Below are 114,101 nucleotides of genomic sequence, written 5' to 3'. Positions count from 1 at the left end.
CGGCCCCAGGTCCTCGATGGTCGCTGCACCCACAAGCTGCATCGTCACCTCGATTTCTTTCGCCAGCAGTTCGATCACCCGGTCAACGCCTTCGCGCCCGCCGGCCATGAGCCCGTAAAGGTAGGCGCGCCCAATAAGGGTGAAGTCCGCTCCGGCGCACAGCGCCGCGACGATGTCCGCGCCGGACATGATGCCCGAGTCGAGGATGATCTCCACCCCGTCCCCGGCTTCGGCCCGCACCTCGGGCAGCGCGCGGAGCGAGACCGGTGCGCGGTCAAGCTGGCGCCCGCCGTGGTTCGAGACGATGAGGCCGTCTGCTCCGGCGTCGAGCGCGCGGCGCGTGTCCTCGGCCGTCAGCACACCCTTGACGAACAGCTTCCCGGCCCACACCGACCGGATCCATTCAAGGTCGGCCATCGAGAGCGACGGATCGAACATTGAGTTGATGAGCGTCGGAAGGTCTTGGCTGGTCCCGGACAGAGACGCGAACGTCAGCGGGTCGGTGGTGAGGAAGTTGAACCACCACTCGGGCCGGTAGGAGGCATCGAGCACGGTTTTAAGGGTCAGCCTGGGCGGAATCACCATGCCGTTGCGGGCATCCCGTAACCGCTGACCGGCGACCGGCGTGTCGACGGTGACCAGCAGCGTGTCGAAGCCTGAAGCCTCCGCGCGGCGCAGCAGCTCGAGCGACTTCTGCCGGTCCTTCCACAGATACAGCTGGAACCAGCGTCGGCTCTCGGGAGCGGCTGCGGCTACCTGCTCGATCGAGCGCGTGCCCATGGTGGACAGCGAGAACGGGATGCCCGCCGCGGCGGCAGCGGTCGCGCCGGCGTCCTCGCCTTCCGCATGCATGAACCGGGTGAACCCGGTCGGAGCTATGCCGAACGGCAGCGAGGAAGTGCCGCCAGCAATCGAGGTCGAGAGGTCCACCTTCTCGGTCCCGTGCAAAATGCGGGGGCGGAGCTCGACGGCGTCAAACGCCTCCCGTGTCCGTCTCGCCGTGAGCTCACGTTGGGCGGCGCCATCCACGTAGTCGAAAGCGGGCGTGGGCGTGCGGCGCTTCGCGGTCGTTCGAAGGTCCCACACATCTGCGGCGTGAGCCAGCCGTGCGGCCCTGCGGTCCAGACTCGGGAGTTCGAACTTCAGCAGCGGGCGAAGTTCGCTCACGCGGGGGAATCTGCGCTTCATGAGGGTACCTCCAAGGTGTGGAATCAGGCGGCGTTGGTGCCGCGGCCGCGGGCCAAGAGTACGGCGATGGCAGAAGACGCGCAGCATGCGGCAAGGAACAGCGCCGCCGACCACGTGCTGCCCTGTGCCGCCGCGATCAGCGCGCCGGCGATGAGCGGGCTCAGGCCTGCCACGATCGCACCGTTAAGCTCGCGTGCCAGCCCGACGCCGGAGAAGCGCCGTTCCGGCGGGAACAGATTGGTCAGGAAGGCGCCTTGAGCGCCGCTCGTCATCGCAATCACGACGCCGTAGCCCACGGCAATCGTGGCCGTTGCCAGCGCGACCGAGCCGCTGGTCAGGGCAGCGAACAGCGGGAACGCGAACAGCGCGCCGGCGGCAGAGCCGATTGCGAGGACGCGGCCGGCTCCCAAGCGATCGGCAAGCCAGCCTCCCGCCGGCGTTGCCACGACGCCCGCAAGGGAACCGACCGTGACGGCGAGCAGCGCGTCGGGACGGCTCATGCCCACGGCGGGGGAGGCCATCAAGCCGATGGCGAATACCGCCATGATGTAGTTCAGGGCATTGTGGCCGGTGATGGAGAAGAAGCCGATCAGGACGGCAACGGGGTCCTTGCGCAGGAGCTCCATCACTGGCAGCTTGCGCTTGCGCGCCTCGTCGGCGTGCTCACTCGCCTGGCGGTATTCCGGTGTCTCCTCGAGTTTGGCGCGGATGAACAGGGCCACGAAGAACAGGACGGCGGAGGCGAGGAACGGGATGCGCCAGGCCCAATCGAGCAGCGCGGCGTCGCCGGCCGAGGACGCCCAGAGGAAGGCTACGGTGGCGAGGGCGATGCCCGCGGGTGGCGTCGCCAGCACCACGGCGGTGAAGAAACCGCGCCGCTTGGCGGGGGCGAACTCCGCGACGAGTGTCATGGCTCCCGCGAGTTCGGCACCGGCGCCGAGTCCCTGAAGGAGGCGGAACAGGATCAGCAGGAGCGGGGCAGCAGCTCCGATGGCGGCCGCAGTGGGGAGGAGACCGATGCCCACCGTCGCCGCACCCATGAGCAGGATCGTCAGCAGCATCGCGGGCCGGCGGCCGTGCCGGTCACCCAAATGCCCAATCAGCACCCCGCCCAACGGCCGGGCCACGAAGCCCACGGCAAAGGTGGCGAACGCCGCCAGCGATGCCTCGGACCCGGTTCCGGCAAAGAAGAGGGGCCCGATGACGAGGCCGGCCGCCGCGCCGTACAACGCGTAGTCGTACCACTCGATGAGCGTTCCGAGGGTCGCGGCGAAGAGCGCGCGCCGAGCGCCCGGGGTGAGCCTTGTGGGACTGGTGGCAACGGCGGTGTTGGCCATGGTTCTCCTCGGGCGGACGCGGAAGCTGGGATGCCTGAAGTATATTTCTAGCACGCGGTGATATGCTGCACCGCAATATTTCGTGAGGAGGGCCGTGGCCGAGTCGATGACCGAAAGGGTCGCCAGCGCTTTGCGCCACCGGATCCTCTCAGGGGATCTGGCCCCGGGATCCCTCGTGGTGGAGCCACGGCTTGCCGAGGAGTTCGGCGTCTCCAAAACTCCGGTGCGGGAGGCGCTGCGCCTGCTCACCACCGAAGGTCTGCTGACCGTGCTCCCTAAGAAGGGTTACCTGGTCGTGACGGTGAGCTCGCACGACGTCGCCGAGGTGCTCGACCTCCGCATGCTCCTCGAGCCGCATGCGTGTGCGTCCGCCGCCGCCTACGCAGATCGCGACCTGCTGACAACGCTGCGGGAACTTCTGGACAAGCAGCGTGAGAAGGCCGTGGCCGAGCCGCTCGTGAGTATGGAATACGCCTACTCGTTCCATCGCGCCCTGGCCCGGGGTGCACGGAACCGCCGGCTCGACGAGTTCCTGGCTCGCTGCCTTGATGAGACCTCCCGCGCCTACCGCGTGCTGCCCGGCCTTCACGCCCACCTGGCGGCGGATCAGGAACTGATTGAACACGAGGCCATCTACACAGCCGTGGCCGCTGCCGATGGCGCTGGCGCGGCCGAGGCAATGCGCAGCCACCTGCGCAGTGTGCGGTCAGCCATGGCCCGACAGTTCGAGCGGCCGAGCGACCTCTGGGCTTGATGGCGGCGTGGTCCACCGCACGGAAGTTGTGATGAACCAGGTTGCGATGCTCGCGTAGGTGTGCTGCATCGTCCCTGACGAGAGAGGGAAAAAGCCGGAAGTGTTGCCCAGGGCGCATTCCGACCATAGCCTTTGCTCAACGACAGGAGACGGGTATGGAATTCGCCATCATCATTGCCACCCTTTTGGTGGCATGTATTGCCTGGGTGGTTTTAGGCGCCAGGGCTGACCGCCGATCCGTAAATGGTGCCCGGACTCCGATGCATGCGGAGACAGCCGGCACCGCAGCCTATGGGACCACTGCCTTCGGAGGAGATGCCGGCGGCAGTGGTGGCGACTGCGGCTGAGACCCTCTCCCGCCATGACTTGGACGCCTCGAGGGGGTGGGTGCCCTCGTTGACAGTAGTCGAGCATCTCTTTCTCGTTCCGTCGCGGAAGCAGCGTTCCCTGCGGATTATCGCTGCGCTCGGGCGTTGACGCCGGCGATGACGACTTCGATGCGTTCACGCAATTCATCGTCGCTGGGCATTCCGAGGTGGAACACGAGGCGATGGTAGAGGGTGCCGTGCAGGAGGTCGTTGAGAAGCCTCAGGTCGGTGCCCTCGGGGAGTTCTCCGCGGCTTTTCGCCAAGCGCATGCGGTCGTCGAAGAGGACGATGTTGGGAATGATCAGTTGTTCGCGCAGATCTGCGGCGAGATCGTCGTCGCGGAGTGATTCGGCGATGAGTCCGGTGGTGGCCGAGGTTTGGTGCGGTGTGAGCAGCGCGATGACTGCCTTGAGCTGAGTCAGCACGTCATCGACCAGATGCCCGGTGTCGGGGTGGTTCGCTGTGCTGGCCGCCCTCTCGATGACTGCCTCCAGGAGCACTGCACCCTTTGAGGGCCACCAGCGGTAGATCGTCTTCTTGCTCACCCCGGACCGCGACGCGATCCCTTCGATGGTGAGCCGCGGGTAACCGCTCTCCTCGCAGAGCGCTAGCGCGGCCTGGAGGACGGCTTGGCGTGCGCTCTCGCTGCGTCTAGTCGGATCGGGTGCCTTTGCCACAGGTTCAGGTTACACGACACGTTGCGTGTTGCCAGATGGAAGCTGCTGCGCTAAATTCATCCTGACTACACGACACGGAGCGTGTCGTGACCGCCTCAGGCCCATGAAGGAGCAAGCCATGTCGTTTCAGAGCTACCTCGACAACATCGAAGCCAAGACCGGCCTCACCCCTCGCCAGTTCATCGAGCTTGCGCACGAGCGCGGTTTTGACACGACCACCAAGGCCACCCCGATCCTCGACTGGCTGAAGCAGGACTACGACCTCGGACGCGGGCACGGCATGGCCCTCGTGCACGTGATCACCAAGGGACCGCGGATCAGCGACAAGCACGTGGGCGGTGCAGGCACCCATGCCGATGCAAGCGACATCCTCTGGCTCGACGGAAAAGACACCAACCCGGCACGGTAGGGCCTGGCCTCCTCAGAGCAAGCTAACCTCCAGGTTTCCTTCACCTAGCCGGCGCTCCCAGGTGTTCGCGCAGGGTGCGTCCCGAGTACGAGGTCCGAAACCGGCCCCGCGATTGCAGTTCCGGGACGACGCCGTTGACGAACTCTTCGAGCGAGGACGGGTAGAGCGCGGACATGATCACGAAACCGTCAGCCGCTTCCGAGTCGTAAAGCTCGCACAAGTAGTCGGCGATGTCCGCCGGGTCGCCCACGGGCTGCGGGTGCAGCTGGTTCATGGCCTGGGCGTTCGCCAGGTCGCGGACCGTCATGGATTGGCGGCGGGCTGTGGCCAACAGCATCTGTTCGAACCCTTCGCTGCCGGTTGCGCCGCGGTGCGCCAGCAGCAACTGCTCGGCGCTGCCGTCCGGCTCCAGCTCCTCCCGGCCGGCGTGCAGGAGACGGCCCAACTTTGTCAGGACGTCCTGCTCATCCAGCGCCGCTTCCAGACCCTGTACGGTGGCGAAGGCGGCGTCGCGGGTCGGGCCGGTGATCGGTTGAACCGCCGGTAGGACGGCCAGATGGTCTGGATTCCGTCCGGCTGCCGAAGCGCGGCTCCGAAGTTCGGTCCGCACGGCACGCATGGCGTCCGGAGTGTCGGCAACGATGAACACGACCTCGGCCCAGCGGGCGGCGAACTCCATCCCGCGCGGCGAGGATCCGGCTTGCATCAGCACCGGCTTCCCTTGCGGGCTGCGCGGTAAGGTGATCGGCCCGCGGCTTAGCGGCCGGCCTCCGGCAAGCAGGGGCCGTTCGGGTATCCGCTGCACCTGCTCAGGATCCGCGAACCGGCGCCGCGGACCGTCCAGGGTCAACGCCCCGGGCTGCCACGTATCCCACAGGTCCACCACCGTCTGCACCACGTCGTCGGCCCGGTCATAACGTTCGGACTTGGGCGGGATGGAGGACAGGCCGAAGTTGGCAGCCTCGGCATCGGTGGTGGAGGTGACAATATTCCAGGCGACCCGGCCGCCGGAGAGGTGATCCAGCGAGAGCAGCTTGCGGGCGATGGTGTAGGCGGGGGTGAAGGTCGTGGAGATGGTCGCGGCCAGCCCCAGGTGCCGCGTCGCGCCGGCTACCAGCGACAGCGTCACCATGGGGTCGAGATAGACGGCGCCCTTGCCGCCCGTGAGCAGCGTGGTGGCGAAGTCGCCCGTGTTGTCCTCGGGAACGGCCAGAGCGTCGGGCAGGAACAGCATGTCGAAGCAGCCACGTTCCAGCGTTCGGCCCAGGTCGAGATAAAACTCGGCGCTCAGCCAGTCGCGCCTGGAGAGCGGGTGCCGCCAATTGTCCGAATACTGGCTGGTGGGAGGGTTGACCATCGCCACCAGGTGCATGCCGTCAGCTGAAGAGCGCATCGTATCCCTCCAAGAAGCCCAGGACATGGCTGAGGGTCAGGATCCCGCCGAGCACGGCCAAGACCGCTGCCGCCATCAGCCAGTCGGTGCTGTTGAGCGGAATCCTCCGCCACGTGGTCCGGGGGCTGAGGCCGAGGCCGCGGGACTCCAGCGACTGGGCCATCCGCTCGCCCTTGCGGACGGAGACGACCAGCAGGGCAAACGCCGCGCGGCGATAGGCGGACAGGCCGCGCGGCAGGGTGCCGTCCGGACGGAGCCGCGCGCGGACGGCGTGCGCCTGCCGGATGGTTTGCCACTCCCGCGGCATCTCCTGCAGCATGCGGTAGCCGGCCAAGACAGCGTAGGTGACCCGGGAGCCGAGCCGGGCGTGTTGATGCAGGCTCCCCATCAGCGCAACGCCGTCGGTCGAAGCGACGAAGCCGATGGCGAGTATGCCGATTACCAGCGTCCGCAGGGCCAGGGAACCACCCACCGACAGTCCTTCGACGGTGACCCGGACGGGCCCGGACTCCCACAGGATCTGGCCCGGACGGCTGAGTGCGTTGACCAGGAAGATCCCCAGCCCGAAGGCAACGAAGGGAACGTGCCCTAGTGCCATGGCTCTGACCGGCAGGCGAGTGGACGCCTGGATCGTGGCCAGGGCGACGGCATAGAGAATCGCCGGCGTGACCGGATCAAAAACGAATACCATCGCCAGCGAGACGACGAATAACAGTGCGAGCTTGACCGTGGGATTGCGGCGGGCGAGGACGCTGCCGGAAGCAGTGAACGCCGAAGTGGTGGCCGCGCTCATGCCCGGCTCCCGGACAGCTGCGGTGCAGTGGCGACACCGGACACAGCCGCATCCAGCCCGTTGAGCACGCGGCGGATGTCAGGCGCGGAATCGAACTCGGCGAGCAGCCAGTCGAGCAGCGGCGGCAGCCTCAGGCCGGCCCGCATCAGCACGTCCGGGTCGCGCAGCACATCGAAGATGGCTCCATCGGCAATCACGGTATGCTCTGCGACGACGACGGCGCGGTCCGCCAGCGCGGCAACGGTGCGGAGGTCGTGGCTGGAGAAGAAAATGGCACGGCCGGCGGCCGCCGCCTGCCTGAACGCGGCGGCGGTGGCAATGGTGTCCCGCCGGTCCAGGCCAAAGGTCGGCTCGTCCGCCAATAACGACGGCCGGTCATGCGCCAGCATGGCGGCGACGCTGAGGCGGCGTTTTTCGCCGCCGGACAGGCGAAAGGGGCTTTGGTCGGCCAGATCGGTGAGCCGGTGCTGTTCCAAAACGGTCTTGACGAGGTGGTCTGGCGCGTCGGGCAGCCCGTGCCGGACTTCATCGGCGACGCTGTGGGCCACAAACTGGTGTTCGGGGTTTTGGAACACCATGCCGGGGCGGGCGCCTGCCACAGTTCCCTCGGCGGGCGGGAGGAGCCCCGCGAGGGTGAGCAGCAACGATGTCTTGCCCGTGCCGTTGGCGCCCAACAGGGCGGTGATCTCACCGCGCCTGAGCTCGAGGTTCACGTTGTTGAGGATGGCCGGCGCCGTTTCGGCCGTGCGCCGGGGCCGCCGGCGCTTTTTCCATTCGGCGCCGCGCGAGACGCAGACATTCCGGGCGGTGAGGACCGTGTCCCCGGCGCGGGGCGCCGGGGAAGCACCGTCGTCGTACGGTCCTGGTAAAGTGCGGGGCACCGGGGGAGCGCCGTCGTCGTACGTTGCAGGATCGGAGGGCGGCCGTGGAGCGCCGTCCTCGCGAGGCAAGGCCAGAGCGCGGAGAGCTGCGCGTACCTCAGCGGTGGCCAAACCGCCGGCCCGTCCGGTGACCGCCAACAGTTCCGCTTCCAGCGGCAGCCAGCAACCCCGGGCATTGAGCTCTCCGGCGCTGCCTGCCAGCACAGCGGCGGTGTTCCCGTCGGCCAGGACCTGGCCGTCATCGCCGAGCACCACCGCCCGTTCTGGCAGGCCGGCAATTCCTGCGCGGCCGGCGTAGTCGTCGAGCCGGTGCTCGACCAGCACGACTGACGGGCCGTAAGCGGCCGTGGCGGCGTCGATAGTCTGCCGCACCGCAGTGAGGCCGGCGGGGTCGAGCATGGACGTGGGCTCATCGAGCAGCAGCAGCGCAGGTTCGGCGATCAGGCTGGCGGCCAGTGCCACGCGCTGGCCCTCGCCGCCGGAGAGCCTGTCGGTCTGCCGCTGCCGCAGATCGGCCGCACCGACCGCCGCGAGTGCGTGGTCGATGCGGGCCGATATCTGTTCCGGCGGCACGGCGCGATTCTCCAGCGGGAGCGCCAGTTCCTGTTCCACGTCCGGCAGGCAGACACCGGAGGACGGGTCCTGAGCGAGGACCCCCACGTGGCGCGAGAGCTCGACGACGGACGCGGCGATGGTGGATGTTCCATTGACCGACACGTCGCCTGTGAGCGTGGACAGCACCGTGTGCGGAACCACGCCGGTGATTGCTTGTAGGAGCGTGGACTTGCCGGACCCCGAGGCGCCGAACACGATCAGGTGTTCGCCGGGTTTCAGCCGCAGCGTGATACCGCGCAGCACCGCCGAGTCCCGCCGGGGGAACTCCACGGACACATCGGTCAGCTGAAGGGCAGGTTCAGCGGGCATTGGCCTTGTCCAGGCGGGTGCGTCCGATTGCGAAGTTGTCCACGACGCCGGTCTTCGCCAGGTTGTCGACGATCACCTTGGCCAGCAGTCCGCCGAGCACCAGCCCGGAGATCAAGTGGATGGCCAGGCGGAGGAAAAACACGTCCTGCCCGTACCAGCCGGAGCGGAAGGCCGAGTAGAAGAAGACCAGCCCGGCACCGAGCAGGCCCGACAAAGCGTACGTGGCCCAGCCGTAGGAGCGGTAGCGGGTGGCTGCGAACGGGATCTCGCTGCCGATGCCTTGGATGGCCGCCGCGATGAACAGCATCGGGCCCACCGCCGAGCCCAGGAACACAACCTCGATGACGGAGGCCAGGACCTCGGCGATGACGCCGGCAAAGGGCCGCTGGACGATGGCAATCGCGATCGGTGCGACCAACAGCCAGCTGCCGGCGAGGAAATGCTGCGAGAGGTCTCCGGCTGGTCCCATCAGGATCGAGAGGGCGGTCCAGGCCTGGACGAAGACCCAGTAAAGGAAACCGAAGACAACACCGAGGACGACCAAAAGGACCAGATCTTTAAGGCTCCAGGAGGACCGTGTGCGGGCAGGGGAAGGTGAGGTAGACATGGGGAATCCTTTAAGTCCGGCGTCAGGACGCAGTGGGGCTGTTAATGGACAGGGTGGCGTGCGTGACCACGTGCTGAACGGACCGGCCGATCAGGATCCACCCCGCCGCGATGGTCTGCAGGACCTGGGCGACGTCGCCGTCCAGCCGGGTGACATAGTGGTGTTCGGTCACGGTCACCCCGGTGGACTTGGCGTAATCGATGGCGGCGTAGATGTCGCGCATGTGGTCCGCTGCGGCGCTGCCGGGTCCGCCGTCGGCGAGCGGGTAGATCGCCCAGTCGGCCGCCGCTTGGATCCCGGTCGGTTCCAGTTGCGGGATCTCCGAGTACAGCGCCGCGCCGCCCTCGGGTATCTCGCAGCTGACGCCGCCCGGGCAGCCCCGGGACAGGTGGACCGCGGCCGCTACGTGTGCCCCGCCGCGGCTCGCCCGGGCGATCACCTGGCTCAGATAACGCAGCACGTCCTGTTCGGCGCCGGAGACATAGGTGCTGACCTTCCCGGTCTGGACCTCGAGCCCGGTGGCGTCCGCGTGTTCCAGCGCTCCCAGGATGACGTCGATGTAGTCATCGGCCATCACCGCCAAGGTGAGCCTTGCCCCGACGCCGAATTCGCGCGGCGTCGCCGCGAAGGATGTCCCTTCGGGGGCGGGGGAGGAAAAGTTTGCTGCCGTCGCGGCAGCGTCAGGTGTTCGCATTTTCGCGCCCTTCTGTTGAGTGAACAGGGCACGGGTGTGAGGGTTGCTCCCTGCGCTGGCATGATCCAGATCAGGTTCAACGGTCGAAACTTGAGAAGTTTCCTCTCAGCCCGGCTCACCGGACTCCCGTGTACAAGCCAGCAGCCTACCGGCAGGCCCCCGGGGTGGCGAAAGGGCGCCGACCCGCATGCGTCATACTCCGGGGCGGACCGTTGGTCGCGACGGCGTGGGACCCGGTGGGCCGGTCGGGTTCGGTTATGGGGGCTGCCCCCAGGCCGGGGCAGCCTCCGGGACAGCTCAGGGCTTCCCCTCATAGAGCGTTGCGGTCCGCGGCCCGTAGCGTCATCCGTAAGGACGATCCAGCCGCTGGTCAAGATCATCCCTGCGTGCGGTGTGCCCGCGGGCGGCGATCCGTAACGTAGCTAGTGGCCCCGAGACGGGCGCCATCCCAATCCACGAAGGACGGTTCAGATGATCGAGGCACAGGGCCTGGTCAAGGTCTACGGAAACAAACCGGCAGTGCAGGGTGTCTCCTTCACTGTGCAGCCCGGCCGGGTCACCGGCTTCCTGGGTCCGAACGGCGCAGGCAAGTCCACCACTATGCGGATGATCATGGGGCTGGACCGTCCCACCTCCGGCGACGTGCTGGTCAACGGCAAGCACTATGCCAAGCACCGCGCACCGCTGCGCGAAGTCGGCGCCCTGCTGGACGCAAAGGCGGTTCATACCTCACGGACCGCGTACAACCACCTCCGTGCGATGGCCGCCACGCACAGCATCCCCACCAAGCGGGTGCACGATGTGATTGAGCTGACCGGCCTCGGCGCGGTGGCCAAGAAGCGCGTCGGCGGTTTCTCGCTGGGCATGGGGCAGCGGCTGGGCATCGCAGCCGCGCTGCTGGGCGACCCGCAGACCATCATCCTGGACGAGCCGGTGAACGGCCTGGACCCGGAAGGCGTGCTCTGGGTGCGCAACCTGGTCAAGGCGCTCGCCGCCGAGGGCCGCACGGTGTTCCTGTCCTCCCACCTGATGAGCGAAATGTCGCTGACGGCGGACCATCTGATTGTGATCGGCCGCGGCCGGATCATCGCCGATGCGCCGATCCAGGACATCCTGAACAACCGCGCCCAGCGGGTGCGGGTGCGCACCGACCGGCCGGACGTCCTCACCCGGGCGCTCGCCGGCGAAGGCGTCAGCGTCGAGGCCCGCGAACCGGAACTGCTGGAAGTCAGCGGCGTCCCGGCCCGCGCCATCGCGGAAACCGCCCTCGCCCAGCAGGTCCTCGTCTACGAGCTCACCCCGCTGCAGGCGTCCCTGGAAGAGGCCTACATGGACCTGACCAAGGACGAAGTCGAATACCATTCCGGCCCGGTGGCCGACGTACATGACCATGCCGGCACCGCAGAGTCCGGACGGCACGCTGCTTTCGCCGCCGGCGCCGGCCAGGAAGGAAACTGACCATGAGCGCTGCAACCCTGACTCCCCAAGCCGGGCGCGTCACCGGCCACGGCGTAAGCTTCCCCCGCACGCTGCGCAGCGAGTGGATCAAGTTCACCACGCTGCGCTCCACCTGGGTGCTGCTGGCCACCACCGTCCTGGTGATGGTGGGCATCGGCCTGCTCGGCGGCTGGGGCGTCGCCACCGGCCTGGACCAGATGGAATCCGCCGGCCAGGATCCGGCCGCGGCGGGCATGGACAGCTCCCTGCTGTACCTGATGACCAGCGGCGGCCTGGACTTCGGCCAGCTGATCATTGGTTCGCTGGGCGTGCTGCTGATCGCCTCCGAGTACTCCACCGGCATGATCCGCTCCACCATGACGGCGGTCCCGTCGCGGCTGTCGCCGCTGTTCGCCAAGGCCTTCGTCGTCGCGGTGGTGGCCGCCGTCGTCGGAATTGTTTCCAGCTTCATCACCTACTTCCTGCTGCAGCCGATCCTGGCCAATTACGGCAGGGAATTCGGGCTGGACGTGGAAAACCTGGTGCAGTCCATGCTGCTCTCCGGCGTGTATCTGGCCATCGTGGCGCTGATGGGCCTGGCGCTCGGGTCCCTGCTGCGCAACAGTGCCGGCGGGATCGTCACCCTGGTGGTGCTGCTGCTGGTGCTGCCGATCGTCGCCCAGATCATCCCCTTCGACTGGGTACAGGACGGCGTCATGCCCTACCTGCCCTCCAACGCCGGACGGCAAATGGTGATGCTGGAAACCGCCGACGGCGACCTGACCCAGTGGCAGGGCGGGCTGGTCATGGCGGCCTGGGCCGCGGTGCTGCTGGCCGGCGCCGCGGTGACCACCAAGACCCGGGACGTCTGAGCCGCGACTAGGCTCGATGCATGACTGACAAGGCTTCGGTGAGGGAGGCGGCGGAACGAACGGCCGCCGTCTCCTTCACCGAAATATCTTCCAAGCGCCGGGGCCCCATCCGGCGCTATTTCCATACCCACCCGGTGGCGATGGACTGGGTGCTGATCGGCATCCATCTGCTGTTCGGGCTGCCGAACGCCGTGATGACCGCGGCCAACGGCGAGTGGTCACCACTGCTGCTCCTGTTGGCCGGTGGAACGGCGCTGGTATGGCGCCGCCGGTACCCGCTGCTGGTGCTGGCGGCCATTGCCGTGGTGGACATGCTGATCGTGCTGGTGACCAGCACCGGCAGCGGCTCCTTCGCCATGTGGTTCGCCGTCTACACGGTGGCAACCACCCAGCCCGCGGTGCGCGCTATCACGGCGGCGGTGCTCGCCGTCGTGCCGATGATGGTGGTCATGGCGGTCCGAATGCCGCCGGAGATCGCCAAGCAAATTGCCAGCGGGGAGGTCCCGCCCTTTGTCGGCCTGATCACCGGGCTGGTGCTGGTCCTGGCCAACGTCATTGCGGCGGGGATTGGCGTCACCGTGCGCCGGGACCGGCTGCACGATGCCGAGCTGCAGCGCTGGGCGGCGGACAACACCAAGCTGGCGTCGGCGAACGAGCGCACCCGCATCGCGCGGGAGATGCATGATGTGGTGGCGCATTCGCTGTCGGTGATGATCGCGCTGTCGGATGGCGCCGCCGTCGTGGTCCGTAAGGATCCGGAACGCGCCGGGCAGGTGCTGGACCAGCTCTCCGCGACGGGCCGGACGGCGCTGGCGGACATGCGCCGGGTGCTGGGCGTGCTGCGCACCGAGAACGGTGTGGAAGCGGCCCCGTTGGCGCCGGCCCCGTCCGGCGACCAGCTGAGCGGGCTGCTGGACGGCTTCCGGGCGGCCGGGCTGCCGCTGCGCACCGTGATGGCCGGCCCGGCGCTGCCGGAGGACCAGAATTTCCGGCTCACCGTGTACCGGATCATGCAGGAATCACTCACCAACGTGCTGCGCTACGCCAAGGGAGTGTCCAGGGTGGACGTGGCGGTGATCCGCGACGGCGACGCCGTGCACATCACCGTGGCCGACGACGGACGGCAGGCCAGTGCCTCCGATTCGCTGGGCACGGGCCAGGGGATCGTCGGCATGCGCGAACGCGCCGCGATCTACGGCGGCCGCGTTGCCAGCGGCCCGCGATCCGGCGGTGGTTGGATGGTGGAGGCAACACTGTACTGGCCCGGAGAGGGAGACAAGAGTGTCTGAGAGCACCGAAAGCGGCCCGGCGGCGCCGGTGAAGGTCCTGCTGGTGGACGACCAGCCGCTGCTGCGGATGGGCTTCAAGCTGATCCTCGAGGGCGAGGACGACGTCGCCGTGGTGGGGGAGGCGTCCGACGGCGCCGAGGCGCTGGAGCTCACGCGGCAGCTGACGCCGGACGTGGTGCTGATGGACGTGCGGATGCCGGTGCTGGACGGGATCGAAGCCACCCGGCAGATCGTCACCGCCGGGCTGCCCGCCCGGGTGATCATCCTGACCACCTTCGATCTGGACGAGTATGCATTCGCCGGGCTGCAGGCCGGAGCCAGCGCCTTCCTGCTGAAAGACGTGGCGCCCGCGGAACTGGTCCAGGCCGTGCGGCTGGTGTCCTCCGGCGACGCCGTGGTGGCCCCGCGGGTGACGGCGCGGCTGCTGGAGACGTATGTGCGCGGCCTCGCCCCGGCCGGCAGCCCGGCGGCCCCGCCGCAGCGCGACCCGTTGCTGGACGACCTGACGCCGCGGGAACTGGAAGTGCTGGAAACCATTGCGGAAGGCCTGTCCAACGCGGAAATCGCGCACCGGTTCTTCCTCTCCGAGGCGACGGTGAAGACGCACGTGCGGCGCATCCTGGCCAAGCTGCACCTGCGCGACCGGGTGCAGGCCGTGGTCTACGCGTACGAGACCGGACTGGTGGTGCCCAGCCAAGGGCTGGATTACTGACGATCCGCTGGTGGTCCGCTCGACGCTGTTGCCCCGCGGGACGCGGTCAGCGGTCCCCGGCTGGGGGGTCCCCGGCCGGGACCCCCGGCTGCGCTCCTCGGCCCCGGGCGCCGGGCTGTGGAGGACGGGTCGTGCCCGCGGATTTACGCGCCCGGTCCGGCGTCCGGTAGCATTGATGAGTCTGTGCTGTCAGCACTAGCCGATATTCCTTGTGACAATAGCCAAAACACGTCGGGAGATCGCTGTGCGGTGGCAGGCAGGCAAACGCAACAGAACCTCCTGTTACGGAAAGACCGTGACCGCTTAGCCCGAAGGAGGTGGGTTCACAATGCGTGCTTATGAACTGATGGTAATCATCGACCCCGAGGTCGAAGAGCGTACCGTAGAGTCCTCGCTCGACAAGTTCCTCAACGTTGTCCGCAACGATGGTGGAACCATCGACAAGGTGGACATCTGGGGACGCCGCCGGCTCGCCTATGACATCAAGAAGAAGTCCGAAGGCATCTACGCGGTGGTCAACTTCACCGCCACTCCCGCCACCGCTGCTGAGCTTGACCGCCAGCTTGGTCTGAACGAGACCATCCTGCGCACCAAGATCATCCGCCCGGAGGAGCAGAAGATCTCCGCTGAGTAATCAGCTGTGATCGCCGCGTCCCTTTCGGGGACCGGCATTGAACGAAGACAATCCCGCGCACCAGCTTGGCACGCGGGACCAGGACATCAGGAGGCAACATGGCAGGCGAAACCGTTATCACGCTCGTCGGTAATCTCACCAACGATCCCGAGCTGCGGTTCACTCCGTCCGGGTCCGCGGTAGCGAACTTCACCGTTGCATCCACGCCGCGGACCTTCGACCGCCAGTCCAACGAGTGGAAGGACGGGGAAACCCTGTTCCTCCGCGCGTCGGTGTGGCGCGAAGCTGCCGAGAACGTCGCCGAAACCCTGACCAAGGGCATGCGCGTGATCGTTCAGGGCCGGCTGAAGTCCCGTTCGTACGAAACCAAAGAGGGCGAAAAGCGTACCGTCATGGAGCTTGAGGTCGACGAGATCGGCCCCTCGCTGCGCTACGCCTCTGCCAAGGTCACCCGTACCCAGCGCTCCGGCGGCGGGCAGGGCGGCTTCGGCGGCGGCCAAGGCGGCTTTGGCGGCGGCGGCTTCGGCGGAAACCAGAACCAGGGCGGCTGGGGCGGACAGCAGTCCGGCCAGCAGCCCGTACCCCAGGATGATCCGTGGGGTGCACCGGCCGGCGGCAACTCTGGTGGCTGGGGCAACGGTCCGGATTCCAACGAACCTCCCTTCTAACCACAAACCCCATCCCGTGGAAAAGATCCACGGGCTCCACAAGATAAAGGAGCTCCACGATGGCTAAGGCTGAAATTCGTAAGCCCAAACCAAAGTCCAACCCCTTGAAGGCCGCTGACGTCACCGTCATCGACTACAAGGACGTAGCTTTGCTGCGCAAGTTCATCTCTGACCGCGGAAAGATCCGCGCCCGCCGCGTGACTGGTGTCACCGTGCAGGAGCAGCGCAAGATCGCACTGGCTATCAAGAACGCCCGCGAAGTTGCTCTGCTGCCCTACTCCGGCGCTGGCCGCGGCTAAGCGAAGCGAAGAGGAGAGAGTACTGACATGGCAAAGCTCATTCTGACCCACGAAGTGACCGGTCTCGGCACTGCTGGCGACGTCGTCGAGGTAAAGAACGGTTACGCCCGTAACTACCTTCTGCCCCGCGGCTTCGCCCTGACCTGGACCAAGGGCGGCGAGAAGCAGGTGCAGTCCATCAAGGCTGCACGTGCCGCTCGCGAGATCGCATCCCTCGAAGATGCACAGCAGCTCGCGGCCAAGCTGTCCGGCAAGCCGGTCACGCTGACCGTCAAGGCCGGCGAGTCGGGCCGTCTGTTCGGCACCGTCAAGCAGGCCGACGTGGCTTCCGCCGTCGAGGCCGCCGGCCTCGGTTCCATCGACAAGCGCAAGGTCGAACTGACCGAGCACATCAAGTCGGTGGGCGACTACCAGGCCACCGTGCGTCTGCACGAAGAGGTCTCCGCCGTTATCGACCTGAAGGTCGTAGCTGGCTAACAGCCTCGCTGACAGCGCATGCCGGGTCCTTTGCGGGCCCGGCATGCTCTGTTTAACGCCCGGTACGCTGTAACCCATGAGCACACACCAGTTCAGCCAAGTGGACGTCTTCGCCACCGGACCCTGCACCGGCAACCCGCTGGCCGTGGTCTCGGGCGCGGACTCCCTTGACGACGGGCAGATGCAGCGCTTCGCCAACTGGACCAACCTGTCCGAGACCACCTTCCTCTTGAGGCCGGAGAGCCCGGAAGCCGACTACCGGGTCAGGATCTTCACGCCCAGCGGCGAGCTGCCCTTCGCCGGACACCCGACGCTGGGTACCGCGGCGGTCTGGCTCGCCGACGGCGGGCAGCCGCAGGCTGACGGCGTGGTCATCCAGGAATGCGCCGCAGGCCTGGTGAAGGTGAAGAACGACGGCGGACGGCTGGCTTTCGCAGCCCCTCCGCGGCGCCGCTCCGGGCCGTTGCCCGAAGAGAACGTCGCCAAGATCTGTGCGGCCTTGGGGCTGGCCCGCAATGACGTGCTGCGGCACCAGTGGGCGGACAACGGCCCGCAGTGGCAGGCCCTGCAGTTGCGGGACGCCCAGGCCGTGCTGGACGTGGTGCCGGACTATCCGGCGATGTCGCCGTTCGGCGTCGGACTGGTGGGCGCCCACCCGGGGGGTGCCGGGATCGACTTCGAGGTCCGCGGACTGATGGGCTTCGAGGAGCTGCCGGCCGAAGACCCGGCCACCGGCAGCCTGAACGCCGCACTGGCCCAGTGGCTGATCGGCGAGAACGAAGCGCCGGCAAGCTACACCGTCCGGCAGGGAACAGCCTTGGGGCGCGACGCCCGGCTGTATGTCGACGCCGACGGCGAGGACATCTGGATCGGCGGGGACGTGCAGACGCTGATCACCGGAACAGTGGAGCTCTGAGACCGGCTCGGGCGGCCAGTTGACCGGCCAGGACCGACGTCCGCCAGCCGCAAGCCCACGCGTGCTGACCGGCGACCGCCAGCAGCACGCTCATGCCAGGCTAGCTCTGGAAAGTTTCCGGATCCGCCGTGGTGATGGTGCGGTAGCCGAGTGCAATCAGTTCCTTGAGCACGGCAAGGTCAACGTCCGCCAGCTTGTTGACGTACAGGCAGGCGACGCTGGTCTTGTGCTTGCCCAGGCGTTCCAGCAGCGGCACTGCCTCCGGCGCGTAGGTCAGCCCGTACAGGGCCAGGTTGCCCTTCCGCGGCGAGAAGCCAACGGCGGCAGCGTCACCTTCGCGTCCGCTGGCGTACTTGTAGTGGTAGCTGCCGAATCCGATGATCGACGGCCCCCACATCACGGGTTCCTCCCCGGTGACGTCGCGCATCAGCTCCAGCACGGTCTCTGCGTCCTGCCGCCGGATGGGGTGTTCCACTGACGCGAGGAATACCTCGACGGGGACGTCCGTCGGCGCCGTCTTGTTCTCAGCCATGGGTTGAAGTGTCGCAGAAAGCCTGAGGGGTTGCCAGCACGGTCCGGACGCGTCGCCCGGCCGTACCGCTAGGACTCTTCTTCCGGCCCGATCAGGTCAACAAACTCGCGCGCGTCCGCCTCGGTCGCTTCCGAATGCTCCAGGAGCAGCCGGACTGCATCTTCCCGGTCGCCGCCGAGCGCCGCGCTGCGGATCCGGCCAAACACGTCGTCGTTCAGGCGAGTGCTGGCGATTTCCCTGACGGTGTCGCCTTTGGACACGATGGCCCGGTAGCGGTATCCCCTCGGCGCTGCTGGTGGTGCGGGAGCGGGCTCATGCAGCTGGGCATCGTCTGCCTGGGCAGCCGGTGAGGCAGGAGCGGGCTCTTGCAGCGGGGCATCGTCTGCCTGGGCCGGTCCGGGGGCCGCCTGCAGAGGCTCCGCCTTCTCCGAGGGCTGTTCCGGCGCTGCCTTCCGCGGCTCCTTATCCAAGGGCTCTTTGGGCGCTGCCGTTCCCGGCTCCTTGTCCTCCAGCCGGGGTGCAGGGGTTTCCTCCTGAGACGACTTGTAGGGCTGCGGGTGTGCCGACATTTGGGCGACGGCGCCGGCAGCCTTGCGGAGCCCGGTGCCGGTGGCGTTGCGGTATTCGCGGATCGCCGCGAGGGCCTGACCTTGGGCGATCAGCGCATAGATCGCGGTGTGTTGCTGCTGGGTCAGCCGGGCGCTGGCTTCGGCAGCAGCCTCCCTGGAGGTTGCCGAAGTGGCGTTGCCCATCGAGCCGCGCATACGGCCGGTGCGGCTGGTCTTGTTGCGCGTTGCGAGGGCGCACCATCAACAGCCCGACGGCGATGACCAGCACAACGATCAGCAGCGGCACCACAAATTCCATACTTGAATCCTACGTCCCGCCCGGTCCACCGCCTCCAGACTCCGCCGACGCACGGGTATCACACCGGTGTAATTCACACTGTGGATAACCAGTGGATAACTTTTGCCTACGCTGCAAATTCGGATCTGTCAACAGGTCAAAAGTGGACAAATTCCACCGCTAAATTCTTTTAATCCACAGTGCGTCGCCAATGTTTCCGCAGGTCAGAGGTATGTTACCGGCTGGTTAACTTTGCTATCCACAGCTGTGCACACAGCCTGTGCACAAGACACGCCTGTGTATCCACACTTTATCCACAGGGGTGGTGGATAAGTCGCTTGGCGGAACCAAGGAAGGGGGCTACCGTTGCGGAGTATCCCACTGAGAAGTCCGCGCACGGGCAGTAGTCCGGCGCGCCCTTCCGGCGGTTCGCATGAATGTCCGAACCGCCTGATAGTTCTGAACCAGAAGGGGATTCGGTACCCGTTCGAGGAGCAAAGAAAGCAGGCAGCGGTGTCGGTAGCGCACGCGGATTCGGCAACAGGTCGGGATTCCGAATTCGGACGCACGCCGCCGCAGGACCTCGTGGCCGAGCAGTCGGTGCTTGGCGGCATGATGCTGTCCAAGGATGCGATCGCGGACTGTGTAGAAGTGCTCCGCGGTGTGGACTTCTACCGGCCCTCCCACGAGAGCATCTACGAAGCCATCATCGACCTGTACGGCCGTGGCGAACCGGCGGACGCCGTCACCGTCTCCGACTTGCTCACCAAGCGGGGCGAGATTTCCCGCATCGGCGGACCCGCTTACCTGCACACGCTGATTCAGTCCGTTCCCACCGCTGCCAACGCGGGCTTCTATGCGGAGATCGTGCGTGAACGCGCAGTGCTCCGCCGCCTGGTCGACGCCGGCACCAAGATCGTCCAGCTGGGCTATTCCCACGACGGCGAAGTCGACGCGATCGTCAACGAGGCGCAGGCCGAGATCTATAAGGTTGCCGAGCGGCGCACCGCCGAGGACTATGTCCCGCTGAAGGACATCATTGAAGGCACCGTCGACGAGATCGAGTCCGCCGGCCACCGCGGCGAGGGCATGACCGGTGTTCCCACCGGCTTCTATGAACTCGACGAACTCACCCAAGGCCTGCATGGCGGCCAGATGATCGTCATCGCGGCGCGGCCTGCCGTCGGTAAATCCACTTTCGCGCTGGATTTCGCCCGATCGGCAGCGATTAAGAACAACATGACCACCGTCTTCTTCTCCCTGGAAATGGGCCGGAACGAGATCGCCATGCGCCTTCTCTCCGCGGAGGCCACTATAGGGCTGCAGGATCTCCGAAAGGGAACCATCAAGGACGAGCAGTGGGGCAAGATCGCCACCACCATGGGCCGCATGAATGATGCCCCGCTGTTCATCGACGACAGCCCGAACATGTCCCTGATGGAGATCCGGGCCAAATGCCGGCGGCTCAAGCAGCGCCACGACCTCAAGCTGGTGGTGCTGGACTACCTCCAGCTGATGTCCTCCGGCAAGCGCGTCGAATCCCGCCAGCAGGAGGTCTCGGAGTTCTCCCGTGCGCTCAAGCTGCTGGCCAAGGAGCTGGAAGTTCCGGTCATCGCCCTGTCACAGCTGAACCGTGGATCCGAGCAGCGCACGGACAAGAAGCCGATGGTTTCGGACCTGCGTGAATCCGGTTCGATCGAGCAGGACGCGGACATGGTCATCCTGCTCCACCGCGAGGACATCTACGACAAGGAATCCCCGCGCGCCGGCGAAGCCGACGTGATCGTGGCCAAGCACCGTAACGGCCCCACCAAAACCATCGTGGTGGGCTTCCAAGGCCACTACTCCCGCTTCGCCAACATGGCGGTCGAGCACGGCTAGTAGGTGTAGGCTCTCAATCCACTTGTCGTTTTCTCAAGCTAGTTGTCACCCAGTTGTCAGATTCTCACGGAAGTGTCATCTCTGCAGTCCACTGCAGCGGCACCATGATGCGGCTGTGAATCTCTGGGTCTGCGTGAGTCCTACCTCTCGCTGATCTGGACTTGAAGTCCGTGGAAATTTCGGTGAAGGAAGGTCGTCTGTCTCCGGGCCGGCTCCAGAAAACGGCGGAACAGATTCTCAAGGATGCGCGCCGCACCACCGCCAGAGCTTACTCTCGTGCGCAGGACGCGTTGAGGTTTAGCGAAGATCTAACCTTCGCAGAGCAGGAAATAGACCAGTGTGGCATCAACCAACAGATCCGGTAATTGGTTACTCTTGCAGCTTGCCTCAGCGGCGCCGCCCGCTGCCTCCGCGGTAGTGGCCGCTGAAGGTGAGCTCGAAGGAAACACCGGCAAATCCTCGACTTCCATGGCGAGAACTGCTGCTATATCCCGCAACCGTCATAAGCTGTGCTTTTATTGCCCCACTCCAGGCTGATGACCATGTTCCGACTCAGGCCTGCTTCGAGCGCCAGGGATTCTTTAGTGAGGCCACGCTCCAACCTCAGCTTGTGCACACCTCCTCTTTTTTGAAGTTCGTTCCTTTTTAGTCGGCAAATCTTGAGCGGTAGGTCGTCGGGCTGCAGCCGTGCTGGACGCTGAAGGCGCGGGTGAAACAGCCAGTTGGGCCTTTCGTCGAGTAGGGCGTGAAAGGCCAAGTGTGCCCAATCGTTTTCCAACTCGTCGTCGACGCGCTGAAACTCTTCCGCATCCGTCTTTAGAGTGTGGTCGATCTGAACGACGGCACTGAGGTTGGAGGAGGCAAGGAACTGGCGGAGCTCCAAGGCGCGAACTTCGACCTTCCAACTTTCATCTGTGACCTGGTAACGGATGAGGTCTTGGTTCCTACCGGCACGGTTGAGGTAGGACCAGCCGTCGGTGACGGGGAAAGCATCCCAGTACCAGAGGAAAGGGAGGTTAATTTCGATCACCGGCAGTATGGCTCCGCTTGGCCTGCGTGCGTGGACGAAGAACTCCGAGCCCAAGTTTTCATCGGCCGACGTGAGCCCGTTTACGAATGTGCCGTCGCTCCATACCCCGACGTTTCCCAGCGTCCTTCCGATCCAGCTGGTGTCCTGCAGAGCCGAAGCGTGATTTTCCGGGGAAATAAGGACGCAGCCCTTCCCGCCCTGTTCGTTCGGCGTGAAGTACTGTTCTTCGACTGTGAGCCACCCCATTGGATCGGGCGAGATGCTGTACAGGGCTTGTGCAGGCCAAAGCCGGGCAGGCAATTCAGCTGCTGGCTTGGGCCAGTCGTCGGCTAGCGTATTGGTGAACGTGTCGTGGATGTACCCCGGGATCATCGGCATGCTCATGCGACGAGAATACATTTGTCCTCTGACATGCCGGTTACTTTGGCCCGCACCGGCCCCGGACAAGGCCAAGCGATTTGCGAGGCGCGGTGAATGGCTGCCATATCGAGGACCTCCAACCCACGAGACGACAAAGGTCTTTCGAGTCGTAGCGAGGTGCAACGACTCACCGATGGGGGAGAAGGATTCACCGCAGCCCTGAACCTGACTGCCAAGTAATAGTGCGAAACCTGGGGAGGAAGTAACGCGATTCATCTGGATCGCACATGTGGTTGGGTGGCGGGCTGAGCCCCTTCGGCATGAAATGCGCCTTCGGCCGCGGCATGCCGGACCGCGAGCGTTCTGAGGAACTGGATGGATAGCCCCGGGCAGGGAACGTCTGGCAGCCGTCGATCAGCAACTTCGCCTGTCGGGGGGTGTCGGGCCTGGCTGAAACTTTGAAGGCGTTGCCACAATGCGGCTAGGTGCCTTCCGGGGCGAGGACGATGTCAAATCGGGTTCGGGCCCAGGTTTGCTCGGCGAGGTCGCGACCGTCGGGGGTGGGTGTGCCGGCGGCTTGCTGCTCGAACTTCTTGATCAATGATTCCTTCACCCCGAAGACGGAATCACCGATCTCGATTTGGGGGTCGCCCTTGACAAAGATGTGGGTGACGAGGGTGCGCAGGTTCTCCGCAGTGACCATGAAGTGCAGGTGCGAAGCGCGGACCGGGGAACGATTAGTGGCTTCGAGCATCTGGCCCACGGGCCCGTCGTGCGGGATGGGGTAGGGGGTGGGTGTCAGTCCCCAGAAGCTGTAGTTTCCGTCCTGGTCGGAGTAGAGGTGGGCGCGTCCGGCGACGCGTCCGTCGGTGTACTGGACATCGTAGAACCCGTCGTCGTCTGCCTCCCAGACCTCGATGCGGGCATTGGGGACGGGGTTACCGGCGATGTCGGTGACGGTTCCTTCGACCCAGCAGGGCTGCCCGGTGGCTCCGCCGGCGATGTCCCCGCCGATCCCGATTTCGGGGGCGTCGTTGAGGAAGAAGGGGCCGAAGACGGTGGCTTCGGTGGCGTTGCCCATGGTTTCGTTGTTGACCGCGATGGTCTGCATCGAGGCGCCCAGGACGTCGGAGAGCAGGATGAATTCCTGGCGCTTGTCGTCGGTGATGTGGCCGGCGTTGGTGAGGAACTCGATGCCCGTGTTCCATTCGTCCTCGGTGAGCCGGACTTCGCGGATGAAGTTGTGCAGGTGCTTGGTCAGGGCCTGCATCAGCTGCTTCAACCTCGGATCGCTCGTCTTTTCGAAGGAAGCGATGACGGTGTCGACAAGCTGCTGCTCCACGGCCTGCTGCTCGGGACTGACGGCATGTGATCCCGCTGTGGTGGTCTCGGTCATAATGGTTCTCCTAAAGCTCGGGTGTGGTGCCGGCCGTGGCCGCGCGGAGGAGCTCGCTGAGGTTCTCCGCGGACGGTTTGCGGGGGTTGGAGGCAGGGATCACGGGCAGGATCAGGTCCACGGCATCGGGGATGTTCTCTTCGGTGAAGCCGTAGTCCATAAGCGCCTTGGGTGCGTCCAGGACAGTGCGAAGGTTGTTCAGCCCGACTACCGCCTCGTCGGTGCCAAAGGCCGTGGCGATCCGCGCAGCGGCTTCGGGCGCTTTGGGCGCGTTGAAGGCCAGCACGTAGGGGAGCACGGTTGCGTGAGTCTGGGCGTGCGGCATGTTCCAGGTCCCGCCCAGGACGTGGCAGATCTTGTGGTGCATGCCGGACCCTGCGGAAGCAAACGCGACCGCGGCCAGATAGGCCCCGTACAGTGCTTGTTCCCGGCCGGCCAAACCCTGCGGATCCAGCTTGATCAGCGGGAGCCCGGCGTTGAGGGCGCGGATGCCTTCGGCGGCCAGCGCCTGGTTGATGGGATCCGCGCGTGGTCCCCACATCGAATCGACGCAGTGCGCCAGCGCGTTTAGACCGGACGCAACAGACAGGTCGGCGGGCAGTGACAGGGTTAGGGTGGCGTCATAGATCACGGTCGCGGGCAGTACCTTGTCGTCGATGCCAGTGGTTTTGTGGGCGGCTTGCGTCAGGCCCCAAACGTTGGTGGCCTCCGACCCGGCATAGGTGGTCGGTACGGCCACGATCGGCAGGCCCGAAGTCATCGCGATCGCTTTGGCCAAACCCGTGGTCGAACCGCCGCCCACGCAGACCAGTAGGTCGATCTTGTGTTCGACTGCGGCTGTCCGGGCTTTCTTGGCCTTTTCGATGGGTACGTGCGGCACCACGTCGTCGTAATGCAAAGCCACCTCGATGCCGGAGGCGACCTCGGCGGCGGCGTGTGACTCGAATTTTGACGCGATCACCATCACTCTCTTCGCTCCGAATCTTGCGACTTCGGTAGCCAGGTTCTCGGCGGCCTTGGCGGAACCGAACAGCACCCGCTGTCCCAGGGTTACGTGCTCAAAAGTTGAGCTCATGCGTTGCTTCGTGGGGTTCGTCATGGTTCTCCAGTTCGGTCGCGGTGTTTGCCAGTTCATCTGATGCGTCGGCCACGGCCGGAATGCTGGCGAGCGTTCTCGATAGCCGCTGCCGAGCGATCTGCAGAAAGGCGCTCTGGTTGCTGGACTTGCCCGAGGCTTTGGAACGCGACGGTCCCGGATATCGATGAGACATTTGATGATGCACCCCGTTGCGGGCGCGAGCAGGTGTGCAGGTCGACGTCCTCAGCAACCATCTGCGTACCTCGTTGCTGCAGAACTTCACTACCGCGCCCCCGCCCGACGCCGGTAGCAATGGCCGCTCTGGAAGCCTGCCTTTCCTGGGGCATCGCGGTCCCTCCTTCCATGTAGATGGGATCGGCCAAATGTCACCGGCGCCGGTTGTTTCGCTCAGGCCCGGCCGAAAAGTTCACGTTCACGGGCGCGCAGCTGACGCGGCCTGTCCGCGTGCTCCCGCAGCACCTCGACTACCGCGCCCAGGTCCTTGTTTTCGTATGCTTCGACAAGTTTGCGGTGGTCGTTTAGCAACTCCGCGGTTGCATAGGTGGATCTGTTGATGGTTCGGGCATTCAGCCCGGGCAGGCCGAGCCGACGGTAGGTATCCAGCAGAATCTTTGATCCGGCTAGTTCCACCATGTACTCGTGGAAGCGTTCGTTGGCCTGGATCCAGGCTTCTGGATCCGTGAAGCGGTCATCCTTGATGAACTCGAACGTGGCCTCCATGTACTGGCGCAGCTGGGTAAGCTGGCCCTGGCTGACGCGGCCCACGGTGCTTTCGGCGACTCCAAGCTCGATCGCCAGCTTGGCGGTATAGGACTCGAAGATGATGCTTTCGGGTACCGGTGCAATGACGAATTGGCCGGCTTCGCGTCTTACCAGACCTTCGCTGACCAGGGCAATGAGTGCTCGGTGGACCAGATCTACGCCGACGGCAAGTTCCGCGGCCCAGCGGTCGAGATCGATGGCCTGGTCCACTTCATTCACGGTGGTGATGATGCGTTCACGGACCTCCCGAAGCACGGAGGCATCCGGGGCCATCTGCATCCGGCCAAATGCGCCGCGGAAGTAAGCGAGCGGGTGTCCCGGGTACGCAACGGCGTCCTCGACACGGGCCAGAAAGACGTAGTGTGTCCCCGCTTCGACCTGTTCGCTGACGCTGCAGACTAGGTGGGCTATGGCCCCAACAAGCAGGGGAGAGCCGTTGCCGTCCTTTTCGAAGGCCATTCCCTCGAACTTATCCGGAAGCTTCGAGGCGAACCGGCCGGCGAGCTGGACATGGTCCTCGGCCAGGACGTTTACGGCGAAGGTTCCGCTTTCTCGGATGGCGTGCGCACTCGTCGAGGACTTATTGAGGCAGATCAGCAGCATCGGCGGATCGTCGGTAAGGGAGGTGACCGCACTAGCCGTCGTGCCAAAGTTCCTGCCCCCGCTGCAAGTGGTGATGACCGTGACGCCGCTGGCAAACCTGCCAATGACGTCTCGGAAGGCTTGGGCTGACAACTGGACAGAAGCGGGGTTGGTATTCCCGCTGGTGGTAGTCATTATTGATCATCTCCTCAGTGGGGTGTCTCAGTGGGACGGCGGTCCTAACCCGAAATCAATTGACCATCGTTCGACTGTAGCACCATCATACAATCTGTGTAAGACTTGATGAGGCGCAGCTTACAGTCGTCCAGATCGACGACGTTAGATGCAATCGCTGGCTCGGCTTATGCCTCACGCAGCCATCCAGTGATGTCATGTTGTCAGGGAATCGCCTGCAGGACTGTTCGATTTCTGCAGGCGATGGCGAAGGAGTGCAAGGATGCATAGTTTTCCCCGATCCAACGAGACGCGGCTGTATTCCCCTCGGGAAACACTGGACCGCGAGTGTTCGGGCTGCGGCTCGGTCCGTGCTGCCGCGTACCGCGTCCTGAGCGAGGGCGGTTGGTGGGATGTCGTGAAATGTCAAGACTGCCTGAAGTCGCTGGAGCGAGTGCGTGCGCCGCGACTGGGGGTGTTCCGGCCAATGGTCGGCGCGACCTTGATGGAAGGACCGCCTGAGGGGTTCAAACATCACGAATCGGACCACAAGGAGGCCGCAGATGTTCGGAGTTGACGTTGGGGGAACTTTTACGGATGTGGTCGCCGTCCGGGATGGCGCGATTTCGGTCACCAAGGTGCCCAGCAGTCGTACGAATCCCTCCGCACCCGTCGTGGAGGGTGCCCGGAGACTGAACGTGGCGGGCAGTTCCACGTTCAACCATGCGAGCACCATGGGCCTTAACGCGGTGATCGAGCGGCGGTTGCCCAAGGTGGCATACCTGACCACCGAGGGGTTCCGCGACGTGCTGGACCGCGGGACCGTCCACAGGCCACTCGACGCGCAAACGGACCCTGCCTGGCGCCGCTCCTTCGGCGATGCCAGCCGGCCGCTGATTCCCCGGTATCTGCGGCGCGGGGTTAAGGAGCGTATCAAGGCGGACGGCAGCGTGCTGATCCCGTTGGACGAGGAACACGCCCGCAGCCAGTTGGCGGTTTTGAAGAAGTGCAATGTTGAAGGCATTGCCATCTGCACGATTAACGGTTACGTCAACCCGAGCCATGAGATCCGCCTGCGAGAACTGGTGCGGCAGGCGTTCGGAGAAGGATTTCCGGTTTCCATTTCCTCCGAAACGTCCCCTCTGGCCAAGGAGTACGCCAGGGCCTCCACGACCGTCATCGATGTCATAATGAAACTCCTTTTCACAGAATATTCGACCCGTTTGAACCGGGACCTGAGGGACCTAGGGTTCGACGGCGAGCTGAACTTTGCTGACTGTGCGGCCACCTTGCTGCCCTGGGAAGAAGCCCTGAACAAGCCATTTCGGATTGTTTTCGCGGGGCCTGCAGCCGGCACCATCTCCAGCGCCCGTCTCGGTGAGGCCCTTGGCGAACGCAATCTGTTGTGCGCCGACGTGGGCGGTACTTCCACGGACGTGTCACTGATTGTGGACGGCAAACCGTTCATTCAGAACACCTTCGAACTCGAACACGACATGGTGATAAACGCCCTCTCCACCGAGGTCTCCAGCGTGGGAGCTGGCGGCGGGAGCCTGGTCAGCGTTTCCCCGGCAGGCGGCATCCAAGTAGGTCCCGGGTCGGCGGGAGCCGAGCCAGGACCGGCCTGCTACGGTCGCGGCGGTACGGTGCCGGCAGTTACCGATGCCTGTCTTCTGATGGGCATCCTCGACGGGGAATCGTTCGCCGGCGGCGAGATGAAACTGGACAAGGTAGCGGCACAGCAGGCCTTCGCAGCACTGGACACGCCGGTGGCTTTCGAGGAGCGGATACGCTCTGCCTACCGTTTGGCCGTGGCCCACATGGCCGAGGAAATCCTCAACGTCGCCGTCCGCCACGGCGTGGACATTCGAGATTTCTCCCTCATGTCCTACGGTGCAGCCGGACCGATGCTGCTGCCGGCCGTTCTGGATTTGTTACCGCTCAAGAACGCGGTGATCCCGCCGTATCCCGGCCTCTTCTCGGCCTTGGGCCTGCTGTCCACCGACCAGGTATTCTACGATTCCCGCAGCGCCTACGTGGTGCTCTCCTCAGACAGCGCGGAGCAAATCGCCGGAGTCTTTGGCGAGATGGAACAGGCGCTGCGGGACCGTGTGGGTGCCGTCGCCGAGGGGCTTCCTGTCCGCAGAAGCTTCGACGGCCGGCTGCTCGGCCAGAGCTGGGAAACCCCTTTCATTCGGATTCCCGACGGCGACATCACAGCCGGAACCATAGGTGAGATGGTCGGCGCCTTCCATGATGTTTACGAGGAGCGCAACGGCAACCGCTTCGACCAGATTCCAGTCGAGGGTGTGACCTATCGGGTGGAACTCGTCGTCCCCGCGGACAAGGTTGAGTACATCCCCGCAGACGCGGCAGCGCCGTTCGCTGCCGAACCGGAACGGGTTTTCACCCTCGACTATGTCGCCGACGGTCCGGTTCAGGCCCGTGAGTACCTGAGGGAGAAGCTGTCCGTCGGCGCCACGGTACAGGGGCCGGCGGTCATCCGCGAGGACCTGTCGACCACCTACATCCTGCCCGGGCAGCAGGCGCGGATCGGGCTCTGCTCAGAGATTGTGATTGAAAGGATGGGTCAGGAATGACACTCACTAGCGAAAGCCGCCCTGTCGGAGTGGCCCTTATCCGGGATCTGAATGAAGAGGAGTTCGCCGCCCGTTACGGGTGCGACCGCTACACCGCCACCGTCCTGAGCAACCGCTTCGACTATCTCGTGGAGCACATGAGCGTCCGCCTGTTGACCGGTGCATTCTCTCCGATTTTGCGGGACTTCTACGACCTTGCCTGCACGATCAGTGGTCCGCCGTCACTGGGTTACCAAGTGCCGGCGGCCAGCAATGGGATCGTCCTGATGGCCGGCACCACCATTGATGCCGTGGCCAATATGGTTGAGGAATTCGGTGCGGATCGGCTTCAGCCTGGCGACGTGCTGATCGCCAACGACCCCTACCGCACCGGCAACCATAACAACGACCTGCTGTTCGTACGCCCCGTGTTCCACCACGGCGAAATCGCGGCCTTCGTGAACTTGAACGCGCATCAGTTGGACATGGGCGGCACTGTGCCCGGCGGCTTTAGCGCCTCAAAGCAGAACGTCTATGAAAACGGCCTGGTCCTCTCGCCGCGGCTACTGATCCGCGGGGGCGAGCCGGTGGCGGAGTCCTGGAACGTTATCTTCGACAACGTCAGAATGGCCGAGATCCTTTATCCGGACATGCAGACGGTGTGCTCCAGCCTGGAGCTGGGGGAGAGGCTGGTCCTGGAATCCATTGAACGCTACGGCCTTGGTGCGGTCCACGGGACGATGGAGTACGTCTGTGACCTGGGCGCTGAGCATATGTCGACTTCCCTGGCGGTACTGCCCGACGGAGATTGGACGGGCTCGGAGCGGATCGACTGCGACGGCGTGGACGACAGCGAGGACTATACGATCGAAGTGGCCGTCCGTAAGCGGGGCAGCCGCATTGAAGTGGACTTTTCCGGAACCTCACGGCAGGCCCGCAGTTCTATCAACGCCACCTCTTGGGACACCAAGACCAGCGTGGGGATCACCCTCAAGTACCTCTTTGACCCGCACGGCAGGTTCAATTCCGGCTTGTACAGGGACGTCGACATCATTCTGCCCGAAGGCACCATGCTTTCGGCGCTGCCGCCCGACGGGTGCGTTTTTATGTATTTCGAACAGTCCACGGCGGCTCTGAGCGCATTGTTGAAGGCACTCTCGGCGGCGCTTGGACCGGCCGCGCTGGCCGGCGACCGCGGCAGCACCGATATCCACACCGCTTTCGGAACGTATGAGAACGGGACACCCTGGGTCTCGGCGCTGCAATGCGGCGGCGAGATTGGCCCTTATGGCGCAAACCAGTTCGGGGACGCCGATAGCCAGTGCATGAGCTACTTGGCAAACGGTGTCGCTCCGGCCGTGGAAGCGATTGAAAAGGACAGTCCGGCGGTGATCCTCCGGCACGAGCCGCGAATTGATTCGGCAGGCCCCGGCCACTTCCGGGGCGGTGCCAGCATGATCCGCGACACCTTATGGATTCTTGATGCCAGTCACTCGCTGACGGAGCTGCGATACAAGAGCGTGGCCGGTTTTGGGGTGAACGGCGGTCAGGATGGACGCCGTGGGGGAATCTGGATGTTCCCTCCTGCCGCCGATGGCTCATTTCAGGAGCCGGACGCGACGATTGAATCGTTCGGCCAGGGTGAGGCTTGGGCAGGGGTGATAGATGCCGCCACAAACCTGCCTTCCGAGACCGGAACTTTCATCTATCCGTTCCGTCCCGGGGCGAACCGGTCGGTGGCCAACTCCGTGCTGCGCTACCTGACAAATGCCGGTGGCGGCTGGGGAAATCCGATGACCCGTGACACAGCCAAGGTCCTCACCGACGTTCGGGATGGGTACGTCTCGGTAGAGGGAGCGGCACTGGACTATGGCGTGGTACTGATCGGCGACCCGGAAATGGACCCGGAGGGGCTGAAGGTGGACGAAGCTGCCACGGCGCGCATTCGAGAGAAAAAATCACAACTGGCGTCGCAGGTCACATGATTATAGTATCGTCATACAATCCATCGTGTGATCCCTAGGAGCTTCTGATGACCACGAGTCTTTACACGCCGACTTGGCCTGCCGCGGGCCGGGGGCAAGCCGGTCCCACTCCAGATGAACTAGTTGCTCGGGCAACAGATCTGCGCCCTCGGCTCCGCAAGATGCAGGCCGAGCACGAACAGCTGGGTGGCTACTCGGAGGAAATTCACCAGGAATTCCTGGAGGCGGGCTTCTATCGCATCCTCCAGCCCCGCCGCTTCGGGGGACTGGAGTTGGGGATCGATGATTTCGTACGGGTGGGCGTTGAGATCTCCCGCGGCGACCCGGGTGTGGGTTGGTCCTTTGTCTTGGGTGCCGGCCACGCATTCCATGTGGGCTCGTTCTACGGCGAGCAGGGTCAGCAGGAGCTGTTCCGCGACGGGACATTCATCGCGCCAGGGCGGACGATACCTTCGGGCAGAGCTACCGTCGCCGACGGCGGCTACCGCCTCACCGGCACCTGGGACTACTGCTCGGGGTCAATGTGGAGCACACACGTGCTTGTGGTGGCTCCCACCTTCACAGCGGACGGGGAGGCACTGGGGCTGCGAATGTTTGCGCTTCCGCGCAGTGACTACACAGTGTTGGATGACTGGGGGGGCGACAAGACCATCGGCATGCGAGCGTCCAGCTCCAACTCGGTGAAAATCGAGGACGCCTTCGTCCCCGACCACCTCAGTATTGTCTACGACTTCCGCGAGCATGTACTGGGTGCGGAGGGGACGGTCGGATACCAACTGCACAAGAACCCTATGTACCTGGGCCGTACCATGACATACTTCAATGCGGAACTGGTCGCTACCCAGATCGGCGCGGCCTGGGCGGCCGTCGATGAGTTTGAGAAGCTGATGGAGGCCCGGCAGGCCAGCTTCCCGCCGCGCCTGCCGCGGCTGGAAGCTCCCGAGTACCATCGCTGGTTCGGGCGCCTACTGGCATTGGCGGATTCCGCCGAGACGCTGCTGCTGGCAGGAGTTCGCCAGTATGCAGAACTAGGCCGCCGGTGGGAGGCAACGGGCGAGGAGTTCACTCCAGAGCAGGATGCACGGTTGCGGGCCGTAGTCCAGCAAGCTGCACGCTTGGCCAACGACGCCGTGGAGTTGGCCTTTTCAACTGCCGGCTCTAGCTCCGCCAAACGCGGCTCTGCCATGGAGAAGTACTACCGCGATGTTGCTATGTACAAGACACACATTGCGGCACAGTGGGACGTCACTTACGGCGCAGTTTCACGTTTCCACTTTGGCCAGCCTCTGACGTTCTAGGGCTTCTCCCACGCATGCAGCGCCCGATCCGCTCCTTGAGAACTGGGAGCTGCGGCGCGCTGCATGCGTCCCGCTGATCCATTTGGCCCCGGGGGTGAGGTAACTGCTGGCCTCTGGCAGACCAAAGTCAGCCAAGGGCCTGCAGAGATGCAAGCAGCACTCCCAGAAAGGGGCTAGCTGGAGTCAGGACCGAAGACTCGCAGGGTAATGGGCCTGATCAGCATAGAAAAGGTCCCTGGCATCTGTCCGGGTGAACACAACCGGGGTCCGCCGCCGATGGGTCCCCTCGAAGCAAGCTGGTCATGACCCAGCATCCTGCAGAGGCTTCCGTAAGCGGAACCCCGTAATCTACCGCCCTGGAACGTTCGATCCGGTGTTGAATGGTGTGCCGGAGCTCCCTGCCGGGAAGTCTGGACCAGCGACAAGTGGGGATTTACAGCACCCCCTTCCACCGGCGGGTCGGGTGCAGGTTCTGCGTCCGGCATAGCCACCCAAACGCGTGGACCTGTTCATACGCCGGAACACAAGGCGACACCGACCCGATGTGGGCCGTCCCAGTACCCAAGATTCCCGCCGTGTGAGGTGGCCAGCGAACAGCGCCCGGACGCACATCATGGTTCCCGACGTGTTGAACGCAGGGAGCGATCTCGATCCGGGGCCTCCTCGATGAATGTAGGTGACCGGTGTCCGCAAGCCGGAGGGGCAACTCTGAAGTGCAGGTGGGAGGCTCGCGCCGGAAGCGGCGGGCCGCGCCTCATCTTCCTGCCCTTCCCGATGTGAGGCAGCGGACGGGGACAGGGTGGCCGCGCAAAACCGGCTTGAGTGCTCACATCACTTTTCAGCGCGCATTGACGGGCGGGGTTGCCTCTTCGTCATCGTGCTCGCTAGGTCAGCACCAGCCTTGGCGGTACGCCCCCTAGGATCCCTCGGCTTCCTCCAGACTCTGCAGCGCCCGCTCGACAACGCGAAGAATGTGGCGAGAATACAACGTTCCGGCACGCTCACCGTCGCCGCGCTGGATGGCTTCAACAATGCCGCGCAATTCCTCTACCGCAGCGGAGTGGCCTTCGGCAGGCATGGCCACCGCGCGGAGCACGCGGACGCGCGCCTGAATGCCCTCCGTGAGCTGCTGCAGGACCGCGCTGCCGGCGCCGTCGATGAGGACGTCGTAGAATACGTCCTTGGCAGTCAGTACGCTGGCGGCATCACCGCCGGCCTCGGCCACCTCGGCAAAGCTTTCCGCCGCGGCCGCTAGCTTCATTATCTGTGATTTGGATGCCCGTTCGGCAAATCGCCTCACCACCACCGCTTCCAGGGCTGCCCTTGCTTCGTAAAGGTCTCGGGCCTCTTCCAAGGAGGGTGCGCTGACGATGGCGCCCTTTTGCGGCACCACGGTAACGAGCCCCTCCGAGGTAAGTTCCCGCAGTGCTTCCCGGACGGTGGTGCGCGAGACTCCGAGCTGTTCAATCAGTTCCCGCTCAACGAGTCGCTGGCCCGGCTTTAGCCGGAAATCCAAGATCGCGGCGCGTAAGGCATGGATAACCTGCTCGCGTAGAGGCGCAGCGATCCGGCCCACCGGGCTCGCCGCCCAGGCATCGGCTAGTGAGTTCGTTGAAGTGGACATGGTGCCTCTAGTAATCCCTAGGATTGGATGAACATCATACAATCTCACATGCTATTCCATGCAGTCCGTCCATGTCTCGTGGCAGCTAGCGACAGAGGCCAGCCGGAGGCACGAAGACTGCAGGCCCCGGTCTTGCAGCCGCCCACTGCGCGGCTGCAAGACCGGAGTGAGTTGGGCAGGCCGCTCGGGGCGCCGTGGCTATTCGACCTAGGCGGGACAAGGGGCCCGTGGTGAGAGTTCGCCCGATGGCTCGCCCGGCGGGACGCAGCGAGGACAGGCGTGCCCGCTGTGGACTGGTGCACGCCACGCTACCCGCCCGCAGACCTGCGGCACCTGCACCGAAACCCGGACCGAGGCCCGGCTGAGGCGGACGACGCTGCGGGTGATCATGTCCGCTCGCCCGCATTCGTCCCTGAAGCTGCGGGCACCCGGCCGGAGGCCCGATCGCCCACCGGCAGATTGGCGATCAGCACGGCGCCGCATGCAAGCAGAACTCCGGCCAGCGTCGGCGCCGTGACCCCAGAACCGGAACGGGGAAAGGCGAGGTCCAGGAGCAGGCCTATGGCGCTCTGGCCCGCAATCATGCCAAGAACAAGCCGCAGCACCCCGACGGTGTAGGCGGCAAGGGCGCTGGCAATGGCGATCCCTGCCCCCAGCGCTCCGCCCACCCAGCCCCAGGACGGGACGGGTCCAAGCGTTCCTCCATCGACCGCAATTATGGCAACGGGGATGGACAGGGCGGCGGCGCCGCCGACAAAGTTGACCAGTCCCATGGCCAAGGGCTCGCCAGTGGCCTGCGCCAAATGGGCATTGCCTGCCTGCTGGATCGACACCAAGGCCCCCACCGCTACGAGGAACACGACCAGGACCAGTGGGATCTGCCCGGCATGACCCACGGCGCTAATGACGACACCAGCCAAGGCACAGGCGGCGCCGGCCATGCGCTGCGGTGTAGGCAGTTGTCGGCCGGCCGGACCGAGGCCGAGGGCATCCGTCACCAGGCTCCCGATCAGTTTGCCGAGGACCATGGCAACGGCAAGTAGGGCAACGCCGAGGACGGGAGCTGACATGGCGTTGGCAAAGACGGCAGTTGCCCCGATTAGCCCGCCGAAGAACCACCAAATGCGCACAGGGTTTCGCCCGGAACGCAGTTCGCGCCACGCGCGTGTAACGGCTCCGCTCACAAGTGCAAGACACAAGACAATAAGCAAGGCAGTGCCGTTGTTGACGGCTGCCGCAGCCGCAGGCGAACCTATCACCTGCCCTAGATGCCCGTTTGTAAAGGACTGTATCGAGACTGCGGCGCCGGACACCAAGGAAAGCGCCAGGCCGCCCCACATATGAAAGCGGGACGGTTCCCGACCCCCGGATCCCTTTTTCGAACTGCAGTTATGTGTCGCCAAGGCAGGTGTCTCCCTTTCCAAAGCGGTTGTTTTGGGCGGATGAGATGAAATCCAAGGTCCGGGGCCTTATGGTGCGGCGGCGGAACACTATGACAATCTTATCAGATTGTCATACAATTCAGATGGTTGATGTCATGCTTGCCGCTCCGCGAGCAGGCCCCCTGCCTTCGTGCCGGAGGCACCAGCGGTCCGGTGAAGGGATCCGCAACACGACGAACACAAGACGAAGGAGAAAGCAATGGCGCACCCCTTTATTGATGCCCACCGCCGGGAGCACGGCACATACCACCCCGGCTGGGGCGGACCGGAATTCAGCAGTTGGCAGGACGAGCAGCTGTCCTGGAAAACGACCTGCTATGTGGGGGACTGGTCCTTCCTCTGGGATGTGGTCATCGAGGGGCCGGACGCCCTGAAGGTGTTCAGGGATTCAAGCATTAATAGCTTCGAAAAGTTCGCCATCGGCCAAGCCAAGCACTTGGTTCAGTGTGATGACAACGGCAAGGTCATCTGCGACGGAGTCCTGCTCCGACTGGCCGAGGACCGGTTCGCCACCCAGGGCGCGACGGCGCACTATTCGGCCTGGCTGGTGGCGCAAGGCAGCTACGAGGTGACTTGGCGTGAACAGAAGACGTTCCAGTTTCAAGTGTCCGGCCCCTCCGCGCTGGCTCTGAGCCAGAAGCTGACGGGCGAGGACCTGACGGACATCAAGTTCATGCACTTCCGAGACGTCACCATTGCAGGTTCGCCGGTCTACGCCGTACGCCAAGGAATGGCGGGGGAAATTGGCTTTGAATTCCATGGCCGAGCCGAAGATGCAGAGCAGGTCATGAGTGCCATTCTCGAAACTGGCGAAGAATTTGGAATCCGGAGGCTCGGCCGCCGCACGGCAATGATCAACCACCTGGAGGCCTCATTCCCGACGGGCGGATGGCACTACCTCAAAGCGCCCGGCCCGGAGGGCTTCCAGGAGTGGGTAGGTGAGCACTTTGACCGCTACGGGCTGAAGACGGCCGTCCGCGGCAGTTTCGAAAGCGACGATCTCAACGACTACCTGCAGTCGCCGGTGTCGATGGGCTGGGGCAAGTCCGTTAAGTTCGATCATGAGTTCACCGGGCGGGAGGCGCTGGAGAAGGAAATCGCCGATCCGCAGCGGGTGCGGGTCACCTTGGAGTTCAACAGTGAGGACGTCGTGGATGTCTACGCTTCGCTCTTCGGGCAGGACGCACCGTACGCGTTCCTTGACATTCCACAGCAACAGCGCTGGTTCACCTGGGCTGACGCCGTCCAAGACGAAGACGGCGCCGTCGTGGGAACTTCGACCACCCCCGGCTACAGCTACTACTTCAGGAAGGTGCTCGCGCTCGCCTATGTGCACCCTCGCTACGCGGAGGCCGGGACGGGAGTCAAGGTCCTATGGGGAGAACCTGGCACGAGACAGAAGCTAATCCGCGCCACTGTCGCCCCGGCGCCCTACAAGCAGGACAACCGCCGCAGCGAACTAGGCCAGGTTGCCGTCTAGGCGCGGCCTCCAACCTCCGTCGCACAGGCTTCGGCGCCCTACTACCAAAACAGGAATCTTCGTGAACACACTCATGCAACAGGCACCCGCATCAGCGTCTGTTCCGGCTACGGTCGGGTCAGCACCGTCGGCGCGGGAGGTGGGGCGGCTGCTGGTGCGCTGCCCCGATCAACCGGGAATAGTAGCAGCTGTCGGACAGTTGCTGGCCGACCACGGTGCCAACATCGTCTCTCTGGATCAGTATTCGACTGATCCACAGGGCGGGGAATTCTTCCAACGGACCGTCTTCCACCTGCCAGGACTCGCTGCTGCCGTGCCCGTCTTAGAACGCGAGCTGGACCGGCGCATTGCTGGTCCGTTTGGTGCCAGCTGGACACTGACCGAAGCCTCCCGGCCCAAGCGGGTGGCCATCCTGGCTTCCAAGACCGACCACTGTCTGCTGGACCTGCTCTGGCGGCAGCGGCGGGGGGAGCTGGCCGCTGACATCACCATGGTGGTCTCCAACCACGCAGACTTGGCCGAACAGGTCCGCCCCTTCGGGATCCCGTTCGTGCACATTCCCGTAAGCAAAGATTCCAAGACCGAAGCCGAAGCCCGCCAGCTCGAACTGCTCCACGGCAACGCGGACCTGGTGGTGCTCGCCCGCTACATGCAGGTACTCTCCGGCGAGTTCCTGGATCAGCTGGGCTGCCCGGTCATCAACATCCACCATTCCTTCCTGCCGGCCTTCATCGGCTCCGGCCCCTACCAGAAGGCCAAGGACCGCGGTGTGAAGCTGATCGGGGCCACGGCTCACTACGTCACACAGGACCTCGACGAAGGCCCTATCATCGAACAGGACGTCGTTAGGGTTTCGCACGCGGAGACCACAACGGATCTCGTTCGGCGCGGCGCCGATGTCGAACGCCAGGTCCTCTCCCGCGCCGTCGCCTGGCACTGCGAAGACCGTATCGCCCGCCACGGCAACAGTACTATTGTCTTTTAGACAGCGTTTCTCGCCCATAGCCTATGTCCCGCGGAGTCCAGACCAAACGATCGAAGCATCCGCCCTCTGCAAGGCAGCGACTTCCTCCCGGGACAACTGTAGGCTTCGGGCGGAAACAGCTTCTTCCAGTTGGTCGGGCCTGCCGGCCACGATCATGGGTGCGGTGATGCTTGGCTGGCGGAGTACCCAGGCCATGCGTCATCTGAACCCGCGTGCATCGGCAAACCTTGGTGCGCGCCCCGAAAATGCTGCGGTCATTGTCCTGATACAGCAGCTTAACGAAGTGATCGGATTCCCGCCGTGCCGTTCTACTTCCCTTAGGGCGAGCTAGCAGGCCGCGCGCAAGCGGGCTTCACGGCGTGACGCCCGCGCCCAGGTGACGGCAACGCGGAAGCATTTCGCGTTCCTCCTCGCGGTTGAGCAGGTTGTAGTGGTTTTGCATGCTCACAAAGCGCGTCCAGCCGTGAAGGCCTTGCAATGCATTGGGCTTTTGCGAACTGTCAACCCCACATCGAGAAGGCGCCGAGGTGCCGGGCCTTGCCGCCCTTGACCACGTCGTGTAGAGCCTCGAGCGTCCCCTCGATGGGGGTGTGCGGATCCCAGCGGTGGATGATGTCGGATCCGGCCGCTTGCGTCTGTGCGCCTTGGTGGCAATCACCACTTCGTCACGCCGAGCAAGGTCGGCCAAGGCCCGCACGAGGATTCCTCGCCGCTCCCATCGGAGTACACGTTGGGGGTGTCCAAAAAGTTGATGCCGGCTCCCAGCGCCTGCCGGATAAGAGGCCGGTTTTCTGCTTAACCCAAGGTCCAGCTGTGAGGCCCCCCGTGCCGAATCGCCGTAGGTCAAGCGCCCAAGCGCCAGTCTGAAACGTTCAGGCCAGTGGTCACAAGTCTGACGTGGTCCATTGGTGCGCCCGATCCGTTCAGTTGGTTTCAGCCTGGACTGACAGCCATGACTCACATTGCGGAACCAGCACGTCGGTGACGAGCCTCTGATGCTTGGGGTCATTCAGGTAGTTCTTGAACGCGTCCGGGTCGGCGAAGCGTACTTCCATGAGGAATTCGCTTACACTCCGGCCTTCCGGCCGCAGCTGCAGATCGGCATGCACTAACGCCGGGCCGGTGGCGTGCGGTGCCGCGCGACCGAAGTCCTCCAGTGCCTCAAGGAACTGCTTGCGCTGTCCGGTGGTGGCCGGACGGTTCAGTCGGAAGATGACGGTATGGGTGATCATTTCGATCCTTCCATTCGATGGTCGTTTAAGCAGGAATTTCATGGCTGAGGACGGCTGCGCTTGGCAGCGCGACCCCGGTGATGCTGGCACCCAGCGCCGTCCACCCCAAGCCGGAATAGCCGGCGAGGTCGTGGAGCCGGGCGGGGCCAAGGCCAGGGAGAACTTCGAGGCGCGCACCAGAAAATTGGTGACGCCCATGGCCAGAGGTTCTCCGGTGACCTGGATCAGCTGGACGTGCCTGTCCGCTGGACAGTGGCCAGGGCCCGGTCACAATGACAAAGGCAAGCAGGGCAACAGGAGATGCCCTTTACCTAAACACCGCTAGCGGAATGAGGTGAACACTCCGCTAAGGTCCCGCAGCTCTCCGGAGGCATACATGGCCTCGTTCACCTCGGAGAGGGCATACTCGGCAGTCACGATAGGGGCTGCGAGGTACCGTTCGCTCTCCATCAGTTCCACGCAGCGGGGGATGTCACGGCCTAGGACGCTCTGCCCGTTCTGGCAGCCAATGATCTTGCGGCCTTGGATCGCCAGGGCCAGCTGGGGCAGCGAGACCTCGGCTTGGAACTGCTGGACGCCTGTCAGCACAACGGTGCCGGCCCGGCGGGACATCATGACTGCCTGCTGGACGGCCTGTTCCGGACCGGCCGCCTCAAGGGCGACGTCGACGCCACGACCTCCGGTCAGTGCCTTGACCTGTTCAACCGGGTCTCCGTCCGCCGGGTCCAACGCATGCGTGGCCCCCAGTTGCAAGGCAAGCGCGCGCCTCCCAGGCACCAGGTCCAAGCCGATAATGGTCCCGGCTCCGGCCACCCGGGCAGACTGAATCATCCACTGGCCGAGGTGGCCGAGGCCGACTACGGCGACGGATTGTCCGGGCTGCACCTGGGCGACATTGAAGACCGCTCCGTGACCGGTGGTGATCCCACAGCCGAGCAGGCTCAGCTGGCTGGCCGGCAAGTCGCTTTCGAGCTTCCAGATCTGGTTCTGGTTCGCGAGTATGTACTCGGCATAGGCGCCGACTCGTCCGGCTGCGCGAACCTCGGTCCCGTCCTGCTTTACCGCGACCAGCGGTTCCGGCATTTCCAGCAGGGCAGCGCACTGGTCGGGACGGTCGATTTCACAGTAGAAGCACTCGCCGCACTGCGGGGTTCCGGCCACCACGACCCGGTCCCCAGTCTCCACGCCCGTAACCCCGGTACCGGTGTGCTCCACGATTCCGACGGCCGTATGGCCGAGGATCACCGGCGGCTGCTTGTTCCGCATTGCCTTCCAGCCCAGCCAGTCCGTGGAGCAGAACGGGGCCGCGGTGGTGCGCACGATTACTTCGCCCGCTACCGGATCCTTCAAGCTGACGTCGTGAATCTCGAAGGGGACGCCGAACTTTTCCAGGATCGCCGACTTGATTTCGAGCATCGGATCAACTCGCTTGGGGCAGATCGCCGCCGCTGCGGATCAGGCGTGCCACGTGTCCACGAATTTGGACGAAGGTTTCGGTTTCCTTGGTGGAGATCTGGTCCCTCGGTTCTGGCAACGTGACCTCGATGTTCTCCACCAACCGGGCCGGGGCTTTGGAGAGCACCAGGACCCGGTCCGCCAGGTAGACGCTTTCGTCGATGTCGTGCGTGACGAACAGGACGGTGACGGCGTAGCGGTGGCGTAGGGTCAGGACCAGGTCTTCCAGCTCTGCCCGGGTCTGGGCATCCAGCGACGCAAAGGGCTCGTCCATCAGCAGCAACCGCGGCCGGTAGGCCAGTGCACGCGCGATGGCCACGCGCTGCTGCATGCCGCCGGAGAGCTGCCAGGGATAGCGGTTGTTGAAGCCCTGCAGTCCCACCGCTTCCAGACTTTCCTCAATGAGGGCCTTGCGCTCGGCGGCCGTGCCGCTGTCCTTAGTAAGCGGGAAGGCGACGTTCTTTTCGATGGTCAGCCAAGGCAGCAGGGAACGGCTGTAGTCCTGGAAGACCATGGCCATGCCGTCGGGGACGCCGATGACAGCTTTGCCTGCGATGCTCACGCTGCCACTGGTCGGTGTCAGCAGGCCCGAGAGTGTGCGTAGCAGCGTCGTTTTGCCGGCGCCGGAAGGTCCGACGATGGAGACGAACTCTTGAGGGTAGACCTCGAAGGACAATTCCTTGAGGGCCGTGTGGGCCGCAGGGCCCGATCCGTAGGTGTGGGTGACCTTGTCGACCTTGAGCAGTGGCGTAACTGCGGTGCTGCCGGCGGTTAAGGTTTCGCGCGTGCCGGGGACGGCATTGGTATTCATTGTTCCGGTCCTTAGCTTCGGGCCAGACGGTGCCAGGCCAGCAGACGGTTTTCGGTGATTTCCAGCATGGTGTTCAGCAGCAGGCCGAGGACTGCCAGCAGCAGCATCCAGGACCACATGTCCAGGATTTGGAAACGGGCTTGGGACTGGATGAGCTGGAACCCGATCCCATTGGTGGACAGCATGAATTCGGACACGATGGCGAACATCAGGGCGCCGGTGAGCGCCAGCCGCAGCCCGGCAAAGATCTTCGGCAGGGCAGCCGGGAGGATGATGCCTGTCAGCTGTCGGCGTTTCGAGAGCCGGAATGCCTTGCCCATGGCCAACTGGGTGGGGTGGATCGAGCCCACCCCGTTTGCAGTGTTGATCAGCACGAACCACGAAATGCCATACGCGATGAAGGCGACCCGCATGCTGTCCTCGCCGCCGAGCAGCACTATAAACAACGGCAGGGTTGCGGTAGCCGGGATGGAACGCAGGAATTCCACCACGGGATCGGCGACGTCCCGGAGTATCCGGTACAGCCCGATCGCCGTCCCCACCAAAACGCCCGTGACCGAGCCCAGCACGAACCCGAGCAGGACCCGTCCGAGCGTTTGAAACGTGTGAACCGTCATGGCTTCGGTGGCCAGACCGCCGCCGGCTGTGCTGAAGAACATTGTCCAGGCGTGGGTGCCGATTTTCAGCGGGGTGGGGAAAAAGGGGGACGGATTGAGTGCCGTGCCAAGCTGCCAGAGGAGCAGCAGCACCACGAGCAATCCGGAACTGTAGGCGAGCCGGGAGCCGACGCGTCCGGCGGTGCCTGAGATCTGTCCAGTCTTCGCCTTGACGTGAACTTCTTTGACGGTGGTGGACACTGCTCAGGCTCCCTTCGTCGTCGTCTGCCAGGCAAACCAGCGACGTTCCGCGGCGTTCATGATCATGTTCATCACCAGGCCTAACAGTCCTGCCATCAGCGTTCCGGCATACACGAGTTCGACTTCCGTGCCCGAGGCGCGGGAACGGGCGATGAAAGCGCCGACCCCCTCGGCGCCGCCGGCAATCAGTTCCACAGTGATGACCACAATCAGGGCGATAGAGGAGGACACGCGAATACCGGTGGCGATGAATGGTGCCGCCCCGGGAAGCACCACCCTACGTGTCACCCCGGCAGGGCCGACACCGAAGCTGCGGGCCATTTCCTTGCCCTGCTTGTCGACGTCGTGCACCCCGTACATCGTGTTGAACAGGATGGGCCAAACGGCGGCGAAGATGACGATTACCAGCTTCATCTGCAGGCCGTTGCCGAAAACCAGTACGACCAGCGGGATCAGCGCCACCGGAGGGATGGGCCGGATCAGTTCAACGACCGCGCGGCACGCCCTGTAGGCCTTATCCGAGAGGCCGAAGAGCACGCCCAGGGGGACGGCGATGAGGGCCGAAAGGCCTAGGCCGAGCAGGTACGAACTCAAGGTGGACAGGACATCACTGCGGAAATCTTCCCGGCCCCAAATCAGCACCGATTCCCGTAGCACCGTGGAGAACGGGGGCAGGAAGTCCGGGTGCACTAGTCCGGCCCGGGAAACGACTTCGATGACCAGGCCGAGGCCGATGACTCCGGCCGTCCCTGCCAATATTCTGTTCCGCTTCCGGGTGCCACCGGAAGGGTTGCTACGTCCGGCCGCCTTCCGGGTACCCCGGGAACCGTTTCCCCGGGTACCAGCTTGCGGTCGTTCAGTGGACATTATCATTACTGGCTCGCTACTCCAGGATTCGCTGGCCGGCCCGGCCTAGTCGCAGTTGGTGGGGGTGGGGAGAGTGATGCTGGAGACGTCGAATTCCTCGTCGATGGCGCCGATGGCGTGCAGCATGTCTGCATTTATCTGCAGCGGCTCCTTACGGATCTCGGCACCCCAAGTGGGGGAGACATCCGCATCGATGGCCTCGTCGTTGAATTCGAGGTCTTCCTTCAGGACCGCCTTGTAAGTGGCCTCATCCTTGACCGCATTCGTGCCCTTGAGCAGCGCACACTGCAGTGCCGCCACGGTGTTCGGGTTCTCTTCGACAAAGGACTTCTTCATGATCCATCCGGACTCGGCCATACCCTCGTACTTGCCCTCCCCGTAGTCGAAGACAGTAACGGTGTTGAGCTTGTCCTTGACCTGGGCAAGAATGGCTCCCGTGGCGCTCGAAGCGTCGACAGTGCCCTGCTGTAGCGCGGCTGGTACCTCTCCGTACGGCAGTTCCACTAACTCCACTTCATTCGGGTCCAGGCCCTGCTCAATCATTGAGTCCTTAATCTTCACGGCATGGCTGCTGTTCAGCGAGACGACGGCAACTTTCTTGCCAATCAGGTCCTTCAGTTCCTTGATGCCCGAATCTGGCATAGTTTCCAGGGACTGCACGCCCGGGGTGCTGGCGTAGCTTTCACTGACGATGACTACGTCGATGCCCTGCCGGGCGGCGTCAATGACCCCGAAGTAGCTGGACTGGGCGATTTGGACATCCCCGGAGACCACTTGGGAGACCGCAGTGGCGCTGCTCTCGATCCATTCGGTCTTCAGGGACAGTCCATAGTCCGCCGCGACCCCGCCCTTTTCTGCCTGGATGAAACCGGCCGCAATCGGGGCTCGGAACGTGAGGCCGGTGATCTCCTTGACCTCCGGGGCATGGGGGTCTACGTCGCTTGCAAGCTGTGCGGTGGAAGGGCCGGCACCGCTGCCGCATGCCGAAAGAGCGAGGGCGGAGGAAGCGGCGAGGGCGGCGATGAAGCGGGTGAATCGCGGGCGGGGTGTCCGGTAGGGAAGCATGGTCATGGGGTTCCTCTCCAATGAGAATCAACAGCCGATCATTTTGTACGACGATCATACGCATATGGGTAACGAATGTGGAAGAGATCACAGTTATCGTTTTGGTCGCCGCATAGTCCCTGTCGGAGGCTCGGCGAGGACGGGCTTGCCGGGGCCGCGGCGGCGCAGTGGGGCTAGAAGACGAAGATGCCGGACAAGTCGTCCAGGTTTTCCGATTTCTTCAGTGCGAGGTTGATGTCATCCAGCGAGTAACGGGACGTAATTATCGGCTTGGCGTCCAACATCCCGCGTTCAAGCAGGCAGATGTAGCGCGGCAGGTCGCGCCGCATCCGGACGTTGCCGTTCTGCGTGCTCAAAAGCTGTCTGCTCTGCACTGCTAGCGGGATCTGCGGCAGTTTTACTTCGGCGCCGGCCTGGTCCAAGCCGCTAAAGACCACGGTCCCAGCGCGCCGGGAGACCTCCAGAGCCAGGCGCTGGGCATCCGGAGAGCCCGCGGCTTCAATTACGATGTCCGCACCCCGACCCGCGGTCAAGGACTTCACCGCGTCCGCGGCGTCCTGAACTGACGGATCGACGAGATCAGTCGCTCCGAGCTCCCCGGCGAGGCTGCGGCGCCCGGCGTGGGGTTCGAGGGCGATAATCCGGCCCGCTCCGGCCAGTCTGGCTGCCTGTACAACCCACAGGCCGAGGTGTCCGCAACCGACCACGGCCACTGAATCACCCGGCTGGACCTTGGCGACATTGAATACCGCGCCAACCCCCGTCGTAATGCCGCAACCTAGCAGGGACAGGACATCATAGGGCAAGTCCGTCTCCACGGGGAACACCTGATTCTTCGAGACGTTCATGATTTCCGCGTATCCGCCGACACAGCCGGCGGCGGAGACTGGTAGCCCCTCGGCCGTTCTCGCGATGTCGGGGTAGATGCCGCCGATATCGAACAGCTCCGAGCACTGGTCGGGGCGGCCGATGCCGCAGTAGTAGCAGTTGCCGCATTCGGGGGTTCCGGGAATGATTACCCGCTGCCCCGGCCTGATCCCCTCGACTTGGGTGCCCACTTCGATGACTTCACCGGTGGACGCGTGGCCAAGGATGGTCGGCGGGACCTTACCGAGGTTGCCATGAAAGCTGGTCACGTCCGTGGAGCAGAAGGGGCTCGCCTTGGTCTGCACCAGGACACGGTGCGGGTCCAGGTCCAAGAGATCGACGTCTTCCACCGTAATCGGGATGTTGAATTCGCGGAGCACTGCGGCACGCATGGGTTCACCTTACTGTTAGAACGACACTTTTCGTCATTCTGTCATACGATCATACTTCTGTCATCGAAGGTCACTTGAGACATCCGCATCTCGGCGGGCGTCTTCTAATGAAGCGGGCCACCGCTGCGCCTGGCCGGAAACTAGGGGCATCGGGCCAGGTCAGGGCAATTCTGATCCGTAAGGACTCCCAGCTGGAAAACGTGATCCCTTGCCCAGGTTTTGGATGCAGGACAGATCCAAGGTGAGGGATTCGATTGCAGGAGCGGCCGTCACAGTCCGGAGCGCATACACCATCGGCCGGGCCAGTCCCATCGGCCATCTGCTGCAGGATCTAGAGGGCCTCGGCGGAGAGGGAGAGCGCTTCGTTCGCCAGCAGCCCGGTCGAGGTAGCGATCCGGGCAGGTTCCTTGTATCGGCGCGAGAGCGGGGGCCTTGTAAAGGCTAGCTGGACGGAACACCGTGCAGCTTTAGGATCTTCGCGTCAGTGATGTCCACATCCCATAGACCGGCGCCGCCGGCGTTGCGGTTCGTGTTCTGGATATTGGCGCCGCCATCGATGGAGAGGATCTCGCCGGTGATGTAGCTGGCGTCATCGCTGAACAGGAAAGCCACAGAGCCCGCGATCTCCTCGGGCCTTCCGGCCCGGCGCAGCGGCGAGGTGCCGGCGCGGCGCACCATATCTGCCCGGCCCGCCTCGCCGAAGATGCTGGTGGGCACGATGCCAGGGGCGATGCCGTTCACGCGGACTCCGATCGGTCCTCCGTAGACGGCAGCACCATGAACCAGACCGATCACGCCGTGTTTGGAAGTGGTGTAGGCCAGCAGGTCGTTGCTGCCGCGAAGGCCGGCGATGGAAGCGGTGACGACGATGGAACCGGTCGTGCCAGTCTTCAGGTACTGCCGGAAGGCAGCCCGGACGCCAAGGAAGGGGCCGCGCAGGTTGACGGCCATGACCTTGTCCCACTCCTCGACGGACACGTCGACGAGGTCGGCTAACGATCCGGCGATCCCAGCGTTCAAGTGGTGGAAGTCAATCCGGCCGTAGGCCTTCAGGGCTTCTTCCATGTAGTGTCCGACGCCGGTCTCTGTGGCAACGTCGGCGCCGACGCCGATGATCTCTCCGGGGAGTTCCGCCGCGGTCTTTTCGGCCGCTTCGACGTCCAGGTCGACGGCGACCACCTTGAGGCCTTCTTCGGCCAACCGCTGTACGGTGGCCCGCCCGATGCCGCCGGCGGCGCCGGTGACGATTGCGACTTTGTTCTTCAGTCCGGCGTGTGTCATGGGTGTTTCCTCTTTCTTGAGCTGGTCTTGGGGTCCAGGGTTTGCTGTGGCGGGCGTGCGCGACCGCCTAGGTTGTCCGGCGCTTCGTCCAGCATCAAGCGGGCCGTGGAAGCGTAGATGGCGTCGACCGCGCAGCGATGTGCGTGTACATGGACACGTTCCGGTGGTGCATTTCCAGTCGTGGGCCGCGTCTGGTCGCTCGAACCGCGGTGGTGAAGGCTAGGTCCACGGCTTTGGCGGCTAGTTGGACCGCCTGCCAAATTTCCACCGGCCCGCAAAAGCGTGGCGAACCCGTATTCGAACTCGCCGTATCGAGCGGAAGCAGGATGTTGTATCGGCCGGCTTCCGCGAACGAACGCTTGATGGCTTTTCTCGCCGTAGAGGCCCTGCGTCGCGATCCCCGCGCCACCAGTTCGTTTGATGTGGGCGCGGCTCCGATTCCCGTGGACAGGGCGGACCTTGAGTAGAGGCTCTCGGTCATGATTCCTGGCCGTTCCCGGGCTGAAGCCCGTCGTCGAATTCGTGCATGTTTTGCAATGCGGTCTCAGCAGCTTGGCGCACGTGCTCCACATACAGGGCCGCCGCCTGTTGCCCGTCCCGAGACTGGATGGCTGCGAGGACGCCGCGCAGTTCGTCTACAGCCTTGCTGCTGCGGCCAGGCATGGACATCGAGGTGGCCCGCAGGACGCGCACTCGGGCCTGGATGCTCTCGGTGAGCTGTTGGAGGGCAGGGCTGGCGGCGCCAGCGAGGAGCACTTCGTAGAAGACGTCCTTGGCGGTTAGCGCGACATGTACCCCGGCCTCCCGTGTGGATGCCTCCGCGAAGCTTTCCACGGCTGCCGCCAGGGCCAGCTCCTGCGATCTCGATGCCCGCTCCACGAACCGTTCCACGAGGCGGGATTCCAAAGCGGCCCGGACCTCGTACAGATCCCTGGCGTCATCCCACGACGGAGCGGTGACGATGGCGCCCCTCTGGGGCACGATGGTGACCAGTCCTTCGGCAGTCAGCTCCCGCAGTGCCTCCCGCACCGTGGTGCGGGAGACGTCGAGCTGCTCGATCAGTTCCCGTTCCACCAGCCGCCGGCCCGGTTTCAGCCGGAAGTCAAGGATCGCCTCCCGCAGGGCGGCGGTCACCTGCTCGCGCAGGGGGGCGGCGACCCGGCCGACGGGACTGGCGTCCCAAGCCTCGGCCAGAGAATTGGTAGGTGTCGGCATGGTTACCCGGTGCTCAGCCCGAGCCCTTAGCGCACTGGCTCGGGTGCACTGCCGGCACCCGCGGTACTGCCGGCCCGGGCCAGCTCTTCGGCTAGGATCGGGAAGGCGGCCGTGGCAGCCTGCATGCCCATGACGCTGGCGATCTCCATGACCTCAAGCAGCTCTTCCTTGGTCGCGCCGTAGCCGATCGCGTTCTTCATGTGCAGCTTCCAGCCCTTGACATACAGGTGGGTGGCGGCCGCGTCGAAGGCGACGTAGATGAATTCCTTGACCTTCGGCTCCAAGGTGCCGGTTTCCCACGGCACGGAGGAGAAATCCGTATAGGCCTCGAAGATCTCCGGGTCCAGTTCCAGCATCTCGTCCCAGAACGAATGCCAGTAGCCGCGGTTCATGGTGAACCGGGCCTTGAGCTCCTCCTGGTATTCCGTCAGCGGTTCGGGCCCATCGCGCAGACCGGCTTCCTCGAGCACCTCGACCAGCAGCGGGACACCGATATTCATCGCATGGATTCCTAGCGTGCTCGTCAGCTCAATGACCTCCATGATTTCGGCGGGGGTGGCGCCGTGGGCCAGCGCGGCGCGGATGTGCTGGCGAACGCCCGGGGTGTGCATGTGCGTCGCCGCGGCATCGACGGCCAGGTAGATTAACTCCCTGGTCTTGGCATCAAGGTGGTTCTTCTTCCACGGAACGGCAGCGAACTTCGCGTAGGCCGCCAGGAATCCCGACCGCAGCTCCAAGATGGACTGCCAGGACTCGTCCCAGCTGCCATGGATGGCGATGATCTCGTCCTTGATGCGTTGCTTCTCTGCATTGAGGCTCATGGTTATTCTCCTTGTTCCTGGCCGGCCCGGGCGGCTGCGGCGGTCCAGCGGGCGATTTCGGTGTGGTCTGCAGCGGGCGGTAGATCCTGGGCCGCCTGCTCCCAGAGGGCCACCGCCTGCTCGCCCAGCCTGCTGGAGAAGCCCAACTGCCGAGCCAAGTCCGTGGCAATCTTCATGTCCTTGAGCATCAGACGCAGGCCGAACCCGGAATCGAAGGTCTCCGGGAGAATGAAGTTGGGGTACTTGTTGTCCGTAGAGCCGCTGCGGCCACTGGAGCTATTGATTAGCTCGACCATCAACCCCGGCTCCAGGCCGAAGCGCTCGCCGGCTAGGACACCTTCCGCCGTGGCCAGGAGGTGTGTGGCCGAGAGCAGGTTGTTGATGGCCTTGAGCGCGTGCCCGGCGCCCACTTCGCCGGCGCGGCGGGCCCTACCAAGGTGTGCCAGCAACGGACCGATCTGCGCCACCGCCGACTCCGGACCCCCGGCCATGATGGTCAGCTTGCCAGTTTGGGCCCCCTTGACTCCGCCTGACACCGGCGCATCGACCAGAATCACGGACACCGCGGCGAGTTCGCCGGCCAGCCTGCGGGTGGACAACGGATCCGAGGAGCTCATGTCCACGATGGTGGTGCCAGGCGCCAACGCCTGCTTCATTTCCGGCTCAGCCAGGACGGCCTCGACGACGGCGGAGTTGGGCAGCATCAGGATGACGACGTCGGCGCCGAGGGTGGCGTCGGCGGCGCTTTCGACGGCGGTTCCGCCGGCATCAGCCAGCCTGGCCCGCGCGCCGGGGTCCAGGTCAAAGCCGGTGACTCGATAGCCCGCGGCAGCCAGCCGTGCGGACATGGGAGAGCCCATATTGCCCAGACCGATGAAGCCGACGGAAGGCAGGCCGCAGCCGGGGTTATTCATGGCCCTTGAACTCCTTGATGACCTGCTCGGCCACGCGGAAGGATTCCAGCGCTGCAGGCACGCCGACGTAGATGGCCGTCTGGAGCAGCACCTCCTGGATCTCTTCCTCGGTGACCCCGTTGGTGAGGGCGCCGCGGACGTGGACGGCCAGTTCGTGGCTGCGGTTCAGGGCGGTGAGCATGGCCAGGTTGAGCATGCTGCGGGTGGCCCGGGTCAGGCCCGGTCGGGTCCAAATTTCGCCCCAGCAGTACTCGGTGACCAGTTCCTGCACGGGGCGGGCGAATTCGCTGACCTGGCTCAGGGACTTGTCCACGTGGGCGTTGCCGAGCACCTCCCGCCGGGCGGCAAGCCCGTCCTCGTAACTCTGGCGGTGAGTCTTGTCGCTGGTCATTGTTACTAGCCTTCCTGCGCCGCGGATGCGTCGCCGTATTGTTCATCGCTGACTTCTTCGGCCCAATCGGTCCGGCCCAGAGAGACGGCTGTGTGTGTCATGAAGGCGCCGGCGGCGGCTCCGTGCCAGTGCCGTTCTCCCGGCGGGCACCAGACGGTGTCACCGGTGTGCAGCACCCGCACACCGTCGGCCTCGGTGCAGACGAGGCCTTCGCCGGCGAGGACCTGGAGGATCTGGCCGTGTTCGTGCCGGTGCCAGTAGGTCCGGGCGCCGGGCGAAAAATTGACGGTGTTGATGGTGACACCGTCGGTGGAGGGCAGGGTCAGGTAGTTGTAGACCATTCCGGTGAACTGTGAGCCGGTCTTGCCAGCGGTGCCGGCCTGTTCGGTGCCGTGGATGAGTTTCATGCCCTGTCCTTTCCTGCAGTGGAGGTGTCGGTGCCCGAGGTGCTGTTATGGAGGCGGACACCGCCGGAGACGTCGCCGATGGCGTCGACGACGGTGTTACTGATCTGGTCGGAATAGCCCATCTGCTGCGCCAGTCCGAAGGATGCCAGCGGAGCGGAGGAGTTGGGGCTTGCCACGCCCAGGCCGGACAGCAGGTCCACGTAGGCCAACACGTCCTTCATCATCAGCGAGTTGGTCAGTCCACCCTTGAGGTAGTCGCCGTGGATGATCTTTGGGAACCGGTTTAAGGTCGCGAAGTTAACCCCCGAGCTGTTGTTGAGCACCTCGAGCAGGACTTCCAAGTTCAGGCCTGCCTTACGGCCGGCGACCATCACTTCGGCAGTCGCCGAGAGCGCAATTGCGTTCAGGAAGTTGTTCAGCAGCTTGGCGGTGTGGCCGGCGCCGACGGCGCCGCAGTGGAAGATATGCGCGGCGAACGCGTCCAGCACCGGGCGGATGCGCTCTAATACCTGGATATCACCGCCGGTCATCAGGGTTAGCGCGCCCTTCTCGGCCGCGGCCGCGCCCCCGGAGATGCCGGCGTCGATCAGGGTCATGCCCTTTTCCAGCAGCTGCGCATGCAGCCGGATGGTTGAGGAGGGGGCGGAGGTGCTCAGATCCACCAGGACCTGGCCGGGCCGGGCATGGGCCAGCACGCCGTCCTCGCCGAGCACCACGGCCTCCACGATCCTGCTCTCTGGCAGGGACAGCAGGACGATGTCGGAGGAGGTTACCACCTCGGCCACGGACGAGGCCGAGGTGGCGCCGGCCGCCTCGATGCTTTCGGGACGGGTGTCATAGCCGAGCACCGGCTGGCCGGCATTTACCAGACAGCGAGCCATGCGTCCGCCCATATTCCCTAGGCCGATAAAGCCGGTCCTGAATCCATCCAGCGGCAGGGCTGGACTGTCGTCACTCAGCGCGGGGGTCATACGAGTTCCTTTTCCGTTGTTGCTGTGGGCTGCGGCAGACGGCCGATCGAGGCGGCGAAGCTCGCGAGCTCGCCTTCGTACTGTTCGTGCCGGCCCAGGACCTCCGGGTCATGCCCGGGGACAAGGATGGCGCCGCGCTCGGCCATCAGGCGCTTCATTTCGTCGAAGCCGGCGTACATGGCCTCTAAGTCAGCGACCACCAGGAAGGGCATGTCTCGGTCCAGCTCCTCGTAGTAGTGGGTGGCGTCGGAGGCCAGCAGCACTGTGCCGGCGCTGGTCTTGACCGTCAGGATGGCCTGCCCGGGGGAGTGGCCGCCCAGCTGAATCATCTCGATGCCCGGAGCAAGCAATTCCTGCCCGGCGTGGAACTGCATCCGTCCCTGTTCGTAGACGGTGCGCAGGTGGTCGATCTCGCTGCCCTCGACCGAGTGGCGGTACTGCAGCCGCCGCGCATAGGGCCCTGTCCAGAAATCGAACTCCGTCTTGGGCACGATCACCGTCGAGTTTGGGAACAGGTCCACATTGCCGGCGTGGTCGTAGTGCGCGTGGGTCAGGATCAGCGTCGCCTCGTCCGGGTCGACGCCGAGCTTCCGCAGCGCTTCGCCGGGATGGATCAGGTGGCCGCGGTTCCGGTTATTCCCGCCGAGCGTGCTGTAGCCGGTATCCACGACATAGGTGCGGTGGCTATTGCGGATGACCCAGAAGTAGTAGTCCATTCCGATCGGGCCGTCCGGCTCCCCATACAGGTGGTAGTTCAGGTAGACCTGGCTGCGCATTGTCTGCCGTGAGGCGTAGCGGACTATGACGACTTCATACTCCGCGTCCCTGTCCGTGTTCACGATTACTCCTTGACGCGTCTTGCCATGACAGCTGGAAATGACCAACCTCATCCATTACTTTGTAAGTTCGTAATACAATAACTCAAAAAGAGCGACTCCGCCTAAACAACAGGAATGCCGACATCTCGGACGGAGAGGGGCGTTCTATCCCCTCTTGGGCCGTCGAGCACGCTCCGCGGGCAGATCCGGTTGCGGTCCGTTGGATCCCATCTAGGACGGATCCGCTACCAGCGCGAAGACCAAGCTCGGCACGCCGGCTGTGTCCAAACACGAACCGCCGAATTCAGAATCGACAGGAAGGACATCAGCATGCGCCGTGACGAACAGTTACCCGCCCGAGACAATGAAGGATTTCTCGGGATCGTGCGGGAGCGGGCCTCCGAATCCGTCCGGGCGTGGCCAACCAAGCCGCGTCCGATCCAGGGCTCGCCGAACGTCGTCGTTATGCTGATGGACGATGTGGGCTTCAGCGACATCGGCCCGTTCGGCAGCGAAATCGACACGCCGAACCTGGACCGCCTGGCCGGGGGTGGCTACCGATTCACCAACTACCACACCCCGCCGATGTGCGCCCCGGCCCGGGCTTCCCTGATAACCGGACTGAACAACCACCGCGTCGGCTTCTCCTTCGTACCGCACATCGACCCGGGTTTCCCGCACTCGACCATGGAGATTCCCGCGAATGTGCCCACCGTTGCGGAATCGTTCCGGGCCGCAGGCTACGCGACGTTCATGGTCGGCAAGTGGCACCTAACCGGCGAGAGCCGCCTCCACGACGGCGCAGATAAATCCTCCTGGCCCTGCCAGCGCGGCTTCGACCGGTACTTCGGCTGCATGGACGGCTTCACGTCCCTGTTCCATCCGCACCGGCTAGTCAGCGACAACTCCCAAGTCAGCATCGACAGCTTCCCCGAGGACTATTACTTGACCGACGAATTGACGGACAGGGCAATGGCCATGGTTACTGAACTGCGCCAGTCTGACCCGGACAAGCCGTTCTTCCTCTATTTCGCCCATCAGGCGGTGCACGCGCCGCTGCAGGCCAAGGAGGCCGACATTGCCAAATATCGCGGCCACTACGGCGCCGGCTGGGACGAGGTCCGCAAGGCACGCTTCGCCCGGCAGCTCGCCTCGGGGCTCTTCACCGAGGGCACCGAATGCGCTCCGCGCAACGCCGAGACCGGTTTCGACGTCGCACCGTGGGAGAGCCTCGGGGTGGACGAGCGCGCGCTGCTAGAGCGCTATATGGAGGTATACGCGGCCATGGTCGACAACACCGACCAGAACCTTGGCCGCCTCATCCGACATCTGGAAGAGGCTGGCGAGTTTGAGAACACGATCTTCGTCTTCACCTCCGACAACGGTGCCTCGGCCGAAGGCGGCCCGGGCGGCACCCGCAGCTACTTCAGCCAGTTCACGTCCAGCTCGCTCCTGCCCGACGATTGGGAATCGGATGTGGACCGCGACCCTTCGTTGATTGGCGGGCCACAGACCTTCGTACACTATCCCCGCGGTTGGGCTTATGCCTCCAATACGCCGTTCCGGCAGTACAAGATGCATACCTATGCGGGCGGCGTCCATGTCCCTGCCATTATCTCCTGGCCCGCAGGCCTTCCGCGCTCTGCAGATGACGATGGTGTCCGCCGCCAGTTCGCGCATGTTACCGATATCGCACCCACTATGCTGGACCTTGCCGGCGTCACACGCCCGAAGACCTGGGGTGGGTTCCCCGCCCCAGATCAGGACGGCAGGAGTTTGCGCGCGGTGCTGGAATCCGGATCGGCAACCGCCGGCCAGTCCCGCAGCCAGTACTTCGAGCTGGTGGGGCGCCGTGCGTACATTGAGGGCTGCTGGAAGGCTCTGTCCCCCCTTAGGACCGGTCCAGGCTGGGAGGACGACGAGTGGGAGCTCTACAACCTGGATGTCGACCCTGCCGAGACAGTAAATCTCGCCAATCAGCATCGTGACCTGCTCAGCGAATTGAAGCAAAGGTGGCAGGCGGCCGCCTGGATGAACAGCGTCTTCCCGTTGGACGACGACGGCGCCATGCAGCTGGTCCGACCCTCCACCGAACTGCCGATGGAGGAACCGGTCACGCTCCGCCCCGAATCGCCGACACTTGAGCGCTACCGGTCCTCAAAGCTGATCAACCTCAGGTCCTTCTCCATCGAAGTCGACCTTAAGTTCCAGGACGGCGACTGCGGAGTCCTGGTGGCGCATGGCGACCAGGGCGGGGGCTACGTCCTCTACATCGAGGACGGTTTCCTGCAGCTGAGCTACAACTGCTACGGCCGGATGTTTCACATCCGGACCCCGCTTGCTGTCGGTACGACGGCAGTAGGCGCCAAGTTCACAACACTTTCCCACGTGCGTTGGCGTATTGGGCTCATGGTCAACGGTGCCGAGGTCGCCGTTCTCGAACAGGTCCATCAGCTCATTGGCATGTGCCCACTCACCGGCATCAGCGTAGGCCTAGAACGGGGCGGCCCTGTGGACTGGGACCTCTACCGGCGCCACGGCTGCTTCCGCTACCGGGGAAACTTGCGCCATGTCCGCTACGTTCCTGGACCTAAGGCAGAGTACAACCGGGAACAGATCGTCGACGTGATGCGCCGTGTCGAGCTTGCGTTCGAATAGCAGCACTGACGCTCGCGTAGGTTTTGCAGATGCGCTCCTCATTAGGTGTGAAAGGCCTGTCCACATCGTCAACAGAGGGGCGACAGACGCCAGCCATATCCGTACGGCGGTTGCTTGTCCGCACGGAAACAAACGAGTGCACCGCGCTGCCCCAGCACCGCGATGCACCATGCGCTTATTGCCCACCACTCTTCTGAGGTCAACCGGAACACCCTTCACATGTTCAGCCATGCCTTCATAAAGACACCGAACAAACCTTCAGTCTGTGCGGTGACCCTACTTGGGATTGAGCCTCGGCGTGGCTAGGATTGCTTTCCGCAGCGCCGCCCGCTTATCCGCCACCGATCTTCTTGGGTAAGTGTGGACCTTGCACCGCTGCCGGTTCTGTCCTCCGTCGTTCCGAGACCCACACTGCGATCTGGCTGCGGGACTTAAAGCCAAGCTTTCCTAGGATCCGCTGGACGTGTCCTTCGACCGTTCGACGAGAGATGACGAGCCGGGTCGCGATGGCGGGATTTCCGAGTCCCTCCGCGACTAGTTTCCCGATCTCCCATTCCCTGGCGCTCAGCTGGCCCGCTGGGTCAAGAGCAAGTTTGGGACGCTGGCTGGAGTCCTCTTGCAAATCCTTTTGCAAAAGCACGTGGCTGATCGCTTCGGGGACTGAGAACGCGTGAGTGGCTAGGTGCTGGTGCTTGAAGGGAGCCGAGCCCACGGCTGCTTTGATTTCTTCCAGACGTCGCATGTCGATCTCGCCTATAAGCATCGGCGGACGCTTGCCCCCATCGGGGAGGGTGCTGGTGATGCGAGCGGCAAAGTCGTGGTCGCCGCGGCCCAGAGCGATCGTTGCCATGAGTTGGGCTGCAAGAGTTAGTCCCGTTCTGTCCTGATAGGCCAACAGGACTTCGGTTGCCTGGTTGAGGACTCTGGATGCTTTTTCTTCTTCTCCGCGACGCAGCAGCAACAGTGCAAGGAGCCACATTGTGTAGGCGCGTCCCCAGACGTCGCCATGAGTTTCGCAGAACCGCAGGCCCTCCTGTACCTGCTGTTCCGCCCCCGATAGATCTCCCTTGGCCAGCAGGGTCATAGCCAGGAACCAATACCGCTCGCCTACTTGGTCCGACATTCGCTGGCCGGCCATGGCAACGTTGGCCACTTGACGAAACGAACGTTCGGCAGCCGCCAGCTCTCCCCGGCCGAACTGAAGGAGTCCGTCGATGAAGATTCCGAAGACAAGGTCTTTCGCCTCTGGATGTAGATCAGCCGCCAATGCTGCTGCCAGACGTAATTGCGCTCCGGCCTCCTCAAGATCGTTCTCGTAGAAGGCTATATATGCGTCCATCTGAAGTGCTCTTAGCCGGGCGGTATCGGGGATGTGGGTGGACTTGAGTGCTGCGTTAATCCAGTCCCGTGCACGCGGCCACGGGACGACAGGACGAATTTGCCAGTAGTACCGCAGGCCGCAAATTAGATTTAAGGCCAGATGAGCGTCGCGAGGCGTGCGCGAAAGTTCATCTAGCAGCTCAGTGACTTCTGCCGTGTAACGGTTTAAGAACTGGACCGATGGAAGTTGGCTTTCCGAGAACCACTCCTCACCGGCACTGTGCAGATGACTGATCAGCTTTTCCCGGAGCAGGCGACCTGCCGCATCTGCGCCGTCGGTGGATCGCAGTTGTTGCAACGCGAGGTGACGATATGGGGCTGCCATGCTGAATAGCGGTTCCCCATCGACCATTTGCGCGGTGAGGAGCGATTGGTCCACGAGTCGGGCCATAGACGGGGCGGTGGCCCCCACGTCCCCCTCTGCGAAGACTTCAGCTGCAAACTGGATGTCAAATGGCGAATGGAAGAGGGCGAGCTTGAGGTAGAGGGACCTGTCCACTGCCTCAACCCGCTTGAGTCCCTGTTCAAAGGCTTGCCGCATCACATCCTTGCGTAGTAGGGGGGAAGTGAACTCATCCAGGGTCAGTGACTGTTCGCTCAGGGTTCGAGCGAGACCCCGCGCACCCAGCACACCGTGGGCTCGTGCTGCAGCTTCGAGGTAGCTCGGTATCCCAGCAGTGAGGCGGCATATGGTGAACAGATCCTCTGCGTTCCGGCGAGTGGCTTCAAAGGCGGGTACGGACTGTCGAATGCTTTCCACGAGAAGCTCGACAGAGTCGAGGGCCAGTGCGCGGTCGACGCCTTGGCCCTCCACAAAATCGGGAGTGGGGACCGGCAACGCTCCGAGGGTGAAGACTCGTTCGCCCGCCAGGTGTGTCCTTCCCCGTGCAGTTACGACGAGTTTCAGTTCATGGCATAGTCGAAGGAGTTCAGAGGCCAGCTGGGCCAGACCGAGGTCCGGCGCGTCCGCGCCGTCGATGATGACGAGCGCGGGGCGCTGCTTGAGCTTGAGCGCGATCCCTTCCACTGAGTTGGTCGGAGGTGCTCCGATGACCGAGGCGATTCCCGCAATCAGGTCCGCCTGAGTGGTCAACGTACCTGCCTGGACGTAATAGACGTTGTTGTGGAAAGCCCGCTGCACCATACCGGCGAGGTGGAGTGAGAGCCTGGTTTTCCCAACACCACTCATGCCCACGATGAGGATGTAACGTTGTTCTGACAGGAGGGACCGCAGGTTTTCCGTCTCGGCTCGCCTACCGACGAACGGCGTGAGTTCGGCCGGGAGGCCGTTAAACGTCGCTGACTCCATAGACTGTTCCTACTCGTGGTGTGACACCATTGGGGACGCGGCGATCCCCACTGTTGCTTCCTTTTGCATCTTATGGGCTGTGAAGGTGTTCTCCAGCAACATGGTTATGGTCATAGGCCCGACACCGCCGGGCACAGGTGTGATCCAAGACGCGATCTCTTCCACCTCGTCGAATTTCACGTCTCCAACCAAACCACCGCGGGTGCGGTGAATCCCTACGTCGATGACGATTGCGTCCTTCTTAACATGTTCAGCGCCTATGAGTCCGGGCACGCCGGCAGCGACCACAAGGATGTCGGCTCCGCAGGTTATGCCCGGCAGGTCTATGGTGCGGGAGTGGGCGATGGTCACGGTGGCGTGGCGTTGCAGCAGTAGCTGGGCCAAGGGCCGGCCTACGAGTTCGCTTCGTCCCACTACAACTGCGTGTTTCCCTTCCATCTCTACACCCGTTGCGTCCAGCAAGGCGATGACCCCGCTGGGCGTGCAGGGACGCAAACCGGGCAGCCCCTGAGTGAGCAGTGCAACTGACGCTGCGGTCAGTCCATCGACGTCCTTCTCTGCGGGAATAACTTCAAGCAGCGGCGTCGGGTCCAGGCCGGCCGGCAGCGGAAGTTGCAAAAGAATGCCGGAGACATCGCTCTCTGCTGCTAGGTCAGCGAGGACTGCCTTGACCTCAGCCTGTGACGCTCCAGCGGGAAGGCGGCGATGGAAGTCACGAATACCGGCTTGGGTGGAAGCCTTTCGTTTGTTGCCGACGTAAACTTCGCTTGCCGGATCGTCGCCAACTAGAACGGTAGCCAAGCCGGGCACAGTTCCGGTCATTGATTTGTAATTAGCGATGTCCTTTTCCAGCCGGTCTCGTCGTGACTGTGCGACCTGCCGGCCGTCGAGGATGCGGGCTCCCACCTTAGAACACCACCGTGGTGTTGCCGTGCAACATGACCCGATCTTCGCAATGCCAAGACACAGCTCGGGAGAGGACTGCACGTTCGACGTCTGCCCCGGATCTCATTAGCTGTCGCGTTGTCCCATCATGGGAGACACGGATGACGTCCTGTTCGATGATGGGCCCCTCGTCGAGATCTTTTGTCACGTAGTGGGCAGTTGCCCCAATCAGCTTCACCCCCCTGTCTTTGGCTTTCTGGTAGGGACCAGCGCCAATGAATGCAGGGAGGAAGGAATGGTGAATGTTGATGACGGGGGTCCCGACCTCGTCGAGAAAGTTCTCGGAGATGACTTGCATGTAGCGGGCAAGGACGATCAGGTCGACATTGCCGTTGAGCAGTTCGAGGTGGCGGTGTTCGGCCTCTTTCTTGTCCCCGGATACAGGTACATGGAAGTACGGGATACCGAATGGCCGGACGGATTCGGCAAGGTCGGCATGGTTGGAGACCACCATGACGATGTCCATCGCAGTCTCACCGCGCTTGTGCCGCCACAACAAGTCCAGCAGGCAGTGATCCGTTTTCGACACGAAGATCGCCACACGCTTCCGACTCGCAGCAGGTGCCAGGTGCCAAGTGAGGTCAAAGTTTTTCAAGGCCGCACCCAGGCTACGCTCCAACGCGGGCAGGGCGGCGGGAAGATCTTCAATGTGGAATTCAGTTCGCTGAAAGAATGCGCCGCCTTGCGCGTCGGTCGAGAACTGGTCCAGAGCGATGACGTTGGCCCCGCTTTCGGTCAGCGCCGACGAGACGGTCGAGACGATCCCGGGCTGGTCCACGCCCTGGACTAGGAGGCGTGCGATGTTGGAGTTGTGTGCGCGATCTTGGTTAGTGGGCATGGGAAGGGACAAGGTGGCAGCGGTGTTGGTCATAGCGGGTCCTTCGCGAACTCGCCGACGTTGAAATGTGCGCGCGTGTACGCGGTGGCAGCGGGGTCTGCCATCACTGTGTTGAGGTGGGACCACCATTGGCTGAGGTCACGAAATATCCGTTCGAGCCGCGAACCGTTAACAACGGCGCTGGAGCCTGCACTCTTGAAGAGGATCTCCTGTACTGCACCCCAGGCGATCTCCCCGGCCTGTGAGGCTACAAGGTGGACGAGGAAATCTTCCTTCGGAGTGATGGCGTCTCCGCCTTCGGCAGTCCGCTCGACGAACTGCTGGAACAGTGCTGCCGCGTGGTCCAACGTAGCCTGCGCTGATTCAAGCTTTGCCGTGGCTACACCGAAGCGGTGCTGGAAGAAAAGATCTTCGGTCCGGTTAGGGAAAGGAGGCCGAGTGGTCTTCTTATGGGGCATCAGTGCTGCGTATTCGTCCAAGGCTCCCAGCGCTCCTCCGACCGCGAGGTTGGCCAACTCGGCCCCAAAGAAACCGATCTCACTAGCCCCGAACATCGGATTGCCGTGCAGCGCCAGACCCGGTGTTCCGGTGGATATGTCCAATGCGGTCTGGTTCACTCCTTCCAGAACGTAGTGTCCCGGTATAAAGGCGTCGCTGAAGAGCACGGAGTGGGAGCCGCTCCCCTTTAAGCCAAGGGTGTGCCCCCAGTCGTCAAGGACGGTGTAGCTTTCCCGCGGGGCAATAAACGTGGACACGACGCCCGGGCGGTCGTCATGGAAGGCGTGTCCCGAGAAGTGGGTGGAGTACGGGACCCCGGAAGCGTAGCTGTGCTTGCCGTTGACGATGAACCCGCCTTCCACCCGGGTGAGAGTTCCTGCGGGCGCGCTCGTCATAGGAGCGGCAAAGTAGGGGCCGGAGAAAATCTCCCGCTGCGCATGCTCCGGCCACAGCGAGGCGACCTGGAGGTTATGTCCTGAGGCCAGGGTAAGACACCAGCCCGTCGCCATATCGGCTCGCGCAATCTCACGCATGACCAGTAGGAACTCCGCGAGCGTAAATTCGTATCCACCAAAAGTCTTAGGTCTCAGTAGGTGGTAAAACCCAGCAGCCAGGAACCCGCGGTGCAGTTCCTCGGAGTGATAGCTCCGCGCTTCAGTGGCAGCGGCCTCATCCCGGACAAGTTGTCCCAGGGTCCGTGCGCTGTTCAAAGCCTCCTCTAGGGTGAGGCTGGCCGGGACGGTGTCGTCCTTCGTGTCGACAGGGGTGGTCATCGAAACTCCTTCAGGGTCGTCATCGACCACTACTGTTCCGCGGCACTCGGAGGGATCCCTAGCGTAGACCTACGTGTTTGCATACGTGATTGATCGAATAGGTGTTCTGCCTTCTCCCGTGACAGGCAATCATTGGTCTCAGCCCACTCCCTACCAGCAGATAGATAAGGAAGTTCGAATGCGCGCAGCTCTTTCCCTCGAACCCCAGCAACCGCTAGTGGTCGAGGACATAACCCTCAGCGATCCTGGCGAGGGACAGGTAATTGTCCGTCTCGATGCCTCGGCTGTGTGCAGCACAGACAAATTGACGCTCGCGGGGGATCGGGCTGCGCCGATTGCGGTCGTTCCCGGTCACAGCGCAACCGGGGTCGTGGAGGCAGTGGGCCACAACACCGTCAAAGCCCAGGTTGGGGATCGTGTGGTTATCGCTGGCAGCATGGAATGCGGCAGTTGTTACAGCTGCCGGCAGGGGACTCCGTCCCAGTGCGAGAAACTTTGGCAGGACACATTCAATCCCCCACACGTGGGAACGACCTCCCACGGGCTTCCTCTCGTCGGGGTTGGCGGGGTTGGGACGTTCAGTGAATACATGACGTACTACGAACGAAACTTTGCCGTCGTTTCCAGCGACTTGGAACCCGAACATTTAGCCCTTCTGGGATGCGGGGCGATCTCGGGTGTGGGAGCAGTCATCGAAGTGGGACAGGTCAAGCCCGGAGACGACGTGCTGGTTCTTGGTTGCGGCCACCTCGGCTTGTGGATGATTCAGGCGGCACGTATGGCCGGCGCGGCAAACATCATTGCCGTCGAGCCGTTGCCGGCCCGACGCGAACTCGCCGGCACGCTCGGTGCCACCACTGTCATCGATCCTTGGAACGATGACACGGCAGCTCTCGTTTTGGCCAAGACCATGGGGCGCGGCGTCGACGTCGCACTAGAAGCCACGGGAGCGCAAGGAAGCGTCGAGGAGGCATTCAGCCTGACTCGCAACGGCGGCATCATAGTCGCTACCAGCATGGTCGCTCCCTTGCAATCATCCACCGTCAGTCTCCCAAGTGTCCCGCTTTCACTTTTTGGCAAACAGGTACGCGGATCCCAAAGCGGTGGAGGCTTCCTCAACCGCGATCTGCCGCGCATTGCTCGGTTGATCGAACGGGGCAAGTTGGACGTTGCCGCCATGCTCAGCACTACTTTCACTCTCGATCAAGCCGACGAAGCGATGCAGACGGCCGCCGATCGGTCGCTGATCACCGGCGTCGTACTCACACATGCCTGATCATGGAGCAGCCCCTCGCACAACTCTTACTTACGTACTGCCACAGCGTTCGACGACTAATGATAGGAGAAGCAATGTCCAAGTACCTGATCGGCTAGAGGGCGGAGCCCTGAAAAACTATCGCCGGGGCCTGAATAAACCGACTGCCAAGACAAACAACTCTCGTGGAAGACCACCTGCTATCCCAGAGACTGGTCTTGTCCCTGGGGTATAGAAGCCGGCGGCCCCGAAGGGCTTGAGTCCTCAAAAACCAGGCGCTGTACCTGCTTAGTGCCTCAGCCGCTCTGTATAGCTAGAACTGGTATGCCCACCGCCCAACAGCAGGGTAGTACGGGGTCGGCGGCTTACATCCTGAGAGCGGGAACAACCGCTCCAGTCCATCTCCACAGATTTAGGTCCCTACGATGCACGCGGCTACCACTAAGAAGGGGGAGCCGCATCGAAACATTTACTGCACGGACTCGAAAAGAAGCCGGTGCACCGCATCTAATCTGCTCTTTGCGTTCAATACCACATCAAAGTCGATGGGAAAAACAAAAATGCTCAATGCAGGCATGCCTGATATTAACAATTCCTCCAACACCTCCGGACTCGACGCCGACGCCACGGTTTCGAAACACGGCCGCCGGGCCTGGATGGTGGTAGCCGGTTCAGCGGCAGCTCTCTCGGTGTCAGTAGTTCCCTTGTTTATGAGTACCAGCGGCGTGTTTCTGAAACCGATTAGCGACGAATTCGGATGGAGCCGTGGTGCGATCAGCGCCGGCGTTGCAATCGGCGGCCTCTTGAGCGTGCTGGTACAACCTATGGTGGGCTCCGCCATCGACAAATGGGGGGTGCGGCGCGTTGTGCCAGTCGGCGTAATCTTGATGGCCCTCAACCTTGCCGCGTTGGCGGTTACGCCAGCCGTCCTGGGGGTCTATGTCCTCCTTGTCGCCTTGTTGGCAGTGACCGGGGGTCCTCAGAACCCGGTCTCCTACGTCAAGACGGTAGCCCGATGGGTCGACCGCCGCCGCGGCTTGGCCATTGGGTTGGCTGTAACCGGGGTTGCCATTGGTCAGGCAGTTATTCCCCAATACGCGCAGTATCTTGTTGGCCTCTTCGGCTGGCGCGCAGGCTACTTCGGGCTTGCAGCACTGTTGCTAATCGTGGCTCTTCCCTGCGTCCTCGGCCTGGTCCGCGACCCGAAACCAGGTGAAGTCCCAGGAACAACTGTGCACCCCTTGGCTGCGGATCAAGCAACACAAAAGCTCACCGGTATTTCGGTTCGCTCCGCGCTTCGGAATCGCACCTTTTGGTTGCTGGCTTCCTCGGTCCTGCTGGCCACGATGGTTATCGTAGGCACTACCATCCACGCCGTGCCATTGCTGACAGACAACGGTTGGAGTCCCGCGGAAGCGGCGGGTTCTCTCGCCGCTTTAGGTATGGCATCAATCGCAGGACGAATTTTTGCCGGCCTGCTTTACGACCGCTTTCACGCGCCGAAGGTTGGCGCGATTGTATTCGCTGTGGCATGTCTCGGCATCGTTTTCCTGGCCTCCGGGACGGCACCTATTTTCGCATTGATCACGATTGGTTTCGCCGCAGGCGCCGAGACAGACCTCATCGCCTTTCTCGCCTCGCGTTACTTCGGCCTTCACTCCTACAGCCAACTGACAGGCTACCTCTTTGGAGCCGCCGGAATCGGCACCGGTCTGGGACCGGTTGTCTTGGGGACGGCATTTGACGTCAACGGCACCTACACGTCGGTGCTGTTCCTCTTCGCCGGGGCACTCCTGATCGCAGCAGCCCTCCTGCTGTTCCTACCGAAGACCTATCCCTTCCCGACCGGCAGCAAGGCAACTGAAAGCGGAAATGTTTCCATGACCAGCTGATCTATCCTGGCGCAGCAGAAGCCGTTTTCTTCACGTTGAACTGTTCGGCATCAAACGGAAGTCAAATCCTGCTGCTCCGGCACAAGAAGACTGGGGCCGGAGCAGCAGGACTTTGCTGCTCCGGCCCGTGGATTACTCCAGTCATCCGTAAGCGTTTGCTGAACTTCCAACGTAGGCCGTGGCCGTGTTCCGCCCGGATCCCTCACGGGCGCAGCGGTACCGTCCTGAAAGTTTTCAGCCTATTGTGCTGGCGGTATTATGCCGCCGGTACAAGCGCTCGCAAGGACTGGGATTTCGCCAGCTCCACAAGCAGGCCTGGGGGAGTAGGGGCAAATCGCCCGACGTGCCACCGTTCCACGCAGCAGCTCCATCTGATGGTTCAGCTCGATACATTCACACGCACCACTGCTGTCGCCACGTTCCGATCTCTTGATGATGAAATCGTCGAGCTTGGATTGAACTACAGCACGGCGTATCACCTTCAAGGGGATTTTCCGCGGCACGGTACCAGAGACCTGCTGGTTAATGGCTTAGCCGTGCTCAATACCCGAGACTACTCCCCCGTCAACCGCGAACTGGCTGCCAGTTGAATAAACTGCACGGGAAACGATGTAAATCATCATGTCGGCTACCTCTTCCGGCCGCCCGAACCGCGGTATGGGAAGGTTCCCAGCCACGGCGTCCTCCCGGGCGCCGCCCATCATCGCTGTGTCGATATAGCCGGGATGCAGAGAGTTGACCCTGATGCCGTACCGCCCCAACTCAAGCGCAGCTACCTTCGTCAGACCGTCGATCGCCATCTTGGTCGCAACGTAGTGTGCCAGTTTGGTGACCGGTACCGTTGCCGTCATCGAAGACGTGTTGACGATGGCTCCGCCGCCGGCCTGCTTCATGGAGGAAATCACGGCCGAGATCCCATTGAAGTGGCCTGTGAGGTTCACGTCCAGGGTCTTTTGCCATTCCTCCACAGTCATATCCTCCAGTAAGCGCGGAATGCTAACTCCTGCGTTATTTACCAAGATATCGACGTGTCCGCTGCCCCACTTCGGGTCTTCGGCCATTGTGACCGCAGCAGACCAATCATCTGGGTTCGTGACATCGAGTCGGATGAACCGAGCGGCGGCCCCAAGTTCCAGTGCGGTAGCTTCACCCGCCTTCGCATCAACATCACCGAGCACGACCTTGGCACCGTTTTGTACGAGCGCTGCTGCATGGGCTGCACCAATGCCCCTTCCTGCACCCGACACAAGTGCGGTACGCCCAGTCAATGGCGAATTAGACAAGATGGCCTCCTAAAATCAAAGACGATATAGCCGGATGAGTGCCAGCCTAGAAGTGAAAGTTTCTCGCCGCTGCAAGGTAGCGCTAATTCGCGTGGAACTACGCATACGCGTCTTCCGTGCATCCGAACTGGCGATGTTGATCAGGTAGCCGTTCGGGTATTCTCCTGCTGTTCCGTTATTCTCCCGTAGCCATAGGTTCGTAGGACCAATTGGCCTTCCTGCTTGGTGGGTCACCGAATTCGGAAGGGAGTTCCGCAATGGACACTGCAGTCCAACAGCGCAACAGCACCAATGACGTTTTGTCAGCAGATCATTTCAAGAGGGCCTTCAGAAACCATCCTGCAGGCGTCGCAGTGATCACTGCCGACCCAGGCGACGGTCCCGTCGCTTTGACCGCTACTTCAGTTATTTCCATCAGTGCCGCCCCTCCCATACTGGCCTTCTCACTTTCCTCAACCTCGTCGGCCAGCGCTGCCATACTCAAGGCCGAAACGGTGGTAATACACCTACTAACAGCTCATGACCTCCCTATCGCCCAACTCTGCTCGACGAGCGGTTTGGACAGGTTTGCTGACCTCACTCTCTGGCGCAGGCTCAGTACCGGCGAGCCCATCTTCCACTCCGTCGTCAACCGGATAAGAGGACGAATCGCCAATACCGTGGACGCGGGCGGGTCAACAATTGTTGCTGTAGAAGCCCTCGAAAGCAGCGTCACCGAGGCTCCAGCGGCTGTGTCTCCGCTTATCTACCACGACCGGACATGGCATCATCTGGGACGCCACTCCGTACTCTGAACCTGCGATTTGCCCTGCACGAATTCGGCCATCGGAAGGAACCGCTTTGCCTTTGAACTTCGAGCACATCACTTTGGGCCAGCGCGTGGTCTTCGAATCCGGCCGTTTCGCCCAAAACGTTGCCGCCGAGGGCCAGCGGCTTGGCGCGCAGCGTGTCATGCTCATCGCCTCCAACCGCGACCATGAACTGGTCTCCACACTATCGGCCGCGATTCCCGTGGCTCTGCGTTGGAACGAGGTCCGTCAGCATGTCCCGGTGGAGAACGCCGAGCGAGCCCGTGCAGCCGCGGCGGAGGCCGAAGTCGACCTTCTGGTGGCGGTAGGCGGGGGGTCAGCGACCGGCTTGGCGAAGGCCATAGCGTTAACCAGCAGCGTACCGATTGTTTCCGTACCCACCACTTTCTCCGGGTCGGAAGCGACGAATATGTGGGGCTTGACGGAGAACGGCACAAAGCGCACCGGAATCGATTTGAAGGTGCTGCCAGCCGCCGTCGTCTATGACGCGGAGCTGACGCTCCCCCTGCCCTTAGAGCTGGCAGTTTCCTCCGGCCTGAACGGACTGGCCCATGCGGTGGATTCACTGTGGGCGCCCCGGGCCGATCCGATCAACCAAGCGCTGGCGCTGGAGGGCGCGCGGTCGCTTGCGGGCGCCCTGCGGGGTCTCGTTGCGCACCCCGACGACCTCTCGGCCCGCGAGCAAGCCCTTTACGGCTGCTACCTCTCGGCTGTAGCTTTCGCGTCCGCCGGATCAGGCCTTCACCACAAAATCTGCCATGTGCTCGGTGGCACGTTCGATCTTCCACACGCACCCACCCACGCTGCGGTGTTGCCATATGTGCTTGCCCTGAATGCTCCTGCGGTCCCCGAGCTGGCAGCCCGACTGGCAGGTTCCCTGGGCACCCAGGATCCAGGAGAAGATCCGGCAGCGGCCGCCGTTGCCGCCCTCAGTGGTCTGCACACCATGCTCGGGGCACCAGGACAATTGCGCGGTGACAAATTCACCACCCGAGATATAGCCGAAGCGACAAGCCGAATCGTAGCTGCGGCGCCCTCGTCCAACCCTGTCGCTGTCACAGAAGAGAACATCACAATGTTGCTGTCCGACGCCCTCACTGGAGCAGTGCCAACTAGCCCCTTCCAATGGGCCCAGAATCCGACCCGCGAACAAGGAGCACCATGATGACTGACACCAGCCACACCAGCGGATCGAGGCCGGCCGTCTTAGCCGAGCAGTCCGCCGTCGAGGAAACCCTGACCCGGAATGTCCTGCGCTCGTTCGAGAACTGCACCGACCCGCGGCTTAAGCAGCTCATGCAAGGCCTTGTAACCCACCTGCACGCCTTCATCCGCGATGTCCGCCTGACCGAAGCCGAATGGAATAGGGCCATCGAATTCCTCACCGCCACCGGCCACATCACCGACGACAAGCGGCAGGAATTCATCCTGCTCTCCGATGTCCTCGGCGCCTCAATGCAGACCATCAACGTCAACAATGAGGCCTACATGAACGCCACGGAGGCCACCGTATTCGGCCCGTACTTCGTCGACGACGCCCCCGAAGTCGCGATCGGCGGCGATATCGCCGGCGGCGCCCCCGGCCAGCCCTGCTGGGTCGAAGGCACCGTCTGGGACACCGACGGCAACCCGGTCCCCGGAGCACGGATCGAAGTCTGGGAAGCCGACGAAGACGGCTTCTACGACGTCCAGTACACCGACGGCCGGGTCGCCGGACGCGCATACCTGTTCGCTGACCAGGACGGCAACTACAACTTCTGGGGCCTCACCCCGACCCCATACCCGATCCCGCACGACGGCCCGGTGGGACAGATACTCGAAGCAACCGGCCGGTCCCCGATGCGCGCCTCGCACCTGCACTTCATGGTCACCGCATCGGGCAAACGCACCCTAGTCACGCACATCTTCGTCAGCGGAGACCACCTGCTCAAATCCGACACGGTCTTCGGCGTCAAGGAATCGCTGATCAAAGACTTCGTGGAACATCCTCCCGGAGTGCCGGCCCCGGACGGACGCGACCTCGACGGACAAGGCTGGGTACACACCCGCTTCGACATCGTCCTCGCGCCCGAGAACGCTTAATCCATCATATCGCCGCCCTAACTGCGCGGACGATGCCAGGGGCGGCGGAAGAATGGTCGTCATCCTGAATTGTCCGCGACGGTGGTGCGGTATGTTTCGCCAAGTTTGCAGCACGACTTAACGATGCATTATTCGCCTGCCCTGCGGCTTGGGGCCTTCGTTCCGCCCCTTGCACGCGGCCCTTAGCGTGAGAATACCTGACCTCATACGCGATCCATAAAACGCGTAAGGGCGAATCAACCCTGCGCGGGCAGAATGATGGCTGAACAATCCATCACTTCCAGGCCGCAAGACCTGGACAAGGACGTCAACGATGAAGGGCTGACGAAAGGCCGGCGGACGCTGCGTCATCGCAGGTGCAAATGACAACGAACTCGGAGTAAACGAATGCCGGCCCAACCGCAGTGCAACGAAGCACGCAGAACCTAAAGGAGAACTAACAGATGTCAGCATCTACTGCTATTGCTGAGGGAGTCTTTACACTTTTCCAGGCGGGACCTAGGCAGGTCCCCTTTGAGTATGAAGGTGCACGTTCCGAAATACTCGCATCCAAAACGACGGCACATATCTGTACCGCGCTCCATGGAATTTCACCGGTGTACGACGTTAGTGGAACCGAAGCTCTTGAGTTCCTCCGTTCGGTATGCGTGAATTCCCTCGTTAACTTCGAAGTTGGTCAAATCCGCCACGCAGTGTTGTGCAATGAAAAGGGGCAGATACTTACCGACGGAGTCTTGGCACGCATTTCCGAGGACACCTACCGCTCATACTGGCTCGCCCCTGTCTTGGAGTACCGGCTGCTCAATAGCACATTTGATGTGCAAGGCACTGACAGGACATCTGAGGAATTTTTCATTCAGGTAGCTGGACCCCGGTCGCTCGAGATACTCGAACAAGCGGCTGGGGAAGACCTTCACGACATCAGGTTTGCCAGGCACCGCGTAGCCATGATTGCAGGCGTCCCGGTCCGTCTTATTCGACTTGGCATGGCCGGAGGCCTTGCCTACGAACTCCATGGCGACATGGCGGACACCGAAGCTGTTTACCGCGCCATCTGGGAAGCCGGTCAGCGGTTCGGAATGAAGAAGCTTGGACAGGCGGCCTACATGATGCAGCACACAGAGGCGGGCTTTCCAAACATAAATCTGCACTATCCCTTACCGTGGTACGAAGACCCCGATCTCGCGGCCTTCTTCGACACGCGACCCCATTCGGCAATGTTCAATAAGTACCGCGAGTTGGTTGGCAGTGTCGGTAACGAAATCGAAGACCGGTTCGTCACGCCACTACAGGTCGGCTGGAGAAAACTGGTCGACTTCAATCATGAGTTCATAGGTCGAGAGGCGTTGCTGAAGGCCGCCGAGACCGACGACCGCACGGCCGTTACATTGGTCTGGAACGAAGAGGACGTTGCGGATATATTCGCGTCCCAATTCAGAGGGCGAGACGTAGAGCCCTACGACTCGATCGACGAACGACTAGTGGACATGTACTTCAATACCAACGGTCGTTCGGGATTCGTTTACCATGCAGACTGGGTTCTCGACGAGAAGGGTGACCGGATTGGCACTTCGACCGGCCGAATCAACAGCGTCTTCTACCGGCGAATGATCTCTATTGCTTTTGTCAGCAAGAAGCATGTCGAAATCGGCCAGGAGTTGACAGTAGTGTGGGGCCGTCCCGGAACACCTCAAAAGAAGGTGCGAGCTACTGTGGCGCGCGTCCCGTTCTTTGATCTCGTCAACAACAACGAAGTCGACGTTGAGACGATCCCTCATCCGAACTTTGAGGTCCTTCACGAGCCCGTTTCGTGAACAGCTATCAGGGAAAAGTGGCCAGTAAAGGAGATGCTCGGGCCTGAATGTTGGGTTCCCGCTTCTCCCTTTGTTCATAGAAGGCCGAGACATCTTCAAGGGCAAGAATAGTTGTCTGCGGATTGGTACTGATATGCAACTGCCCCTGTGTGGGGGTTCGTCCCAGAACTCCCACACAGGGGTTAAGTGTCTTTCAAATTGCGCTTCCTGTTCTTATCTTGAACGTGCAGGAACCTCTGTTAGGAACAGTCTTAGCTAATGTGCAGCGCCTCGATTGGATCGCATCGAAGCATCGGAATGGTTGATGCTATGTATTCAAAGTGGTGCCAGATGACAGGATCATTGAGAAACTGCAATGACAAATATCCTGAGAATTGCGGTTCTGACGGTCCAGGAGTGCCAACTGGGTTGAGACCCTACAAGTAGTGGCTAGCCCGGCTTCGGGCAGTTCCAGTGCTCGGACTTCATCCGTCGAAGCTCACCGTTTTTGGCAGGGTCGAGTATGTGGCTTTTCCAGACCTGTTCAGGGTCTTCGAAGAATTTCGCGAAGTAGGGATCGGAAACCCAGATATCGAGCATTGCCAGGGCGGCTGCCTGCCGGCCCTGATCGCTACCTTCGTGGGCGTCCAGAAACTCGCCTTCCCAAGCGCAGCGCCAGTACGTGGACGCGATGCTCTCGCCCAGCGAGTCGGCTTCGTAACGTGCGTGAGGATCGTCATAGCCTTTGGGAATAGTTGCAGGCCAGTTCGTACCTGCGGGAAGGGCATGGGGAAAGCTCTCGACCGCCGCCAGATAGAACGCCGGAACGTCCTTGAGGCCGACGAAGCCTAAATCGTCGACCAGGGATTCCAGCGGGGGGGCTGGAAGTAGGGACGGCAGTTGTAGATGCGGGCAACGCCCCGGACTCCCTCGCAGCTTCAATGGCGGATCCTCCCAGAGGCTCCGGTGCGGAAGCCTCGGGCTTTAGGCCGTTGCCGCAACCAGCCAGCGGCAGCATCAGGGCGACAGCAGCTGTCAGGGTGGCCACCTTGCGCATCGTCTCTCCAAGCCTGTCGTGTATCAGCGTTTGTTTCACGCTAGCCGCGGCACTGGCAACGCCACAGGTTGCGACGTTGCGAAGCAATAACTTCTGATTGGCTTCCCGATGGAAGGATTCATCAGTATGCTTTTCATCGAGCACAGAGGAAGGCTGACGACGAGGGCCCGGTGCAGCCGGGCCGTTGACAAGAATCGACATCTTTCGACCACCTGTTGGAACAGCAGGCGCGTAGCGCCGGAGACGGAGATTTAGATGAGCAACGAAAACGGACCCACACCGCTGTCGCCGGAGGAACTCGAAGCCCAGTCCGGGACCGCGCTGCCGGACAAGGAAGTCGCCTCCATTCTGGATTTGAATGCGGACCTGGATCTGGCCATCGATGCGGCCGCCCCGATCGACTTGGCCGTGGCAGCGAATGCTAACGTTGCGGCCCCCATCGATGCTGCCGTCTCGGCCAACATCCTCTCCGACGGCTCCACCGCGCAGGCCTTGTCCGATCAGGGAGTCATCATCGACCAGGGCATCGCTGCCGACGCGACCGCCGAGTCTGCACAGGACAGCACCATCGACCAAGGCAACGACACCGTGGACGGTACAGAGGCACCCGCAGGCTCCGCAGCTGCTGGCACGGACGCGGACGCGGGAGATTCCGGCCTGCCGGAGCAGGGCATCACCGGGGAGGAGGCCACCGAACCGGCGCTGCTGCCAGACGGCACACTGCCTGACACTGGATCGGTCACCGAAGGCCTGGGCTCGAGCCTCGACGGGAACCTGCTCAACATCAACGTTGACCTTGCCGCGGATGCCGACATAGCCGCCCCGATCAACGGTGCCGTGGCCGCGAATGCGAACGTCGCCGCACCGATTGACGCAGCAGTTGCCGCGAATATCGGGTCGATAGACAGCCAAGCGACCGCGGTGTCGCAGCAGGACGCCATCATCAACCAACAGATCGACGGCGCCGCCGAGGCCAACGCCGGCCAGCAGTCCGACCTCGAACAATAGTCCCCGCATGACCACGAGTCCGAGCGGGCCGCCAGCCCGTGGCGGTCCGCTGCCCGGCGGCCAGTCTGTCGCGCCGTCGATCGACGTCCCGGCACTGGCCGACGGCGTCCAACTCCTCGGAACAGCGCAGGGTTCCGGCTTTAGGGAGCCGCCCGCGCTGGTCCGGCGCGCAGACGGGCAAACAATCCAGCTCACGCCACTGCTCTATGCGGTGCTGGAGGGCGTGGACGGCTCCCGCAACCTCGACCAGATCGCGGAGCACGCTAGTCAAACGTCCGGCAGGCTGATCACCGCCGAAAACGTACAGACCCTGATCGAAAAACAGTTGTTGCCACTGGGCCTGTTGCGCCTTGCTGACGGCTCGGAACCGGACGTTAAGAAATCCAGCCCGCTGTTGGGCATGCGCTTCCGCTACACGGTCACCGATCCCGCGCGGACCCGGAAGCTGACCGCGCCGTTCGCCGCACTGTTCCATCCCTTGATCGCGTTGCCCGTTACCGCGGCCTTCCTGGCGGCGTGCTGGTGGGTGCTGCTGGTCAAGGGCTTGGGCTCGGCAACGCACCAAGCCTTCGCCAACCCTGGATTACTGCTGCTGGTCTTCGCGGTCACCATCCTCTCCGCTGGCTTCCACGAGTTCGGCCATGCTGCGGCGGCTCGCCGCGGCGGCGCAACCCCGGGGGCCATGGGGGTTGGTCTGTACCTGATCTGGCCCGCTTTCTACACCGACGTGACGGACTCCTACCGGTTGGGGCGCGGCGGCCGGATCCGTACGGATCTTGGCGGCCTGTATTTCAATGCCATCGTGGTGGTGGGCACCATGGGCGTCTGGTGGCTCAGCGGCTTCGATGCGCTGCTGCTGGTGGTAGTGACCCAGATCCTGCAAATGGTGCGCCAACTGCTGCCCCTGGTCCGCTTCGACGGCTACCACATCCTCGCCGACGCAACCGGGGTCCCCGATCTGTTTCAACGAATTAAGCCCACGTTGCTGGGACTGCTGCCGTGGCGGTGGTCCGACCCGGAACCCAAGATGCTCAAGCCCTGGGCCAGGGCCGTGGTGACCGGGTGGGTCCTGATCACGGTGCCGCTGCTGTTGTTCTGCCTCGTCATGATGGTGGTCTCGCTTCCCCGGGTGCTGGGAACGGCGTGGGCCAGCATGATGGAACAACAGAGGCTGCTGGCGGAGGCTGGTTCGGACGGCGATATCGCGGGCATGACGGTGCGTGTCCTGGCCATCACCGCCGTCGCCCTTCCCATTCTGGGCATTACCTACATCCTGGTGCGCATGGCCCGACAACTCGGCACCGCGGTCTGGACGAAAACCCGCGGCCGGCCGCTCCGACAGGTCACCGCCATCGCCGCTGCCGCCGCCGTGTTCGCCGGCTTGGCCTGGGCTTGGTGGCCCGGTGACGGGGCCTACCGCCCGGTCCAGCCCTACGAACGCGGAACATTGCTCGATGCAGCAGCTGCCGTCTTTCCGGCTTCATCAGCGGGGCTTGCCGAAGGCCACTCCCGCCAAACCGTGGCGGCGTGGCCATCCGAAACGGACCTGCCAGGGCCGGAGAAACCCCAACTGGCAATGGTCATGGTTCCCCGCGGGGCTTCCACCGCGGATACCAGCGAAGATCCAATGAACGACGACGACGACGGCGGCGGCCGCGCGGATGCTGACGCTGCCGCCGGAGACACGCCGCCGGCTTGGGTCTTCCCCTTCGACCGACCGCTAGCTCCCGGCGAAGACGGAAACCAAGCCCTGGCCGTCAACGTCGAGGACGGATCCGTTGTCTACGACGTTGCCTTCGCCCTTGTCTGGGCGGAAGGCGGACCGGTAGACGCCACGAACGAGGCGTATGCGTTCGCTTCCTGCCGGGACTGCGCCGCCGTCGCCGTCGGCTTCCAGGTTGTCCTGATCCTCGGCCAGGCGGACGTCGTCGTCCCGCAAAACCTTTCGGCCGCGGCCAACTACAACTGCATCGAATGCCTCACCTACGCCCTAGCCAGCCAGCTTGTCCTCACCCTCGACGGTCCGCTCAGCGACGCGGGGATGGCCGAACTGGAAACCCTGTGGGAAGAGATAGCACGGTACGGGCAGTCGCTCGAAGACATTCCCCTCAGTGAAATCCAAGCCCGGCTGAACGACTACAAGACCCGCATTCTCGGCATCATCGAACAGGACGCCGCGTTAAGTGATAGCCGCGCCGACGCAGAGACCGACGCAGACACGGATGTGGAGACCGATACTCAGCCGACCTCCGGACAAGGTGGAGACCGGGAACCGCAACCGCCGGGCGAATCAACCACCGTCGCACCCGAGACCGGCAGCTCTGACCCGGACTCGTCAGCGGACGCCACACCGCCTGCAGAGACCGATGGCGAACCGCCGCCAGCTCCGGTCACCACCAGCACGCCGCAGCCGGCACCCGAGCCGGAGCCTACTCCTGAACCCGCTCCGGCTAATGAGCCGACGCCGGTGCCGACCGGGGCCGATGCCGCCACGCGCTGATCAACAACCAGATACTCCAGACGCTGCTCGCCGCTATCCCGACCAGGGTCGGTATGGTGTTGGCCGGGGAAAAGCCTTCGGTGCCTACGACCCAGCCCTGCACCAGATAAGCGAATCCGGTCAGTCCCATGAAGGAACCCACGAACCTGGACACCCTGCCGCTCCAGATGATCGCCACGGCAAACAGCACCAGCGAGAGCCCCAGCAAGAGGCTCTGGTAGCTCCGGACACCCCATTCCAGCCAGCGGACACCCTCCGCGACATCGAAGCGACCTCCCTTAGCCGCCTCCGGTGCCGCCGCCCACGCGTCCACGGCGTGTTTCAGGGCGACGCCATCCACGGCTTGGAGGACTGCATAAAGCGCCAGCGCTCCGATGGCGGCGACAGCGGCAAACCTTGCCAGCCAGCAAGCAGCGCCGAGACGGAGGTCCAAGGCCACGAACAGGACCAGCAGTCCCGCGATCAGGATCGCCATCCCCACGAACTGGGCCAGATGGATCCCGGTCCACGCAGCACTGCTCGCATACTCGGAGAACGCCGCTGCATGATCGTTCGCATTGGCGTTGTCAGGGTGGAAAAGCCCGGCTAGCAGCGAGACCAGCACCCCGGCGAAAAGCAGGGTTGCAGCCAGCCGCAGCGGCGAACGAAGGGGCGCAGGGGAGCTCGGGTCATTATCCGGCGTGGGCCGGACGGCGCCGTCGGCTTGATCCACTGGTCCACCTCCTGACGGTGCCGGCCTCGCCGTGCTGGCCTCGCCTTGCCGGCCGCGCCCGGCCGGCACCGTCTCGCCGCAGTGGGCCTCTCGGGCCCGGACAGGACGCAACGGAATCGAGCCCATCGTCCCAACAGTGTGCTCCGGGCAGCATCGCTTGTCGAGAAGACCGCAAGGGGCGTGGATCGCCATAACGACGGGACCAAGGGGGGCCCACGGGCAGGAGGCGGCGTCGGCGGCTTCTTCGCCTTGACTCGCTACACTGACGGCATCAACGGTGATCGGGGGCGCGGTGCAGCGGCAGTGGCGGAATGACGAACGACGGCGGGCGGTCGGGTCCGCTGGTGCGGCAGTGCTGGCGCTGGGAATCTTGACGGCGTGCGGGCAGCTTCCGGGGGAGCGCAGTGAATCACCGCGCGAACCGGCAGAGTTGGTAGACGCCGTTGACTGCACGGCAACCGACGCCATGGCTGAACTAGGGGAGCCATCCCGCACTCCGCCCCCGGCGGCCGGCGGAGTGCCGGACGGATTTGTTCCGGTCGAAATAATCCGCTGCGACGCCTTCATGTTGGCCACCGTCGAAGACGAGGAAGGCCTGTGGTCCGCGGTGACGGAGGAGCGCCTCGCCGGGAACATCGCCGCACTGGTGGACGCGCTGGCCGAGCCCAGCGACGGGCCCATTCCGAACCAGGCCTGCACCGCGGACATGGAACTGGTTCCCGACCTCTGGCTGGTGGACGCCGAGGGTCGGGCCATGCGCGCGGCGTGGCCGACGAATTCCTGCGGGAAGACGAAGCCCGGAGCGCGGACGATGGTCGGCGGCATGCAGGTGGTCGAGTCGACGCAGCACAAGATTAAACTCATCCATCCGCGGGCGGCACTGGACGCGAACTGCCCCGCGGAGTGGAGCATCACGCCTGAGACCGGGATAGCCCTCGCACCGCCGATCGGGGAACTGCCCGGTCCCGATGCCGCCCACGACGGTGAGGCCGTACCGGGCTCCCCGGGCCGGCTGCCCAGTGCGGATGAAGCCGACACGCTGCGGATCTGCCAGTACCGAACGGACCCGGCACCGAATGAAGAGGCTGATCCTGCAACCGGCACGGAGCAGGATCCGCCGTTTAAAAGCATCAAGATCGTCTCGGGAACGTTCTCCAGCGGCGGAAGCCTCGGAGGCTCCGCCAAGGACGCCATTTTGAAAGCAACCGCTGCTGACGCTGTCGATGCCACATGCGACGACGAGGCAGCGGAGTTCGCGGTCTTGTGGCCGGTCGCCAATGGACAGGACGTCGGTGCACCGTTGACCGCAGAACTCGACGGCTGCCAGCGGCTCTTCGGGCCGGATGGCGCAGCCCGGACGCTGCCGCAGGAGGCGCGCACCGCCGTCGTCGTCGCCCTGGGGAAGCGAGGAAAAGCCGTGGGGGACAAAGTGGCACTGGTGACCGGGGCATCGTCCGGGATCGGCGAGCATACCTGCCGTGAACTGGCCGGTCGCGGCTTCACGGTCTATGCGGCGGCGCGCCGGGTGGAACGGATGCGTCCGCTGGAAGGGCACGGCGTCCGCGTCCTTGGCATGGACCTGACCGACGACGGGTCGATGGTCGCCGGAATAGAGCGCATCCTGAGCGAACAGGGCCGCCTGGACGTGCTGGTCAACAACGCCGGCTACGCGTCGTACGGTGCCGTGGAGGACGTGCCGCTGGCTGATGCCCGGCAGCAATTCGAAGTGAACGTGTTCGCCATGGGGCGGCTTATCCAGTTGGCAGCCCCCGCCATGCGGGCGCAGGGGCGCGGCCGGATCATCAACGTGTCTTCGATCGGCGGCGTCTTCTACGAACCGCTGGGCGGCTGGTACCACGCGGCCAAATTTGCGGTCGAAGGCCTGTCGGACAGTCTGCGGGTGGAGCTCAAGCCCTTCGGCATCGATGTGGTGATCATCCAGCCCGGGCCGATTCAGACCGAGTGGAGCTCGATCGCGGTGAGCAGCCTGCTGCAGAGCTCGGAGGGGACGGCCTACGAACAGCAGGCCGAGAGCGTGGCCCGAACGGTCGCAGCGGCCTATGAGGCGCGGACCGCGACGGCGCCGGAAATGGTGGGCCGGCGGATTGCCCGCGTCGCGGCTGCCCGCCGCACCCGCAGCCGGTACCCGGTGGGCCGGGGCGCTCGCACCATCATGAGCGCCCGCCGGCTGCTGCCGGACAGGGTCTTCGACGCCGCGCTCGCCCGGGTGTACCAGCGCTGAGCTGCCGTCAACGCCGCGAAGGCGCAGCCAGCTAGACCTTGGCGCCGGGCATCAGCCCGTCCGGATTGCCGTGCTCGACGGCCAGCACGGCCCGGTCCCGGCCTTGGGATTTAGCCTGGTAGAGCGCCTCGTCGGCAGCCGCGATGATGTCCGCCAAGGCGTCCGCGCCGCGCTCCCCAATCGGCGCGATTCCGTAACTGACGGTCGGCAGAACCAGGTCCGGGGAAGCGGTTTGGCGCAGGACGGTGCTGATCAAATGGGTCAGGTCTTCGGCCTGCTCCGCATCCGCCCCGGGCAACAGCAGGATGAACTCCTCACCCCCGTACCGGCCCACCAAGTCAGTGGAGCGGACCGTCCCGGTGCACGCGGCGGCAAAGGCACGCAGGGCGGTGTCGCCAGCGGCATGCCCGTTGGCGTCGTTAATCTGCTTGAAGTGATCCAGGTCCGCCAGCACCAACGTGCCGGAGGCGCCTGCCCTCTGCAGCGCCTGCATGCGTTCGGCTGCCAGCTCCAGAAAGGCGCTGCGGTTCAACAATCCGGTCAGGCCATCGTGCAGCGCGCGTTTGCGCAAATCCACCGCAGCCTGTTCGGCGCTGAAGGCGGCCATGCTGAAGGAAACCACCATGAGCAGGGTCATGGTCACCAGGGTGGTTGGCCCGGAGCCGAAGACTCGCTGGAAGAATGCACCGTCGGGGCCGTCGGCGAGGAAGGCGACCAGCCGGCACAGGTAAAAGAATCCCATGAAGGCCGAGGTGAGCGCCAAGGAGGTCCGCAACCGCGGCGAGGCCCGGCGCAGCAGGAACAGCTCAGCCGACGAAAGCAACAGGAACAGTGCCATGCAGCCCAGAAACGCCGGGCCGCCGGCCCAGACATTGACGGCCGGATGATCCACCGCGGCGGTGCCGGCCGCCACGGCCAGGGCCGGAATCAACAGCCACGGCATCGGCTTGAGCGAACGAAGCGAACGGGCCGCGGTCCAGACACTCCAAGCCCCGGCCACGCCGAAGACGTTTCCGAGCGGATTGGCCCACCACTGAACGGCCGTCCCGTTCAGCAGGTACGCGGTGGCGGAGCACAGGAACAGGACCAAGGCGGCGCACCACCAGGCACTGTAGGCTGCGCGGGTCCGTCGGAACGTCACCAGATAGAACAGCAACAGCAGTGCCAGCGACATCGCGCCAAAGGCGACCCTGAGGGTCACAGTGTCCAGCTGCAAGGTCATGTCCCCTCGTCTGCCGGAATCGCCGGCGTACCGTCGGCGGAATCGTTGACATCGTCAGCTGCAGCAACCCGCACTGTGGTGAGACGACATCCGGCGAAAAGCATACCTTTAACCAGGTGGCCGGACCGGCTCTTCTGGCGCTACCGGCAGAAATATAACGGCTAGCCCAGACACGGACGCATATTGCCCGTCTCCACGAAGCGCTGGTGCCAGGACAAGGCCTCGCCGAGCAGGTGCGGGGTGTGCTTCGCATAGCTGTCCCGGCACGCCCGGTCGAAATAGTCCTGCAGCAGCGGCCGGTAGTCCGGATGCGCACAGGTTTCGATAATCTTGCGGGCGCGCTGCTTGGGCGAGAGCCCACGCAGGTCTGCCAAGCCGTGTTCGGTCACCACGATCATGGTGTCGTGCTCGGTATGGTCCACATGGCTGGCCATCGGCACGATGCTGGAGATCTTTCCGCCCTTCGCCGTGCTCGGGGACATGAACACGGACAGGTAGCCGTTCCGGGCGAAGTCCCCGGAGCCACCGATGCCGTTCATCACCTTGCTGCCGGCAATGTGGGTGGAGTTGATGTTGCCGTAGATGTCCGCCTCGATCATGCCGTTCAGCGCTATGCAGCCCAGCCGCCGGATCAGTTCAGGGTGGTTGGAGATCTCCTGAGTGCGCAGGATGATGCGCTCGCGGTAGTAGTCAACGTTGGCGTTGAACTCCGCCACGCCGGCTTGGCTCAGCGAGAAGGACGTGGCCGACGCCATCCGCAGCACGCCGTCCTTGATCAGCTTGAGCATGCCGTCCTGGATCACCTCGGTGAAGGCGGTCAGGCCGCGGTAGCCGCCGGCGGCCAGGCCTTCCAGCACCGCATTGGGGATATTGCCGACGCCGGACTGCAGCGGCAGGAGCTGTTCCGTCAGGCGTCCGCGCTGGACCTCTTGGTCCAGAAAGTCCAGCAGGTGGCCGGCGATTTGCTGCGAGGTCTCGTCCGGCGGGTTGAAGGGGGAGTTCCGGTCCGGAGCGTTGGTGTGGACGATCGCGACGATCTTCTCCGGATCCACCTGCAGGTAGGGTTCGCCGATCCGGTCGTCCGGGTTCAGCAGCTGGATCGGTTTCCGGTTCGGCGGCAGCGCGGTGCCGTAGTAGACGTCATGCATGCCCTCCAGCTCGGCCGGCTGCGCACTGTTGACCTCCACAATCACCTTGTCTGCCTGCTCCAGCCAGGTCTTGTTGTTGCCCACCGACGACGACGGGATCAGCCGGCCGTCCTCCAGCACACCGACCACTTCGACAATCGCCAGGTCCACCACGCCGAAGAACCCGTACCAGGTGTGCTGGGCAACGTGGCTGAGGTGGATGTCGATGTAGTCCAGTTCGCCGGCGTTGATGCGCTCGCGCAGCGCCGGGTCGGATTGGTAGGGCAGGCGCAACTCCATGCCGTCCACCTTGGCTAGTGCGCCGTCGAGCTCGGGGGCGGTTGATGCACCGGTCAGCACGCGGATCTTGAACTGCTCGCCCGCCGCATGGGCGGTTTCCATCCTCTCGGCCAGCGCCTGCGGCACGGTCTTCGGGTAGCCGGCCCCGGTGAAGCCGCTCATGGCCACCGTCATGCCGGGTTTGATCAGTTCGGCCGCCTGCTCGGCGGACATTACGCGCTCGAGCATGCGGGCATTGCGAATGCGGTCTTGCATCATGCCCCTTCGTCAGGATCTTCCCCTCCACCTTAAGCTCCGCCGCAGGTTGTCCGGTCCTCGGTGACGGTGGAAGCGCCTCAGGAGCCGGTGGCGGGAGCCGGTGGCGCGCCCGGTGCGGCTAGGGCTGGAGCAGTTGTTCCGCCGCGGTCTGCCGCACGCAGGCGGAGAGTTCATCGAGGATGGGTGAGCTGATTTTCCAGCGCTGCCAGTAGAGCGGAACGTCCATCGGCAGGTCCGGGGCGAGTTCCTGCAACAGGCCGCTTCGAATGTCAGCGAGGCACTGTTGTTCGGGCAGCAGCGCCCAGCCGATGCCCAGCCGGACGGCGGCCGCAAACTCGCCGGACGCCGGCATGTAGTGGCGGGGGCCGGCCAGCTCAGTCCCGGTCAGGGTCCGGTAGAAGCGCTCCTGCAGGTCGTCTTTGCGGTCGAAGTCCAGCACCGGGGCCGCTCCGAGCCACGCCACGTCGCCGGCCCGCGTCCCGCCGGGCCGCCAGTGAGCCAGATAGTCGCTGCTGGCCACTGCCCGGTAGCGCAGCGAGCCGAGGGCTTCCACCGTGCAGCCCTGGACCGGTTCCGGCGTGGCGGTCACTGCCGCGTTGACTCGTCCCGACCGCAGCAGCGAGGTGGAATGCTGCTCGTCTTCCCGGTGCACTTCAAAGAACGCGCCCCGTTCACGGGGCATGCGGGCCAGCGCGCCCAGAAACCATGTGGCGAGTGAATCCGCGTTGACCACCAGCGGCAGGGACAGTCCGGTGACGTTGCCGCCAAGTTCGTGCTGCGCATCCGCCTGCAGAACCCGCACCTGGCGGGCCAGCCGGAGCACCACATCGCCGGCGGCGGTCGGCTGCACCGGCGTGGTGCGCTGCAGCAGGACCTGCCCGGCTGCCTGCTCCATCGCCTTGATCCGCTGCGAGACCGCGGACGGTGTCACGTGCAGTGCCCGCGAGGCGGCATCAAAACTGCCCTCTTGAACGACGACGGCGAAGGTCGCCAAGTGCTCGAATTGAAACGGCTGCATAAGTTCAGCTTACGTAACCGAAATTTCTTTAGCTGTACTGATGGATGGCGCTCGGATAGCGTCGTCTGCTGTGACTGCCGCTATTGCCCCCACCATTCTGCTCGGCCTGGGCACAGGCCTGGCGCTCATCGTCGCGATCGGGGCGCAGAACGCCTTCGTGCTGCGGCAGGGGATCCGGGGCGAACATGTCGGCGTCGTCGTTCTCATCTGCGCAGTCTCCGATGCTGTGCTGATCGCTGCCGGGATCGCCGGCATCGGTGCACTGATCGAGGCGGCTCCGGTGGTGGTCGATGTCATCCGGCTCGGCGGCGCCGCCTTCCTGCTGGCCTACGCCGTCTTCGCGGCCAGACGGGCCATCAGACCGGGCGCGCTCATCGCGTCGGAGAATCGGCGCGCCGGCGGGCTGGCCTCCGCCGCGGCCACGGCACTGGCGCTGACCTGGCTGAACCCGCACGTCTACCTGGACACCGTTCTGCTGCTCGGCTCGATCGCCAACACCCAGGGCCCGGAGCTGCGCTGGTATTTCGGCGTCGGCGCGGTGCTGGGCAGCATTGCCTGGTTCGCTGCGCTCGGATTCGGTGCCCGGCTGCTGCGCCCGTTCTTCGCCCGGCCCGCTTCCTGGCGGATCCTGGACGGGCTGATCGCGGTGGTCATGCTGGTGCTGGGGCTGCGGATGGCCTTCGGCTTCTGAGCCGGTGTGCAAGGATGCCCGTATGGTCAGCAAGCTCTTGTTCCTCGCGGACACCCACGTGCCGAAGCGCGCGCGGCAGCTCCCGGAGCAGGTCTGGGACGCGGTGGCCGCGGCGGACGTGGTGTTCCACGCCGGCGATTGGGTCACCGCGGACCTGCTGGACGAGCTGGAGCAGCGCAGCCGGCAGCTGATCAGCGTGTACGGGAACAACGACGGCGCCGACCTGCGCGCGCGACTGCCGGAAGTTGCCGCAGCAACCGTCGAGGGCATCCGCTTCGCCATGATCCACGAGACCGGAGCGGCGAAGGGTCGCGAACAACGGTGTGAGGCGCGGTTTCCCGGCGTGGATGTACTGGTGTTTGGGCACAGCCACATTCCGTGGGACACCACCTCGCCCGGCGGACTCCGGCTGCTCAATCCGGGGTCGCCGACCGACCGGCGCCGCCAACCGGTGTGTACCTATCTGACGGCGACGGCCGACGGCGGCAGGCTGCTTGACGTGAAGCTGGTGCCGGTGGAGAAGACCGCCGGCCGTGCGCAGGAGTAGGCCGCCGCTACCCGGCCTTCTTCAGCTCTACGGACGCACGACGGCGTCGGAACCCGGTATTCGTTACCCCGGTTTCATGGAGAAGCGGCGTCGGAAGATTCCCATGCCTCCCCGGGTCCGCGGGCGGGTTAGTTGCCGGAAACGGCTTTGCTGACTTCCGCCGGGCTTTCGTACTGCCGGTCGGGAAGATTCCTGAGGGCCGACAAGACGTCGTCGCCTGCCCCGGAGTCTTCGGCGTTCTTCACCAGGTCGGCGGCCGAAGCGGGGTAGTCAACGCCGCCCAGCGCCTTCTGGATGTCAATCGGGCTGGGGTTCTCTGCCATGGAGGTTTCCTTCCGGTTGGCTGCGGAACACCACGCTACGCGCTGGGCCGTTGGCTGGGAAGGCCCCGAACCAGGCAGGCTTCCTTTACCGCTGGTGGCCGGGTGCAGTCCGGCGGCCATCGCCGCGCAGGACACTTCGGGACCCGGGAGAGAGGCACTCCGGAAGGCGGGCGCGAGGCACTTCGGGAGCCCGGCGCGAGGCACTTCTGCAGGCGGCGCCAAGTAGGTTTCGTACCCCGCCGCCGGCTGGTCAACGCTTGGCCGGCGATCACGGAATAATCGGTCCCTTCGACCACGTTCGCTCTCAGCGTAAAACGGGGTCATCGCAGCGTGGGGCTGTCGTTGCTACTTCTCGTTCAGCAGGGCCTGTGCGGCTCGCCTATTTTGCGTCCCCAAAGAGCCCTCATGCTCCGAATGCCGACCGCTGCGCACGCATCCCAAAACCTGCCGAAACCGCATAAACATGGGCCTCAGGGCCCAGCTGCCGTGCACGTCGGAGGGCGGATCTGACCAGAACTTGAGGTATGCAGATCTGGAGCGGTCACAGGTCCACATCGACTGCCGCCCGGATAGGAAGATTGCTTAGTCTTGCGTCCGCCCCAAATGGCCGGATTGACACGCCGATAGAAGGTCTCGTTTTTGCAACGTTGACTACTTTCCGGTAGCGTCCTCGGAGTGCGCAGGTCAGATGGCCGCGCCAGGGGGTGCCGACATACTCGGCCCAATGACCCAAATGAATATGCCCGGACGCTGCCCACGCCTTTCGCCGTCAGAATGGCAGACGTCCACATGACCTCGATCTTTACGAGTGGCTGACGGCGGCGCAGGGATGTCCGGGGACGGACTGAGCGCAAGGCGGCCTCAGCGGAGCATTGTGAACTCACAGAAAAACAAGAACTTCAGCCGTGCCCTGCGTGGCGGTTTGGCAGCCCTGGCCCTGACCGGTGCCAGCGTGGCCATGATTGGACCGGCCGCAAACGCCGCCGATGGCGCCACTTGGGATGCCCTGGCCGAGTGCGAGTCGGGCGGCAGCTGGAGCACCAACACCGGTAACGGCTTCTCGGGTGGCCTGCAGTTCACCCCGAGCACGTGGGCAGCCCACGGCGGCACCGGTTCGGCAGAGAACGCCAGCCGCGCCGAGCAGATCGCGGTGGCAGAGAACGTCCTGGACAGCCAGGGCTGGGGCGCATGGCCCGCATGCTCGGCCAAGCTGGGACTGTCCGGCGGCGGCGAGGGATCGCAGGTGAGCAGCCAGTCTGCCGAGATCCAGCAGGCCCCGGTCCAGCAGGCACCTGTCGCCGAGGCGCCGGTCCAGCAGGCTCCCGTCCAGCAGGCTCCGGCCGCACCGGCCCCCGCTGCCGCACCCGCGGTAGAGACCCCGGCCGTGAGCGGCGAGAACTACGCCGTCCAGCCCGGCGATACCCTGGCCTCGATTGCCGAGTCGCTGGGACTCGAGGGCGGCTGGGAAGACCTGTTCGCAGCCAACGCGGACACCGTGACGGATCCCAACCTGATCTTTGTGGACCAGGTTCTCTTGGTTCCCGCGCAGTAATTTGCCCGCTGAAACGCCCCGCTCTCCACCCGGAGGGCGGGGCGTTTTCGGTGCGTCCTCCGTCCGGGAAGGCCGGGCGTTTTCGGTGGGAAGTGAGCCTGCAGCCATAGACTGACATCAACCGAGGGAGAGGACCGGCCACTGCTATGCCCACTGTTGAGAACCGTCCATGGCTGCAGAATTACCAGCCCGGGGTGCCGGCCGAGATTGAGATTCCCACCGAGTCCCTCTCGCACATGCTGGAGGATTCGGTCCGCAAGTTCCGGAAGCAGACGGCCTTGGACTTCTTCGGCGCGTCCACCAGTTTCCAGCAACTGGGCCGCCAGGTGGAGCGGGCCGCCGAAGGCCTGCGCCGGCTGGGTGTGGGCCCGGGCAGCCGAGTGGCGCTGATCCTGCCGAACTGCCCGCAGCATGTGGTGGCCTTCTACGCGGTGCTGCGGCTGGGCGCCGTCGTCGTCGAACACAATCCGCTGTATACCGAGCGCGAGCTCAGGCACCAGTTCGAGGACCATGGCGCCACCGTCGCCGTCGTCTGGAACAACGTAGTGGCCAAGGTCCAGGCCTTTCCCGCCGACCTCGCCGTCAAGACCCTCGTCTCGGTGGATCTGACCCGCGCCATGCCGCGCGCCAAGCGACTGGCCCTCAGGCTGCCGATCCCGGCCGCCAGGAAATCCCGCAAGGCGTTGACCGCCCCGGTGAAGAACACCGTTTCCTGGGAGAAGCTGCTGGAGTCCAAGCCGCTGAAGAAGGACTTTCCCCGCCCCGCGGTCACCGATTTGGCGGCCATCCAGTACACGTCCGGCACCACCGGATCCCCCAAGGGCGCCATGCTGACCCACCTGAACCTGCGGGCCAATGCGGAACAGGGGCGCGCCTGGATGCACGGCGCGGCGGAGGGCAAGGAAGTCATGTACGCCGTGCTGCCGATGTTCCACGCCTTCGGCATGACCCTGTACCTGACCTTCGGCGTCCTCACCGGCTCGCGGGTTGTTCTCTTCCCCAAGTTCGACGTGGACTTGGTGCTCTCCGCCGCCAGGAAAACGCCGCCCACCATTTTCTGCGCGGTGCCGCCCATCTATGAACGGACCGCGAACGAGGCCCGGAAGCGCGGGGTGGATCTGGGTTCGGTGCGGTTCGCCATCTCCGGCGCGATGAACTTGCCGCAGGCCACCGTGGACCTGTGGGAGGACACCGCCGGCGGCCTGCTGGTGGAGGGTTACGGCATGACCGAAACCTCCCCGGTGGCCATGGGCAACCCGTTCGCACCCACCCGCCGGAACGGGACCATCGGCGTTCCCTTCCCCAGCACCGAGATGCGGGTGGTGGACCCGGACCAACCCGACCAGGGCGTGGAGCCCGGCCAGCCCGGCGAACTGCTGATCCGCGGGCCGCAGGTGTTTCAGGGGTACTGGGGCAAGCCGGAGGAGACCGCAGCGGTGCTGCTCGACGGCGGCTGGGTCCGTACCGGCGACATCGTGACCGTGGACGCTGAACTCAACGCCCGGATTGTGGACCGGGTCAAGGAACTCATCATCACCGGCGGCTTCAACGTCTCGCCGTCGGAAGTCGAGGAGGCGCTGCGCTCGCATCCGGACGTGATGGAAGCGGCAGTGGTCGGCCTCCCTCGCGCCGAGGGAGGCGAAGAGGTGACCGCCGCCGTCGTGCTCCGCCCGGAAGGCGACCTCACGCTGCGCGAGCAGGAGATGCGCGACTTTTGCCGCAGCCGGTTGGCGGCGTACAAGGTGCCGCGGCGGATCGTTGCCGTGCCGGAACTGCCCAAGTCCATGCTCGGCAAGGTATTGCGCAAGCAGGTCAAGAATCAGCTCGCCGCGACGTAGTGCCTCTTCTTCGGAAGGCGCTGGCCCCCGGTGTGGACACGTCGTCCGCTGACGCTACTGCGTGACGCGTCACATTTCTGCACCGCGGCGAGGATGGGCTGTGAGCCGTGACATAGTTGTGCCGGTGGCCGCGTGCTGAACCGCGCTTCCGTTGGGGGAGACAGTGGGCGCAGCCACTTTGTTTTTCGATTTGAGGAAGTGACATGAAGCGAACATTCCTGACGCTGCTGGCCGGTGTCTCCGCGCTGGGCCTGGCGGCCTGTGGATCCGGATCACCCAGCGGCGGCGAGGGCGGCGGCAACGAACCGGCAGCCTCGGGCGGACTCACCCCGGTCACCGTCGGCGTGATCCCGATCGTTGACACCGCGCCGCTCTGGCTCGGCGACTCCAAGGGCTTCTTCGAGGAAGAGGGCCTGGACCTGGACATCCAGAACGTCGCCGGTGGCGCAGCCGCCATCCCGGCCGTGGTCAGCGGTGGCTTCGACTTCGCCTTCGGCAACCTGGTGTCCGTCATGGTCGCCAATGACAAGGGCCTGGACATCCAGCTGGTGGCCAACGGCAACTCCACCTCCGGCGATACCTCGCACGACTTCGGCGGCGTGGTGGTCAACGGCGATTCGGACATCAAGTCGCCCAAGGACCTGTCCGGCAAGACCGTCTCCGTCAACACCCTCTCCAACATCGGCGACACCACCATCCGCAGCGTGATCGAAGCCGACGGCGGCGACCCGGACAGCGTGAAGTTCGTGGAGGTCGGCTTCCCGGACGCGCCGGCAGCGTTGGCCAACGGCCAGGTTGACGCGGCCTGGATCCTGGATCCGTTCCTGTCCCAGTCCGTGGACGACGGCGGCCGCGTGGTCTCCTACAACTTCGCCGACTTCGACAAGAACCTGGACATCTCCGGCTACTTCGCCACCGGCGACACCGTGGCCAACGATCCGGAACTGGTCAAGAAGTTCCAGGCCGCGATGAACCGCTCGCTGGAATACGCGCAGGAGAACCCGGACGAGGTCCGCGACATCGTGGGCACCTACACCAAGATCGACGAAGCCGCCCGCGCGGAGATGGCCCTGCCGGCCTTCCGCAAGGACTTCAACATGGAGGCAGCGCAGAAGCTCGCCGACGCCGCGCTGAAGTACGGCACGCTGACCAAGCCGGCGGAGCTGGACAAGTTCTTCCCGTAAGCTCCACGCCCTGAGCAGCCTGCCTTAAAGCGGCACAACTTAATGCAGTACGACGGCGGGGTCCCCCTTCCGTCCGATGCGCCGGACAGCGTCTCTCCCGCAGGGGAGGGGCGCTGTCTGCGTTTTGCCGTCCGCTCACAGCTGGGCGGTTGGATCTGGGCGGGTTGGGCCGGGCGTCAGGGCGGAGCGGTTAGGGCTGGGCGGACAGGACTAGGCGCTCAGCGCTAAGAGGTCAGGCTGAGTGGTCAGATCCGGCTGCGCTCGCCGGGGTCCTGCCACTTGCGGGCCGGCGGCGTCCAGCGGTTGATGGCGTCCAGCAGTTCCGCGGCGGAGCCGGCCACAATCACGGCGTCGCGATAGTCCTGCTTCAGGAAGCCGGCGCTGACCAGCGAGTCGATCGCCGCCAGCAGCGGGTCCCAGAAGCCGTTGATGTTCAGAAACGCCACCGGCTTTTCGTGGATGCCCAGCTGCAGCCAGGTCCAGGCCTCGAAGATCTCCTCGAGCGTGCCCACCCCGCCCGGCAGTGCCACGAAGCCGTCGGCCAGGTCGGCCATCATCTGCTTGCGTTCGTGCATGGAGTCCACCACGTGCAGGGTGTCCAGGCCGGTGTGCCCCACCTCGGTCCGGTCCAGTGAGGAGGGAATCACGCCCACCACCTCGCCGCCGGCGGCCACCGCGCTGTCCGCCACGGTGCCCATCAGCCCCACCTGGCCGCCGCCGTACACAATGCCGATGCCGCGGGACGCCAGTTCGGCGGCGAAGGACGCCGCCTCCCGGGCGTAGAGGCGGTCTGTTCCGCTGGCTGAACCGGTGAAGACTGCAAGTCGCATGCTGCCATTATCCCAGCCGCTAGACTCTCGGATCATGACCGACGTCGATAAGCAGGGCCGCCCGGAACCGCCGCTGGCCGCCAACGAGCTGGACACGCTGCTGGGCTTCCTGGAGTTCCACCGCGCCACCTTGGAGTGGAAATGTGCCGGGTTGGGAGCCGACGGACTGGCAGCCAAGCTGCCGCCGTCGCGGATGACCCTGGGCGGCATGCTCAAGCATCTGGCGTTTGTGGAGGACTACTGGTTCTCGCACACGTTGCACGGCCGGGATCCGCAGCCGCCGTGGGACAGCGTGGACTGGTCCGCGGAGCCGGACTGGGACTGGGAGTCGGCAGCCGGCGATTCCCCGGAACAGCTCCGGGAACTATGGAACGGGAGCGTTGCCCGCTCCCGCGTGCTCACCGCTGAAGCCTTGGCCGCCGGCGGCTTGGACGGGATGGCCAGCAGGTCGGGCCGGGATGGCAGCGCTGTGAACCGGCGCTGGATCCTGGTCCACATGATCGAGGAATACTCCCGGCACAACGGGCACGCCGACCTGCTGCGCGAGGCAGTGGACGGGCTGGTGGGGGAGTAGGGGCCAGCAACCAGTCCAGTCACCGGAGGACGACAGTCGGCGCATGTTAAAGGCCGCCCCGAGAACCAGCCGCCAATCGCCCGTAGCCCATAGCCGCCCAATGCCCGAGCGAATCTCGGACGGGCTTCAAGCCGCCGCCGGGCGGTTATTCAGGCTCTTCAACTTCGCGGGGATACTCCTCGTCCTCGTCCTCGCTGATTGACTCCAACTGTTCCTGCAGGTCCGCCTCGTTCGCCTCCCAGCCGACCGGCGGCACGGTCGAAGCCGGTTGCTCCGAGGCATCCTCATCCACCGGGCGGTCCTGCCAGGCGCGGTCGGCCTCGTCCGCTTCCGGAAAATCTGCATCGTGGTTGCCGGTGCTGGTCATCGCTGCCCTCCTGATGTTTGCTGCCGTCGAATGTGGTGGATGGGGTGCCCGCAGGTGGAGATGCGCACGGCCTAGCCTCCGGCGACTGACTGGATGATGAGCAGTTCCTGCCCCGGGGCTACCATGGTTGCCGGCCCCTGCAGTGTACGGATGTCTTCGCCGTCCAGATAGAGATTGACGTAGCGGCGGATCGCCCCGGTTTCATTGCGCACGCGCCGGTTGAACACCGGGTAGTCCCCGGCCAGATCGTCCAGAATCTCCGCCACGGAGCGTGGCCCTGACGCAGGCACGCTGAGCTCGCGCTGCTCGCCGGTGACCTTGGCCAGCAGGCTGGGCACGACGACGGTGACCGACTTCTGCGCTACACCCACCACGGCGTTCCCTCCTCCTACAGACTGGCGGCCCGGACGCAGAGGACGTCCGGCAGGCCCGAGGCAACCTGCACGAAGGCTTCGCCTTCGTTGGCGCTGGCATACACCGAACCACCGCGGGTGCCGAAGTAGACGCCGGCCGGATCGCCGGTGTCCACGGCGGCCGCGTCGCGCAGCACCACGTTGTAGTCGAGGTCGGGCAGGCCGGTGCCGAACCGCGCCCAGGAGGCACCGCCGTCGTCGGTCCGATGCACCGCCAGGTGCCCGTCCGGCGGGATGCGCTCGCCGTCGGCCTTGATCGGCACCACCCACGCGGTCCGCGTCCTCCGCGGATGGGTGAGCATGACGAAGCCGAAGTCGCTGGGCAGGCCGTCGGCAATGGATTGCCAGTTGTCGCCGGAATCATCCGACCGGTAGACGCCGTGGTGGTTCTGTGCAAAGAGCGTGGACGGTTCCACCGCATCCCGGGCGATCTTGTGGACGCACTGGCCCACCTCGGGATTCGGGTCGGGCATGAAGTAGGCGCTGATGCCGTGGTTGCGGGCCTGCCAGCTGTCGCCGCCGTCGGTGCTGCGGTAGACGCCTCCGGTGCTCATGGCCACGTGCACGGTGTCCGGATCATGCGGGCTCGGCAGGATGGAATGGGCGGCCGCCCCGCCGTAGCCGGCGCCCCACTGATCCTTGTCCGGATGGTTCCAGAGGGCGCGGTTGAGTTCGAAGTGTTCGCCGCCGTCGGTGGATTTCCAGACCGAAATCGGTTCGCAGCCGGCCCACACCACGCCCGGCCTGTCCGCTGCGTCCGGCTGGATTTGCCAGACCCGCTCCAGCGCGGCGCCGTCGCCGTCATTGAAGCGGATGGCGCCGTTCTCCGGCTCGGTCCACGTCTCGCCCAGATCATCCGAGTGGAAGACGGTGGGTCCCCAGTGTTCCGAGCGCGCCCCCACCAGCAACCGGGTGGATCCGTTGCGTTGGTCGATCCCGATGCTGGGAATCTCGTTCATCAAAAAGTGCGGGCCGGACAGGGACCAATTGGTCCGGTCCTGGCTGGTGGCCAGCCACAGCCCTTTCTTCGTCCCGATCGCCAGGACGGTCTCCCCGATAGCCATGCCACCCATTCGACCACCGCGCTACGGCCGGCGCAACGGTTTTTACGATGAATGGGGACAAGCGAGGCAGAATGGGGAGGCCGACGCACGCCACAGAAAGAGGACATTGAGCACGCACCCACCAAACCAGCCAGGGTCCCGCTTATGGCTCTGGGTCCTCATGGCAGCCGCCGTGTTGACCCAGACGTCGCTGAACTTGTCCCGGCCGGTGGTGTCCTACAAGCTGCTGGCCCTGGGTGGCGACGCGGCGGTGATCGGTGTGGTGACCGCCATTTACGCGGTGCTGCCGGTGGTGGCGGCGCTGTGGTTGGGCCGGGTGAGTGACCGGGTGGCCTCGCTCAAGGGCATGGTGGTGCTCGGCGCGGTGATGCTGGCGGTGGCGGCCATGGGGCTGGCGCTGGCGGAGGACTTCCTGCTGATCGGCGTCTCCATGGCCCTGCTCGGCATGGGGCATCTGGTCTTCACCATTGCGGGCCAGTCCGCGATTGGACGCTATGCCCCGCTGAACCAGATGGACAGCGGCTTTGGCTGGTTCACGGCTGCCTTTTCGCTGGGCCAGCTGCTCGGCCCGCTGCTGGCCGGTCTGCTACTGGGCACCGGAACGGAGGGCGTCGGCCCGGACTGGCTGGGCGCCATCAACCTGGCCCTGCTGCTGGCTGCCGGCATTGCCTTGGCAGGAGCGCCGCTGATGCTGATCGGCGCGCATCCCGGGGCGCCCAGGCGGCGGTTCCGCCGGAAGAACGACGGCGCTGCGGCCGCCGGTGCCGTCCGGCCGGCGGTGGTGAAGGAGCCCGTGCTGCAGATCCTGCAGCGGCCCGGGGTGGCGTGGAACATGCTGGCTTCGCTGGCGCTGCTGTCCGTGATCGACATTCTGGTGGCGTTCCTGCCGCTGGTCGGCGAGGAACTGGGTGTTGCGCCGTTCTGGGTGGGCGTGCTGCTGGCCGTCCGCGCCAGCGCATCGATCATCTCGCGGATCCTGCTGCCCTGGCTGGTGCAGCGCTGGAGCCGGATCCAGCTGCTGGTGGCCAGCCTGCTGGGATCCGGCCTCGCAATCGCCGTGACGCCGTTTGTGCTGGAACCGTTCTGGCCAGCCGCGGTGGCACTGTTCGTCGGTGGTTTCCTGCTGGGCCTGGGCCAGCCGTTGACAATGACGCTGATTAGCCAGGCGGTTCGGCCGGAATCCCGTGGCGCCGCGCTGGCGCTGAGGCTGCTGGGCAACCGGATGGGGCAGGTGGTCCTGCCGTTGGCCGCAGGCCTGGTCGCCGCCCCGCTGGGCCCCGGCGGCGCCATCTGGTTCTCCTGCGCCGTCCTAGGCGCAGCCGCCACCGCCCGCCTAACCGTCCGCAAGTAAAGCTCGGTGGTCGACCAAGCGAGCCCTAGCGAGCGCGTGGAGACCCGAAGCAGACCCGCCACCCGGAATCGCACGCGGCTTCAACACCTCGCTCGTTCCTCGCTCGGCGAGGCGCCGCTTAGCGATTCCGGCCGCCGGCCCCGGTGGTCGACCAAGCGAGCACCAGCCCCCGGTGGTCGACCAAGTGAGCGCTAGCGAACGCGTGGAGACCTGAGAACTCAGACCCCCAAGGTCTCCCGCAGCCGCGCCACATGTCCCTTAGCGTCCACGTCGTATTCGGCGTGTTTGATGGTTCCGTCCGGGCCGATCACAAAGGTGCTGCGGAGCGTTCCGGTGAAGACCTTGTCGCCAAACGTCTTGTCGCCATATGAGCCGTACGCCTTGGCCACGGCAAAATCAGGATCGGACAGCAGCGGGAAGGTCAGGCCTTCCGCGTCGCTGAAAGCCTGGATGGCCTCCGCGCCGTCCGGCGAGATGCCGATGACGTCGTAGTTGGCGGCCTGCAGGGAGTTGAGGCTGTCGCGGAAGTCGCAGGCCTCGGTGGTGCAGCCGGGCGTAGCGGCCTTGGGGTAGAAGTACAGAACAACATTCCAGCCGGCGTAGTCGGACAGCGAGACCTTCTTGCCGTCGGCATCGGACAGAGTGAATTCGGGGGCAGGCATGCCGGGCTGGAGCTGGGACACGAACATCTCTTTCGTCGGAAGAACCAGTGTGAACTGTGCTTTCCTCACCGAGTCTAGCGGCGCACCCAGCTATGGAGAGCGGCCGCTGCTTCAACCATTGCGTGAGGCATCGGGATGTGTCTGCTCCCTTAAATCCGTGGTCTAGAATTCTCGATCAGGAGCCTGCTCGTCTGGAAATCCCTCTCCTTAGCCATTGCCTGGATCAGCACGCGACTCTAATGGGCTAACCGCAAGCGGAGCCATTAGGAGCAATCTCTTTTGCTTCTCTGTGACGAGATACTGGAGTCGCACCTATGACGGTCAATCCTTCGATGATCCTTCTGCCGGATGGAGAACCCCTCGACAGCAAGCACACATGGGAAATTTCAGCGTGCACTTACACTGCACTAATTGACGCCCAACTTCGTGCGGCGCTTGTGCCTTCTGTCCCTGAGTCCTCAATAAGCATTGTCCGGGCAGTAGTCGCCGCATGTCCAGAAGACTGACGTAACATCATCTTAGAAATTGTGGATTCAGCAGGGTGCCAGATTGGGAGCACCGCGAAACGGGGGACCTATGACTAACAATGACGTTGTGCTCTTATCTGACATGCTCAGTAGAGCTCGAAGCGAAACGTCTCCGATCATGACCGAGACCGAGCACGAGACGTACTTCTCCGCAAAACAATACCTTCGTCACTTTAACGCTACGCATGATGACCTGCTGTCCGGGATGGTCGATGGAGCGCAAGACGGAGGCATCGACGCGTTGTACATCTTCGTTAACGGCTTCTGCATCCGCGACGACACGCCTTTGAAGGTGCTCGGACGAAATGCGCAGCTTGACTTGGTCATTCTGCAAGTTAAAAACAGCAAGGGTTTTGGCGAATCAGCGATAGACAAGCTCGTCGTCAACCTCCCCCGTCTCCTAGACTTCAACAGAAAAGAGGAGAACCTTTCCAAGACACTTAACCCTCGAGTGATCGAAATCACCCGACGTTTTTTGAGCGTCTATCGCGCGTTGGAGATGCCATCGCTGCGAATCCTCACCTGCTTTGTTGCTCTCAAAGCTGACCATTTGCATCCAAACACCCTCGAGAAGTCAGCCTTAATCGCAGATGTCTTACATGAGGCGTTCGGCTCCTGCATTCCGCAGATTGACTTCCTGGACGCGTCAGCGCTTTCCGATATGGCTCGGGAAAAGCCATCAATTACGAGAAGTCTCGCTTTAGCAGAGAACCCGATTTCGACAGACACAGCGGGCGGTTACATTGGCGTTGTGCGACTGGATGAATACGAGAAGTTCATTACGGATGATAGCGGCAATTTAGACGCCTCCCTATTTGAAGCCAACGTTCGGGACTATGAGGGTGAAACGACTGTCAATCGCAGCATCCAGTCAACTTTAGAGAAGCACGACGAGAATGTGGACTTCTGGTGGCTTAATAATGGCGTGACGATCGTGGCCAACCGAGTTCAGCCTGCAAACAAATTGTTGGAACTTGAGTCACCACAAATCGTGAACGGGCTGCAAACTTCGCATGAGATTTATAAGCGCGGTCGATCTTCCGCGACCAGTACTGAGACTCGCAGTGTTCTTGTAAAAATTATCCAAGCAGAAGACGATCGTATTCGCGATCGAATTATTCGGGCTACTAATAGTCAAACGAGCCTTAGTCCTAGTTCGCTTCGCGCTACCGACAAAGTTCAGCGACAGATCGAGGAGTATCTGCTCGAACAAGGACTTTACTATGAACGTCGAAAGCATCTATACAGCAACAAGGGAATTCGTCTCGACGATCTGGTATCAATCGACCAAATGGGTCAGGCGCTCCTCGCGAGTTTGGTCCAGGCGCCACATGTGGCTCGGGGCCAGGTGAGCAGAGTCTTTGAGGATGAGGTCTACGACCTCCTATTCGCTCCCACTCATCCGATTGCCGCCTACCTTTCCGCAATACGTCTCCAAAGGGAGTGCGAGGACTTCTTGCGGGCGGATGAAAGTACGCGGGGTCAGGTGGAAGACTTTTGCTTCCATTTGACGATGCTGGCAACGATTGCTGCTACAAGGAAGAACCGTCCTTCAGCAGTAGATATCGCGCAGATTACCGAATTCCCGAGTTCAGTGGAATTGCAGGACCTACTTCAACTCGTCCGAAAGGAATTTGCTGATGGGGCACGCCGTCGCAGGGAGGTGTTGTTTGACCGTGTTGCCAAGGATGCCGACGTTACTTCACAACTTCTTTTAAGGGGCAAGACCTATTTGTCTACGAGTTCAAGACGAACTGTTGTTGCCTGACGCACGGCTCTTCCACAGGTCATTGTGGGCGGTTCGCGATTACGCTCGGAAGTGTCGGTGAGGATCTCGAGGATTGGCGCACTCGGGTCCCCCTCACATCGCTGGTGAAACCCTGCAACATGCCTCTGTCCGAGGACCGGTGTCTATCCAGCTGTTGCCGCGACACTCCTGCCCTTTCACGGTCATCGGGCAGCTAGCGGGCGAGCCTGCGCGGTGATGACCAAAGTTGCCGGCGTTGCGCACGGCAGGCAACGGGGGACGGCGCCCTGGCAGGGAGTCACGAAACTGACATTTAACGAAGCTGCTGCGGTTCGGCAGCCTCGTCGCCGAAACCGGGCCCACAGATCAGACCGACAGCCATTAGCAATGGCCGGATGATGGCGAGCCGAACAGGGACTAGCACTCGCGCTTGACCGTCTGGAGCAGCACGCAGATATCCACTACCAGGAGCCTGCCCTTGCATCGTGAGACGCAGATCATCATGGTGTCTCCGGTCGCGCTCCTCGTCCGAGAGCAGGCTCACGTCGGTGCACAGGACTGTTGCTATTGGGCTGCGAGAAGTCCGGTGCATCGTCGTGCATTTTTCAACCCAGCCGCCCACACCAAGAGGCAGCTTCTACATTGTTGAGATCCTGGCGGGTTTTCGCATCGCCATCCGTCAGGGCAACGCAGGGGGCTCCAGAAGTCGGGCTGGGCGGGGTCTATTGCGGGCGTCTCCCCTCGTATCTCAATTACGATTCTTTACTGAAACAAAAAATCGACTACCAGGTGGTCACTAGGCTTATGGCCACTGAAGGGGTGAATCGGCACCCAGGCGTTCTTCCCCAGATGTCACAGATGTCCTCAAGGCTCGGGTAATGCCGGCAGCCCAGCAGTCGCCAGCCACGCAGCACCTTCGGAATCGTACCGCCATATGGACTCAAGAAATTTATTAAGCTACTTTCAACGCTTCTTCAGACGATGAGGCGGCAAGGGAAAGACGGCCCAAGCCCCGGTGCGGTTCACATGGGCTCGTTATTGGAGGAATAAACGTTGACATCTCGTGCAGAAATCACGGAAATTCAAGTTTACGCCAGAGTTGAAGAAGTAGATGTAGAGGGAAGGCGAGTTCTCCTTGATTGCACAACGGCCAGCTCACCGACGCTACGGCGGCTCATAAACGAATCTCATCAGCAGTTGAGGAATCGATGGCGGCGCTCTTTCCGCCTCACCGAAGATCCAGCGGCACCGTCGATGGATCTTCTAACCGAAGTTCCTACGGCCATCGTCACTGCGCGAGTAGACAACCTGATGCGCTGGCAGGAACTGATGGCCGAGGCCACCTGGTTGCAACTACCGCTGCCTACTAATGCATTAAACACAGAGGAACCAGTAACAGTGGGCGCGGACGACTTTGAAGTCGTTTCTCCAAGGGAAGCAAAAAAATTGTCTGCGATTCTCGACATGGTGAACTGGCCTCGGGTCACTGCACCGAGACTCCGGGGGGTGCTCGATAGCATTCCAACTGTTGAGGGTGTAATTGTGCACGATGTCGGCCAAGGTTCAGCCAATGCACTTTTTGACTCCTCTGGCAAGGCAGTAGTCTATTTTGACGTCGGCCGAGGCGGGAAAGGAACGTCTGCACCTGTCAATCTGGATCTATGTGACTGCAGCACTCCGTTGGTGCTCCTGTCCCACTGGGACAGAGACCACTGGGCAGCAGCCAAGGACGGCAAGCAAGGGCTTCTAAAAAGTTGCTGGGTGGTTCCAAGCCAAAAGATTGCTGGAACTCACGCAAAATTTGCGGCGCTGATCCTGCAGCAGGGAGGGTCAATATTCGTGGTAAAACGGAGTTCTAAGCCAGGTAAGGATCTGCCTTATGGGCAACGCATATATCTGAAATACGGGAAGGGGGCGGACCGCAACAATAGTGGATTGACTCTCACACTTACCTGCGCAATTTCCTGCCCTTCCCACACAATGTTTTTTCCCGGCGACGCCAGATACGACATGTGTGAAGAACCTCCCCATAAGGTAGCTTTGTTAGTTGCTTCCCACCATGGGGCTGATCCCGGAGGAACCTCGAACCTCCCTCGACCGGCCTCCGGCAGGCGGTCGCGACTTGTGTACTCGTTCGGTCCCAAAAACGGATACAAACATCCTTTCAAGAAGGCCCTGACCGCCCATGGATCTCAAGGGTGGAACCACACCGGTTGGAATCACAGTAAATGGAATCTTTCGCCCCAAACCGGCAACGTCCGGGCCACCTATACAGATTCCGATGCTAACCGACAGAGCATATTATTCTCTTCCGGTAACTGCTCGCCAGCTGCGCATTTTCGCGCGGTGCATGGGGAGACCTTGCTGTCTTGAACCGGAGGAGAACTTAGTTCCACAGTTGGCGCAGCGCTCATACGCGACGTCGACCATTCCGTTCTCATGACCGATGTCGGCGGTGACCGACGCGCAGCCATAGTCCCAGCTGAACCGGCAGAAGAGCAGCTAGTTAGTTAGGGTTCCAACTCGGGTAGGGGAAGCGGGCCGACCAGCCGGTCGATCTGTTCGATGGTCAGATCCGGGCGGTCATGGACGAGAAATGAGATCTCCCTGGGGGCCCTTAGCGTTGCCTAGGGCGATCGTATTAGGCCAAATTTATGCCTGCCGGGGGATTGGCAACGGTTGCATCGGGGAGGTTCACAAGGGTGGCGGGTTGGCCTAGACTGAGGCGCACCTGACGAGTTCCACCATTTAAACATCGAATCAAGTCGCCTGGTTGGCGATGGTCAAGGGTGTTCAGCGCTGAGGTGGAAACTGACGAAAGAGCTGACACCTGCCATGAAGTTATCGTCCTTCAACTCACTTCCGGCTCCCGAGGCGGCCGCAGTGCTGCGCCCCTGCGTGGACAATTCCCGGTGGGTGGCGGAGCTGGTTGATGCCCGCCCGTTCGAGGGCAAGGAACAGTTGCTGGCCGCGGCCGAAGCGGCAGCGGAGCCTTGGAGCGAAGCCGAGATCGACGCAGCGCTGGCCCGGCATCCGCGCATTGGCGAACGTGCCAAGGGGAACAGCACCGAAGCGGGCTTGTCTCGCGGTGAACAGGCCGGGGTGTCACGTGATGCCGCTGCTCAGGCGGAATTGCGCCGGCTGAACCTCGCCTACGAAGAAAAGTTCGGGCGCGTCTTCCTGATCCGCGCGGCAGGGCGCAGCACCGAAGACATCCTGAAGCAGCTCACCAGCCGGCTGGACAATACGCCGGAGGAGGAGATCGCCGTCGTGGGACAACAACTGCGCGAGATCGCCCTGCTGCGGCTGGACGGAGCGATCGAGCCGTGAACACCAGCCACATCACCACCCACATCCTGGACACCGGAACCGGGAAGCCAGCGTCCGGCGTCAAAGCCCTGCTGGAGGCGCAAGAAGTGTCCGGCTGGCGGGAGGTTGCCGAAGGCCGTACAGACAGCGACGGCCGGATCACAAACCTCGGCCCCGAGGCGGTCGACGCCGGCGTCTACCGGATCAGGTTCGAGACAGGACCCTACTTCGCGGCGGCAGGTGTGGAGACGTTCTTTCCATCCGTCGAGGTGACCTTCGAGGTCAAGGAACCGGCCCAGCACTACCACGTACCGCTTCTGATCAGTCCGTTTGCTTACTCAACCTACCGAGGGAGCTAGCCAGGATGAGCACAGCCGCCAACACCAGAGCATCCACCCGCGTGGTCCTGGGGCCGAACCAGTACGGCAAGGCGGAAGTTCGCCTGGTCAAGATCACCCGGGACATCGACCGGCACCACATCCAGGACCTCAACATCACGTCCCAGCTGCACGGCGACTTCGAGCAGGCCCACGTCGCCGGCGACAACTCGCACGTGGTGGCCACGGACACCCAGAAAAACACCGTCTACGCCCTGGCCCGGGGCGGCGTGGGAACGCCCGAGGAATTCCTGCTCCGGCTGGGCCGCTATTTCACCGGCCGGTTCGACTGGGTCACCGGAGGACGCTGGGAAGCAGAGCAGTACTTGTGGGACCGGATCAACAACCATGACCACGCCTTCTCCCGCAATAAGAGCGAGGTGCGCACCGCCGTCGTCGGCCTGTCCCAGACCGGTACCACCGTGCTGGCCGGTCTCCACGGCCTGACGGTGCTCAAGTCCACCGGCAGCGAGTTCCACGGTTTCCCGCGGGACAGATACACCACACTGCAGGAGACCACCGACCGGATCCTGGCCACCGACGTCACCGCGCGCTGGCGCTACCGGAGCACGGAGGCGGATTTCGATGCGGTCTACGCCAGTGTCCGGTCGCTGCTGCTGAAGGGGTTCGCAGAGACCCATTCGCTGGCCCTGCAGCAGACCATGTTCCAGATGGGGCGGCTGGTGTTGGAGGCGCATCCCGAGATCGAAGAGATCAGGATGTCGCTGCCCAATAAGCACCACTTTGCCGTGGATCTGCATCCGTTCGGCATGGAGAACCCGAACGAGGTGTTCTTCGCCGCGGACCGGCCCTACGGCCTGATCGAAGCGGCGATCCAGCGCGAGGGGAGCCCTGCCAACCACGAGATTTGGGCCAACCTGCCCGGATTCTGCTAGCCGACGACCGCGGCTGGAAGCCCAGGACCGATCCCTCAGGGAGGAGCGCGATGACCATCGAGATAACGGACCAGCCGCCCGTGGCCGGCGCCGAGAAGATCCTCACGCCGGAGGCGTTGGACTTCATCGAGGAGCTGCACCGCAGGTTCGCCGGTACCCGGGACAAGCTGCTGGCCGACCGCGCCGAGCACCGCCGCGCCGCATCCCAGACGGGCAAGCTGGACTTCTTGCCGGAGACCGAACACATCCGCACCGGCGACTGGAGCGTCGCCCCGGCACCGGCGGCCCTGCAGGACCGCAGGGTGGAGATGACCGGGCCGGCGACGCCAGCGAAGATGGCGATCAACGCGCTGAACTCGGGCGCCAAGGTCTGGCTGGCGGACCTGGAAGATGCCTGCGCGCCGAGCTGGCACAACGTGATTGATGCCCAGCTCAACCTCTACGGCGCCGCCCGGGGCGAGCTGTCGCACACCTCCGCCGAGGGCAAGGAGTACCGGCTGCGCAAGGACGCGCCGCTGGCCACGGTGGTGGTCCGACCGCGCGGCTGGCACCTGCCGGAAAAGCACCTCATGCTCGACGGCGCTCCCGCCGTCGCCGCGCTGGTGGACTTCGGTCTGCACTTCTTCCACAACGCGGCCCATCTGGCCTCCACCGGCCAGGGCCCGTTCTACTACCTGCCCAAAATGGAGAGCCATCTGGAGGCGCGGCTCTGGAACGAGGTGTTCACCGCGGCCCAGGACGCGCTCGGCATCCCGCACGGGACGGTGCGGGCCACGGTGCTGATCGAGACCATCCCGGCGGCATTCCAAATGGAGGAAATCCTCTACGAACTGCGCGAGCACGCCTCCGGCCTGAACGCCGGCCGCTGGGACTACCTGTTCAGCATCATCAAGTACTTCCGCGACGCGGGCGCCGACTTTGTGCTGCCGGACCGCGCGAGCGTGTCGATGACGGCGCCGTTCATGCGCGCCTACACCGAGTTGCTGGTTAAGACCTGCCACCGGCGGGGCGCCTTCGCGATGGGCGGGATGGCTGCGTTCATCCCCAACCGGCGCGAACCCGAGACCACAGCCCGGGCGGTGGAGAAGGTCCGCGCGGACAAGACCCGGGAGGCCGGCGACGGCTTCGACGGCTCCTGGGTGGCCCATCCGGACCTGGTGCCGATCTGCCAGGAAGTGTTCGACGACGTGCTGGGGGACAAGCCGAACCAGCTGGACCGGCTGCGCGACGACGTGCAGGTCACCCCGGAGCAACTGCTGGACATTCCGTCCGCCGGCGGCGAGGTCACCGAAGCCGGCCTGCGGCTGAACCTGTACGTGGCGGTGGCCTACACCGCCGTCTGGCTGTCCGGCAACGGTGCGGTGGCCATCCACAACCTGATGGAGGACGCCGCCACCGCCGAGATCTCGCGCTCGCAGATCTGGCAGCAGTTGCACAACAAGGTGGTGCTGGCCGATACCGGAAACACGGTCACCGCCGAACTGGTGGACAAGTTGCTGGCCGAGGAAACCGAACGCCTGCGCGGGGAAGTGGATCCGGCGGAGTTTGAACGCCACTACCTGCCGGCCAGCCGGCTAATCGGCGAACTGGCCACCGGCGCGGAGTTCGTGGACTTCCTGACACTGCCGGCCTATGAGCTGGTGACCTGATGGCCCGCCGCCTGGCCTTGGGACCGGACGTGCTGGCCCGAATCGACACCGAACTGGCTGCCACCGACCGACTCCTCGCCACCGCCTACTCGGGGGACGGCGCCGACCGCCAGCCGGTCCACACGGTGTATATTCCGGCTGACGCATACGTCCCGGAGCTGCCCACCCGCTGGGGTGCCGAGGCGCTCGCGGTGGCCAAAGCCCACGGCGGGCTGGAACAGCTGGCGGCCTATCTGGAGCTGGCGGAACCGGGACAGCTGGCCGAGCTGGTCCGGCGCAAGCTGGAGACCGAACCGATCGAAGACCTGCGGGTGGATTTCGAGGACGGCTACCGCCAGCACGACGACGACGAAGAAGACGCCGCCGCGGAACGCGCCGGCCAACAGGTGGCCGAAACGGTTGCAGCGGGGACCGCGCCCCCGTTCATCGGCATCCGGTTCAAAAGTCTGGAGGCGGCCACCCGCGCCCGCGGACTGCGCACGCTGGACCTGTTCATCGGGTCGTTGACCGAAGTTGCCGGCGGACGCGGCCTGCCCGCCGGGCTGGTGCTCACGCTGCCCAAGGTCAGCACCGTGGAGCAGGTCAGCGCCATGGTGTACGCCTGTGAGCAGCTGGAGTGGTCGCACGGCCTGGTATCCGGGCGGCTACGCTTCGAAGTCCAGGTGGAGACGCCGCAGCTGATCCTCGCCGCGGACGGCACGGCGCCGGTGGCCCGGCTGATCCACGAGGGGGCCGGACGGGTGTCCGGTCTGCACTACGGGACCTACGACTACAGCGCCTCACTGGGCATCGCCGCCGGCGACCAGTCGATGGAGCACCCGGCGGCCGACCATGCCAAGAACGTGATGCAGGTTGCCGCGGCGGGCACCGGTGTGCGCCTGTCCGATGGCTCGACGAACATCCTGCCGGTTGGCGAGCCCGGCAACATCAGGGCGGCCTGGGCGCTGCACGCCAGGCTGGTCCGCCGGCACCTGGAACGCGGCATCTACCAGGGCTGGGACCTGCACCCGGCGCAGCTGCCCACCCGATTCCTGGCCACCTATGCCTTCTACCGGGACGGACTGGAGTCCGCGGCCACCCGGCTAAGGAACTATGTGCAAGGGACGGCGGGCACCGTCCTGGATGAACCCGCCACCGCTCGCGCCCTCGCCCGCTTCCTCGACCGCGCGTTGACCTGTGGCGCGGTGGAGGAAGCCGAGTTCATCCAACTGGCGGGCGTTCCGGTGGCGCAGCTCCGCTCGCTGGCCAATCCGCCCAGATCCGCCGGGGCGGAGGGAACACCATGAACACCCCGCACTACTACGCGAATCCGGCCGGGCTGCCGCCGCAAACCGACCTGCTCACCGACCGGGCCATCGTGACCGAGGCCTACACGGTGATTCCGCGCGGCGTGCTCCGCGACATTGTCACCAGCGTGCTGCCCGGCTGGGCCGGCACACGATGCTGGGTGCTCAACCGGCCGGTTCCGGGAGGTGCCAGCACGTTCGCGCAGTACCTGATGGAGGTGGACCCCGGCGGAGGAGCGGAGCGGCCGGAAGAGCAGCCGACCGTGCAGGGTTTCATCTTCGTGCTCGGCGGCGAACTGTCCGTGACCATCGACGGCGACCAGCGCCGGCTGCTCCCGGGCGGATTTGCCTATGCGCCGGCGGGCGCCCGGTGGACGGTCAGGAACGACGGCGATGCGCCCGCGCAATTCCACTGGATCCGCAAGGCCTACCAGCCGCTGGAGGGCCACAGCGCCAAGCCGGTGTTCGGCAACGAGCAGGACATCGAGCCCGTGCCGATGCCGGATTCGCAGAACCGGTGGCGCACCACCCGGATGCTGCCCGTCGACGACCTGGCCTACGACATGCACGTCAACGTGGTCACCTTCGAGCCGGGTGCGTCGATCCCGTTCGCAGAAACGCACGTGATGGAACACGGCCTCTACGTGCTTGAAGGCAAGGGCGTGTACCGGTTGAACGGCGACTGGGTGGAGGTACAGGAGGGCGACTACCTGTCGCTGCGGGCCTTCTGCCCGCAGGCTTGCTACGCCGGCGGACCGTCCAATTTCCGCTACCTGCTGTACAAAGACGTCAATCGGCAGATCATGCTCTAAGCCCGGAGCGCGGACGGAATTTCGAGACAGGAGCAGGCCAGTTGACCGACAAGTTAACTGACACCGAGGAAGTTTTCGATCTGGTGGTCCGGGGCGGCCGGGTCATGATGCCGAACGGAACCGGGCCGCGGGAAATCGGCGTCCGCGACGGCACGGTGGCGGCCGTCGCGCCCTTAGGTGCCGGGCTGCGGGGCGCCAGCACGCTTCAGCTGGAAGCCGACGAGGTGCTGATCCCGGGGTTGGTGGACACGCACGTCCACGTCAACGAGCCGGGGCGCACCGAGTGGGAGGGGTTCGCCTCCGCCACCCGCGCCGCGGCGGCCGGGGGCGTGACCACCATCGTGGACATGCCGCTGAACAGCATCCCGCCCACCGTGAGTGTGCCGGCCTTGGAGGAGAAGCGGGCCGCCGCCGTCGAGCAGGCCTTTGTGGATGTGGGTTTCTGGGGCGGTGCGGTGCCGGGCAACATCAAGGACCTGCGGCCGCTGCACGACGCGGGGGTCTTCGGCTTCAAGTGCTTCCTGGTCCACTCCGGCGTGGACGAATTCCCGCCGCTCAGCCCGGCGGAGCTGGAAAAGGACCTGGCTGAACTGGCAGCCTTCGGCGCACTGATGCTGGTGCACGCCGAGGACGCCGGGACCATCGACCGGGCCCCGCATCCTGCCGGGACGACGTATGCGTCCTTCCTGGCCTCGCGGCCGGGCAGCGCGGAAACCGCGGCGATCGCGAACGTGATCGAACGGGCCCGCAGCACCGGCGCCCGCGTGCACATCCTGCACCTGTCCTCCGCGGACGCGCTGGCGGAGATCGCCGAGGCCAAGGCCGCAGGAGTCCGGCTGACCGCGGAAACCTGCCCGCACTATCTGACGCTGACCGCCGAGGACATTCCGGACGGAGCCACCGCCTTCAAATGCTGTCCGCCCGTCCGCGGGCAAGCCAACCGCGAGATGCTCTGGGACGGCCTGGCCGACGGGACCATCGACTGCATCGTCTCCGACCACTCGCCCAGCACCCTGGACCTGAAGGACCTGGCGCACGGCGACTTCGGCACCGCTTGGGGCGGGATCGCCTCGCTGCAGCTGGGCCTGCCACTGGTCTGGACCGAAGCGCGCCGGCGCGGGTTTGCCTTGGAACGGGTGGTGGACTGGATGTCCGCCCGGCCGGCCGGCATCGCGGGCTTGCAGCGGAAGGGCCGGATCGAAGTCGGTGCGGACGCCGATTTCGCCGTCTTCGCGGACCGGGAGGACTTCGTGGTGGACGCGGCAGTGCTGAAGCACAAGAACCCGATCTGCCCGTACGACGGCGCAGCCCTCACCGGGGTCGTCCGGCGCACCTACCTGCGCGGTGTCCCGGTCAACGATGATGTACCCCGCGGGCAGCTGCTGCGGCGAAGCCCGGACTGAGGAACCTGCGGCGACGCGTTCCGCCACCCCCGCGGCCGCCTCCCAGCGCCGGCCACCCAAATCCGACCGCCGCGCCAGCGCTCGCCTCCCAGCGCCTGCCACCCAGTTACTGCCCAATTCCGGCCGGCGGCGGCTTCCGGCATAGCATCGGATCCGTGAGTAGTGCGGAGCAACCTTGGGCGGGCCACCCGAAAGGCAGCCGGGGTTACCGCAACATGCTGCTGGCCCTGCTGTTCGCCGGCTTCGCGACCTTCGCCCAGCTGTACTCCGTGCAGGCAGTACTGCCCGGCATCGCCCGCAGCTTCACCGTCGGCCCGGCCGATGCGGCGCTCAGCGTCTCCGCCGCCACCATCGGCCTGGCGCTCGCGGTGATTCCCTGGTCCGCGGTAGCGGACCGCGCCGGTCGAAAGCGCACCATGGCGTGGGCGATCAGCGCCGCCGTCGGACTAGGCCTGCTGCTGCCGCTCGCACCGAACTTCCCCGCCTTGCTGGCGGTGCGCTTCCTGGAGGGCGCGGCGCTCGGCGGGATCCCCGCCGTCGCACTGGTCTATTTGAATGAGGAGGTGCAGCGGCTGCACGCGGCGGTAGCCGCCGGCACCTACGTGGCCGGCACCACCGTGGGCGGCCTGGCCGGGCGCCTCATCGCCGGGCCGGTGGGGGAGTGGGCCGGCTGGCGCACTGGCTTGCTGGCGGTCAGCCTGGCGGCCGCGCTCGCCGCGGTGCTCTTCGTCCGGCTGGCTCCGTCCCCGCGCGGATTCCGTCCACTGCAGCGCGGGCAAGGCCCGGGGCTCGGACAGCGGATCCTGGCCAACCTGCGCTCGGTGCCTTTGCTGGCGCTCTACGCGCAGGGGTTCCTGCTGATGGGCGGCTTCGTGGCCGTGTACAACTACCTAAGCTTCCGGCTGGAAGCACCGCCGTTTTTGCTGCCCGCGTCGCTGGTCTCGCTGCTGTTCCTGGCCTACCTGGCCGGAACGGTGAGTTCCCGGGTGGCCGGCGGGCTGACGGTACGCACCGGCCGCCTGCCGGTACTGCTGGGCGGGATCGCGGTCAGCATCGCCGGACTGGCGATCACCCTGGCCGATTCGTTGCCGCTGATCCTGCTCGGGCTGCTGCTTTTCACCGCCGGATTCTTTGCCGCCCATTCGGTGGCCTCCGGCTGGACGCCGCGGCTCGCGACGGTGGGTGCGGCCCAAGCCTCCAGCCTCTACAACCTCTTCTACTACGCGGGCTCCAGCCTGTTCGGTTGGGCCGGCGGCCTATTCTTCGCCCGGTTCGGATGGAACGGCGTGGTCGGCTTTACCGCTGCGCTCGCCGTCGTCGCGGGCACGACGGCGGCGCTCGCCCTGCGTCGGCGCGGCACCGGATGAGGGGGGGACCAAAGAGCCTTGTGGAAAGTGCATGCATAATGCCTGCACTCTGACTACGCTTGGATCATGACGGTATCCATCACCATTCGCCACGTGCCCCAAGAGATTAGGGACCGGCTGGCTGCTAAGGCACGGCGGTCGGGCCAATCGCTGCAGGAGTACCTGAACGCGGAATTGGCGCAGTTGGCGGTCCGTCCCAGTCCGGTAGATTTCGTCCGAGGGCTCGACGCGAATGTCGAACTGAACACAGACGATGGCTTGACCACCGCCGAGATACTTGAAGCTCTGGACGCAGATCGTCGGTGACTTCTCCAAGCGGCCTCGTCGTAGATGCGTCAGTCATGCTGTCAGCGTTAGTGGGAACTCCCCCGGAACGCGCGTGGGCGCGCAATCTTTTGAAGTCCGGCCAGAACCATGCGACGGAGCTGGCTTTGTTCGAAGCGGCGAACGTTTTGCGCCGAAAAGAGCTGTCGGGTCGGCTCACGAGCATTCGTGCGGCAGCTGCTTTCGGTGAGATGCGGCAGTGGCCCCTCCAGACATGGCCCTTCGGCTTGCTGGCGGCACGAATCTGGGAGCTGAGGCACTCTATTACTGCTTATGATGCCGCCTACGTAGCGCTTGCCGAACAACTGGAGCTTCCGTTGGCCACTCGTGATGTCCGCCTGGCGAAAGCTCCGGGTCCGCGGTGCAGGTTCGTCACGCCGGAATCCGGGCTGTATGGCGCCTAAGCTGGAAGGCGTGAATCCGGAGAAGACGGCCGCGCGGCAGCAAGGACAGGGCCTGAACCGGCGCATCCTTGCGCTCGCGATCCCCGCGTTCGGGGCGTTGATCGCCGAGCCGCTGTTCCTGGCGGCCGACTCGGCGATCGTTGGACACCTCGGCGTGGCGGAACTGGCCGGCATGGGGCTGGCCGCCACCGTGGTGCAGACCGTCGTCGGATTGATGATCTTCCTGGCCTACTCCACCACGCCCGCGGTGGCACGACTGCTCGGTGGGGGCCGGCTGGCGGAGGCCTACGGCGTCGGCCGCGACGGCATCTGGCTGGCGCTGGCCGTCGGCATCGTGATGGCCGTGGCCGGCTGGTTCTTCGCGCCCGACCTGACCGCCGCGATGGGCGCTGCCGGGGCGGTGCAGGACTTCGCCGTGGAGTACTTGCGCTGGTCGATGCCGGGGCTGCCCGGCATGCTGATCGTGCTGGCGGCCACCGGCGTGCTGCGCGGACTGCAGGACACCAAGACCCCGCTGCTGGTGGCCGGCGTCGGCTTCCTGGTCAACATCGGGCTGAACTTCCTGTTGGTCTACGGCATGGGACTGTCCGTAGCCGGTTCGGCGATGGGCACCAGCCTGGTGCAATGGGGCATGGCGGCGGTCTACCTGGTCATCGTCTACCGCGGGGCGGTCAAATTCTCCGTGCCACTGCGGCCCACCTGGGCGGGGCTGAAGGCCACCACACACGTCGGGTCCTGGCTGATGCTGCGGACCTTGAGCATGCGGGTCGCGCTGCTCGCCACCGTTTTTGTGGCCACCTCGCAGGGTCCGGTGAGTCTGGCCGGGCATCAACTGGTGATGACCATGTACAGCTTCCTGGCCTTCGCGCTGGACGCCATCGCGATCGCTGCCCAGGCCCTGATCGGCAAGGAACTGGGTGCGTCGAACAAGGCGCTGGCCCACTCGCTGACCCGCCGGATGATCCTCTGGGGCATCGGCTTCGGTGCGGTGACCGGCCTGCTGCTGGCCGCGGTGGCCCCCGTGCTCGGCTGGGTCTTCACCTCCGACCCGGCCGTGCACCAGGCCTTCACCGCCGCCATCTGGGTGCTGGCGTTGAGCCAGCCGATCTGCGGCTTCGTGTTTGTGCTGGACGGCGTGCTGATCGGCGCAGGTGACGCGCGGTATCTGGCGATCGCCGGCGTCGTGAACCTGGCCATCTACGCGCCGCTGCTGGTGTGGGTGGAGCGGGCCGGCCTGACCGGCACCGAGGGCCTGCTCTGGCTGTGGGCCGCGTTCGCGCTCGGCTACACGGCGGCCCGCGCCGCGACGCTGGGCTGGCGGGTGCGCAACGATGCGTGGATGATCACCGGGGCGCATTAGGCTGGAAGCCGTGACGATCCCGAGTACTACCCAGGCCGCCGCGTTCTGGCAGCCAGTCCTGTTCCGCGCCCTGGTGGCCGCTGCCTTCGGCGCCATCACCATCTTCTGGCAGGAGCCCGGCCGAACCGTGATGGCCGTGGCCGGCGGACTCTTCCTGCTGCTCAGTGGCGTGGCGGTCTGGCTGCTGGCCCGCCAGCCGGCCGCTGCGGCCCATCGCCAGCTGCTGCTCGTGCAAGCCGGCGTATTGGCGGTGACCGGCGTCCTCGCCTGCGTGTTCCAGACCGTGCCGATGTTCACCGTGCTGGCCACCGCGGCGCTGCTGGTCTCCGGTGGCGCAGAGCTGATGCTGGGATGGAGCAACCGGCCCGCCGGTGCGGCGAGCGGCGACCAGGTGCAGGGCCGGCCTGCCGCCGGCGGCTCGGCGGCCGCGATGGACTCCGCTGCCGCACCCGGCGCCGGCTCAGTGCTGGCCCGGGACTGGCTGATCACCGGCGCAGTGTCCGTCGGCTTCGGCATTGCCCTGCCGTTCTTCTCCTACCTTGGCCCGCATGCCCTGCTGGGCGTACTGGGCGGGGCGGCGATCATCATCGCCGTCGTGCTGCTGATCGCCGCGTTGAGCCTGCGGCACGACGCACGGCAGGCCGCAGCCGGCTAGAGCGGGCATTGTCCGGCAGCTGGCGGATGCTGACAAGCCTGCCCCGATGTGGCGGCGGCCACCGGCACCACTCGGAGAACTTCTACGACCGGTAGACTGGATGTGGCTTTACCCCGTCAGCAGGAGGAATCATCGTGGGCAAGAACGCGTCTGGGCGTCCGGACGAACGGCGGTTGTCCGTCAAGGGCCCGTTGATCTTTTCGGCGGTGCTGGCCGTCATCGCCGGTTTCCTCACCATGGTTTTCGCCACCGGTGGGTCCGGCAACCTGCTGCGCTGGGACCTCGGCGTGACAGCTGCCGGCATCGCGTTCATCGCCTCCCTGCTGGTAGTGGCGGTGCTGACCATGTCCACCAAGGAGAACCCCAGCCACCTCAGCGAAGGCTCCGGGATCCACCGCGTCTCGTCGAAGATCCCAGGCGGCGCGGGCAGCGTGCCTGCCCCCGGAACGCCGCAGAGCCGGGCCCAGGTGGAAGAGCAGCAGGCAGCGGAATCCCGCAAGAACCCCGGCCAGGCCACCAACCGTCTTTCCGGCGGCGACGACGACGGCGGCTCCGCCCGCTAATCGGCTGTCCCCGGGACGTCCGAGCCCGCCCGCTGATCCACCGGCGCAGGTCTGATGATCCGCTGGCGCATGCCCGCCCGGACCTTACAAGCTGGCGCCGGGCCGTCCGCGCCTGACAAGCTGGCAACATGACTTCCGGCAACACCTCCGCGCAGCAACCCTTCCCGGCCGACCCCGGCAACACCGCCGCCGCGAACGGCGAGCAGGCCCCGGAAGCGAAAACCACCCTGGCGGCGGAGCTCTGGTACCGCGCCGATCCCGGCGTCTTCAGTGAGGAGCTCCGGAACCGGCTGACCGCAGAATTTCCCGGCGCCACCTTTTCGCAGGGCGTGGCCCTGCTGCCGCACGCAGACCACTCCTTCGACATCAACGGTTCCAGCGGCGCGCAGACCGTCCACCTGAGCACCGGCGTTGCCGTTCCCGGCGGGACCATGACCTCCGCTGAAGCGCTGCAAGCGACTCCCACCGACCAGAGCTGGTCCTGGCCGGATGCCGGGCAGGAAGTGCCCGGCTGCAGCCACCGGATCCTGGTCACTGAAGTGGTGGCCAGCGGCTTCGAACCGAAGCCGCGCGTCGAGTCCTTCCACCGGGTGCTGCGCCTACTGGCCGAGGCGACCAAACCGGCCGCGATCCGCTGGCTGCACAACTCGCACTGGCGAGACCCCGGTGAACTCGAGGCGGCCCATCCGCTGGCCGGCCCGGTCAACATGCGGTTCTTCCTGGTCAGCAACGACGAAGGCGCCATGGTGGTGGACAGCCTGGGCATGTACCAGCTGGGCCTGCCGGATGTTCAGGTGCATTTCCGCGGCGTCGACCCGAACGTGCTGGTGGAACTGGCCTTCAACGTGGCGGCCTACCTCTACGAGCACGGGCCGGTGATCCAGTCCAAGGCCCAACTGAACGGTCCTGAGGGAATGAAATTCACCGCCACGTGGGAGGATTCGCTGCTGCCGCCGCTGCGCACGGTGATTGATCTGGACCCGGGCACGCCGTACTCGGCCGGCAACCGGTAGGCCGACCACGAAGGGAGCGGGCGCTTGGCCGGCGAGCCGCGGTTGGCCCGCCGTCGGTCAGCTCGTGGCTTGGCCGGTAGTGCCCAGTGCTCAGCTGGCGGCAGCCGACTTCCGCGCCCGATACGCGGCCACATGCGTGCGGTTGGCGCAGTTGCCGGTATCGCAGAAGAGCTTCGACCGGTTCTTCGACAGGTCCACAAGCACCGCCGAGCAGTCCTCCGCGGCGCAGGTTCGCAGCCGGTCCAGCTGCTTTTCGCGGATCACGTCCACCAGCGCCATCGCAGCCTCCACCGAGATCCGCACGTGCAGCGGTGAATCGGGACTGGTGGCGTGCAGGTGGTAGTCCCATTGGTCGTGTTTGATCAGCTGCGGGATGGCCCCGGCATCGGCCAGAATCTTATTCACCATCACGACGGCGCGGTCCTCCGGCGCTGACCAGATTTCCTTGAGCATGGGGCGCAGGCCGCGGACCGCTTCCAACTCACCGGCGGAATGCGTGCGCGAGCCGGTGTAGCCCACGGAGCGCACAAAGGCCTCCAGTTCCTCCAAGCTGCTCAAGCCATCCGGATGAACCTCGGCCGTGTTGACCAGCCGCGCCGCGTCCACCAACGAAGCCTGTGTGTCATGAGCAAATACCATCTTGACTCCTGAGCGTTGGCGGGATTATTGTCAGGAGTATACCTCTTATGACTCCTGACAGGACCATTCTGCGCCGGGAGCGAACCGCACATCCTGAAGGACCCATCATGGCTTCAACCGTTGCCGAGCAGCGCCTCCTAACAGCTCCGCCGCGCCCCGGATCAGCTGTGGCCGGCGTCGGCATCGCACTGGCTTCCTCGGCAGTGTTCGGACTCTCCGGCTCTTTTGCCAAGTCCCTGCTGGAAGCCGGCTGGACCCCGGGCTCCGCGGTGGCGGTGCGTATGGTGGGTGCGGCCCTGATTCTGTTCCTGCCCGCCGCCTTCATGTTGCGCGGTCGTTGGCACCAGCTGCGGCAGAACTGGAAGACCATTCTGCTCTTCGGGTTGATCGGCGTGGCCGGCTGCCAGCTGTTCTACTTCAACGCCGTGGCCACCCTGTCCGTGGGCGTCGCGCTGCTTCTGGAGTTCCTGGCGCCGGTGCTGATCGTCCTCTGGCTCTGGCTGACCAGCCGCCGGATGCCCCGCCCGGCGACCATTGCCGGCACCGTCCTGGCGGTGGCCGGGCTGATGCTAGTGCTGGACGTCTTCGGGCCGGTGAAGCTGGATTTGGCCGGCGTCCTCTGGGGGCTCGGCGCGGCAGTGTGCCTGGTGGTCTACTTCTTCATCACCGCCAAGCAGAATGATTCGCTGCCCCCGCTGGTCCTCGCCGCCGGCGGCCTGCTGGTGGGTGGCGCCGCCATTGTGGTCCTGGGAGCAGTGCAGATCCTGCCGATGACCTTCAGCACGGCCGACGTGCAGTTGGCGGGCTGGCATACCCAGTGGTGGGTGCCGCTGGCCGGGCTGGTGCTGCTGTCCACCGTACTGTCCTACGTCACGGGCATCATGGCCGCCCGCGCACTCGGCTCCAAGGTGGCCTCCTTCGTCTCACTGACCGAGGTGCTCTTCGCCGTCATCTGGGCCTGGCTGCTGCTGGGCGAGCTCCCCGCCATCATCCAGCTGCTTGGCGGCGTGCTGATCGTCGCCGGCGTCGTGCTGGTCCGCTCCGACGAGCTGCGCGGGCCCAAACTCCCGCGGCGGAGGCAGCTGAAGAATGCACGGCGGGAGTAACTCCGCCGACGGCGTCGCGCATCCAAACGCCGAGGAGCGCGGACCCCTGGAGCGATTAGCGGTTCGGAGGGCTGCCCGTCTCCCCGCTCGCGGGTAGGAGAAGTGGCTTCCGAGAGGTCAGCGGACGATCTTGAAGTTGAAGGCGGGGGAACCGAGCGCGCCCCAGAGGCGGAGCCAGAGGGGCATCACCATTTCGGCACCGCGGGCGGTGGTGATGTCGCCAAGGTCGATGACGTCCTGATGGCCGAAATCCTTCAGGAGTTCGGTGACCGAGCTCTTGGCCGCGGCGTCGTTGCCGGACACGAAGACCGTGCCGGTCTCGGGGAGCCGGGCCGGGTAGGCCTGGAATTCGGCGGTGAGCGTGTTGAGGGACTTTACAACGCGGGCTGCGGGGAAGGCCCGCTGGATCTGCTCGCCGAGCGAATCCGTGTCCTTGACGAAGAGGGTCGGAGGCATCCCCTGAGTGGTGTCCAAGGGGTTCGCGATGTCCAGGATCACTTTGCCGTCGAGGTTTTCGGTTCCGGCCTGGGTCAAGGCGTCCAGGGATGCGCCGCCGTTGGTCGCGTTGACGATCAGGTCGGCGCCGGCGGCGGCGTCGGCGAAGCGGGCCACACCGATGCCGGGGTGGTCGGCGGCCCACGCGACCAAGGGCGGGGTGCCCATGGCGTCAGGCGCCGTCCGGGATAGTGTGGCTTCAGGATCGCGGGTTCCGATGGTCACGGTGTGGCCCAGCTCGGCAAGGCGTGCTGCCATGGTTTGGCCTACTCTGCCGGTTCCAAGGACTGCAATTCTCATGGTCTTCTCCTGTTCACTTGCCGGTAGACGGTGAGCCCCTTGCTCAACTCTGCTCCGTCCGCAGGGGGCGGGATAGGCCTATCAGTGAGATTTTCAGGGGGTCCTGCCTCAGGCCGTACTGGGCGAGGCTCAGGCACCGGCCTTTGTAACCCCCGCCACGAGAGCTTGCTCACACATCTATGGCCTGCGGCACAGGCAGGGGTCGTGCACGCCATATAGTTGACGGGTCAGTGTGATTTTGAACGCTTGTTCGTATTCCGAACAAACCGGTCGTTCAGTCAGCAGCCGCTTCGCAGCGGCCGCGCCAGCAACAAGTTAGGCCCCGCTATGGATATCAAGGCCCGCATCGAAGCGGCTCCGATGAAGCGCACCCAGGTAGGCGTTATTGCCATCTGTATGGCGCTGTACATGATCGACGGTTTCGACGTCCTGGTGATGGCGTTCAGCGCCAACGCCGTGATGGAGGACTGGGGCCTGAGCGCCAGCCAACTGGGCGTACTGCTGAGCTCCGCGCTGGTCGGCATGGCGATTGGGTCCATCTTCGTCTCCAGCATCGCGGATGTGATCGGCCGGCAGAAGACTCTGGTGATCGGCGCCGCCGTCGTCGCTGTGGGCATGCTGATCTCCGCGTTCGCGCCCGGCTACGGCGTGCTGGTGGTACTGCGCTTTGTCACCGGCCTGGCCGTGGGCACGCTGCAGGCAACCGCAAACGTGCTGGCGTCCGAGTTCTCCAACGCCAAACGGCGCTCCACCGCGCTGGCCCTGGTCAGCATCGGACAGCCGATTGGCGGCGTGCTGGGCGGCATGGCCACCGGTGTCCTGATCAGCGCGTTCGGCTGGCGCTCCGCCTTCCTGTTCGGTGCCGTCATCACCGTGATCATGATTCCGTTCATCTGGAAGGCCGTCCCCGAGTCGGTCGACTTCCTGCTGGTACGCCGCCCGGAAAATGCCCTGCACCGCATCAACAAGGTGCTGCGCCGGATCGACCAGCCGGTGGTCGGCGAGCTGCCGGAGCTGCCCGAGGCCCCGGCCAAGAAGAAGTCCCGCTTCGCGGACGTGCTGACCGGCGTCAACGCCCGCCGCACCATCCTGATCTCGCTGGCGTACTTCATCCTGATGGCCAGCTTCTACTTCGCCAACTCCTGGACGCCCAAGCTGGTCACCGCCAGTGGTTTCAGCCAGCAGGACGGCATCACCGCCGGCGTGCTCTTCAGCGTCGGCGCGATCATCGGCGCCGTTGTGCTGGGTGCGTTCGGCGCCCGCTTCCCGATGCGCAAGGTCCTCGCGGTGTTCTTCGTGATCGGCGGCCTGACCTTCGGCGCGTTCTCGCTCTCCACCGGCTCGCTGGCCGGCGCGCTGTTCGCCGCCGCCCTGGTCGGCTTTGGCTCCAACGCGCCCATCGCTGGCATGCTGGCCATCAGCCCCACCTACTACACCTCCGACGTGCGCGGCACCGCCCTGGGCCTGGTCATCGGCATGGGCCGCGTCGGCGCCATCGCGTCGCCGATCATCGCCGGCGCGCTGATGGACGGCGGCTGGCAGCCCACCGACCTGTACTTCCTCTTCATCATCCCGATGCTGATCGGCGCCGTGGTGATCTCGATGCTGGGCAAGCCGGTGCTGGCATCGGTTGCCCCGAAGAGCGAGGCGGTCCGGGAGCAGGAGCCGGCCGGCAAGCACTAGCCACCGGCGGCTGACCCCAAGAGCACCCACTACGACGGCGGGGGGGGGGGGAGTGGGGGGGGGCGGCGTGGTTTTTTTTTTCC

General features: G+C 64.3%; 103 protein-coding genes and 1 riboswitch (1 of these 104 running past the window's edge). Of the genes, 53 read left to right on the top strand and 50 right to left on the bottom strand.

Translation table 11 applies throughout. From position 1 onward, the window contains the following. Together ACMX2H_RS03285 and ACMX2H_RS03280 are read right to left on the bottom strand one after the other, a co-directional pair. Positions 1–1,188 carry the 5' portion of an alpha-hydroxy acid oxidase gene (locus tag ACMX2H_RS03285; protein ID WP_414958938.1) on the bottom strand. It extends 42 nt beyond the left edge of the window, so only the first 1,188 of its 1,230 coding nucleotides appear in the window; it begins with the start codon at positions 1,186–1,188; its stop codon lies off the left edge, out of view. A gap of 23 nt (positions 1,189–1,211) precedes the next feature. Beyond that, positions 1,212–2,525, bottom strand: coding sequence for an MFS transporter (locus ACMX2H_RS03280; RefSeq protein ID WP_414958937.1), 1,314 nt, complete (start codon positions 2,523–2,525; stop codon positions 1,212–1,214). 94 nt (positions 2,526–2,619) lie between these two features. On the opposite strand from ACMX2H_RS03280, the gene ACMX2H_RS03275 reads away from it, so the two are divergent. Then, the gene (locus ACMX2H_RS03275) at positions 2,620–3,279 is read left to right on the top strand and encodes a GntR family transcriptional regulator (protein WP_414958936.1); all 660 of its coding nucleotides are present in this window, start codon (positions 2,620–2,622) and stop codon (positions 3,277–3,279) included. 454 nt (positions 3,280–3,733) lie between these two features. Here the strand turns inward: ACMX2H_RS03275 and ACMX2H_RS03270 are convergent, their stop codons facing one another. Further along, entirely contained in the window at positions 3,734–4,324 is a 591-nt protein-coding gene (locus ACMX2H_RS03270) for a TetR/AcrR family transcriptional regulator (RefSeq protein ID WP_414958935.1), read from the bottom strand. A 118-nt stretch (positions 4,325–4,442) separates the two neighbouring features. On the opposite strand from ACMX2H_RS03270, the gene ACMX2H_RS03265 reads away from it, so the two are divergent. After that, positions 4,443–4,733, top strand: a complete 291-nt coding sequence (locus ACMX2H_RS03265; RefSeq protein ID WP_414958934.1) for a DUF4287 domain-containing protein — start codon at positions 4,443–4,445, stop codon at positions 4,731–4,733. A gap of 40 nt (positions 4,734–4,773) precedes the next feature. On the opposite strand, the gene ACMX2H_RS03260 is transcribed toward ACMX2H_RS03265, so the two are convergent. The 5 genes from ACMX2H_RS03260 to ACMX2H_RS03240 are packed head-to-tail and all read right to left on the bottom strand — an operon-like array spanning position 4,774 to position 10,025. Then, entirely contained in the window at positions 4,774–6,126 is a 1,353-nt protein-coding gene (locus ACMX2H_RS03260) for an NtaA/DmoA family FMN-dependent monooxygenase (protein WP_414958933.1), read from the bottom strand. Continuing rightward, positions 6,110–6,919 (bottom strand): energy-coupling factor transporter transmembrane component T family protein, encoded by an 810-nt coding sequence (locus tag ACMX2H_RS03255; RefSeq protein ID WP_414958932.1) that lies wholly within the window; start codon positions 6,917–6,919, stop codon positions 6,110–6,112. The genes ACMX2H_RS03260 and ACMX2H_RS03255 overlap by 17 nt, the downstream gene beginning before the upstream one ends. Continuing rightward, positions 6,916–8,724: an ABC transporter ATP-binding protein gene (locus tag ACMX2H_RS03250; RefSeq protein WP_414958931.1), complete on the bottom strand. Its 1,809-nt coding sequence runs from the start codon at positions 8,722–8,724 to the stop codon at positions 6,916–6,918. The genes ACMX2H_RS03255 and ACMX2H_RS03250 overlap by 4 nt, the downstream gene beginning before the upstream one ends. Beyond that, entirely contained in the window at positions 8,714–9,331 is a 618-nt protein-coding gene (locus tag ACMX2H_RS03245; protein ID WP_414958930.1) for an ECF transporter S component, read from the bottom strand. Before ACMX2H_RS03245 ends, ACMX2H_RS03250 begins: the two co-directional genes overlap by 11 nt. Positions 9,332–9,353: 22 nt before the next feature. Beyond that, on the bottom strand, positions 9,354–10,025 hold the full coding sequence (locus ACMX2H_RS03240) for a YkoF family thiamine/hydroxymethylpyrimidine-binding protein (protein WP_414958929.1): 672 nt from the start codon (positions 10,023–10,025) through the stop codon (positions 9,354–9,356). A 30-nt stretch (positions 10,026–10,055) separates the two neighbouring features. After that, positions 10,056–10,165, bottom strand: a riboswitch (TPP riboswitch). Between the two features lie 331 nt (positions 10,166–10,496). Here ACMX2H_RS03240 and ACMX2H_RS03235 point away from each other — a divergent pair. The 9 genes from ACMX2H_RS03235 (at position 10,497) to ACMX2H_RS03195 (ending at position 17,329) form a co-directional block, all read left to right on the top strand. Continuing rightward, positions 10,497–11,483 (top strand): ABC transporter ATP-binding protein, encoded by a 987-nt coding sequence (locus tag ACMX2H_RS03235; protein ID WP_414958928.1) that lies wholly within the window; start codon positions 10,497–10,499, stop codon positions 11,481–11,483. Positions 11,484–11,485: 2 nt separating this feature from the next. After that, positions 11,486–12,334, top strand: coding sequence for an ABC transporter permease (locus ACMX2H_RS03230; protein WP_414958927.1), 849 nt, complete (start codon positions 11,486–11,488; stop codon positions 12,332–12,334). A 20-nt stretch (positions 12,335–12,354) separates the two neighbouring features. Beyond that, positions 12,355–13,623 carry a sensor histidine kinase gene (locus ACMX2H_RS03225; RefSeq protein ID WP_414958926.1) on the top strand — a complete coding sequence of 423 codons (1,269 nt, stop codon included), beginning with the start codon at positions 12,355–12,357 and terminating at the stop codon, positions 13,621–13,623. Continuing rightward, positions 13,616–14,335, top strand: coding sequence for a response regulator (locus tag ACMX2H_RS03220; protein WP_414958925.1), 720 nt, complete (start codon positions 13,616–13,618; stop codon positions 14,333–14,335). Before ACMX2H_RS03225 ends, ACMX2H_RS03220 begins: the two co-directional genes overlap by 8 nt. A gap of 328 nt (positions 14,336–14,663) precedes the next feature. After that, positions 14,664–14,969 carry a 30S ribosomal protein S6 gene (gene rpsF / locus ACMX2H_RS03215; protein WP_136787676.1) on the top strand — a complete coding sequence of 102 codons (306 nt, stop codon included), beginning with the start codon at positions 14,664–14,666 and terminating at the stop codon, positions 14,967–14,969. Between the two features lie 98 nt (positions 14,970–15,067). Next, positions 15,068–15,637 (top strand): single-stranded DNA-binding protein, encoded by a 570-nt coding sequence (locus tag ACMX2H_RS03210; protein ID WP_136787675.1) that lies wholly within the window; start codon positions 15,068–15,070, stop codon positions 15,635–15,637. 59 nt (positions 15,638–15,696) lie between these two features. Continuing rightward, the gene (gene rpsR, locus ACMX2H_RS03205; RefSeq protein ID WP_136787674.1) at positions 15,697–15,936 is read left to right on the top strand and encodes a 30S ribosomal protein S18; all 240 of its coding nucleotides are present in this window, start codon (positions 15,697–15,699) and stop codon (positions 15,934–15,936) included. A gap of 27 nt (positions 15,937–15,963) precedes the next feature. Then, complete coding sequence (rplI, locus tag ACMX2H_RS03200) at positions 15,964–16,413, top strand: 50S ribosomal protein L9 (RefSeq protein ID WP_136787673.1); 450 nt, start codon at positions 15,964–15,966, stop codon at positions 16,411–16,413. A 76-nt stretch (positions 16,414–16,489) separates the two neighbouring features. Continuing rightward, the gene (locus ACMX2H_RS03195) at positions 16,490–17,329 is read left to right on the top strand and encodes a PhzF family phenazine biosynthesis protein (protein WP_414958924.1); all 840 of its coding nucleotides are present in this window, start codon (positions 16,490–16,492) and stop codon (positions 17,327–17,329) included. Positions 17,330–17,429: 100 nt separating this feature from the next. Here the strand turns inward: ACMX2H_RS03195 and ACMX2H_RS03190 are convergent, their stop codons facing one another. After that, the gene (locus ACMX2H_RS03190) at positions 17,430–17,861 is read right to left on the bottom strand and encodes a DUF1801 domain-containing protein (RefSeq protein WP_414958923.1); all 432 of its coding nucleotides are present in this window, start codon (positions 17,859–17,861) and stop codon (positions 17,430–17,432) included. Positions 17,862–17,929: 68 nt separating this feature from the next. Then, positions 17,930–18,613, bottom strand: a complete 684-nt coding sequence (locus tag ACMX2H_RS03185; RefSeq protein WP_414958922.1) for a hypothetical protein — start codon at positions 18,611–18,613, stop codon at positions 17,930–17,932. A 607-nt stretch (positions 18,614–19,220) separates the two neighbouring features. Between ACMX2H_RS03185 and dnaB the strand changes: the two genes are divergently transcribed. Together dnaB and ACMX2H_RS03175 are read left to right on the top strand one after the other, a co-directional pair. Beyond that, positions 19,221–20,588, top strand: coding sequence for a replicative DNA helicase (gene dnaB, locus ACMX2H_RS03180; protein WP_136787669.1), 1,368 nt, complete (start codon positions 19,221–19,223; stop codon positions 20,586–20,588). 161 nt (positions 20,589–20,749) lie between these two features. Next, positions 20,750–20,953, top strand: coding sequence for a hypothetical protein (locus tag ACMX2H_RS03175; protein WP_414958921.1), 204 nt, complete (start codon positions 20,750–20,752; stop codon positions 20,951–20,953). A gap of 119 nt (positions 20,954–21,072) precedes the next feature. Here the strand turns inward: ACMX2H_RS03175 and ACMX2H_RS03170 are convergent, their stop codons facing one another. The 4 genes from ACMX2H_RS03170 to ACMX2H_RS03155 form a co-directional block, all read right to left on the bottom strand. Continuing rightward, entirely contained in the window at positions 21,073–22,002 is a 930-nt protein-coding gene (locus tag ACMX2H_RS03170) for a hypothetical protein (protein WP_414958920.1), read from the bottom strand. A gap of 457 nt (positions 22,003–22,459) precedes the next feature. Further along, on the bottom strand, positions 22,460–23,374 hold the full coding sequence (locus ACMX2H_RS03165; RefSeq protein ID WP_414958919.1) for a dioxygenase family protein: 915 nt from the start codon (positions 23,372–23,374) through the stop codon (positions 22,460–22,462). Between the two features lie 10 nt (positions 23,375–23,384). Further along, on the bottom strand, positions 23,385–24,449 hold the full coding sequence (locus ACMX2H_RS03160) for a maleylacetate reductase (RefSeq protein ID WP_414958918.1): 1,065 nt from the start codon (positions 24,447–24,449) through the stop codon (positions 23,385–23,387). Between the two features lie 411 nt (positions 24,450–24,860). Continuing rightward, positions 24,861–26,012 (bottom strand): flavin reductase, encoded by a 1,152-nt coding sequence (locus tag ACMX2H_RS03155; RefSeq protein WP_136787553.1) that lies wholly within the window; start codon positions 26,010–26,012, stop codon positions 24,861–24,863. Positions 26,013–26,554: 542 nt separating this feature from the next. Between ACMX2H_RS03155 and ACMX2H_RS03150 the strand changes: the two genes are divergently transcribed. From ACMX2H_RS03150 to ACMX2H_RS03140, 3 genes are read left to right on the top strand one after another with little or no spacing between them, the layout of a single operon-like run. After that, a complete protein-coding gene (locus tag ACMX2H_RS03150) occupies positions 26,555–28,591 on the top strand; it encodes a hydantoinase/oxoprolinase family protein (protein ID WP_414958917.1) in 2,037 nt (678 codons plus the stop codon). Next, positions 28,588–30,555 carry a hydantoinase B/oxoprolinase family protein gene (locus tag ACMX2H_RS03145; protein ID WP_136787551.1) on the top strand — a complete coding sequence of 656 codons (1,968 nt, stop codon included), beginning with the start codon at positions 28,588–28,590 and terminating at the stop codon, positions 30,553–30,555. Before ACMX2H_RS03150 ends, ACMX2H_RS03145 begins: the two co-directional genes overlap by 4 nt. Positions 30,556–30,602: 47 nt before the next feature. Then, on the top strand, positions 30,603–31,853 hold the full coding sequence (locus ACMX2H_RS03140; protein ID WP_136787550.1) for an acyl-CoA dehydrogenase family protein: 1,251 nt from the start codon (positions 30,603–30,605) through the stop codon (positions 31,851–31,853). A 916-nt stretch (positions 31,854–32,769) separates the two neighbouring features. On the opposite strand, the gene ACMX2H_RS03135 is transcribed toward ACMX2H_RS03140, so the two are convergent. Together ACMX2H_RS03135 and ACMX2H_RS03130 are read right to left on the bottom strand one after the other, a co-directional pair. Beyond that, positions 32,770–33,477, bottom strand: coding sequence for a GntR family transcriptional regulator (locus ACMX2H_RS03135; protein ID WP_414958916.1), 708 nt, complete (start codon positions 33,475–33,477; stop codon positions 32,770–32,772). A 386-nt stretch (positions 33,478–33,863) separates the two neighbouring features. Continuing rightward, positions 33,864–34,817 carry a DMT family transporter gene (locus ACMX2H_RS03130; protein WP_240691975.1) on the bottom strand — a complete coding sequence of 318 codons (954 nt, stop codon included), beginning with the start codon at positions 34,815–34,817 and terminating at the stop codon, positions 33,864–33,866. A gap of 301 nt (positions 34,818–35,118) precedes the next feature. Here ACMX2H_RS03130 and ACMX2H_RS03125 point away from each other — a divergent pair, with 301 nt between their 5' ends. Both ACMX2H_RS03125 and purU (ACMX2H_RS03120) read left to right on the top strand, forming a co-directional pair. Continuing rightward, positions 35,119–36,399 (top strand): glycine cleavage T C-terminal barrel domain-containing protein, encoded by a 1,281-nt coding sequence (locus tag ACMX2H_RS03125; protein WP_136787547.1) that lies wholly within the window; start codon positions 35,119–35,121, stop codon positions 36,397–36,399. A gap of 73 nt (positions 36,400–36,472) precedes the next feature. Then, positions 36,473–37,384 carry a formyltetrahydrofolate deformylase gene (gene purU, locus ACMX2H_RS03120; RefSeq protein WP_136787565.1) on the top strand — a complete coding sequence of 304 codons (912 nt, stop codon included), beginning with the start codon at positions 36,473–36,475 and terminating at the stop codon, positions 37,382–37,384. Between the two features lie 500 nt (positions 37,385–37,884). On the opposite strand, the gene ACMX2H_RS03115 is transcribed toward purU (ACMX2H_RS03120), so the two are convergent. From ACMX2H_RS03115 to ACMX2H_RS03040, 16 genes are all read right to left on the bottom strand, one after another. Then, positions 37,885–37,968 carry a hypothetical protein gene (locus ACMX2H_RS03115; protein WP_414958981.1) on the bottom strand — a complete coding sequence of 28 codons (84 nt, stop codon included), beginning with the start codon at positions 37,966–37,968 and terminating at the stop codon, positions 37,885–37,887. Between the two features lie 339 nt (positions 37,969–38,307). Beyond that, the gene (locus ACMX2H_RS03110; RefSeq protein WP_414958915.1) at positions 38,308–38,814 is read right to left on the bottom strand and encodes a Dabb family protein; all 507 of its coding nucleotides are present in this window, start codon (positions 38,812–38,814) and stop codon (positions 38,308–38,310) included. A 123-nt stretch (positions 38,815–38,937) separates the two neighbouring features. Then, a complete protein-coding gene (locus tag ACMX2H_RS03105) occupies positions 38,938–40,032 on the bottom strand; it encodes a zinc-binding dehydrogenase (RefSeq protein WP_136787545.1) in 1,095 nt (364 codons plus the stop codon). A 4-nt stretch (positions 40,033–40,036) separates the two neighbouring features. Continuing rightward, complete coding sequence (locus tag ACMX2H_RS03100; protein WP_205754533.1) at positions 40,037–40,882, bottom strand: ABC transporter ATP-binding protein; 846 nt, start codon at positions 40,880–40,882, stop codon at positions 40,037–40,039. A gap of 11 nt (positions 40,883–40,893) precedes the next feature. Further along, entirely contained in the window at positions 40,894–41,739 is an 846-nt protein-coding gene (locus ACMX2H_RS03095; RefSeq protein ID WP_414958914.1) for an ABC transporter permease, read from the bottom strand. A 3-nt stretch (positions 41,740–41,742) separates the two neighbouring features. Further along, positions 41,743–42,495 (bottom strand): ABC transporter permease, encoded by a 753-nt coding sequence (locus ACMX2H_RS03090; RefSeq protein WP_169304059.1) that lies wholly within the window; start codon positions 42,493–42,495, stop codon positions 41,743–41,745. Positions 42,496–42,651: 156 nt separating this feature from the next. Next, complete coding sequence (locus ACMX2H_RS03085; RefSeq protein WP_136787542.1) at positions 42,652–43,677, bottom strand: ABC transporter substrate-binding protein; 1,026 nt, start codon at positions 43,675–43,677, stop codon at positions 42,652–42,654. A 167-nt stretch (positions 43,678–43,844) separates the two neighbouring features. Then, on the bottom strand, positions 43,845–44,930 hold the full coding sequence (locus tag ACMX2H_RS03080; RefSeq protein WP_136787541.1) for a zinc-binding dehydrogenase: 1,086 nt from the start codon (positions 44,928–44,930) through the stop codon (positions 43,845–43,847). 441 nt (positions 44,931–45,371) lie between these two features. Continuing rightward, on the bottom strand, positions 45,372–46,211 hold the full coding sequence (locus ACMX2H_RS03075) for an SDR family NAD(P)-dependent oxidoreductase (protein ID WP_136787540.1): 840 nt from the start codon (positions 46,209–46,211) through the stop codon (positions 45,372–45,374). Positions 46,212–46,688: 477 nt separating this feature from the next. Further along, the gene (locus ACMX2H_RS03070) at positions 46,689–47,426 is read right to left on the bottom strand and encodes a GntR family transcriptional regulator (RefSeq protein ID WP_136787539.1); all 738 of its coding nucleotides are present in this window, start codon (positions 47,424–47,426) and stop codon (positions 46,689–46,691) included. A gap of 26 nt (positions 47,427–47,452) precedes the next feature. Then, positions 47,453–48,247, bottom strand: coding sequence for a carboxymuconolactone decarboxylase family protein (locus ACMX2H_RS03065; protein WP_136787538.1), 795 nt, complete (start codon positions 48,245–48,247; stop codon positions 47,453–47,455). Between the two features lie 2 nt (positions 48,248–48,249). Further along, positions 48,250–49,161, bottom strand: coding sequence for an NAD(P)-dependent oxidoreductase (locus tag ACMX2H_RS03060; protein WP_136787537.1), 912 nt, complete (start codon positions 49,159–49,161; stop codon positions 48,250–48,252). Continuing rightward, entirely contained in the window at positions 49,154–49,552 is a 399-nt protein-coding gene (pcaC, locus tag ACMX2H_RS03055) for a 4-carboxymuconolactone decarboxylase (protein WP_136787536.1), read from the bottom strand. The genes ACMX2H_RS03060 and pcaC overlap by 8 nt, the downstream gene beginning before the upstream one ends. Positions 49,553–49,557: 5 nt before the next feature. Further along, positions 49,558–49,959, bottom strand: coding sequence for a cupin domain-containing protein (locus tag ACMX2H_RS03050; RefSeq protein ID WP_136787535.1), 402 nt, complete (start codon positions 49,957–49,959; stop codon positions 49,558–49,560). After that, on the bottom strand, positions 49,956–50,930 hold the full coding sequence (locus tag ACMX2H_RS03045) for an NAD(P)-dependent oxidoreductase (protein WP_414958913.1): 975 nt from the start codon (positions 50,928–50,930) through the stop codon (positions 49,956–49,958). The genes ACMX2H_RS03050 and ACMX2H_RS03045 overlap by 4 nt, the downstream gene beginning before the upstream one ends. After that, complete coding sequence (locus tag ACMX2H_RS03040) at positions 50,927–51,769, bottom strand: N-acyl homoserine lactonase family protein (RefSeq protein ID WP_414958912.1); 843 nt, start codon at positions 51,767–51,769, stop codon at positions 50,927–50,929. Before ACMX2H_RS03040 ends, ACMX2H_RS03045 begins: the two co-directional genes overlap by 4 nt. A 309-nt stretch (positions 51,770–52,078) precedes the next feature. Here ACMX2H_RS03040 and ACMX2H_RS03035 point away from each other — a divergent pair, with 309 nt between their 5' ends. After that, the gene (locus tag ACMX2H_RS03035; RefSeq protein ID WP_414958911.1) at positions 52,079–54,406 is read left to right on the top strand and encodes an arylsulfatase; all 2,328 of its coding nucleotides are present in this window, start codon (positions 52,079–52,081) and stop codon (positions 54,404–54,406) included. Between the two features lie 331 nt (positions 54,407–54,737). Here ACMX2H_RS03035 and ACMX2H_RS03030 read toward each other — a convergent pair whose 3' ends face one another. From ACMX2H_RS03030 to ACMX2H_RS03015, 4 genes are read right to left on the bottom strand one after another with little or no spacing between them, the layout of a single operon-like run. Continuing rightward, positions 54,738–57,095: an ATP-binding protein gene (locus ACMX2H_RS03030; RefSeq protein WP_414958910.1), complete on the bottom strand. Its 2,358-nt coding sequence runs from the start codon at positions 57,093–57,095 to the stop codon at positions 54,738–54,740. Between the two features lie 9 nt (positions 57,096–57,104). Continuing rightward, positions 57,105–58,001 (bottom strand): bifunctional methylenetetrahydrofolate dehydrogenase/methenyltetrahydrofolate cyclohydrolase FolD, encoded by an 897-nt coding sequence (folD, locus tag ACMX2H_RS03025; RefSeq protein ID WP_414958909.1) that lies wholly within the window; start codon positions 57,999–58,001, stop codon positions 57,105–57,107. A gap of 1 nt (position 58,002) precedes the next feature. Further along, complete coding sequence (gene purU / locus ACMX2H_RS03020) at positions 58,003–58,878, bottom strand: formyltetrahydrofolate deformylase (RefSeq protein ID WP_414958980.1); 876 nt, start codon at positions 58,876–58,878, stop codon at positions 58,003–58,005. Positions 58,879–58,907: 29 nt separating this feature from the next. Further along, positions 58,908–60,179, bottom strand: a complete 1,272-nt coding sequence (locus ACMX2H_RS03015; RefSeq protein WP_136787529.1) for an acyl-CoA dehydrogenase family protein — start codon at positions 60,177–60,179, stop codon at positions 58,908–58,910. A gap of 148 nt (positions 60,180–60,327) precedes the next feature. Between ACMX2H_RS03015 and ACMX2H_RS03010 the strand changes: the two genes are divergently transcribed. Continuing rightward, positions 60,328–61,425 (top strand): zinc-binding dehydrogenase, encoded by a 1,098-nt coding sequence (locus ACMX2H_RS03010; protein ID WP_414958908.1) that lies wholly within the window; start codon positions 60,328–60,330, stop codon positions 61,423–61,425. A 554-nt stretch (positions 61,426–61,979) separates the two neighbouring features. After that, positions 61,980–63,296, top strand: coding sequence for an MFS transporter (locus ACMX2H_RS03005; RefSeq protein WP_414958907.1), 1,317 nt, complete (start codon positions 61,980–61,982; stop codon positions 63,294–63,296). 530 nt (positions 63,297–63,826) lie between these two features. Here ACMX2H_RS03005 and ACMX2H_RS03000 read toward each other — a convergent pair. Continuing rightward, a complete protein-coding gene (locus ACMX2H_RS03000; RefSeq protein ID WP_414958906.1) occupies positions 63,827–64,579 on the bottom strand; it encodes an SDR family NAD(P)-dependent oxidoreductase in 753 nt (250 codons plus the stop codon). A gap of 257 nt (positions 64,580–64,836) precedes the next feature. Here ACMX2H_RS03000 and ACMX2H_RS02995 point away from each other — a divergent pair, with 257 nt between their 5' ends. The 4 genes from ACMX2H_RS02995 (at position 64,837) to ACMX2H_RS02980 (ending at position 69,284) form a co-directional block, all read left to right on the top strand. After that, a complete protein-coding gene (locus ACMX2H_RS02995; protein ID WP_414958905.1) occupies positions 64,837–65,373 on the top strand; it encodes a flavin reductase family protein in 537 nt (178 codons plus the stop codon). Positions 65,374–65,419: 46 nt separating this feature from the next. Then, on the top strand, positions 65,420–66,553 hold the full coding sequence (locus ACMX2H_RS02990; protein ID WP_414958904.1) for a maleylacetate reductase: 1,134 nt from the start codon (positions 65,420–65,422) through the stop codon (positions 66,551–66,553). Then, the gene (locus ACMX2H_RS02985; protein WP_414958979.1) at positions 66,553–67,470 is read left to right on the top strand and encodes a dioxygenase family protein; all 918 of its coding nucleotides are present in this window, start codon (positions 66,553–66,555) and stop codon (positions 67,468–67,470) included. The genes ACMX2H_RS02990 and ACMX2H_RS02985 overlap by 1 nt, the downstream gene beginning before the upstream one ends. Positions 67,471–67,913: 443 nt before the next feature. After that, complete coding sequence (locus tag ACMX2H_RS02980; protein WP_414958903.1) at positions 67,914–69,284, top strand: hypothetical protein; 1,371 nt, start codon at positions 67,914–67,916, stop codon at positions 69,282–69,284. Positions 69,285–69,713: 429 nt separating this feature from the next. Here ACMX2H_RS02980 and ACMX2H_RS02975 read toward each other — a convergent pair whose 3' ends face one another. After that, a complete protein-coding gene (locus ACMX2H_RS02975; RefSeq protein ID WP_414958902.1) occupies positions 69,714–70,205 on the bottom strand; it encodes a hypothetical protein in 492 nt (163 codons plus the stop codon). Positions 70,206–70,575: 370 nt separating this feature from the next. Here ACMX2H_RS02975 and ACMX2H_RS02970 point away from each other — a divergent pair, with 370 nt between their 5' ends. Further along, positions 70,576–71,328 (top strand): peptidoglycan-binding protein, encoded by a 753-nt coding sequence (locus tag ACMX2H_RS02970; RefSeq protein ID WP_414958901.1) that lies wholly within the window; start codon positions 70,576–70,578, stop codon positions 71,326–71,328. A gap of 7 nt (positions 71,329–71,335) precedes the next feature. Next, positions 71,336–73,828: a hypothetical protein gene (locus tag ACMX2H_RS02965; RefSeq protein ID WP_414958900.1), complete on the top strand. Its 2,493-nt coding sequence runs from the start codon at positions 71,336–71,338 to the stop codon at positions 73,826–73,828. Here the strand turns inward: ACMX2H_RS02965 and ACMX2H_RS02960 are convergent. Then, a complete protein-coding gene (locus tag ACMX2H_RS02960) occupies positions 73,779–74,540 on the bottom strand; it encodes a hypothetical protein (RefSeq protein WP_414958899.1) in 762 nt (253 codons plus the stop codon). The genes ACMX2H_RS02965 and ACMX2H_RS02960 overlap by 50 nt on opposite strands. 277 nt (positions 74,541–74,817) lie before the next feature. Between ACMX2H_RS02960 and ACMX2H_RS02955 the strand changes: the two genes are divergently transcribed. Next, positions 74,818–76,782 carry an oxidoreductase gene (locus ACMX2H_RS02955; protein WP_414958898.1) on the top strand — a complete coding sequence of 655 codons (1,965 nt, stop codon included), beginning with the start codon at positions 74,818–74,820 and terminating at the stop codon, positions 76,780–76,782. 31 nt (positions 76,783–76,813) lie between these two features. Here the strand turns inward: ACMX2H_RS02955 and ACMX2H_RS02950 are convergent, their stop codons facing one another. The 3 genes from ACMX2H_RS02950 to ACMX2H_RS02940 form a co-directional block, all read right to left on the bottom strand. After that, positions 76,814–78,004 (bottom strand): GGDEF domain-containing protein, encoded by a 1,191-nt coding sequence (locus ACMX2H_RS02950; RefSeq protein WP_414958897.1) that lies wholly within the window; start codon positions 78,002–78,004, stop codon positions 76,814–76,816. Between the two features lie 161 nt (positions 78,005–78,165). After that, entirely contained in the window at positions 78,166–79,686 is a 1,521-nt protein-coding gene (locus tag ACMX2H_RS02945) for an acetyl-CoA hydrolase/transferase family protein (RefSeq protein WP_414958896.1), read from the bottom strand. A 121-nt stretch (positions 79,687–79,807) separates the two neighbouring features. Continuing rightward, positions 79,808–80,707, bottom strand: coding sequence for a LysR family transcriptional regulator ArgP (locus tag ACMX2H_RS02940; protein ID WP_414958895.1), 900 nt, complete (start codon positions 80,705–80,707; stop codon positions 79,808–79,810). Between the two features lie 70 nt (positions 80,708–80,777). Here ACMX2H_RS02940 and ACMX2H_RS02935 point away from each other — a divergent pair, with 70 nt between their 5' ends. Both ACMX2H_RS02935 and ACMX2H_RS02930 read left to right on the top strand, forming a co-directional pair. Continuing rightward, positions 80,778–81,398 carry a LysE/ArgO family amino acid transporter gene (locus ACMX2H_RS02935; RefSeq protein WP_414958894.1) on the top strand — a complete coding sequence of 207 codons (621 nt, stop codon included), beginning with the start codon at positions 80,778–80,780 and terminating at the stop codon, positions 81,396–81,398. A gap of 22 nt (positions 81,399–81,420) precedes the next feature. Continuing rightward, on the top strand, positions 81,421–81,945 hold the full coding sequence (locus ACMX2H_RS02930) for a metallophosphoesterase family protein (RefSeq protein WP_414958893.1): 525 nt from the start codon (positions 81,421–81,423) through the stop codon (positions 81,943–81,945). Between the two features lie 128 nt (positions 81,946–82,073). On the opposite strand, the gene ACMX2H_RS02925 is transcribed toward ACMX2H_RS02930, so the two are convergent. Continuing rightward, a complete protein-coding gene (locus ACMX2H_RS02925; RefSeq protein ID WP_414958892.1) occupies positions 82,074–82,268 on the bottom strand; it encodes a DUF2795 domain-containing protein in 195 nt (64 codons plus the stop codon). A gap of 874 nt (positions 82,269–83,142) precedes the next feature. Between ACMX2H_RS02925 and ACMX2H_RS02920 the strand changes: the two genes are divergently transcribed. The 3 genes from ACMX2H_RS02920 (at position 83,143) to ACMX2H_RS02910 (ending at position 86,842) form a co-directional block, all read left to right on the top strand. After that, on the top strand, positions 83,143–83,820 hold the full coding sequence (locus tag ACMX2H_RS02920) for a transglycosylase family protein (protein ID WP_414958891.1): 678 nt from the start codon (positions 83,143–83,145) through the stop codon (positions 83,818–83,820). Between the two features lie 146 nt (positions 83,821–83,966). Continuing rightward, positions 83,967–85,658 carry a long-chain-fatty-acid--CoA ligase gene (locus ACMX2H_RS02915; protein ID WP_414958890.1) on the top strand — a complete coding sequence of 564 codons (1,692 nt, stop codon included), beginning with the start codon at positions 83,967–83,969 and terminating at the stop codon, positions 85,656–85,658. A gap of 203 nt (positions 85,659–85,861) precedes the next feature. Next, positions 85,862–86,842 (top strand): ABC transporter substrate-binding protein, encoded by a 981-nt coding sequence (locus ACMX2H_RS02910; protein WP_136787728.1) that lies wholly within the window; start codon positions 85,862–85,864, stop codon positions 86,840–86,842. Between the two features lie 245 nt (positions 86,843–87,087). Here the strand turns inward: ACMX2H_RS02910 and ACMX2H_RS02905 are convergent, their stop codons facing one another. After that, a complete protein-coding gene (locus tag ACMX2H_RS02905; protein WP_414958889.1) occupies positions 87,088–87,672 on the bottom strand; it encodes an LOG family protein in 585 nt (194 codons plus the stop codon). A gap of 34 nt (positions 87,673–87,706) precedes the next feature. Here ACMX2H_RS02905 and ACMX2H_RS02900 point away from each other — a divergent pair, with 34 nt between their 5' ends. Continuing rightward, positions 87,707–88,246, top strand: coding sequence for a DinB family protein (locus tag ACMX2H_RS02900; protein WP_414958888.1), 540 nt, complete (start codon positions 87,707–87,709; stop codon positions 88,244–88,246). Between the two features lie 145 nt (positions 88,247–88,391). Here the strand turns inward: ACMX2H_RS02900 and ACMX2H_RS02895 are convergent, their stop codons facing one another. The 3 genes from ACMX2H_RS02895 to ACMX2H_RS02885 all read right to left on the bottom strand — a co-directional run bounded on the left by ACMX2H_RS02895 (position 88,392) and on the right by ACMX2H_RS02885 (position 90,099). Then, positions 88,392–88,613, bottom strand: coding sequence for a hypothetical protein (locus ACMX2H_RS02895; protein ID WP_414958887.1), 222 nt, complete (start codon positions 88,611–88,613; stop codon positions 88,392–88,394). A 71-nt stretch (positions 88,614–88,684) separates the two neighbouring features. Beyond that, a complete protein-coding gene (locus tag ACMX2H_RS02890; RefSeq protein WP_414958886.1) occupies positions 88,685–88,987 on the bottom strand; it encodes a MoaD/ThiS family protein in 303 nt (100 codons plus the stop codon). A 14-nt stretch (positions 88,988–89,001) separates the two neighbouring features. Beyond that, positions 89,002–90,099, bottom strand: a complete 1,098-nt coding sequence (locus ACMX2H_RS02885) for a WD40/YVTN/BNR-like repeat-containing protein (RefSeq protein ID WP_414958885.1) — start codon at positions 90,097–90,099, stop codon at positions 89,002–89,004. Positions 90,100–90,250: 151 nt separating this feature from the next. Here ACMX2H_RS02885 and ACMX2H_RS02880 point away from each other — a divergent pair, with 151 nt between their 5' ends. After that, positions 90,251–91,441 (top strand): MFS transporter, encoded by a 1,191-nt coding sequence (locus tag ACMX2H_RS02880; RefSeq protein WP_414958884.1) that lies wholly within the window; start codon positions 90,251–90,253, stop codon positions 91,439–91,441. A 218-nt stretch (positions 91,442–91,659) separates the two neighbouring features. Here the strand turns inward: ACMX2H_RS02880 and bcp are convergent, their stop codons facing one another. After that, on the bottom strand, positions 91,660–92,130 hold the full coding sequence (bcp, locus tag ACMX2H_RS02875) for a thioredoxin-dependent thiol peroxidase (RefSeq protein ID WP_414958883.1): 471 nt from the start codon (positions 92,128–92,130) through the stop codon (positions 91,660–91,662). Positions 92,131–92,748: 618 nt separating this feature from the next. On the opposite strand from bcp, the gene ACMX2H_RS02870 reads away from it, so the two are divergent. From ACMX2H_RS02870 to ACMX2H_RS02795, 16 genes are all read left to right on the top strand, one after another. Further along, positions 92,749–94,398, top strand: a complete 1,650-nt coding sequence (locus ACMX2H_RS02870; RefSeq protein WP_414958882.1) for an AIPR family protein — start codon at positions 92,749–92,751, stop codon at positions 94,396–94,398. Positions 94,399–95,430: 1,032 nt separating this feature from the next. Next, the gene (locus ACMX2H_RS02865) at positions 95,431–96,750 is read left to right on the top strand and encodes a ComEC/Rec2 family competence protein (RefSeq protein ID WP_414958881.1); all 1,320 of its coding nucleotides are present in this window, start codon (positions 95,431–95,433) and stop codon (positions 96,748–96,750) included. A gap of 462 nt (positions 96,751–97,212) precedes the next feature. Further along, positions 97,213–97,707: a 2-oxo-4-hydroxy-4-carboxy-5-ureidoimidazoline decarboxylase gene (uraD, locus tag ACMX2H_RS02860; RefSeq protein WP_414958880.1), complete on the top strand. Its 495-nt coding sequence runs from the start codon at positions 97,213–97,215 to the stop codon at positions 97,705–97,707. Next, positions 97,704–98,045: a hydroxyisourate hydrolase gene (gene uraH / locus ACMX2H_RS02855; RefSeq protein ID WP_414958879.1), complete on the top strand. Its 342-nt coding sequence runs from the start codon at positions 97,704–97,706 to the stop codon at positions 98,043–98,045. The genes uraD and uraH overlap by 4 nt, the downstream gene beginning before the upstream one ends. Before the next feature lie 5 nt (positions 98,046–98,050). Further along, positions 98,051–98,959: a factor-independent urate hydroxylase gene (gene pucL / locus ACMX2H_RS02850; protein WP_414958878.1), complete on the top strand. Its 909-nt coding sequence runs from the start codon at positions 98,051–98,053 to the stop codon at positions 98,957–98,959. Between the two features lie 50 nt (positions 98,960–99,009). Continuing rightward, on the top strand, positions 99,010–100,608 hold the full coding sequence (gene aceB, locus ACMX2H_RS02845; RefSeq protein ID WP_414958877.1) for a malate synthase A: 1,599 nt from the start codon (positions 99,010–99,012) through the stop codon (positions 100,606–100,608). Further along, complete coding sequence (locus ACMX2H_RS02840) at positions 100,608–101,894, top strand: DUF6986 family protein (RefSeq protein WP_414958876.1); 1,287 nt, start codon at positions 100,608–100,610, stop codon at positions 101,892–101,894. Before aceB ends, ACMX2H_RS02840 begins: the two co-directional genes overlap by 1 nt. After that, complete coding sequence (locus tag ACMX2H_RS02835; RefSeq protein ID WP_414958875.1) at positions 101,891–102,706, top strand: bifunctional allantoicase/(S)-ureidoglycine aminohydrolase; 816 nt, start codon at positions 101,891–101,893, stop codon at positions 102,704–102,706. Before ACMX2H_RS02840 ends, ACMX2H_RS02835 begins: the two co-directional genes overlap by 4 nt. Before the next feature lie 41 nt (positions 102,707–102,747). After that, positions 102,748–104,109 (top strand): allantoinase AllB, encoded by a 1,362-nt coding sequence (gene allB, locus ACMX2H_RS02830; protein WP_414958874.1) that lies wholly within the window; start codon positions 102,748–102,750, stop codon positions 104,107–104,109. A 215-nt stretch (positions 104,110–104,324) separates the two neighbouring features. Then, on the top strand, positions 104,325–105,476 hold the full coding sequence (locus tag ACMX2H_RS02825) for an MFS transporter (RefSeq protein ID WP_414958978.1): 1,152 nt from the start codon (positions 104,325–104,327) through the stop codon (positions 105,474–105,476). A gap of 66 nt (positions 105,477–105,542) precedes the next feature. Further along, positions 105,543–105,782, top strand: a complete 240-nt coding sequence (locus ACMX2H_RS02820) for a FitA-like ribbon-helix-helix domain-containing protein (RefSeq protein WP_414958873.1) — start codon at positions 105,543–105,545, stop codon at positions 105,780–105,782. After that, complete coding sequence (locus ACMX2H_RS02815) at positions 105,779–106,204, top strand: type II toxin-antitoxin system VapC family toxin (protein ID WP_414958872.1); 426 nt, start codon at positions 105,779–105,781, stop codon at positions 106,202–106,204. The genes ACMX2H_RS02820 and ACMX2H_RS02815 overlap by 4 nt, the downstream gene beginning before the upstream one ends. Continuing rightward, positions 106,194–107,564: an MATE family efflux transporter gene (locus tag ACMX2H_RS02810; protein WP_414958871.1), complete on the top strand. Its 1,371-nt coding sequence runs from the start codon at positions 106,194–106,196 to the stop codon at positions 107,562–107,564. Before ACMX2H_RS02815 ends, ACMX2H_RS02810 begins: the two co-directional genes overlap by 11 nt. A 10-nt stretch (positions 107,565–107,574) precedes the next feature. Then, complete coding sequence (locus ACMX2H_RS02805) at positions 107,575–108,219, top strand: hypothetical protein (protein WP_414958870.1); 645 nt, start codon at positions 107,575–107,577, stop codon at positions 108,217–108,219. Between the two features lie 134 nt (positions 108,220–108,353). After that, positions 108,354–108,782, top strand: coding sequence for a hypothetical protein (locus tag ACMX2H_RS02800; RefSeq protein WP_414958869.1), 429 nt, complete (start codon positions 108,354–108,356; stop codon positions 108,780–108,782). Positions 108,783–108,910: 128 nt separating this feature from the next. Continuing rightward, on the top strand, positions 108,911–109,795 hold the full coding sequence (locus ACMX2H_RS02795) for a DUF4261 domain-containing protein (protein WP_414958868.1): 885 nt from the start codon (positions 108,911–108,913) through the stop codon (positions 109,793–109,795). Between the two features lie 90 nt (positions 109,796–109,885). Here ACMX2H_RS02795 and ACMX2H_RS02790 read toward each other — a convergent pair whose 3' ends face one another. Continuing rightward, on the bottom strand, positions 109,886–110,434 hold the full coding sequence (locus ACMX2H_RS02790; RefSeq protein WP_414958867.1) for a CGNR zinc finger domain-containing protein: 549 nt from the start codon (positions 110,432–110,434) through the stop codon (positions 109,886–109,888). A gap of 107 nt (positions 110,435–110,541) precedes the next feature. Between ACMX2H_RS02790 and ACMX2H_RS02785 the strand changes: the two genes are divergently transcribed. Further along, a complete protein-coding gene (locus ACMX2H_RS02785) occupies positions 110,542–111,540 on the top strand; it encodes an EamA family transporter (protein ID WP_414958866.1) in 999 nt (332 codons plus the stop codon). Positions 111,541–111,657: 117 nt separating this feature from the next. Here the strand turns inward: ACMX2H_RS02785 and ACMX2H_RS02780 are convergent, their stop codons facing one another. Beyond that, a complete protein-coding gene (locus ACMX2H_RS02780) occupies positions 111,658–112,335 on the bottom strand; it encodes an NADPH-dependent F420 reductase (RefSeq protein WP_414958865.1) in 678 nt (225 codons plus the stop codon). A 327-nt stretch (positions 112,336–112,662) separates the two neighbouring features. Between ACMX2H_RS02780 and ACMX2H_RS02775 the strand changes: the two genes are divergently transcribed. Then, positions 112,663–114,018 carry an MFS transporter gene (locus ACMX2H_RS02775; protein ID WP_414958864.1) on the top strand — a complete coding sequence of 452 codons (1,356 nt, stop codon included), beginning with the start codon at positions 112,663–112,665 and terminating at the stop codon, positions 114,016–114,018. Positions 114,019–114,101 lie beyond the last annotated feature (83 nt).

The sequence above is a fragment of the Arthrobacter sulfonylureivorans genome (assembly GCF_047607445.1).
Lineage (GTDB): Bacteria > Actinomycetota > Actinomycetes > Actinomycetales > Micrococcaceae > Crystallibacter > Crystallibacter sulfonylureivorans_A.
Note: the sequence above shows the minus strand (reverse complement) of the source record. Positions and strands in the feature narration are given on the sequence as shown.

Bases quoted from the DNA above. Each gene is read 5' to 3' on its own strand.
- ACMX2H_RS02980 (WP_414958903.1), top strand. From the start codon at position 67,914: ATGTCAGCATCTACTGCTATTGCTGAGGGAGTCTTTACACTTTTCCAG.
- ACMX2H_RS03160 (WP_414958918.1), bottom strand. From the start codon at position 24,449: ATGAGCTCAACTTTTGAGCACGTAACCCTGGGACAGCGGGTGCTGTTC.
- ACMX2H_RS03145 (WP_136787551.1), top strand. From the start codon at position 28,588: ATGACACTCACTAGCGAAAGCCGCCCTGTCGGAGTGGCCCTTATCCGG.
- ACMX2H_RS03010 (WP_414958908.1), top strand. From the start codon at position 60,328: ATGCGCGCAGCTCTTTCCCTCGAACCCCAGCAACCGCTAGTGGTCGAG.
- ACMX2H_RS03230 (WP_414958927.1), top strand. From the start codon at position 11,486: ATGAGCGCTGCAACCCTGACTCCCCAAGCCGGGCGCGTCACCGGCCAC.
- ACMX2H_RS03190 (WP_414958923.1), bottom strand. From the start codon at position 17,861: ATGGCTGAGAACAAGACGGCGCCGACGGACGTCCCCGTCGAGGTATTC.
- ACMX2H_RS02900 (WP_414958888.1), top strand. From the start codon at position 87,707: ATGACCGACGTCGATAAGCAGGGCCGCCCGGAACCGCCGCTGGCCGCC.
- ACMX2H_RS03185 (WP_414958922.1), bottom strand. From the start codon at position 18,613: ATGGGCAACGCCACTTCGGCAACCTCCAGGGAGGCTGCTGCCGAAGCC.
- ACMX2H_RS02825 (WP_414958978.1), top strand. From the start codon at position 104,325: ATGCTGCTGGCCCTGCTGTTCGCCGGCTTCGCGACCTTCGCCCAGCTG.
- ACMX2H_RS02910 (WP_136787728.1), top strand. From the start codon at position 85,862: ATGAAGCGAACATTCCTGACGCTGCTGGCCGGTGTCTCCGCGCTGGGC.
- ACMX2H_RS02985 (WP_414958979.1), top strand. From the start codon at position 66,553: ATGACTGACACCAGCCACACCAGCGGATCGAGGCCGGCCGTCTTAGCC.
- ACMX2H_RS03210 (WP_136787675.1), top strand. From the start codon at position 15,068: ATGGCAGGCGAAACCGTTATCACGCTCGTCGGTAATCTCACCAACGAT.
- ACMX2H_RS03030 (WP_414958910.1), bottom strand. From the start codon at position 57,095: ATGGAGTCAGCGACGTTTAACGGCCTCCCGGCCGAACTCACGCCGTTC.
- ACMX2H_RS02870 (WP_414958882.1), top strand. From the start codon at position 92,749: ATGACCGAGACCGAGCACGAGACGTACTTCTCCGCAAAACAATACCTT.
- ACMX2H_RS03155 (WP_136787553.1), bottom strand. From the start codon at position 26,012: ATGACTACCACCAGCGGGAATACCAACCCCGCTTCTGTCCAGTTGTCA.
- ACMX2H_RS03245 (WP_414958930.1), bottom strand. From the start codon at position 9,331: ATGTCTACCTCACCTTCCCCTGCCCGCACACGGTCCTCCTGGAGCCTT.
- ACMX2H_RS02895 (WP_414958887.1), bottom strand. From the start codon at position 88,613: ATGACCAGCACCGGCAACCACGATGCAGATTTTCCGGAAGCGGACGAG.
- ACMX2H_RS03035 (WP_414958911.1), top strand. From the start codon at position 52,079: ATGCGCCGTGACGAACAGTTACCCGCCCGAGACAATGAAGGATTTCTC.
- ACMX2H_RS02940 (WP_414958895.1), bottom strand. From the start codon at position 80,707: ATGCAGCCGTTTCAATTCGAGCACTTGGCGACCTTCGCCGTCGTCGTT.
- ACMX2H_RS02790 (WP_414958867.1), bottom strand. From the start codon at position 110,434: ATGGTATTTGCTCATGACACACAGGCTTCGTTGGTGGACGCGGCGCGG.
- ACMX2H_RS02780 (WP_414958865.1), bottom strand. From the start codon at position 112,335: ATGAGAATTGCAGTCCTTGGAACCGGCAGAGTAGGCCAAACCATGGCA.
- ACMX2H_RS02945 (WP_414958896.1), bottom strand. From the start codon at position 79,686: ATGCAAGACCGCATTCGCAATGCCCGCATGCTCGAGCGCGTAATGTCC.
- ACMX2H_RS03165 (WP_414958919.1), bottom strand. From the start codon at position 23,374: ATGACCGAGACCACCACAGCGGGATCACATGCCGTCAGTCCCGAGCAG.
- ACMX2H_RS02775 (WP_414958864.1), top strand. From the start codon at position 112,663: ATGGATATCAAGGCCCGCATCGAAGCGGCTCCGATGAAGCGCACCCAG.
- ACMX2H_RS03060 (WP_136787537.1), bottom strand. From the start codon at position 49,161: ATGAATAACCCCGGCTGCGGCCTGCCTTCCGTCGGCTTCATCGGTCTG.
- ACMX2H_RS03070 (WP_136787539.1), bottom strand. From the start codon at position 47,426: ATGCCGACACCTACCAATTCTCTGGCCGAGGCTTGGGACGCCAGTCCC.
- ACMX2H_RS03240 (WP_414958929.1), bottom strand. From the start codon at position 10,025: ATGCGAACACCTGACGCTGCCGCGACGGCAGCAAACTTTTCCTCCCCC.
- ACMX2H_RS02880 (WP_414958884.1), top strand. From the start codon at position 90,251: ATGGCAGCCGCCGTGTTGACCCAGACGTCGCTGAACTTGTCCCGGCCG.
- ACMX2H_RS03195 (WP_414958924.1), top strand. From the start codon at position 16,490: ATGAGCACACACCAGTTCAGCCAAGTGGACGTCTTCGCCACCGGACCC.
- ACMX2H_RS03260 (WP_414958933.1), bottom strand. From the start codon at position 6,126: ATGCGCTCTTCAGCTGACGGCATGCACCTGGTGGCGATGGTCAACCCT.
- ACMX2H_RS02885 (WP_414958885.1), bottom strand. From the start codon at position 90,099: ATGGGTGGCATGGCTATCGGGGAGACCGTCCTGGCGATCGGGACGAAG.
- ACMX2H_RS03265 (WP_414958934.1), top strand. From the start codon at position 4,443: ATGTCGTTTCAGAGCTACCTCGACAACATCGAAGCCAAGACCGGCCTC.
- purU (WP_136787565.1), top strand. From the start codon at position 36,473: ATGCAACAGGCACCCGCATCAGCGTCTGTTCCGGCTACGGTCGGGTCA.
- ACMX2H_RS02795 (WP_414958868.1), top strand. From the start codon at position 108,911: ATGACTTCCGGCAACACCTCCGCGCAGCAACCCTTCCCGGCCGACCCC.
- ACMX2H_RS02970 (WP_414958901.1), top strand. From the start codon at position 70,576: ATGAGCAACGAAAACGGACCCACACCGCTGTCGCCGGAGGAACTCGAA.
- ACMX2H_RS02835 (WP_414958875.1), top strand. From the start codon at position 101,891: ATGAACACCCCGCACTACTACGCGAATCCGGCCGGGCTGCCGCCGCAA.
- ACMX2H_RS03225 (WP_414958926.1), top strand. From the start codon at position 12,355: ATGACTGACAAGGCTTCGGTGAGGGAGGCGGCGGAACGAACGGCCGCC.
- ACMX2H_RS02915 (WP_414958890.1), top strand. From the start codon at position 83,967: ATGCCCACTGTTGAGAACCGTCCATGGCTGCAGAATTACCAGCCCGGG.
- purU (WP_414958980.1), bottom strand. From the start codon at position 58,878: ATGCCCACTAACCAAGATCGCGCACACAACTCCAACATCGCACGCCTC.
- ACMX2H_RS03280 (WP_414958937.1), bottom strand. From the start codon at position 2,525: ATGGCCAACACCGCCGTTGCCACCAGTCCCACAAGGCTCACCCCGGGC.
- ACMX2H_RS03110 (WP_414958915.1), bottom strand. From the start codon at position 38,814: ATGGGCGTCACCAATTTTCTGGTGCGCGCCTCGAAGTTCTCCCTGGCC.
- ACMX2H_RS03235 (WP_414958928.1), top strand. From the start codon at position 10,497: ATGATCGAGGCACAGGGCCTGGTCAAGGTCTACGGAAACAAACCGGCA.
- uraD (WP_414958880.1), top strand. From the start codon at position 97,213: ATGAAGTTATCGTCCTTCAACTCACTTCCGGCTCCCGAGGCGGCCGCA.
- ACMX2H_RS02820 (WP_414958873.1), top strand. From the start codon at position 105,543: ATGACGGTATCCATCACCATTCGCCACGTGCCCCAAGAGATTAGGGAC.
- ACMX2H_RS02995 (WP_414958905.1), top strand. From the start codon at position 64,837: ATGGACACTGCAGTCCAACAGCGCAACAGCACCAATGACGTTTTGTCA.
- ACMX2H_RS02840 (WP_414958876.1), top strand. From the start codon at position 100,608: ATGGCCCGCCGCCTGGCCTTGGGACCGGACGTGCTGGCCCGAATCGAC.
- ACMX2H_RS03075 (WP_136787540.1), bottom strand. From the start codon at position 46,211: ATGACACACGCCGGACTGAAGAACAAAGTCGCAATCGTCACCGGCGCC.
- rplI (WP_136787673.1), top strand. From the start codon at position 15,964: ATGGCAAAGCTCATTCTGACCCACGAAGTGACCGGTCTCGGCACTGCT.
- ACMX2H_RS03255 (WP_414958932.1), bottom strand. From the start codon at position 6,919: ATGAGCGCGGCCACCACTTCGGCGTTCACTGCTTCCGGCAGCGTCCTC.
- ACMX2H_RS02785 (WP_414958866.1), top strand. From the start codon at position 110,542: ATGGCTTCAACCGTTGCCGAGCAGCGCCTCCTAACAGCTCCGCCGCGC.
- ACMX2H_RS03250 (WP_414958931.1), bottom strand. From the start codon at position 8,724: ATGCCCGCTGAACCTGCCCTTCAGCTGACCGATGTGTCCGTGGAGTTC.
- ACMX2H_RS03105 (WP_136787545.1), bottom strand. From the start codon at position 40,032: ATGCTCGAAATCAAGTCGGCGATCCTGGAAAAGTTCGGCGTCCCCTTC.
- ACMX2H_RS03150 (WP_414958917.1), top strand. From the start codon at position 26,555: ATGTTCGGAGTTGACGTTGGGGGAACTTTTACGGATGTGGTCGCCGTC.
- ACMX2H_RS02810 (WP_414958871.1), top strand. From the start codon at position 106,194: ATGGCGCCTAAGCTGGAAGGCGTGAATCCGGAGAAGACGGCCGCGCGG.
- ACMX2H_RS02905 (WP_414958889.1), bottom strand. From the start codon at position 87,672: ATGCGACTTGCAGTCTTCACCGGTTCAGCCAGCGGAACAGACCGCCTC.
- ACMX2H_RS03045 (WP_414958913.1), bottom strand. From the start codon at position 50,930: ATGACCCCCGCGCTGAGTGACGACAGTCCAGCCCTGCCGCTGGATGGA.
- ACMX2H_RS02925 (WP_414958892.1), bottom strand. From the start codon at position 82,268: ATGGCAGAGAACCCCAGCCCGATTGACATCCAGAAGGCGCTGGGCGGC.
- ACMX2H_RS02965 (WP_414958900.1), top strand. From the start codon at position 71,336: ATGACCACGAGTCCGAGCGGGCCGCCAGCCCGTGGCGGTCCGCTGCCC.
- ACMX2H_RS03140 (WP_136787550.1), top strand. From the start codon at position 30,603: ATGACCACGAGTCTTTACACGCCGACTTGGCCTGCCGCGGGCCGGGGG.
- ACMX2H_RS03130 (WP_240691975.1), bottom strand. From the start codon at position 34,817: ATGTGGGGCGGCCTGGCGCTTTCCTTGGTGTCCGGCGCCGCAGTCTCG.
- ACMX2H_RS03125 (WP_136787547.1), top strand. From the start codon at position 35,119: ATGGCGCACCCCTTTATTGATGCCCACCGCCGGGAGCACGGCACATAC.
- bcp (WP_414958883.1), bottom strand. From the start codon at position 92,130: ATGTTCGTGTCCCAGCTCCAGCCCGGCATGCCTGCCCCCGAATTCACT.
- ACMX2H_RS02930 (WP_414958893.1), top strand. From the start codon at position 81,421: ATGGTCAGCAAGCTCTTGTTCCTCGCGGACACCCACGTGCCGAAGCGC.
- rpsR (WP_136787674.1), top strand. From the start codon at position 15,697: ATGGCTAAGGCTGAAATTCGTAAGCCCAAACCAAAGTCCAACCCCTTG.
- aceB (WP_414958877.1), top strand. From the start codon at position 99,010: ATGACCATCGAGATAACGGACCAGCCGCCCGTGGCCGGCGCCGAGAAG.
- ACMX2H_RS03080 (WP_136787541.1), bottom strand. From the start codon at position 44,930: ATGCGTGCCGCAGTGCTCCGCGAATTCAACATCCCGATTACGGTGGAA.
- ACMX2H_RS03170 (WP_414958920.1), bottom strand. From the start codon at position 22,002: ATGAGCATGCCGATGATCCCGGGGTACATCCACGACACGTTCACCAAT.
- ACMX2H_RS02950 (WP_414958897.1), bottom strand. From the start codon at position 78,004: ATGACCTTGCAGCTGGACACTGTGACCCTCAGGGTCGCCTTTGGCGCG.
- ACMX2H_RS03065 (WP_136787538.1), bottom strand. From the start codon at position 48,247: ATGAGCCTCAATGCAGAGAAGCAACGCATCAAGGACGAGATCATCGCC.
- ACMX2H_RS03085 (WP_136787542.1), bottom strand. From the start codon at position 43,677: ATGACCATGCTTCCCTACCGGACACCCCGCCCGCGATTCACCCGCTTC.
- ACMX2H_RS03135 (WP_414958916.1), bottom strand. From the start codon at position 33,477: ATGTCCACTTCAACGAACTCACTAGCCGATGCCTGGGCGGCGAGCCCG.
- ACMX2H_RS03005 (WP_414958907.1), top strand. From the start codon at position 61,980: ATGCCTGATATTAACAATTCCTCCAACACCTCCGGACTCGACGCCGAC.
- pucL (WP_414958878.1), top strand. From the start codon at position 98,051: ATGAGCACAGCCGCCAACACCAGAGCATCCACCCGCGTGGTCCTGGGG.
- ACMX2H_RS03050 (WP_136787535.1), bottom strand. From the start codon at position 49,959: ATGAAACTCATCCACGGCACCGAACAGGCCGGCACCGCTGGCAAGACC.
- ACMX2H_RS03100 (WP_205754533.1), bottom strand. From the start codon at position 40,882: ATGAATACCAATGCCGTCCCCGGCACGCGCGAAACCTTAACCGCCGGC.
- rpsF (WP_136787676.1), top strand. From the start codon at position 14,664: ATGCGTGCTTATGAACTGATGGTAATCATCGACCCCGAGGTCGAAGAG.
- pcaC (WP_136787536.1), bottom strand. From the start codon at position 49,552: ATGACCAGCGACAAGACTCACCGCCAGAGTTACGAGGACGGGCTTGCC.